This is a genomic window from Streptomyces sp. NPDC091287 (genome assembly GCF_044768525.1).
In the GTDB taxonomy this organism is placed as follows: domain Bacteria; phylum Actinomycetota; class Actinomycetes; order Streptomycetales; family Streptomycetaceae; genus Streptomyces.
On sequence record NZ_JBIVUV010000003.1, the window covers coordinates 171,718 to 287,060 of the forward strand.

The 115,343-nt window shown below is 72.1% G+C and carries 91 protein-coding genes (2 of these 91 only partly in view); 43 read left to right on the plus strand and 48 right to left on the minus strand.

The window, feature by feature from the left end; all coding sequences use genetic code 11:
* The 3 genes in view from ACIQRW_RS05535 to ACIQRW_RS05545 are tightly spaced (at most 43 nt apart) and all read left to right on the plus strand, a layout consistent with a single transcriptional unit that may run on beyond the window.
* Nucleotides 1-1,978: the 3' portion of an Eco57I restriction-modification methylase domain-containing protein gene (locus ACIQRW_RS05535; RefSeq protein WP_403754776.1), read on the plus strand. It extends 2,135 nt beyond the left edge of the window; 1,978 of the gene's 4,113 nt are visible here — the last part of the coding sequence; its start codon lies off the left edge, out of view; the stop codon is at nucleotides 1,976-1,978.
* 25 nt (nucleotides 1,979-2,003) lie between these two features.
* On the plus strand, nucleotides 2,004-2,501 hold the full coding sequence (locus ACIQRW_RS05540; protein ID WP_403754779.1) for a hypothetical protein: 498 nt from the start codon (nucleotides 2,004-2,006) through the stop codon (nucleotides 2,499-2,501).
* A 43-nt stretch (nucleotides 2,502-2,544) separates the two neighbouring features.
* Nucleotides 2,545-4,191, plus strand: coding sequence for a hypothetical protein (locus tag ACIQRW_RS05545; RefSeq protein ID WP_403754782.1), 1,647 nt, complete (start codon nucleotides 2,545-2,547; stop codon nucleotides 4,189-4,191).
* 54 nt (nucleotides 4,192-4,245) lie between these two features.
* Here ACIQRW_RS05545 and ACIQRW_RS05550 read toward each other — a convergent pair whose 3' ends face one another.
* Both ACIQRW_RS05550 and ACIQRW_RS05555 read right to left on the minus strand, forming a co-directional pair.
* Nucleotides 4,246-4,437: a DUF397 domain-containing protein gene (locus ACIQRW_RS05550; RefSeq protein ID WP_103531368.1), complete on the minus strand. Its 192-nt coding sequence runs from the start codon at nucleotides 4,435-4,437 to the stop codon at nucleotides 4,246-4,248.
* Nucleotides 4,434-5,318, minus strand: a complete 885-nt coding sequence (locus ACIQRW_RS05555) for a Scr1 family TA system antitoxin-like transcriptional regulator (RefSeq protein ID WP_403754785.1) — start codon at nucleotides 5,316-5,318, stop codon at nucleotides 4,434-4,436. The genes ACIQRW_RS05550 and ACIQRW_RS05555 overlap by 4 nt, the downstream gene beginning before the upstream one ends.
* Nucleotides 5,319-5,489: 171 nt before the next feature.
* On the opposite strand from ACIQRW_RS05555, the gene ACIQRW_RS05560 reads away from it, so the two are divergent.
* The 5 genes from ACIQRW_RS05560 to ACIQRW_RS05580 all read left to right on the plus strand — a co-directional run bounded on the left by ACIQRW_RS05560 (nucleotide 5,490) and on the right by ACIQRW_RS05580 (nucleotide 11,402).
* Nucleotides 5,490-6,032 carry an ATP-binding protein gene (locus ACIQRW_RS05560; protein WP_403754788.1) on the plus strand — a complete coding sequence of 181 codons (543 nt, stop codon included), beginning with the start codon at nucleotides 5,490-5,492 and terminating at the stop codon, nucleotides 6,030-6,032.
* Between the two features lie 63 nt (nucleotides 6,033-6,095).
* Complete coding sequence (locus tag ACIQRW_RS05565; RefSeq protein WP_403754790.1) at nucleotides 6,096-7,934, plus strand: hypothetical protein; 1,839 nt, start codon at nucleotides 6,096-6,098, stop codon at nucleotides 7,932-7,934.
* Entirely contained in the window at nucleotides 7,931-8,215 is a 285-nt protein-coding gene (locus ACIQRW_RS05570) for a hypothetical protein (protein WP_403754793.1), read from the plus strand. The genes ACIQRW_RS05565 and ACIQRW_RS05570 overlap by 4 nt, the downstream gene beginning before the upstream one ends.
* The gene (locus ACIQRW_RS05575; RefSeq protein WP_403754796.1) at nucleotides 8,212-8,829 is read left to right on the plus strand and encodes a nucleotide exchange factor GrpE; all 618 of its coding nucleotides are present in this window, start codon (nucleotides 8,212-8,214) and stop codon (nucleotides 8,827-8,829) included. The genes ACIQRW_RS05570 and ACIQRW_RS05575 overlap by 4 nt, the downstream gene beginning before the upstream one ends.
* 71 nt (nucleotides 8,830-8,900) lie before the next feature.
* Entirely contained in the window at nucleotides 8,901-11,402 is a 2,502-nt protein-coding gene (locus ACIQRW_RS05580; RefSeq protein ID WP_403754799.1) for an Hsp70 family protein, read from the plus strand.
* A 36-nt stretch (nucleotides 11,403-11,438) separates the two neighbouring features.
* Here ACIQRW_RS05580 and ACIQRW_RS05585 read toward each other — a convergent pair whose 3' ends face one another.
* From ACIQRW_RS05585 to ACIQRW_RS05600, 4 genes are read right to left on the minus strand one after another with little or no spacing between them, the layout of a single operon-like run.
* Nucleotides 11,439-12,578, minus strand: coding sequence for a hypothetical protein (locus tag ACIQRW_RS05585; protein ID WP_403754802.1), 1,140 nt, complete (start codon nucleotides 12,576-12,578; stop codon nucleotides 11,439-11,441).
* Between the two features lie 23 nt (nucleotides 12,579-12,601).
* The gene (drmB, locus tag ACIQRW_RS05590) at nucleotides 12,602-14,485 is read right to left on the minus strand and encodes a DrmB family protein (protein ID WP_403754805.1); all 1,884 of its coding nucleotides are present in this window, start codon (nucleotides 14,483-14,485) and stop codon (nucleotides 12,602-12,604) included.
* Nucleotides 14,482-17,631: a helicase-related protein gene (locus ACIQRW_RS05595; RefSeq protein ID WP_403754808.1), complete on the minus strand. Its 3,150-nt coding sequence runs from the start codon at nucleotides 17,629-17,631 to the stop codon at nucleotides 14,482-14,484. Before ACIQRW_RS05595 ends, drmB begins: the two co-directional genes overlap by 4 nt.
* 52 nt (nucleotides 17,632-17,683) lie before the next feature.
* On the minus strand, nucleotides 17,684-18,904 hold the full coding sequence (locus ACIQRW_RS05600; RefSeq protein WP_364870474.1) for a sigma-70 family RNA polymerase sigma factor: 1,221 nt from the start codon (nucleotides 18,902-18,904) through the stop codon (nucleotides 17,684-17,686).
* 445 nt (nucleotides 18,905-19,349) lie between these two features.
* Between ACIQRW_RS05600 and ACIQRW_RS05605 the strand changes: the two genes are divergently transcribed.
* Genes ACIQRW_RS05605 through ACIQRW_RS05615 form a run of 3 tightly spaced genes read left to right on the plus strand, consistent with a single transcriptional unit; the run spans nucleotide 19,350 to nucleotide 24,562 of the window.
* Entirely contained in the window at nucleotides 19,350-21,158 is a 1,809-nt protein-coding gene (locus ACIQRW_RS05605) for an AAA family ATPase (protein WP_403754811.1), read from the plus strand.
* Nucleotides 21,155-22,387: an McrC family protein gene (locus ACIQRW_RS05610; RefSeq protein WP_403754814.1), complete on the plus strand. Its 1,233-nt coding sequence runs from the start codon at nucleotides 21,155-21,157 to the stop codon at nucleotides 22,385-22,387. The genes ACIQRW_RS05605 and ACIQRW_RS05610 overlap by 4 nt, the downstream gene beginning before the upstream one ends.
* A 30-nt stretch (nucleotides 22,388-22,417) precedes the next feature.
* Nucleotides 22,418-24,562 carry a UvrD-helicase domain-containing protein gene (locus tag ACIQRW_RS05615; RefSeq protein ID WP_403754817.1) on the plus strand — a complete coding sequence of 715 codons (2,145 nt, stop codon included), beginning with the start codon at nucleotides 22,418-22,420 and terminating at the stop codon, nucleotides 24,560-24,562.
* 52 nt (nucleotides 24,563-24,614) lie between these two features.
* On the opposite strand, the gene ACIQRW_RS05620 is transcribed toward ACIQRW_RS05615, so the two are convergent.
* Nucleotides 24,615-26,270, minus strand: coding sequence for an N-6 DNA methylase (locus tag ACIQRW_RS05620; RefSeq protein ID WP_403754820.1), 1,656 nt, complete (start codon nucleotides 26,268-26,270; stop codon nucleotides 24,615-24,617).
* Nucleotides 26,271-26,675: 405 nt separating this feature from the next.
* On the opposite strand from ACIQRW_RS05620, the gene ACIQRW_RS05625 reads away from it, so the two are divergent.
* The 6 genes from ACIQRW_RS05625 (at nucleotide 26,676) to ACIQRW_RS05650 (ending at nucleotide 34,487) form a co-directional block, all read left to right on the plus strand.
* Nucleotides 26,676-29,108 (plus strand): nitrate- and nitrite sensing domain-containing protein, encoded by a 2,433-nt coding sequence (locus ACIQRW_RS05625; RefSeq protein ID WP_403754823.1) that lies wholly within the window; start codon nucleotides 26,676-26,678, stop codon nucleotides 29,106-29,108.
* Nucleotides 29,105-29,509, plus strand: coding sequence for a roadblock/LC7 domain-containing protein (locus tag ACIQRW_RS05630; RefSeq protein ID WP_215110695.1), 405 nt, complete (start codon nucleotides 29,105-29,107; stop codon nucleotides 29,507-29,509). Before ACIQRW_RS05625 ends, ACIQRW_RS05630 begins: the two co-directional genes overlap by 4 nt.
* A gap of 99 nt (nucleotides 29,510-29,608) precedes the next feature.
* On the plus strand, nucleotides 29,609-30,814 hold the full coding sequence (locus ACIQRW_RS05635) for an ABC transporter substrate-binding protein (RefSeq protein WP_403754826.1): 1,206 nt from the start codon (nucleotides 29,609-29,611) through the stop codon (nucleotides 30,812-30,814).
* Nucleotide 30,815: 1 nt separating this feature from the next.
* Complete coding sequence (locus ACIQRW_RS05640; RefSeq protein ID WP_403754829.1) at nucleotides 30,816-32,942, plus strand: branched-chain amino acid ABC transporter permease; 2,127 nt, start codon at nucleotides 30,816-30,818, stop codon at nucleotides 32,940-32,942.
* A complete protein-coding gene (locus ACIQRW_RS05645) occupies nucleotides 32,939-33,748 on the plus strand; it encodes an ABC transporter ATP-binding protein (protein WP_403754832.1) in 810 nt (269 codons plus the stop codon). The genes ACIQRW_RS05640 and ACIQRW_RS05645 overlap by 4 nt, the downstream gene beginning before the upstream one ends.
* 10 nt (nucleotides 33,749-33,758) lie before the next feature.
* Entirely contained in the window at nucleotides 33,759-34,487 is a 729-nt protein-coding gene (locus ACIQRW_RS05650; protein ID WP_403754835.1) for an ABC transporter ATP-binding protein, read from the plus strand.
* Between the two features lie 64 nt (nucleotides 34,488-34,551).
* Here the strand turns inward: ACIQRW_RS05650 and ACIQRW_RS05655 are convergent, their stop codons facing one another.
* Both ACIQRW_RS05655 and ACIQRW_RS05660 read right to left on the minus strand, forming a co-directional pair.
* Nucleotides 34,552-35,769 carry an FAD-dependent monooxygenase gene (locus ACIQRW_RS05655; RefSeq protein WP_403754838.1) on the minus strand — a complete coding sequence of 406 codons (1,218 nt, stop codon included), beginning with the start codon at nucleotides 35,767-35,769 and terminating at the stop codon, nucleotides 34,552-34,554.
* Nucleotides 35,770-35,842: 73 nt separating this feature from the next.
* Nucleotides 35,843-36,193, minus strand: a complete 351-nt coding sequence (locus ACIQRW_RS05660; RefSeq protein ID WP_403754841.1) for a 5-carboxymethyl-2-hydroxymuconate Delta-isomerase — start codon at nucleotides 36,191-36,193, stop codon at nucleotides 35,843-35,845.
* 322 nt (nucleotides 36,194-36,515) lie between these two features.
* On the opposite strand from ACIQRW_RS05660, the gene ACIQRW_RS05665 reads away from it, so the two are divergent.
* From ACIQRW_RS05665 to ACIQRW_RS05700, 8 genes are all read left to right on the plus strand, one after another.
* On the plus strand, nucleotides 36,516-37,985 hold the full coding sequence (locus ACIQRW_RS05665; RefSeq protein ID WP_403754844.1) for an aldehyde dehydrogenase family protein: 1,470 nt from the start codon (nucleotides 36,516-36,518) through the stop codon (nucleotides 37,983-37,985).
* Nucleotides 37,982-39,589: an APC family permease gene (locus ACIQRW_RS05670; protein ID WP_403754847.1), complete on the plus strand. Its 1,608-nt coding sequence runs from the start codon at nucleotides 37,982-37,984 to the stop codon at nucleotides 39,587-39,589. Before ACIQRW_RS05665 ends, ACIQRW_RS05670 begins: the two co-directional genes overlap by 4 nt.
* Nucleotides 39,590-39,603: 14 nt before the next feature.
* Nucleotides 39,604-41,163, plus strand: coding sequence for a GMC family oxidoreductase (locus tag ACIQRW_RS05675; protein WP_403754850.1), 1,560 nt, complete (start codon nucleotides 39,604-39,606; stop codon nucleotides 41,161-41,163).
* Nucleotides 41,164-41,223: 60 nt separating this feature from the next.
* Complete coding sequence (locus ACIQRW_RS05680; RefSeq protein ID WP_403754853.1) at nucleotides 41,224-41,853, plus strand: alpha-ketoglutarate-dependent dioxygenase AlkB; 630 nt, start codon at nucleotides 41,224-41,226, stop codon at nucleotides 41,851-41,853.
* Between the two features lie 96 nt (nucleotides 41,854-41,949).
* Nucleotides 41,950-44,562, plus strand: a complete 2,613-nt coding sequence (locus ACIQRW_RS05685) for a SpoIIE family protein phosphatase (RefSeq protein WP_403754856.1) — start codon at nucleotides 41,950-41,952, stop codon at nucleotides 44,560-44,562.
* Between the two features lie 162 nt (nucleotides 44,563-44,724).
* Nucleotides 44,725-45,261, plus strand: a complete 537-nt coding sequence (locus tag ACIQRW_RS05690) for a hypothetical protein (RefSeq protein ID WP_403754859.1) — start codon at nucleotides 44,725-44,727, stop codon at nucleotides 45,259-45,261.
* 84 nt (nucleotides 45,262-45,345) lie between these two features.
* Nucleotides 45,346-47,574, plus strand: coding sequence for a hypothetical protein (locus tag ACIQRW_RS05695; RefSeq protein WP_403754862.1), 2,229 nt, complete (start codon nucleotides 45,346-45,348; stop codon nucleotides 47,572-47,574).
* Nucleotides 47,575-47,991: 417 nt separating this feature from the next.
* Nucleotides 47,992-49,500 carry an exopolysaccharide biosynthesis polyprenyl glycosylphosphotransferase gene (locus ACIQRW_RS05700; RefSeq protein ID WP_403754865.1) on the plus strand — a complete coding sequence of 503 codons (1,509 nt, stop codon included), beginning with the start codon at nucleotides 47,992-47,994 and terminating at the stop codon, nucleotides 49,498-49,500.
* A gap of 74 nt (nucleotides 49,501-49,574) precedes the next feature.
* Here ACIQRW_RS05700 and ACIQRW_RS05705 read toward each other — a convergent pair whose 3' ends face one another.
* A complete protein-coding gene (locus ACIQRW_RS05705; protein WP_403754868.1) occupies nucleotides 49,575-50,558 on the minus strand; it encodes a GDP-L-fucose synthase family protein in 984 nt (327 codons plus the stop codon).
* Nucleotides 50,559-50,672: 114 nt separating this feature from the next.
* Between ACIQRW_RS05705 and gmd the strand changes: the two genes are divergently transcribed.
* The 4 genes from gmd to ACIQRW_RS05725 all read left to right on the plus strand — a co-directional run bounded on the left by gmd (nucleotide 50,673) and on the right by ACIQRW_RS05725 (nucleotide 55,869).
* Nucleotides 50,673-51,686: a GDP-mannose 4,6-dehydratase gene (gene gmd / locus ACIQRW_RS05710; protein ID WP_403755331.1), complete on the plus strand. Its 1,014-nt coding sequence runs from the start codon at nucleotides 50,673-50,675 to the stop codon at nucleotides 51,684-51,686.
* Between the two features lie 352 nt (nucleotides 51,687-52,038).
* Nucleotides 52,039-54,297, plus strand: a complete 2,259-nt coding sequence (locus tag ACIQRW_RS05715) for a LamG-like jellyroll fold domain-containing protein (RefSeq protein ID WP_403754870.1) — start codon at nucleotides 52,039-52,041, stop codon at nucleotides 54,295-54,297.
* Between the two features lie 4 nt (nucleotides 54,298-54,301).
* Nucleotides 54,302-55,033, plus strand: a complete 732-nt coding sequence (locus tag ACIQRW_RS05720) for a hypothetical protein (protein WP_403754873.1) — start codon at nucleotides 54,302-54,304, stop codon at nucleotides 55,031-55,033.
* Nucleotides 55,030-55,869, plus strand: a complete 840-nt coding sequence (locus tag ACIQRW_RS05725; protein WP_403754876.1) for a glycosyltransferase family 2 protein — start codon at nucleotides 55,030-55,032, stop codon at nucleotides 55,867-55,869. Before ACIQRW_RS05720 ends, ACIQRW_RS05725 begins: the two co-directional genes overlap by 4 nt.
* Before the next feature lie 12 nt (nucleotides 55,870-55,881).
* Here ACIQRW_RS05725 and ACIQRW_RS05730 read toward each other — a convergent pair whose 3' ends face one another.
* Nucleotides 55,882-57,048 (minus strand): glycosyltransferase, encoded by a 1,167-nt coding sequence (locus tag ACIQRW_RS05730; protein ID WP_403754879.1) that lies wholly within the window; start codon nucleotides 57,046-57,048, stop codon nucleotides 55,882-55,884.
* Between the two features lie 108 nt (nucleotides 57,049-57,156).
* Between ACIQRW_RS05730 and ACIQRW_RS05735 the strand changes: the two genes are divergently transcribed.
* Nucleotides 57,157-58,698, plus strand: a complete 1,542-nt coding sequence (locus tag ACIQRW_RS05735; protein WP_403754882.1) for a hypothetical protein — start codon at nucleotides 57,157-57,159, stop codon at nucleotides 58,696-58,698.
* On the opposite strand, the gene ACIQRW_RS05740 is transcribed toward ACIQRW_RS05735, so the two are convergent.
* Genes ACIQRW_RS05740 through ACIQRW_RS05750 form a run of 3 tightly spaced genes read right to left on the minus strand, consistent with a single transcriptional unit; the run spans nucleotide 58,667 to nucleotide 62,852 of the window.
* Nucleotides 58,667-59,911: a hypothetical protein gene (locus tag ACIQRW_RS05740; protein WP_403754885.1), complete on the minus strand. Its 1,245-nt coding sequence runs from the start codon at nucleotides 59,909-59,911 to the stop codon at nucleotides 58,667-58,669. The genes ACIQRW_RS05735 and ACIQRW_RS05740 overlap by 32 nt on opposite strands.
* Nucleotides 59,908-61,593 carry a lipopolysaccharide biosynthesis protein gene (locus ACIQRW_RS05745; protein WP_403754888.1) on the minus strand — a complete coding sequence of 562 codons (1,686 nt, stop codon included), beginning with the start codon at nucleotides 61,591-61,593 and terminating at the stop codon, nucleotides 59,908-59,910. The genes ACIQRW_RS05740 and ACIQRW_RS05745 overlap by 4 nt, the downstream gene beginning before the upstream one ends.
* Nucleotides 61,590-62,852 (minus strand): glycosyltransferase, encoded by a 1,263-nt coding sequence (locus tag ACIQRW_RS05750; protein WP_403754891.1) that lies wholly within the window; start codon nucleotides 62,850-62,852, stop codon nucleotides 61,590-61,592. The genes ACIQRW_RS05745 and ACIQRW_RS05750 overlap by 4 nt, the downstream gene beginning before the upstream one ends.
* Before the next feature lie 151 nt (nucleotides 62,853-63,003).
* On the opposite strand from ACIQRW_RS05750, the gene ACIQRW_RS05755 reads away from it, so the two are divergent.
* On the plus strand, nucleotides 63,004-63,453 hold the full coding sequence (locus tag ACIQRW_RS05755) for an adenylyltransferase/cytidyltransferase family protein (protein ID WP_003965602.1): 450 nt from the start codon (nucleotides 63,004-63,006) through the stop codon (nucleotides 63,451-63,453).
* Here the strand turns inward: ACIQRW_RS05755 and ACIQRW_RS05760 are convergent.
* From ACIQRW_RS05760 to ACIQRW_RS05800, 9 genes are all read right to left on the minus strand, one after another.
* Complete coding sequence (locus ACIQRW_RS05760) at nucleotides 63,422-64,162, minus strand: CDP-alcohol phosphatidyltransferase family protein (protein WP_403754894.1); 741 nt, start codon at nucleotides 64,160-64,162, stop codon at nucleotides 63,422-63,424. The genes ACIQRW_RS05755 and ACIQRW_RS05760 overlap by 32 nt on opposite strands.
* A 134-nt stretch (nucleotides 64,163-64,296) precedes the next feature.
* Nucleotides 64,297-64,650 (minus strand): monovalent cation/H(+) antiporter subunit G, encoded by a 354-nt coding sequence (mnhG, locus tag ACIQRW_RS05765; protein WP_403754897.1) that lies wholly within the window; start codon nucleotides 64,648-64,650, stop codon nucleotides 64,297-64,299.
* A complete protein-coding gene (locus ACIQRW_RS05770; RefSeq protein ID WP_403754900.1) occupies nucleotides 64,647-64,970 on the minus strand; it encodes a monovalent cation/H+ antiporter complex subunit F in 324 nt (107 codons plus the stop codon). Before ACIQRW_RS05770 ends, mnhG begins: the two co-directional genes overlap by 4 nt.
* The gene (locus ACIQRW_RS05775) at nucleotides 64,967-65,596 is read right to left on the minus strand and encodes a Na+/H+ antiporter subunit E (protein ID WP_403754903.1); all 630 of its coding nucleotides are present in this window, start codon (nucleotides 65,594-65,596) and stop codon (nucleotides 64,967-64,969) included. Before ACIQRW_RS05775 ends, ACIQRW_RS05770 begins: the two co-directional genes overlap by 4 nt.
* Nucleotides 65,593-67,245: a Na+/H+ antiporter subunit D gene (locus ACIQRW_RS05780; RefSeq protein WP_403754906.1), complete on the minus strand. Its 1,653-nt coding sequence runs from the start codon at nucleotides 67,243-67,245 to the stop codon at nucleotides 65,593-65,595. The genes ACIQRW_RS05775 and ACIQRW_RS05780 overlap by 4 nt, the downstream gene beginning before the upstream one ends.
* Nucleotides 67,242-67,859, minus strand: a complete 618-nt coding sequence (locus tag ACIQRW_RS05785) for a Na(+)/H(+) antiporter subunit C (RefSeq protein ID WP_050357049.1) — start codon at nucleotides 67,857-67,859, stop codon at nucleotides 67,242-67,244. Before ACIQRW_RS05785 ends, ACIQRW_RS05780 begins: the two co-directional genes overlap by 4 nt.
* Complete coding sequence (locus ACIQRW_RS05790; protein WP_403754909.1) at nucleotides 67,856-70,759, minus strand: Na+/H+ antiporter subunit A; 2,904 nt, start codon at nucleotides 70,757-70,759, stop codon at nucleotides 67,856-67,858. Before ACIQRW_RS05790 ends, ACIQRW_RS05785 begins: the two co-directional genes overlap by 4 nt.
* 255 nt (nucleotides 70,760-71,014) lie before the next feature.
* Entirely contained in the window at nucleotides 71,015-71,416 is a 402-nt protein-coding gene (locus ACIQRW_RS05795; protein ID WP_361871407.1) for a RidA family protein, read from the minus strand.
* Nucleotides 71,413-72,732 carry an acyl-CoA dehydrogenase family protein gene (locus ACIQRW_RS05800; protein WP_403754912.1) on the minus strand — a complete coding sequence of 440 codons (1,320 nt, stop codon included), beginning with the start codon at nucleotides 72,730-72,732 and terminating at the stop codon, nucleotides 71,413-71,415. Before ACIQRW_RS05800 ends, ACIQRW_RS05795 begins: the two co-directional genes overlap by 4 nt.
* Before the next feature lie 150 nt (nucleotides 72,733-72,882).
* On the opposite strand from ACIQRW_RS05800, the gene ACIQRW_RS05805 reads away from it, so the two are divergent.
* From ACIQRW_RS05805 to ACIQRW_RS05820, 4 genes are read left to right on the plus strand one after another with little or no spacing between them, the layout of a single operon-like run.
* Nucleotides 72,883-74,571: an AMP-binding protein gene (locus ACIQRW_RS05805; protein ID WP_403754915.1), complete on the plus strand. Its 1,689-nt coding sequence runs from the start codon at nucleotides 72,883-72,885 to the stop codon at nucleotides 74,569-74,571.
* A 9-nt stretch (nucleotides 74,572-74,580) separates the two neighbouring features.
* Nucleotides 74,581-75,402: a PaaX family transcriptional regulator C-terminal domain-containing protein gene (locus tag ACIQRW_RS05810; protein WP_403754918.1), complete on the plus strand. Its 822-nt coding sequence runs from the start codon at nucleotides 74,581-74,583 to the stop codon at nucleotides 75,400-75,402.
* A 56-nt stretch (nucleotides 75,403-75,458) separates the two neighbouring features.
* Nucleotides 75,459-76,289 carry a GNAT family N-acetyltransferase gene (locus tag ACIQRW_RS05815; RefSeq protein ID WP_403754920.1) on the plus strand — a complete coding sequence of 277 codons (831 nt, stop codon included), beginning with the start codon at nucleotides 75,459-75,461 and terminating at the stop codon, nucleotides 76,287-76,289.
* A gap of 53 nt (nucleotides 76,290-76,342) precedes the next feature.
* Nucleotides 76,343-76,807, plus strand: a complete 465-nt coding sequence (locus tag ACIQRW_RS05820; protein ID WP_403755334.1) for a hypothetical protein — start codon at nucleotides 76,343-76,345, stop codon at nucleotides 76,805-76,807.
* Here ACIQRW_RS05820 and ACIQRW_RS05825 read toward each other — a convergent pair.
* Nucleotides 76,794-79,115, minus strand: coding sequence for a bifunctional salicylyl-CoA 5-hydroxylase/oxidoreductase (locus tag ACIQRW_RS05825; RefSeq protein WP_403755337.1), 2,322 nt, complete (start codon nucleotides 79,113-79,115; stop codon nucleotides 76,794-76,796). The genes ACIQRW_RS05820 and ACIQRW_RS05825 overlap by 14 nt on opposite strands.
* Before the next feature lie 80 nt (nucleotides 79,116-79,195).
* A complete protein-coding gene (locus ACIQRW_RS05830) occupies nucleotides 79,196-80,023 on the minus strand; it encodes an enoyl-CoA hydratase family protein (protein ID WP_403754922.1) in 828 nt (275 codons plus the stop codon).
* 282 nt (nucleotides 80,024-80,305) lie between these two features.
* Between ACIQRW_RS05830 and ACIQRW_RS05835 the strand changes: the two genes are divergently transcribed.
* Complete coding sequence (locus tag ACIQRW_RS05835; protein ID WP_097867015.1) at nucleotides 80,306-80,755, plus strand: ATP-binding protein; 450 nt, start codon at nucleotides 80,306-80,308, stop codon at nucleotides 80,753-80,755.
* Here ACIQRW_RS05835 and ACIQRW_RS05840 read toward each other — a convergent pair.
* From ACIQRW_RS05840 to ACIQRW_RS05890, 11 genes are all read right to left on the minus strand, one after another.
* The gene (locus tag ACIQRW_RS05840; protein ID WP_403754925.1) at nucleotides 80,706-82,193 is read right to left on the minus strand and encodes an amino acid permease; all 1,488 of its coding nucleotides are present in this window, start codon (nucleotides 82,191-82,193) and stop codon (nucleotides 80,706-80,708) included. The two genes, ACIQRW_RS05835 and ACIQRW_RS05840, sit on opposite strands and share 50 nt — an antisense overlap.
* A 228-nt stretch (nucleotides 82,194-82,421) precedes the next feature.
* Nucleotides 82,422-83,426 (minus strand): ornithine carbamoyltransferase, encoded by a 1,005-nt coding sequence (argF, locus tag ACIQRW_RS05845; protein ID WP_403754928.1) that lies wholly within the window; start codon nucleotides 83,424-83,426, stop codon nucleotides 82,422-82,424.
* A gap of 113 nt (nucleotides 83,427-83,539) precedes the next feature.
* Nucleotides 83,540-84,775, minus strand: a complete 1,236-nt coding sequence (locus tag ACIQRW_RS05850; RefSeq protein WP_403754930.1) for an arginine deiminase — start codon at nucleotides 84,773-84,775, stop codon at nucleotides 83,540-83,542.
* A 63-nt stretch (nucleotides 84,776-84,838) separates the two neighbouring features.
* Nucleotides 84,839-87,436, minus strand: coding sequence for a polynucleotide kinase-phosphatase (locus tag ACIQRW_RS05855; RefSeq protein WP_403754932.1), 2,598 nt, complete (start codon nucleotides 87,434-87,436; stop codon nucleotides 84,839-84,841).
* Nucleotides 87,433-88,929, minus strand: a complete 1,497-nt coding sequence (locus tag ACIQRW_RS05860) for a 3' terminal RNA ribose 2'-O-methyltransferase Hen1 (RefSeq protein ID WP_403754934.1) — start codon at nucleotides 88,927-88,929, stop codon at nucleotides 87,433-87,435. The genes ACIQRW_RS05855 and ACIQRW_RS05860 overlap by 4 nt, the downstream gene beginning before the upstream one ends.
* 93 nt (nucleotides 88,930-89,022) lie before the next feature.
* Nucleotides 89,023-89,952: a homocysteine S-methyltransferase gene (gene mmuM / locus ACIQRW_RS05865; protein WP_403754937.1), complete on the minus strand. Its 930-nt coding sequence runs from the start codon at nucleotides 89,950-89,952 to the stop codon at nucleotides 89,023-89,025.
* Nucleotides 89,953-90,008: 56 nt separating this feature from the next.
* Entirely contained in the window at nucleotides 90,009-90,932 is a 924-nt protein-coding gene (locus ACIQRW_RS05870; RefSeq protein ID WP_403754940.1) for an LLM class F420-dependent oxidoreductase, read from the minus strand.
* A 156-nt stretch (nucleotides 90,933-91,088) separates the two neighbouring features.
* Nucleotides 91,089-91,589 (minus strand): DUF6099 family protein, encoded by a 501-nt coding sequence (locus tag ACIQRW_RS05875; protein WP_403754943.1) that lies wholly within the window; start codon nucleotides 91,587-91,589, stop codon nucleotides 91,089-91,091.
* A gap of 124 nt (nucleotides 91,590-91,713) precedes the next feature.
* Nucleotides 91,714-92,073 (minus strand): nucleotide pyrophosphohydrolase, encoded by a 360-nt coding sequence (locus ACIQRW_RS05880; RefSeq protein WP_403754946.1) that lies wholly within the window; start codon nucleotides 92,071-92,073, stop codon nucleotides 91,714-91,716.
* A gap of 218 nt (nucleotides 92,074-92,291) precedes the next feature.
* A complete protein-coding gene (locus ACIQRW_RS05885) occupies nucleotides 92,292-92,696 on the minus strand; it encodes a cell division protein SepF (RefSeq protein WP_403754949.1) in 405 nt (134 codons plus the stop codon).
* A gap of 209 nt (nucleotides 92,697-92,905) precedes the next feature.
* The gene (locus ACIQRW_RS05890) at nucleotides 92,906-93,703 is read right to left on the minus strand and encodes a DeoR/GlpR family DNA-binding transcription regulator (RefSeq protein ID WP_403754952.1); all 798 of its coding nucleotides are present in this window, start codon (nucleotides 93,701-93,703) and stop codon (nucleotides 92,906-92,908) included.
* A gap of 229 nt (nucleotides 93,704-93,932) precedes the next feature.
* Here ACIQRW_RS05890 and ACIQRW_RS05895 point away from each other — a divergent pair, with 229 nt between their 5' ends.
* Nucleotides 93,933-94,820, plus strand: a complete 888-nt coding sequence (locus ACIQRW_RS05895) for an SIS domain-containing protein (RefSeq protein WP_403754955.1) — start codon at nucleotides 93,933-93,935, stop codon at nucleotides 94,818-94,820.
* Between the two features lie 14 nt (nucleotides 94,821-94,834).
* Nucleotides 94,835-95,500 carry a DedA family protein gene (locus ACIQRW_RS05900; RefSeq protein WP_403754958.1) on the plus strand — a complete coding sequence of 222 codons (666 nt, stop codon included), beginning with the start codon at nucleotides 94,835-94,837 and terminating at the stop codon, nucleotides 95,498-95,500.
* A gap of 204 nt (nucleotides 95,501-95,704) precedes the next feature.
* On the opposite strand, the gene ACIQRW_RS05905 is transcribed toward ACIQRW_RS05900, so the two are convergent.
* The 6 genes from ACIQRW_RS05905 to ACIQRW_RS05930 all read right to left on the minus strand — a co-directional run bounded on the left by ACIQRW_RS05905 (nucleotide 95,705) and on the right by ACIQRW_RS05930 (nucleotide 101,881).
* A complete protein-coding gene (locus tag ACIQRW_RS05905) occupies nucleotides 95,705-96,283 on the minus strand; it encodes a hypothetical protein (protein ID WP_403754960.1) in 579 nt (192 codons plus the stop codon).
* 58 nt (nucleotides 96,284-96,341) lie between these two features.
* Nucleotides 96,342-97,418, minus strand: coding sequence for a FecCD family ABC transporter permease (locus ACIQRW_RS05910; protein WP_403754963.1), 1,077 nt, complete (start codon nucleotides 97,416-97,418; stop codon nucleotides 96,342-96,344).
* Nucleotides 97,415-98,452: a FecCD family ABC transporter permease gene (locus tag ACIQRW_RS05915; RefSeq protein WP_403754966.1), complete on the minus strand. Its 1,038-nt coding sequence runs from the start codon at nucleotides 98,450-98,452 to the stop codon at nucleotides 97,415-97,417. The genes ACIQRW_RS05910 and ACIQRW_RS05915 overlap by 4 nt, the downstream gene beginning before the upstream one ends.
* Before the next feature lie 83 nt (nucleotides 98,453-98,535).
* Nucleotides 98,536-99,585 carry an iron-siderophore ABC transporter substrate-binding protein gene (locus tag ACIQRW_RS05920; RefSeq protein WP_403754969.1) on the minus strand — a complete coding sequence of 350 codons (1,050 nt, stop codon included), beginning with the start codon at nucleotides 99,583-99,585 and terminating at the stop codon, nucleotides 98,536-98,538.
* A 292-nt stretch (nucleotides 99,586-99,877) separates the two neighbouring features.
* Nucleotides 99,878-100,843 (minus strand): hypothetical protein, encoded by a 966-nt coding sequence (locus ACIQRW_RS05925; protein WP_403754971.1) that lies wholly within the window; start codon nucleotides 100,841-100,843, stop codon nucleotides 99,878-99,880.
* A 222-nt stretch (nucleotides 100,844-101,065) separates the two neighbouring features.
* On the minus strand, nucleotides 101,066-101,881 hold the full coding sequence (locus ACIQRW_RS05930) for a helix-turn-helix domain-containing protein (RefSeq protein WP_403755340.1): 816 nt from the start codon (nucleotides 101,879-101,881) through the stop codon (nucleotides 101,066-101,068).
* Between the two features lie 116 nt (nucleotides 101,882-101,997).
* On the opposite strand from ACIQRW_RS05930, the gene ACIQRW_RS05935 reads away from it, so the two are divergent.
* Together ACIQRW_RS05935 and ACIQRW_RS05940 are read left to right on the plus strand one after the other, a co-directional pair.
* Nucleotides 101,998-102,441 (plus strand): hypothetical protein, encoded by a 444-nt coding sequence (locus tag ACIQRW_RS05935; RefSeq protein WP_403754973.1) that lies wholly within the window; start codon nucleotides 101,998-102,000, stop codon nucleotides 102,439-102,441.
* Between the two features lie 138 nt (nucleotides 102,442-102,579).
* A complete protein-coding gene (locus ACIQRW_RS05940; protein WP_403754975.1) occupies nucleotides 102,580-104,097 on the plus strand; it encodes a cryptochrome/photolyase family protein in 1,518 nt (505 codons plus the stop codon).
* Nucleotides 104,098-104,165: 68 nt separating this feature from the next.
* On the opposite strand, the gene ACIQRW_RS05945 is transcribed toward ACIQRW_RS05940, so the two are convergent.
* Complete coding sequence (locus ACIQRW_RS05945; protein ID WP_403755343.1) at nucleotides 104,166-105,509, minus strand: PLP-dependent aminotransferase family protein; 1,344 nt, start codon at nucleotides 105,507-105,509, stop codon at nucleotides 104,166-104,168.
* 216 nt (nucleotides 105,510-105,725) lie between these two features.
* On the opposite strand from ACIQRW_RS05945, the gene ACIQRW_RS05950 reads away from it, so the two are divergent.
* A complete protein-coding gene (locus ACIQRW_RS05950; protein ID WP_403754978.1) occupies nucleotides 105,726-106,370 on the plus strand; it encodes a LysE family translocator in 645 nt (214 codons plus the stop codon).
* Nucleotides 106,371-106,390: 20 nt separating this feature from the next.
* Here ACIQRW_RS05950 and ACIQRW_RS05955 read toward each other — a convergent pair whose 3' ends face one another.
* From ACIQRW_RS05955 to ACIQRW_RS05965, 3 genes are all read right to left on the minus strand, one after another.
* Nucleotides 106,391-107,449 (minus strand): VWA domain-containing protein, encoded by a 1,059-nt coding sequence (locus tag ACIQRW_RS05955; protein WP_403754981.1) that lies wholly within the window; start codon nucleotides 107,447-107,449, stop codon nucleotides 106,391-106,393.
* 165 nt (nucleotides 107,450-107,614) lie between these two features.
* Nucleotides 107,615-110,191, minus strand: a complete 2,577-nt coding sequence (locus ACIQRW_RS05960; protein WP_403754984.1) for a collagenase — start codon at nucleotides 110,189-110,191, stop codon at nucleotides 107,615-107,617.
* A gap of 295 nt (nucleotides 110,192-110,486) precedes the next feature.
* Nucleotides 110,487-111,518 carry an ABC transporter ATP-binding protein gene (locus ACIQRW_RS05965; RefSeq protein ID WP_403754987.1) on the minus strand — a complete coding sequence of 344 codons (1,032 nt, stop codon included), beginning with the start codon at nucleotides 111,516-111,518 and terminating at the stop codon, nucleotides 110,487-110,489.
* A gap of 162 nt (nucleotides 111,519-111,680) precedes the next feature.
* Here ACIQRW_RS05965 and ACIQRW_RS05970 point away from each other — a divergent pair, with 162 nt between their 5' ends.
* Both ACIQRW_RS05970 and ACIQRW_RS05975 read left to right on the plus strand, forming a co-directional pair.
* On the plus strand, nucleotides 111,681-112,898 hold the full coding sequence (locus tag ACIQRW_RS05970; protein WP_403754990.1) for a M24 family metallopeptidase: 1,218 nt from the start codon (nucleotides 111,681-111,683) through the stop codon (nucleotides 112,896-112,898).
* 94 nt (nucleotides 112,899-112,992) lie between these two features.
* Complete coding sequence (locus ACIQRW_RS05975; RefSeq protein ID WP_403754993.1) at nucleotides 112,993-113,703, plus strand: GntR family transcriptional regulator; 711 nt, start codon at nucleotides 112,993-112,995, stop codon at nucleotides 113,701-113,703.
* A 241-nt stretch (nucleotides 113,704-113,944) separates the two neighbouring features.
* Here the strand turns inward: ACIQRW_RS05975 and ACIQRW_RS05980 are convergent, their stop codons facing one another.
* Together ACIQRW_RS05980 and ACIQRW_RS05985 are read right to left on the minus strand one after the other, a co-directional pair.
* Nucleotides 113,945-114,913, minus strand: coding sequence for an ornithine cyclodeaminase family protein (locus tag ACIQRW_RS05980; protein WP_403754995.1), 969 nt, complete (start codon nucleotides 114,911-114,913; stop codon nucleotides 113,945-113,947).
* On the minus strand, nucleotides 114,910-115,343 hold the final stretch of the coding sequence (locus ACIQRW_RS05985) for a proline racemase family protein (RefSeq protein ID WP_403754998.1). 763 nt of this gene lie beyond the right edge of the window; 434 of the gene's 1,197 nt are visible here — the last part of the coding sequence; its start codon lies off the right edge, out of view — the gene reads right to left on this strand; the stop codon is at nucleotides 114,910-114,912. Before ACIQRW_RS05985 ends, ACIQRW_RS05980 begins: the two co-directional genes overlap by 4 nt.

Consider the following 115,343-nt stretch of genomic DNA (forward strand, 5'->3'; position numbering starts at 1 on the left):
CTGGCCGAAGTACGCGGGCGCGCCGGAGGCCCCGACGGACCAGGTGTTCCGGGCGCTGCGGAACCGGGACCAGTCGGCGGTGCCGGACGAGACCCACAAGGAGATCCTGGAGCTGCGGGACCGCTACCGCTTCTTCCACTGGCACCTGGAGTTCCCGGAGGTGTTCGCCGTCCCGGAGTCGGGGGCGGGCGTGCAGCCGGGGACGGGGTGGGCCGGGGGGTTCGACGCGGTGGTGGGGAACCCGCCGTGGGAGCGGGTGAAGCTGGAGGAGCAGGAGTTCTTCGCCCAGCGCTCGCCCGCGATCGCCGAGGCCAAGAACGCCGCTGCCCGGAAGCGTCTGATCTCTGATCTGCGCAAGGACCCGGACCGCGAACAGTTGTACGCCGAGTTCGAGGCCGCCAAACGCCGCGCAGAAGGCGAGAGCCACTTTCTTCGCGTAAGCGATCGTTTTCCGCTGACCGGCCGTGGCGACATCAATACTTACGCGGTCTTCGCGGAGTCGGACCGCATGCTGACGGGGCCACTCGGACGGACCGGCGTAATCGTTCCGACCGGAATCGCGACGGACGCGACGACGCAGTTCTTCTTCAAGGATCTCGTCGAAAACAAGTCGCTGGCAGCTCTTTTTGACTTCGAGAACGCAACGCCTCTCTTTCCGGGTGTCCATCGGTCATTCAAGTTCTGCATTCTCTCCTTGGCGGGTTCCGGCCTTCCTGAACACACCGCTCGCTTCGGTTTCTACCTTCACGACCCGGCCGAACTGGCCGACCCGATGAAGGCCTTCGCGCTCGCACCAGAAGAGATCACACTGCTCAACCCGAATACCGGCACATGCCCAGTGTTCCGCTCTCGTCGGGATGCGGAGATCACCCTCGGAATCTACCGTCGCGTACCCGTCCTGATCGAGGAGGCCAAGGGCCCCGCTGGAAACCCGTGGAACATCTCTTTCATGACGATGTTCCACATGTCCAACGACTCCTACCTCTTCCGCCCCGATGCCCAGAACGGCGAGACCTTTGAGGACCTGCTGAGTGATGGCTGGAAGCTGAACGGCAACGTCCTGGAGCGCGGCAACAAACGTCTACTTCCCCTCTCCGAAGCCAAGATGCTCCACCACTACGACCACCGGTGGGCCACCTACGCAGACGACAGCGACATCCACGACCTCACGCTTCCCGAGAAGCAGAATCAGAGTGCCATAGTCCTGCCCCGCTACTGGGTTCCGGAGCACGACGTTTCCAACGGAAGGACCGACAAGCAGGGCGTGGAAATAAGGGACCCAGGTGTCGCTTCCCGCCTCGCCGCCAAAGGGTGGACCCATGATTGGCTGCTCGGCTGGCGAGACATCTGCCGTGCCACTGACGAGCGGACTGCGATCGTCGGGATCTTGCCTCGCACTGGAGTCGGCAACAACCTTCCCGTGTCAACGTTTACCGGCGCCACGCCTGCCGCGATCGCCGCCCTGGCCTCATGTGCGTCGTCATTCGCCTTCGACTTCACCACGCGCTTCAAGGTCGGTGGCACTCATCTCAACTTCTTCATCACCCATCAGCTCCCCACACTCACACCGGAACAGCTCACCCCGCACATCCCCTTCGTCACCCCACGCATCACCGAACTCTCCTACACCGCAGTCGACATGACCTCTTTCGCTCGCGATCTCGGCGACACCGGCGCCCCCTTCCACTGGGAGCCAGACCGTCGCGCCGTCGTCCGTGCCGAGTTGGACGCCCTGTTCTTCCACCTCTACGGCATCTCCCGCGACGACGCGTCCTACATCCTTGACACCTTCCCCATCGTGAAACGCAAGGACGAGGCGGCCCACGGCGAGTACCGCACCAAGAACCTCATCCTCGCCGAGTACGACCGCATGGCCGCCGCCGGCCTGACGCTGGAGAACCCGCTCACCGAGGGCGAGTCCGGCAGCTACCGCTCCACCCTCACCCCGCCCCCCGGCCACGGCCCCCGCCACGCCTGATCCCGCACGAGGAGCTGAGCACTCCGTGGTACGCCTCAACCAGACCAGCAACCCGCGCACATCCGTCGTCCTGTCGGCCGGCGCGGACTGGCGTACGCGGGCCGCCGGGCAGCGTCGGGTCAGCGGGGCCGAGTTCCCGATGCCCCGGCGACCGGCGGCGAGGCTCAAGGCGTTGCAGCAGTGCCTCGGGGTGATTCGTACGGCGATCAACACCAAGCACTGGGCGCAGGCGCGCCACGGGCTCAGCCGGGCCCGGGCTCTCGTCAACGCCCTGCCCGCCGACCTGACCGCCAAGGAGCGCGAACAGCTGTCGGTGCTCCGGAAGAGGTTCGAGGCGCGGGGCACCACGGCCGCCAAGAACAGCGCGGCGATGAAGAAGGCCACACGCAAGCCCGCAGCCAAGAAGGCCACACCCAAAAAGAAGACCGCACCCAAGAAAGACGCGCCGCGACCCGCGCCCGACCTCGGTGACCGGCTCCTCAACCGTGCCTCACTCGGCTACGGTCCCGCCGGCGACGCCTGACGCGCGCCACCTCACGTCGCACATCTCTGAGAAAGGACCATCTATGGAGCCACGCGGATACCGCATGGTCGTGTCGACCGAATCGGACTACGTGGACACCTGCGCGATAGCCGAGCGGGAGTTAGTCGAATGGCTCAAGTCCAAGCGGTACGACCCGTCCGGGCTTGACGACGGACGGACCGAGCTCGCCGCCCACGCGACCCTCGACCGCGACTCCGAGTCCGGCAGGAACGGCGCCCACAGCCGGTGGCGCATGCGAGAGACGCGCGACGCCACTTCCGGCACCTGGCAGTCGACGCTCGTCGTGCGCTCCGGGCTCCCCGAGGACAAGGGCCGCACCTGGGTGCAGGTCGACATCGAGCACCAGCCCGCCCGGGCCGACGAGTTCCCCACCCGCGCCAACACCCCGGGCATCGCCCGGTCCCTCCTCGATGCGCTCGAAGCGCGTGACGGTCAGGCCGACGTCACCACCTCGCCGGCCTTCATCGAAGCCGACGAGGTCGATGACCTGGTCGAAGAACTCTGCGACGCCAACCGCCGCATGCCGGTCGTCATCGCCACCGTGCCGTACAACGAGAACCCGGACAACTGGTCGCGCTCGGTCGTGGAACCGCTGTTCCGCAATCTGCACGGGCTGGCGGTGCTGTACATCCTCACGCCGGCGGCGCAGACGGCCTTCAACGCCGCCCTGGAGTACCACCCCGTGTTCGGCGGGGGCGTCCGCACCTACCTGCCGAGCCTCGATCCGGCCTGGAAGCCGGACTCCCAGCGGCATCCCGTGATGTCCCGCCGGACGATCGACGCCGACGTCCGCCGGGCTGCCTCCATCCTCGCGGTCCTCCCGCAACGACTGTCCTCGCGCCACCTGCTGCCTCCCGCCCTGCTGAGCGTCTCGCTTCAGCGGATGCGCCTTCGACCGAGCCCGGCCGGCACAGACGTCGCCCAGCTCCGGAGCGAGAACACCGCGTTGGTCTCCCTCCTGGGCGAGGCGGAACAGGCGGAGGCGCTGCGCGCCAAGGAGATCAATGATCTCTTCGTGGAGCTCGGGAACGCCGAGCGGGGAAGCGACGAGCTGCGGGGTGAGAACGAGGAGCTGTACGACAAGTTCCAGGAGTCCCAGCGGCTCATCCGGTTCCTGCGCGAACGTCTGGAAGAGGCCGGACAGTTCGCGACGGCCTACGGCCCGGTCGACGCCCCGGCCATCACCTATCCGGAGACCTTCGCCGATCTGCTCGACCGGCTGAAGGAGCTTCCCTTCCTCACATTCACGGGCCACGCCAAGACCACCCGAGGGCTCGACAGCCAGTCGGTGGACAACTGGCTGTCCGTAGCCTGGGACGGCCTCCTGGCCCTCAACCGCTTCGCTCAGACCTCGGCCGACGGCAAAGCCGCCGGTGACTTCCTGAGCTGGTGCAAGTCCGAGGCGTCCGGCGACTACCCGTTCCCGGCGGCCAAGGTGGCCATGCGAGAGTCCGACCAGGTCGCCAACAACGGCAAACTGCGCAGCGAGCGCATGCTTCCCGTGCCCAAAACGGTCGACCCGAACGGCAAGGTCTTCATGCAGGCCCACCTGAAGATCGGCGGAGGCAACACCGTCGCCCCCCGCCTCCACTTCTACGAGGACGGGCCCCGGTCGGGGAAGGTCTACGTCGGCTACCTGGGACCGCACCTGCGCAACACGCTCACCTGAGGCACAGGCAGTGCGCCGCTGTAGGTGCAAGGCCCACAGCGGCACACCGGTCGGTCAGTCCCCCGCGACGAACCGCACGAAGGGTGCCCACTCCGCGCGCCCCACCTCGAAGGCCGGACGGGCCAGGTCCTTCGAGTCCCTTACGTGAACGGCCTGTTCGGCCATCGCGATCTCCACGCAGCTGTCGCCCTGGGTACCGCTGTAGCTGGACTTGAACCAGGCGAGTCCCGTCGTGCCGCTGCTCATAGCTCTCCTCGCAATCGCTTCAGCAGGCCCCGGGATTCCTTGGGGTTCAGAGCCTGCGAGCGCAGTGTTTCACAGCGCTGACAGAGCAGACGCACCTCTTTCAGGTCGGTGATGAGCCGACCGTTCTGCTGCCCTTCGGAGTAGCCGAGCCGCCGCCCCTCCGGAGTCTCCAAAAGCTGCACCGGCCCGTCCAGGCACGCATGGAACTCCAGCTCCATCGGCACCACTTGTAGCGTCACGTTGCGCGGCTCTGTCAGCTCAAGCACGTGGTCCAACATGCCCGCATGCACCTGCGCCCCACCTAGCCTGCGCCGGAACACCGACTCCTCCACGATGAAGCTGAACGGTACGGTCGGCCGCTCCCGCAGCATGCTCTGCCGCTCCATCCGTGCGACCAACTGCGTCTCGGTCTGCCCGTCCGTGAGCAGCGGGATACCGTTGTCGAAAACCGCCCGCGCGTACCCCTCCGACTGCAACAGCCCCGGCACCAGCCGACACTCGTACGTGGTCAGGCTCACCGCCTCCCGCTCCAGCCGGGCCCAGCGCCGGAACCAGGCAGCGAAGCCGACCTCGCCACGGCTGAGGTGAGGGGCGGCCCGCCGCAGCGCGCCGGTGTTGCCGAGGGCCGCCTCCGCACGTTCGACGAAGTCCTGGTCCGGCATGCGGCGGCCCAGCTCGACGGACTCCACCGTGTGCTTGGAGAACCGGACGAGGCCGGCCAGCTCCGCACGGCTGATCCCGGTGTGTTCGCGTAACCCCTGGACGACCGCGCCGAACGTCCGCAGACTGTCCGACGGGTGGGGTTCCCGCTCCCAATCCCCCGCCGGTGCCGTCCGGGCTTCGACGTCCCCGGCCGTCGCCTCCTCGTCGGAGATGCTCATCCGCCGCCCCTTTCCTCGTCCCGGGTCCGCGTCGGTCACCGCGTCGCCCGTTGCCACGACTCAGCGTGACGGATCAGCCCCCGTACCGTCCACTCCCCGTGCTCGTACGCTGACTCCGCGTACGGGGTTGAATGCTCGCCCCCGGTCGTGCACGGGCGTCACGCTGGCCGCATGAACCGACCCGTTCCCCAACTGGACCCGCCCGCGTGCGGCTTCACGCAGCTCCTGTCGTCCACGCGCCGCGGGGCCCGGCTCGCCCGGCTGCTCACCGTCTCGGCGCTGTACTCCTGGGACGCACCGCCGGATCTCACGGAGCGTGCCGGGCTGGTCGTGGCGGAGCTGGCCGCCAACGCCGTGGTCCACGGATACGTGCAGGGCCGCGACTTCCGGCTCACGCTCGCCTTCGACCCGGTGGCAGGCGTGCTCCGCACGGAGGTCACCGACGCCCGGGGGGACCGGTTTCCCTTCCTGCCCCTGCTCCCGGCCCCGGGCGAGGACGGGGCGCCGTCTGGTCTGCTCCCCACCTCCGGGTACGGGCTCGCTCTCGTCGCCGCGCTCGCCGAGAGCTGGGAGACGGTCCCGTATCCACCCAGCGGCAAGACCGTCCGAGCCCTGTTGACGTCTCCGGCCCGGAGACACCGCCCGGACCGGCCGAACACGTCACCTCAAGGCGACTTCACGCCAAGATCCATGACCTCGTATCAGTCGCGTTGACGCCGCCAACACGCCTCCATACGGTTGCCTTCGGTACATGGGGGATCAAGGGGGCGGCAGCGCGTGCTGATGGAGGAGACCGGTGGAACCAGCCGTGCCATCTCGGCGGACTCCTTGCTGGACGCCGCCGAGCAGGCGTTCCTGCGCGCCGAGTTCGACGTCGTACGACCGCTTCTGCAGCGGCTCCGCACCGAGTTCGGGGCACCTGACGCCTTCCCGGCCGCCGTGCGGTACGACGCTCTCCTCGGCGCACTGGCCGGACGGGCGGGCAACTGGCCCGAAGCGGTCCGGCGGTGTCCGGACGAACCTGCGAGGGCCAAGACCGGGGTCGTGCACTCGCTCGCCGTCAGCGCACTCCGTGAGCTGGCGCGCGAGGGGCGGCACACCGATACCGGTGTCGCGGCCATCGTGGTCGTGCTGTGGGCGTACCTCCTGCACGAGGAGGACCGGGGCGACTTCCGTGCGCTGCTCACCGAACGGCGGGGCGCAACCGTGCCCGACGCACTGTGGGAGCAGGGCCTCGGGCAGCTGCGCGGGCGCGTCGCTGACCTGTTGCACGCCTTGGACGTACGGGCCGGGCGGGACGTCCTCTCCGCCTGGAGCACGGCCTGGGAGGCCGAGTGCAAGGACGATACGGTCATCTTCGCCGACGTTCCCACGGACGCCGGACCGCATGCCCTGATCTCTCTCGAAGAAGCCGCCTGGTATCTCGTCGACTACCGCCGGGGCACGGACTTCCTCGCCGCCTATGGGGCCCGCCACCCGGAGGCCGACGGGTGGCCGGCCGCTGTGCCCGGCCATGACGCGCTCACCGCTCCGCTGGCCCGGGCGATCGCGAACCGCGGGAGGGAACTGGTGCTGGCCGGCGAGTGGAGCGAGGCGCTCGCCGAACTCGACGCGGCGGTATGGCTCGGGCACACGCTCGTGGCAGACGAGCGGGCTGCCGTCCGTGAGGCGGGGAAGAACATCGGCCGGAGCCGGACCGGGCACGGCGACTCCCCCGCCGTACGGATCGCCGGTCTCGAACAGGCCCACCGTCTGCTGCCCGGGGACGCCACGCTGGCCGCCGAACTCACCGCCGTACTCGTGGCTGAGGGCCAGAGGAGAGCCTTCTCCGACCCGGCCCGAAGCCGGAGCCGCTTCGTGCGTGCCCTGGAGGTGACAGCCGGGGACCCGGGCGCCCGCGCGGGCCTCGACCGCCACCTGAGGGCGGACCTGCTCAAGATCCTCGACGGTACGTACACGGGGGGCGAGCTGTCCGTCGATGAGGTCCTGGACCTGCTCGCGCGGCAACCGGACTGCTCGGAGGCGCAGTCGTGGCTGGGCGACCACTACCGGGACCAGGCGGTGGCCGCCGCCGCTCGCGGGTGCAGGGACGAGGCGCTGAGCGCCGTCCGCGAGAGCCTCCGGTACGGCGAGCCGCCCTGGTCGCACGGCGGGCCGGGGGTGGACGAGCTGCTCTCGGATCTTCTGGTCGTCGCGGCCCGGCGCTCCGACTCCGGCACCCGCGCCGACCTGGAACGCCGCGTCGAACTGCTGCACACGGCCTCGGCGGTCACACCCCAGCACCCGGACTTCTTCGGTGAGGACCTCGAAACGGCTCTCCTCGACCTCGCCGAGCACCTGGAGACCACCGGCACCCCGACCGACGTCATCGAACTGTTCCTGCGGGACCGGATGCCCATCGGAGTCAGCGCCCGCTTCGACCAGATCGTGGAAGCCGCCTATCGGGACCGTGCCCGCACCCGCGAGCGTGCGGGCGATCCCGGCGGGGCGCTGCGCGATCACGCCTGCGCGAAGCGGGTCGGCGCCGGGCTGCCTGCCCAGGGTTTCCTCTTCGGCCCCGGCCCCGCTCCCCGTAGGCCCCGGCGGGCCCCCGACGAACAGGACACCCTCTTTTGACCACCGGCAGACCCTCCCCGAAGGCCACGGACAGCAGCCCGCTCGCACTCCCCTGGTTCGGTCCCACACTCCATGAGCTGGTGCCCGGCACGCCGCCTGGAAGCACACCCCTGATCCTGCGCAGACAAGCCGGCCGCGCGGTGACCTCCGGCCGACAGGACCCGGACCGGCGCGAACTGGTCCGCCGGGCCGATCGGAACTCCCACACCCCCGTGGCCGCGCTCGTCGCCGAGATGCTCACCCCGCCCCTGCCCCGTCACCACACCGAGGAGCGCCCGTGACCGGCCCCGGTCCCACCGCCCCCGCCGACGGCCCGCCGTCCGAGCTCGACAAGCTGCGGCGCAGGGTCGCAGCCCTGTCCGCCAAGCGCGACGAGGCCGAGGCCCGGCTGCACACCCTGCTGGGCTCGCTGCTGCCGCTGGACGACCTGCTGGCCGACACCCGCCGGCGGGCCGACGCCCTGCACACGGCACGCACCGCCCGCGAGACGGCGTCGGCCGCCCTGGCGCTCGGGGAACAGATCGAGGCGGCCCATCTGATGCTGCGCGGCGAGTTCGCCCGCAACGACGTCAGCCCGATGGACGTCGTGGGCAGGCCGGCCGACCCAGCCGAGATGCGCGTCATCGGCACGGAACCGCATCCGACCCGGCCGGACGGGACCGTACTTCACGAGAAGGTCACCGGCTTCCGGCTCGGCTCCGCCACCCTGCGGCCCGCTCAGGTCGTCGTCTCGGTGCCGGGGCCCGCACCGGACCCCGCGCCCACGCCCGTACCGGAACCGGCTTCCGTATCCCCGGCCGGGGGCGGGCGGGCCCAGCCCCGGCGTACCACGCGGTCCCAGCGGCGCCTGCCCCGCAAGCCGTCGGCCCCACACCGCCGCTCCCGCCGCGGCTGACCCGTAAGCCGTCCGCCCTCCCGCCTCCGACCTCCGCCTTCGCCTCACACGACGATCAGGAAGCACCCAGCATGCACCGGACACTCGGCATCGACCTCGGCACCACCAACTCCGTCACGGCCTGGATGCGTGACGGTGTGCCGGTCGTCCTGCCCAACCGCGACGGAGGCCAGTCCACTCCGTCGGCCGTCGGCACCGACGCCACCGGCGCTCTGCTCGTCGGGCAGGAGGCGCTCTACTGGCGTTCGGGCGACCCCCGTGCCGTGATCACGGAGGTCAAGCGGCTGATCGGGCGGCGCTGGGACGACAAGCTCGTCAAGCAGGCGCTGGCGTCGCGGCCCCAGGACGCCCCGCCCGTCCGGGAGGGCTCCGACGGGTCGGTGGAGATCCGGCTCGGCGCGCACTACCTCTCCCCCGTCCAGGTCTCCGCGATTCTGCTCCGCCGGCTGAGGAAGGACGCCGAGGACGCGGCCGGAGTGGCGTTCCGGCGCGCGGTGATCACCGTGCCCGCGTACTTCGCCGAGCCGCAGTTCGACGCGGTGCGCGAAGCGGGGCGGCTCGCCGGATTCCACGTGTCGCGGATCGTGCAGGAACCGACCGCCGCCGCACACGCCTTCGGCGTCCGGCCGGGCGAGAACGGCCTCAAGGACTACGCCACCGTGCTCGTCTTCGACCTGGGCGGCGGAACCTTCGACGTGTCGCTCCTGATGCTCGCCCCCGGCTACTTCTCGGTGGCCAAGCTGAGCGGGGACAACCTCCTCGGGGGCGCCGACTTCGACGCGCTGCTCGACCGTCACCTGCGGGAACAGTTGGGTGCACGCGATCACGACGGCGAAGGCGACGCCTTCCGCATCCGGAACGCGGCCGAACGTGCGAAGGTCGAACTGTCCGCGCAGGACGTCTCCGACGCGGTCCTCTCCCCGCTCGGACGCCAGGGCGGCTCCTGGTCCGGAGCGGTGCGTCGCGCCGACTTCGAGGAGCTTCTCGCCGAACACCTGGCACGGATGCGGAAGACGGTCGAGACCATGCTGAAGGAGTACAGCGCGACTCCCGAGGACGTCCAACGCGTGCTCCTGGTCGGCGGTTCCACGTACATTCCCGCCGTCCGACGCGGCCTCCAGGAGCAGTTCGGCGAGGAGAAGGTGTCGGACGCGGTCGACCCCATGACGGCCGTCGCCCACGGCGCGGCGGTGGAGGCGGGACTCCTCGACACCCTCGACTGCCCGTCCCGGAGCTGTGGCGCCGAGCGCATCCCCGTGGGCTCCGACGCGTGCCCGGACTGTGCAACCACCCTGCTCGGCCCGGCCACGGTCGACTGCCCGGGCTGTCACGTACCCGCCGCCGAACTCACCTCCGCCTGCCCGGTGTGCGCCACCGACCTGTCCGGGCTGCGCGCGGCCGCCCCCGCCGCCGTCCTCAGCGAGTGCCGGGAGTGCGGCCGTGACGACAACCCGGCCACCGCCGCCGTCTGCCTCGACTGCGACGCCCAGCTCGACACGGGCGGGCTGAAGTGCCCCGGCTGCTCCATGGTCAACGCCCCCGGCCTCAGCGCCTGCTCGTTCTGCGACGGCGACTTCGGCACCGCCCTCCCCCAGCAGATCACGGCCCAGGACATCGGCATCCAACTGGCCGACCACACCATGGAGGTCCTCTTCCCCGGAGGCACCCCGTACCCGACCCCCTGGCAGCGGATCGACCACCTCATGGTCCGTGGCGCCCACGGCAGCTCGGTGTCGTTCACCCTCTGGGAAGGGCCTCATATGAGGTCCGCCGAGCGCAACGAGTTCTGCGGGAGCTACCTCGACGAGGACCCGGACGGTCTCCGCGGCGATGTGCCGCTCGCCCTGGAAGTGCGGATCGACGCCGACCGGACCATCGGCCTGCGGTACCGCATCGGCTCCGGAGACCTGCGCAGCGCCCGCCTCCAGCGCCGTACGGTCTCCGCCGTCGGCCGAAGGGCCGCCACGCTCCGGAACGAGTACGCCGAGTTCCTGAAGACCTGGGAGCATGCGCTCACCCACGCCGAACGCGACGCGCTCGGCGAGATCTCGGCCGACCTCGCGGCCCTCGGCCGAGGCGAGACCGTGGGCCGTTCCATCGACGGGCTGCTGGACTCCGCCCGCGAGACCCTGGAGCTGTGCCGGCAGGCCCGCAGCGCCGAAGTCGGCGCCGGGATCTTCTCCGAGGGCGGACGGGGACTGCTGCCGTCGCAGCTCCTGAAGGATCTGCGACGTGGGGCCGAGGCCGTCAGGGACGCACGTGAGGCGATGGACACCGACCTGATGCTGTCGAGCACGGAAGAGGTGGACGACCTCCTGACCGGGATCGACCCGGCGGTCCGTACCGCGCTCTACACCATCCGCCTCGCCGAACAGGGTGCCTACCCCGCCACCCTGCGCAAGGAGGTCATCGAGGCCCGGGACGGCCTGCGCGGTGCCGTGGGACGCGGCGACCAGGCCGCTCAGGACGCGCGGCTCGTGCTGCTCGGGCGGCTGGGCGCGCAGGGCCGGGGGCAGATGGTGGCAGGAGCCGGCCCCGGAGCCGAGGCGCTCGTTTTGCCGTCCCGGCGGTGAGGCAGCGGCGCCGGGACCTGCGCCGCTGGTCGGCCCTCAGGCCGTGGTGACGAGCCCGCCCAACTGCTCCAGGTGGCGGGGCGGCCGACCCCCCTGCCAGCCCAGGACGACCTCCTCGCGGGCGCGGGTGATCATGACGTAGTAGGTCATGCGGAGGGCGGCGGCCGTGGGGTCGCCCCCCGCGTCGGACTCGGCGTCGGGGATGAAGACGGCGTCGAAGTCCAGGCCCTTGGCGCTGGCCCGGTGGACCAGGACGACACCGGGGCGGGTGAGGTCGAGGTCCCGGTAGCGACCGGAGACAGCCTTCGAGCTGTACAACTGCGGCTCCTGGGCGAGCCCGGCGCGCTCCAGGCGTGCCATGAGGTCGGCCCCGGTGCGCGCGGAGGCGACGATCACGCCGATGCGGTGCCCGGGTCGCCGGGCGGCCAGGGTGACGATGTCGTCGACGACGGCCTGGGGGCCGGGGTACTGGCGGACGAGGGGGAGTTTTCCCCTGCGCCCGGGTGGCTCCGGGAGGGGGCCGCCGGTGCGGAAGTGTTCGGCCAGGGCGAAGATCTCACGGGTGTTGCGGTGGTTCCCGGCGACCTCGACGTGGCGTGTGGGACGGCCGAGGGCGGTGGTGATCTCGGCGAGCGTGGAGTGCGTCTCGGTGAGGCGCTGGCACTCGTCGGCGAAGACCGTGACCGTGGTGCCCAGGAGGCGGGCCAGTCGGTAGAAGTCGGGAGGCAGGTCCTGCCCCTCGTCGACGACGAGGTGTGGCGTGGCCGGATCGTCCTGCCCGAAGGTGTCGGCCGCCCGGTTGATGAGAGCCGGCCAGTCGAACCAGCCGTCGTCGGTGCTCCGGGCGTCCCGCCCGAAGTGACGCTGGACCCAGCTGTGGACGGTGGCCGCGACCGCGGGGGCGCCGGGGACGGTGAGGCCCTGAAGCGTGCCGTCCAGGAGCTGGCGGAGCAGGTTGGAACGCGACAGCAGGAGTGTCGGGCGGCCGGTGAGGGCCAGGTGGACCGTGCGGTGTGCGGCGAGCAGGCTCTTGCCGCTGCCGGGCGGCCCGCTCACCACGTGGTGGCCCGCCAGCGGCAGCGCGTCAAGGCAGTCGCGCTGGGCCTGGGTGAGGTCCGGATGGAGGACGGGGGCCGGGCCGGCGGCCATGGGCTTCGGCCCAGGGCCGTCGGTCACGGGCGTCGTCCCGCGGCCGGGGTTCACGGGCGTCCTCCCAGAGCCGTGGCGGCCGCGTACTCGCGGCTCGCGGTGAGGACGTCGGCGAAGTAGCCGGGTACGCGGGCCGAGCCGACGAGCAGGGCACGGTCCAGGAGGGTGTTCCCGGTCTGGCAGCTCGTCTCGGGCAGCAGGGTGCAGGCGTGGCAGGCGGCCCTGTTGAGGTTCCCGAATCCCTGGCCCGTGTGCTCCGCGCACAAGGGGTCGGCGGAGCACCAGGCCGCCGCTTCCAGCATCCGGATCAGCGTCTCCGAGAAGTGCGGCTTCTCGCCCTGCCGGACCAAGCCTCCCAGGGTGCCTTCGGCGTCGCCGGCGGCCGTGTAGACCAGCAGCCCCCGCTGGCCGTACTCGGGACGGCCGTAGACACGTTCGCGCAGGCTCGCGGTGGTGTATCCGGAGTCGAAGGAGAGCTGACGGATGAGCAGGTGGGCGAGCGTGTGCAGAAGAAGGAAGCGTGGGGAGAGCTCCTTCCCGACGGTCTCGGCGAGCTGTTCGTCGCGGAACGAGGCGTCGAGGTCCGCGCGGACCCCGTGCACATGGGCCCGGACACGGGGGTCGTTCTCCCAGTCGGTGAGGCGCTGCTCGCCGAGGGTGAGGACGATGCCCTCGCCGTACACCTCGGTCGCCGGCAGCCAGCGCAGCCGGGCGCCGGTGTCGGCGGGGACGAGCGTGCCGTTCACCGAGTGACGGCGGAATCCGGTGAGCGCGCGCACCTCGCGGAGGCGGTCGACGAGGACCACTCCGCCGATGTGGGCGTCGAGGGTGGACCAGGGCTCCTCGGTCTCGCCGTCGAGGCCGAGGCCACCGCGGCGTACGGCGAACTCCTCCGTGGCCTCGGGGAGCTGATCCGCGTCGAAGGCGTACCACTCGTCGCGGCTCAGGTCGAGCTTCGAGGGACCCGGTCGGGGGGCCGCCGACGCCGCCGGCGCGCCCGTCGCCTCGGCTGTCAGCTGGTCGATGAGGATGTCGGACGCCTCGGTGTCGCTCTTGATCATCGTGCGGAACACCTCTTCCCGGTCCGTGCCCAGCGCGCCGAGGAAGACGGTCCAGAGTCCGTGCCCGCGGACGGACTCCGCCGCGTCGCGTTCGGCGCGCGGGGGTTCGGCGGACCGCGGGATGTCGAGCGCCGAGTACACGACCGGGTAGTAGACGTTGCCGGCGGTGCGCTGGACGTTGTGGACCTGCTGGCCGCAGGTGGCCCGTTCGTCCCAGCGCTGCCAGGGGTTACGGCCGGAGCAACGGCCGGCCTGCGGCCCCAGGAGGTCGAGGAGGTCGCGCTCCGCGCCACAGGTGCGGCCGGTCGCTCCGATCGCTCCGCAGCTCACCGTGAGCGCTTCGAGGCCGGAGGCGCGGTCGGCGACGCGGAAGGCCAGCCGTCGGGCCTGCCACGCCCGTTGCCCCTCGGAGCACGCGGCCCGCTGTTCGGGGGTGAGGCCGGAGTGGGCCCAGTACCACCAGTCGATGTCGTCCAGGTGTCCGTCCGGGCAGATGCGGACGAAGCGCATCGGAGTGAGCCGGGGAGCGGCGGCGCACGACGCGCAGACGGGTGGCTCGCCGGGCTTCTCGTCCGCACGCAGGAAACGGACCATGGTCCGGCAGGCCCCGCAGAACAGCCAGCCGGGGAAGCGGACATAGGGGACGCCGGGGCGGTCGGCATCGTCGTACCGGTCGTTGAGGGTGTGGGGGGCCGCGAAGAAGCCGGTGACGCCGAGGCGGGTGGCGAGGCGCTCGGATGCCACGGCGGTCCTGGTCCCCGGCCAGCTTCCGATGCCGGCGGCCACGAAGGACTCGCCCTGGACGTCGAGTACGGCTCCGACGCCGAACGGCAGTACGGTCTGCGCCTGGCGGACCCGGAGTTTACGCTTCACTTTCCCGTTCCCGTCACGGTGATCTGGCACTCCCGGTCGACGCTGCGCATCGAGTTGAGGGTCTCCCACAGGCCGTAGCGCTGCTCGAACCCCTTGAGCAGGTTGTAGTGGCCCTTGCCCTGGCTTCGGTAGTAGAGGTCCTTGCCCTCCGCCCCGGCCAGCGCGGCCTGCCGGTACCAGTCGTCCAGCAGATAGCCGAGTTCGGTGCGGACGTCGGCACGCAGCGCGTCCGCGGCGCGTCCCGTGGCTCCGCTCCCGGCGATCGCCGCCCGTCCGGCGAGAGCGTCGGCGATGCTCTCGGCCTCCTTCCGGTGGCCGGTGATGTGTCCGGCCCGGTTCTCGGCGGCCAGACCCATCCGGTGGCGGACCAGGATGACGAGCGCGGCGTGCAGGGCCCGGCGGCGGGCCGGTACGGACCAGGGGGTGACGCTGGCGGGTTCGACGTACCGGTAGAGCGCCCGGTGGTAGTCGATGAAGGTCTCGTAGTGGGAACGGTCGCGCGGGCGGGTGGCGTTGAAGTAGGTGAGGACGAGTCCGGGCACGTGGTGGCGGCCCACGCGGCTGGTGGCCTGGATGTATTCGGCGGTGGTCTTGGGCTGGCCCTGCATGAGCATGTAGGCGAGCCGCTTCACGTCGACGCCCACGGAGAGCATGTTGGTGCACGGCAGGAAGGAGATGGCCTGGGGGTCCTTCCAGGGCTTCTCCAGCCGGTCGAGGAGGATCGGCTGATCGGCGCGGGCGACCGTGCTGTCCAGCTGCTGGACGTCACCGCTGCCGAGCGGGCGGACGCCCTCGCCCTCGTCGAGTGCGCGGAGCTGGGCGGGAATGTCGTCGCCCGCCGCGGTGACGGTCCTGCCGAGTTCCCTCAGGCTGTGGTGGTAGGCGACGAGCGTCCAGTAGTCGTCCCGGTGCTCTTCCGGCAGTTGGTGCACGCCTTGCAGCATGGCGGCCGTGGTGGCGACGGCCCCGCGGCCCGCGGTGTGGCCCTGCGCCATCACACCGAGGTAGAGGCGGCCCGGCCGGCCGGTGTCCGGAACGGCGAAGAAGCTGTCGTCGGCGTCGAGTCCGGGCGGTGGGAACAGCTGGACGTCCTGGTGGTGCAGCGCGCGGACCTGCTCTGCCGAGCGGCGGATGGTGGCCGTCGCGGCGACGATCTTCGGCGGGCGGCCGTCCGGCCCGGTGCACAGTTCGAGGATGGCCGCCTCGTACAGCCCCACGGTGGTGCCGAGCGGCCCGGTCAGCAGGTGCAGCTCGTCCTGGATGATCAGGGACGGGGGCGGATGGGGGGTGCCGGCGCCGAACAGCCGCCCGGAGAGGGGTTGCCAGGCGAGCTGGGCGAACTTGTCGACCGTTCCGAGGACGAAGGTGGGCGGCTGCTCGTACAGGTGCTGATCGACCACGGCGACGGGCAGGACGTCGTGGAACGCGCATGCGTCGCGGACGCAGTTGAAGGCGAAGGCGTCCGGGGCGGCCTTGATCCCGTAGTCGGAGCGGACGGTGGACCGGGTCGGCGGCAGAATGCGGGTGCCGCACCAGGGACAGCGATCGAGAATGAACACGTCCCCGGGGTGGCTGGCCTCACGCTGCTCGTCGAAGGCGGTCTCGGCCGTCTCGTAGCTGTTCGGCGTGGTGGTGTCGCCCACCCACAGGCCGACGGTGATCGGGTCGGCTCCGAGCCCCAGCTCCGGTTCGCGGCGGCGGAGGTACTCCAGCGCGCAGACCGTCGTCGCGGCCCGCTGGAACTGCTGGGTGGTCAGCAGGCTCAGGGTGTAGCGGCTGAGCACCGCGGTTCCGCTCCCCTCGCCCCTGATGCGTCGCAGTGCGACCGTGAAGGCGGCCAGCAGCAGGTACGCCTCCGTCTTGCCCCCGCCGGTCGGGAACCAGATCAGGTCCGTGGTCCCGCGGTCGCGGTGGGCGGGATCGGCGACACCGTCGAGCGAGAGGAGGAAGAACGCCAGCTGGAACGGTCGCCAGGTGGCCGTGGGGTCGACGGGCGGGTCGACCGCGACGGCTTCCGACCTGAGCCACCGGCGTCCTGCCTGGTCCGGGGCGGAGTGCCGCATCTGCAGCAGCATGGCGCGCTGGGCGATGCGGAAGGCGTCGAGAAGTTCGGGCCGGGCAGGGTCGCACAGGGTGCGCACCCCCGCCTCGATGCGGGTGACGGCCTGACGTACCCGGTCGAGAACCCGTTCCGCGGCCTCCTCGCCCCAGGGCGGGACGGTGACGGATCGCTGCCCCACGTACCAGGCGTGGTAGGTGGCTGCGAACTCGGCTAGTTCCTCGCGGAGTTGGTCCGTGTCCACAGCGGGATCGGCGAGGTGGCCGATCGTGAGGACCGGGGCGTCCAGAGGGCCCCCGGCGCGGACGGCCGGCACTTCGGCCAGGGGCAGGGCCTCGCAGGCCAGGAAGTCGATCCTGCCGTGTTCATCAGCCCGCTCGCGGACGGCGCAGCCATGTCCGACGGCATGGGTGACGACGTGCCGGTACTGAAGACGGAGCTCACGTTCCTCGGGATCACGGCTGGCCAGCCGGACACTGGGGTAGGGCAGCACGGACCTGCCGACCGTACGCACCGTGAGGCGGCACTGGAACAGCATGTCGTCCCAGCTCGGCGTCCTGCCGTCGGAGCCGTCGTGCCGCGCCCGGTTCACCAACGCCACGGTGATCAGTACCCCGTCGCCGTACGGGCGGTGGCGCAGGCGGAGCTCCGCGCGGCCGTCGAGAACAGCCACGGACTCCTGGTCCGGGCCGACGGTGTGCGTCTCCTCGGGGAGAGCCAGCCGACGCCAGCGGCGCCCGCGGCCAGGAGCGTTCCGCTGCGTCTCGTAGCGGGCGGCCGCACAGGTCACCTCGAGCTGTGCGGCGTCGGTGTAGAAGCTCAGCCCGAGGGACGCGGGCAGCCAGCTGTTGGTCTCGGGCACGGGATCACCGGCGGGGTTCGCGTCCGGTGAGTCCCGCTCGGTCCCCGGCGCCTCGGGATCGTCGGCCGCGTGGGCGAGCTGCCGCTGGAGGTCCGCCTGCTGCGGATAGAGCGTGCCCATGAGGTACTGCCGGTCGGGCGGCGCGTCGAGCACCTCGTCGGCCTCGCCGACGGGGCCGACGAGCTGGCGGGTGAGGTAGTCGACCAGCTCCTGGCGCGGGTCCATGTGCGGGCTCCTTCGGGTGCTTCGGGGGAAAGGACGCGGTGGCGGTCGCACGTCAGACGTGGGACGCGATCATTCCGTGGCGAACCAACTGGCCCCGGAAGATCGCTTTGGCCTTGGGCTCGACCTGGCGGATGCGCTCGCGGGTCACGCCGAAGACGACTCCGATCTCCTCCAACGTGCTGGGTTCGTCACCGTCAAGTCCGGTACGCCGGATGACGACATGCCGTTCACGCTCGGAGAGGTGCCCCAGAACGTGCCGCAGCCTCGCTTGAAACTCCTTGCGCAACACCACGACGGGGGGCCCGGGAAGCCGGCTCGGCCCGATGATCAGGTCGCCGAGAGCGGTGTCGTCACCGATGATCCGGTCCAGCGAGTCGGTGGGGCGGCTGATCCTGCGCACCCCCTCCACCTCCTCGAAGCTGAAGCCCGTCGCGAAGGCCACGTTCTCGACCGTCCTGGGGCGTCCCTCGCTCAGCAGCTTGCGTTCGGCGACGGCGACCTTGCTCACCTTCTCGTGCAGGTGCACGGGAATCCTGATCAGGGTGCCTTCGTCGGCGACGGCCCGGCCGATGGACTGTCTGATCCACTGCGACGCGTACGTCGACAGCTTGTAGCCCTGGCCGGCGTCGAACTTGCGGACCGCGCGCATCAGTCCGATGGTGCCGTGCTGGACGAGATCCTCGATGTCCAGACCGCGGCCCTGGTATGCCTGCGCGATCTTCCAGACGAGCCGCACGTTGTGCAGCACGAGGCACTCGTGAGCGCGCCGTGCGTCACTGCCGTACGGCAGGGCGGCGATCTCCTCCTTCGGGACGTCCCGGCCGAGATCCCCGACGCCGCCCCGGAGCAGCACGGACAGGCCGACCTCCTCCTGCGCGCCGAGCAGCTTCGCACCGCGGTCGCGTCGCCATCGGTCCGCCTCCAGGACCGCCCGGGCGGCAAGGACGGCTTCGCGCAGCGAACCGTCCCCGGCGGACATCGCCGGGCCGCCGCGCCCCTTCCCCGCTGCCTCCGACGGCTTCGCCCCGGATCCGGGGGCCCGGTCCTGCCACGCCGCCGCGTCGACCGGCCGGGGCCGGTTGACCGGGAAGTGGGCGCTCAGCTCCCGCGCTTCGGCGGGGCCGAGGCCGTGGAGGCGCACCACGCCGTCGTGGGCGAGCTTGCCGACGCGCCCGTCGGCGTCGGCGTAACGCGCCAGCATCTTGCGGGCCTGAGCCAAGCGCCGGGCCGCCTCGGAGGGAAGCATCTCGGAGGCCGTCGCAGCGGTCGACACGGCGGGAGGCCGCTCCCGCACGTCCATCGCTCGTGGACGGGTCTTCAAACGAAGGCCGACGCCCGCCAGTCCCGTACGCAGCCTGCGGCGCTGCTCCTCGGTACCGAGCCCGAGCCGCTCGGCCTCCCTCTCGAAAACCGTCCGACTGATGACGCCATCACTTGAGGCGCAGCTTCGCAGTCGCCGGATCACATCAGGCAACTCAGCTGCGATCAACCGTCGTTCGGCCTCGGACATGGCTGAATCCCCACTCATACCGCCCCCACCCCACGACCGCGCACCTCTTCCATCCGGAAGTGCCGTGGCCGTGCCCTCACCTTAGACCTAGTGCGTTTACACCGCCAACACATCGGTAGAATCTGTGTACTGGCCGGTACGAGTGACTTGACAGTGTCAACAGCTAGGCTGTGCGGTGTTCGCGCAGGCCCGCCCCGGAAGGTGATCCATGACGCAACCCCAACACCTCCCCGGTGCACCGGAGTTCCGCATCAGACTCCCCAAGGACGGCGGAGTGGCACTCGGCCGCCTCCTCGTCGAGTTCGGCGGCAACGGCACGCACAAGTTCCTGCTGCGCGAGGGCTCGTCGGTCGCCGCCGAAGCATGGCCCGGCCTGAGCCGCCACGCGCGCGAGTCGCGCGCGGAGCTCCGTGCGAGTGGCGCCCTCGCCGACGCCCCGGCGACACACGGCACAGCGGGCGCGCCACCGCGCTGGGTGACGACCCGGGACATCACGTGCAACTCCTCGTCCGCGGCGGCCGGGCTGGTCTACGGATACGACGCCTCCGGGCCCGAATCCTGGCGGACCGCCGAGGGCCACCCGCTCGCCGACTACCTCTCCACCGGGTGGCGGGCGCCGAGGAAGGCCTGGCTGGTGCGCGGTTCCAACGTGTCGGGACACAATCTGGTGCGGCAGCTGTGGCTGGAGCAGAGGTTCGTCTCCCTCTCCGGGGCCCATCTGCCGCCGTTGGACGAGAGCGAACCGACCAAGAGCGCGCTGCGCCGCTTCGTGGAGGACGGCTACGAGGGGGCCGCCTCGTACAACCAGAAGCGCGGCCTCGTCGACGAACTCCACGGCTTCCTCACCCAGATGCGGGAGGGCGACACCGTGGTCACCATAAGCGAAGGGCAGTTGTACCTCGGGCGGATCGATGGGCACGCCGTACAGACCGCGTCCCCGGGCGGGCTGTCGAATCTGCGGCGTGCCGCCTCCTGGAGGCCTGGCGGCCTGGCCTACGAGGAGCTTCCCGAAGCCGTGCAGCAGAAGCTGTCCGTGCAGCACGACATCGTCGACCTGACCGGCGTCCTGGACACGCTGGACGCACTGACCGGGCCCGTCGGGCCGGCCGAGGGCGGTGCCTTGGACCTGTCGGCCTCCGCCGAGATGAGGGAGCTGGTCCTGCCGGAGGTGACGGACGTCCTGGCGGACAAGCTGCTCGTGCACGAGCGCGCCTGGCTGGACGAGGTGCGTGAACTCCTCGCGGACGAACGGCAGATGGTGCTGTACGGTCCGCCGGGCACCGGCAAGACGTATCTGGCCATGAAGCTGGCGGAGCACTTCGGCGGCGGCCCCGAACAGGTCAAGATCGTCCAGTTCCACCCGTCCTACGCCTACGAGGACTTCTTCGAAGGGTTCCGGCCCGTGGAGGACCCGGAGACGCGCGAGGCCGCGTTCCGGCTGACGGCGGGACCGCTCCGGGAGCTGGCGGATCTCGCCTCCCGCGAGGGCAACGCCCACATCCCCCACTTCCTGATCATCGACGAGATGAACCGCGCCAACCTCGCGAAAGTCTTCGGTGAGCTGTACTTCCTGCTCGAATACCGCGAGCGGTCCGTCCGTCTCACCTACTCGGGGGACGACTTCGGGCTGCCACCCAATCTCTTCGTGATCGGCACCATGAACACCGCCGACCGCTCCATCGCCCTGATGGACGCGGCCATGCGGCGCCGGTTCGCCTTCGTGGAGCTGTCTCCCCGCACCGAGCCCACCGCCGGTCTTCTGGCGCGCTGGCTGGAGCGCGAGGGCAAGGGCGACGAACCCGCCCGCCTCCTGGACGCGCTCAACGCCCTCATCGACGACCCGGAATTCTCCATCGGCCCGTCGTATCTGATGAAGCCGGGCGTATACCGGGACGGGGGTCTCGGCCGGACCTGGCGTACGAAGATCCTCCCGCTCCTGGAAGAGCACCACTACGGCGAGGGACTCGATGTCGCCGCCCGTTACGGCCTCGACGCTCTGCGGACCAGGCTCCCGTGAGCCCGGCGGAGGTATCGCTGCGCGAGTACGGCCCCGCCGTCTCCGTACCGCTGCCCACCGAGGCCGGCCGGGCTCTCGCCGGTGCCGGCTTTCTGCGGAGTGCCACCCCCGATCCCGGCCGGGAGGGGCACTGGCTCCTGCGTGCGGGAAGCAGCGTCGGCGCGGTACGCGTCCCCGGCGGCCCCGTCGTGCGCATCATGCCCAAGACGCCCGTGGCCAGGCTCTTCTTCCTGCTCGGGTTCAGTCTCGACCCGGCCAGGGCCTGGCGGGACAGCCGGGAGGGGAGTATCGACACCGGGGGCCACGAGGATGTCGTCCCCGCGCTCGCGCACGCCGTGGAGCGACAGATCGACGTGGCTCTGCGGCAGGGCGTTCTCCAGGGGTACCGCACCGTGGAGGAGTCCGCGCTGTTCGTACGCGGACGCATACGGGAAGCCGACCAGGTCCGGCGGCGATTCGGCCGGACACCGCCCGTCGAGATCAGTTACGACGCGTACACCGCCGACACCGCCGAGAACCGCATCCTGCGTGCCGCCGTCGAACGGCTGCTCCGGCTGCCAGGGGTGACCCCACCCGTGCGGCGGCTCCTCGCCCGCCAACGTCTCCGCCTCGCCGACGCCCTGCCTCTGGTCCGGGGCCGGGAACTGCCCCGCTGGCAACCGTCGCGCCTCAACTCCCGCTACCGACCGGCCTTGCGCCTGGCCGAGGCCGTTCTGCGCGGCACGTCCCCGGAACACCGGCCGGCCGGAGCCGACCCGCTCTCCATCCATGGCTTCCTGCTCGACATGAACAAGCTGTTCGAGGACTTCGTCACCGTCGGACTGCGGGAGGCCTCGCAAAAACACGGGCTGACCGCCCGCTTGCAGGAAGCCCACCACCTCGACGCCGCCAAGCGTGTGCGCATACGCCCGGACCTCGTCGTGCGCGGCGGCGACGGCCGCGCCCCGGTCGCCGTCGTGGACGCCAAGTACAAGGTCGAGAAGGCCGATGGTCTCCTCAACGCCGACCTCTACCAGGCGCTCGCCTACGCGACCGTCCTCCAACTGCCCGAGGCACACCTGGTCTACGCGGCCGGCCGGGAACCGGTACGCGTCCATGAGGTGCACGGCGCCGGAATTCGGCTCTTCCAGCACAGCCTCGACCTCTCGCTCCCACCGGCGGCGCTCCTGGCAGCGCTGGAGCGCATCGCCGGGCAACTCGCCGGGGCGGCACCGCACACACGAACATGAACCATCGTCAGGCACACATGGGAGGACCTCATGCCCCGGCTCGCTTTCGCGCAGAGCTTCTGGGACGGCTACGAGACCCTGGAGAAGCCGGTTCGCGCCGGTGTACGCAAGGCCATGGCCAAGTTCCAGGCTCTGAGCCCGGCCGAGTTGAACGCGGACAAGGGACTGCATCTGGAGTCCGTGGAGAAGGCACGCGACGGACGGATGCGGACCATCCGCATCACCGACTTCTGGCGGGGCGTCGTCCTCGCACCCGACGACGGCAGCGACGTCTTCCTCCTGGTCAACGTGTTGCCGCACGACGACGCCTACACCTGGGCCGCGAAGCGCCTGTACAGCGCGAACTCCGCGACACGGGCGCTGGAGGTGCGCAACGCCGTCGCCCTGGACGAACTGACACCGGTGTACGAGACCGCCGCACGCCAGGCTCCTCGGCTGCTGTTCGCGAAGATCTCCGACGGCACCCTCCGCGAGCTGGGCATCGACGACCAGGTCCTGCGCGCCGCCCGCTCCATGGTCGACACGTCGCAGCTCGACGCCTTCGCCACGCTCCTGCCGGAGGACCAGCTGGAGGTTCTCCAGTACCTCGCCCTGAACTTCAGCCCCGACGAGGTGTACCGGGACGTCGTGGCGGTCCGGCGTCCCGCGGACGCGCCGGCCGAACCGGTCGAGGACCTGGCGACGGTGATCGCCAACACGACCGCCCGGATCCGCCTGGTCACCGGAGTGCGGGAACTGGAGGAGGCCCTGGAGAAGCCCTTCGAGGCCTGGCGGGTCTTCCTCCACCCCTCCCAGCGGCGCGTCGCCTACCGCACCTCGTACGGGGGGCCCGTCCAGGTCACCGGCGGACCCGGCACCGGAAAGACGGTGGCCGCCCTGCACCGGGTGCGGCATCTCCTCGCCCGGTCCGCGGACAGCCGCATCCTGCTGACCACGTACACGAACGCGCTCGCGGCCGGACTGCGCGACATGCTCGGCCTGCTCCTCGACCAGGACGAGAAGGCGCTCGCGCGCGTGGACGTGACGACGGTCGACGCCTTCGCGAACGGCATCCACCGGGCGGCATCGGCGACCGCGCCCACGCCGATCGGGGACCGGGATCAGCGACAGCTGTGGGAGAAGACGGTCAAGCAGCTCGGTCTGCCGTTCACCGCGCAGTTCCTCGCGCAGGAGTACCGGCACATCGTCCTCGGCCAGGACCTGCGCGGTCTCGACGCCTACCTCGGCGCGAGCCGTCGCGGCCGCGGCACCGGCCTCGGGCCCGCGCGCCGGCGCGACGTGTGGAGCGCGGTGGAACGTTTCGAACAGCTGCTGCGCGACCGGGGAGACACCACCCACCTGCGGATCTGCTCGCGTGCGGCCGAGCTGCTGAAGGGCGAACCGGCCCCGTACGCACACGTCGTGGTCGACGAGGCGCAGGACCTGCACCCCGCGCAGTGGCGGGTGCTGCGCGCCGCCGTCACCCCGGGCCCCGACGACCTGTTCATCACCGGCGACCCGCACCAGCGGATCTACGACTCCCGGGTGTCCCTCGGCTCCCTGGGAATCGCCACCTCGGGCCGCAGCTTCCGGTTGCGCGTCAACTACCGCTCCACCGAAGAGATCCTCACCTGGTCGGCCGGGCTGCTCTCCCCTGTCACCGTCGGCACGCTGGAAGGCGAGGGAACGGACTCCCTCAACGGATACCGCTCCCTCCTGCACGGGAACCGTCCGCTGCTGGCAGGGCACGCCACGCGGGCGGACGAGGTCGAAGCCCTGGTGGACCGGGTCCGGTCGTGGGTCGCCGAAGGGCTCCAGCCCCACGAGATCGGCGTCTGCGCGCGCTTCAACCTCTCCCTGGACACGGCGGAGGAGAAGCTGCGGGCCGCCGGCATACCGACCGTGCGGGTCAAGGGCCAGGTGCCGCACGGGGCCGGGGGCGTACGTCTCGCCACCATGCACGCGATGAAGGGGCTGGAGTTCCGCGCGGTCTCCGTCCTCGGCGTCAGCGACGGCACCGTACCGTTCGGCCGCGGGATCACCGCCCGGGAATCGGACCCGCTGCAGCACGAGGCCGATCTGCTCCGGGAACGCTGTCTGCTCTTCGTCGCCTGCACGCGCGCCCGTGAAGCCCTGTCCGTCACGTGGAGCTCGGAGCCGAGCCCCTTCCTGCCACCTGCCACTCGCTCCACCTGACCGGTCCCGGAACGGACCGGGGCCGGGCCCGGGTACGACCTCGCGCGACCACTCAGTCCTCGGGCACCAGTCCACCGTTCGCCAGACCGTCCCGTGCGAGATCGGCGAGCTGTCTGCTCAGCTCGCCGATCTCGCGCGCGTCCTGCTCGAACGCGGACAGGGAGCGGAAGGCGGAGCCGTAGCGGCGCTGCTCGTCGATGCCCATCCTGGGGAGACGAGCGCCCCGCGTGTCGAGGCGATGGGTCCCGCTGGCGCTCGTGGACCGACGGGTGTTGGCGGAGCTGCGCATAAACCCCTGCAAGTAGTCCGTGTCGAGCTGGTCACTCGCCGAGACCGGCTCCGAGTCCTCGTAGCCGACCAGCCCGGCCCGGGCGAGATCGGCGATGCTCGTGGTCGCGCCGTCCAGCGCCCCCGGCCCATCGCCCTCGGCCAACTCGGGCAGGAGGGCGACCAATCGGGCGATTCGTTTCTCCACCTCCTTGCGCAGGGCCGCGTACTCCTCGGGGAAGTCTCGGTGACGGGGGCGCAGATGCGTTCCGGGGGTGAGATCGACGGTGTCGTCGAGAAGTTCGATCAACGGCACCTCCGCGACCTGATCCGGGCCGGGGTCCAGGCCGCCGTCCGGGCTGTTGCCCGTCAGGTCGACCATGCGCACGGCCTGACGGGTGTCCACGTCTCCGGTGCCGTGGGGACGTCTGAGGCACCAGATGTGCACAGGCAGGGAGTGTGAGGTCGCCACTCCCGGTGGCAGGGCGACCACCTGACGCAGAATGCCGCGGCGTACGAGCTCCGCGCGGATGCGACGCCCCGCCTTGCGGTAGGCCACCGAGGCGGGCATGACCATCAGAACGTGGCCACCCGGCACGGTATGCGCGTAAGCGTGTTGCAGCCACGCCAGCTCGCCCTCGGCCTTGGACGGTGTGCCCAGCTCCCAGCGGGCGTCGAGCAGCAGCTCCTCCCGCCCCCACTCGGTGACCCCGGCCGGCGGATCGCAGACCACGAGATCGGCCCTGAGGTCGGGCCATGCGTCGGCGCGCAGGGAATCCCCTTCCACTACGGTGACCCGGCCGCACTCCAGAAGATCGGCACGGAGCTGTGCGAACCGAGCGCTGTCGGCGTCCGATTCCTGACCGCAGCAGCGCGCGTCCGTCCCCCAAGCGACCGCCAGGAACAGCAGTCCGATGCCGCAGGCGGGGTCGAAGACCGTCGCGTCCGCGGGGAGTTCGGGGGCGAAGTGGCTCACGGCCCGCACGATGCGTTCGGGGGTCACCTGGTCCGATCCCGCCCGCCGCGCCGAGTCCACGAACCGCTCGGTCAGGCCGTTGACCAGGTCGACGGGCGCTTCGCTCCTGGCCAGGCGCCGCACTCGGTCCATCACCTCGTCCGGCAGGCCGGGCGAGGGGTTCCCGGCCAGGGCGGCGGCCACCTCCGCCAGGCCCGCGACCAGCTGTTCTCCATAGACGGCCCGCAGCGCCTGCCACAGCTCGACCTCGGGCGAGATCTCCTGGCCCTTGCGCTGCTTGTCCAGCCAGGCCTGAACCTCGACGAGCGAGAAGAGCGGGCTATTGGCGGCGCCACCCCCCGGCGCGGGGAAGTCGTCATAGCGCCGTCGCCAATTGGAGACTGCCGCCCGGGTGACACCGGCCAACCGAGCGATCTCGGCTCCGGTGACCAGGGCGCCGACCGGTGCAGCGGCATTCTCTGTCATCTCCCCAGCGTACACGGGTGGCACAATCACGCCGAAGTGAATGTCGTTGACACTGCGCACAGGCATATGTCGGCATTCAGTGATGCACAGTCCGTCTTGGCTGCGTTCACGGCAGACGTGGCCAAGAACCTTTGTTTTGTGCTTACTTGTGAGCGAAGACTGAACACCTCTGTGCGCTCGGTGCGCAGATTTTTCGCTGATTCACCCATCCGGAGGCACGCACTACGGCATAGGATCATGCCGCGCGCCCCTGGGGCCTCAACTGCCCCACCGGCATCGCTCCCCCTACCGCCATCGTTCCCCCCATCAGCACGCCCTCACCGACACCCCCCACCATCCGTAAACAGGTACAGGTATCTGCGTGTCACCGATACTCGAGCCCGGTTCCGGCGACGGAGCCGCGCAGTGAAAATCAATCGTCGCCTCGTACTCCTCGTCACCGCACCGCTCACCGTGGCCGTCGCCTTCTCGGTCCTGGCACTCGCACCGGCGACCAACCAGGCGCTCCAGGCCGACCGGCTGGCCTCGATGGTCGAAGCCGCTGACGGGGCAAGCGAGTTGGCCAACCGGTTACAGCGTGAGCGGGCTGCGGCCACCGCCCTGATCTCCGAACAGGGAGACGCGGAAACATTCCGGTTACGTGCGAACGCGACCGACGAGAGCATCGCCGGATTCCGCGGCCGGACCAAGGGGCTCTCCGCGGTACCCGGCAGCGCGCAGGGCGCCCTGGACCGTATCGAGCGCTTCGTCGAGGAGATGCCCGGCCTCCGCGCCCAGGTGCGCTCGGGAAGCAGCACCGTCTCCGCCCTCGCCTTCGGCTATCGGATCGTGATCGCCGACCTCAACAGCTACCGCGACGGCATCGCGCAGGCGGACGGCGTGGACGCAGACATCGCGGACCGGATCCGCGCCGCCGCCGCCCTGTCCGAGGCCGCGGAGCACACGGCCCAGCAGCAGGTCACCGTCATGAGGGCGCAGGCCGCGGGCGGCTTCACCATCGCCTCGCAGCGGACCTTCGACGCCGGCCGGTTGGGCTACACCGAGTCGACCGGCGCCATGTTCGACCTCGGGCCGGGCGAATGGCGGACCTGGCTGGAGCGCACCCTCTCCGGGGCGAAGGCGCTGGAGGCCCGCCGCCTTGAGGACGAGATCGGGCGCACGGGCACCGGCAAGGACATCACGGTCACCCCGAAGGAATGGCAGAGGGCGGCCAACGACCGCCAGGAACTGCTGCGTTCGGTGGAGAGGCGGGTCGACGCGGCCGTCCTCGCCCAGGTCTCCGACGTACGCACCACCCTCATCTGGACGGCCGGCGCGGAGGTCGTACTGGTGGTGCTGACCCTGGTCGGCGTCGTCGTCGTCGCGATCCGGCTGGGCCGTGTCATGGTCCGGCGGCTGCGCGATCTGCGCAACGCCGCGCACGAGGTCGCCCACTCCGGGCTGCCCGCCGTGATGAGCGAGCTGTCCCAGCCCGGCGCACTGCGCGGCGCGACGCCCGAGGAGGTGGCCCGGCGGACCGGCAACCCGGTCGGGACCACGGGCGAGGACGAGATCGGCGAGGTCGGTGAGGCGTTCAACGCCGTCCACCACGAGGCCGTCCGCCTTGCCGCCCAACAGGCTTATGTTCATGACCAGTTGGCAGAGACGCTGGTCGGTGTCGCACGCCGGGGAGCACGGTTGACCGCTGTCATGGTGTCCGAGCTGGACACGGTGCAGCGCGACGAGGCCGACCCGGTGCGGATGAAGACCCTCTTCGCTCTCGACCACCTCGCCATCCGCATGGAGCGCAACACCAACAACCTGCTGGTGCTGGGCGGTTACGGGAACGCCCGGGTGCGCTCGGCCGATGTGGGCTGCTCCACCGTCATCGTGGCCGCCGCCCAGCAGATCGAGCGGTTCGACCGCGTCTCCCTCGGCGTGATCGAGTCGGGGATCGGGATCACCGCCCGCGCCGTGCACGACGTGGCGCACATCCTGGCGGAGCTGCTCGACAACGCGACCCGTTACTCGCCCCCGGACAAGCAGGTCGGGGTCGCCGTCTGGCGGCTGTGGGACCGGGCCGTCGTGCAGATCGTCGACGAGGGCGTGGGCATCACGGCGGAACGCCGCGCGGTCCACAACGCCGCGCTGCTCGAACCGCAGGCCGGCATCGGCGACGTACGGTCCATGGGGCTGCATGTGGTGGCACGGCTCGCCGCGCGCCACGGCATCGTCGTGGAACTGCGCGACTCCTCAGGACCCGGCACCATCGCCGAGGTCACGCTGCCCGCGAAGGTGCTGGCACTGGACCTGAAGGAGGACCAGCCCCCGACGCCGGGCACGCTCGGCAACGATGTCGGCTACGAGACACCCCGGCCGATCACACCGCCGGGGCCGGGGGGCCGCCGGCAGCCGGCCGCGGCGAACGCGCGACCCGGCCACGACAGCACCCCGGTCGGGGCGGGCGTCGGAGCCTCCGGAGCCGGCGCCCCGGGAGGCGGCGAGCGGGAGGCCCCGCCCGGCCACGACGGGCCCCGCGGCTCCACCCGCGAGCGGGACCACGGCACCACGCGCGCGCCGCACCCCGTGCACGACGAGCCGGTGTCGCGTGTCGCCGGCGTCAGCTCCTCGGGGCTGCCCCTGCGGCAGCGCAGGGCGCCCCAGCAGTGGCCCGCCGCGGGGAAGCGGGAGGGCGCCGAACAGCGCCCCGGGGCCGGCGCGCCGCGGCCGTCGCCCCGCCGCCGGGACTCCCGACAGGTCTCCGACGTGCTGGCGGCCTACGCCCAGGGCATCAACCGGAGCACGAACCACCGGGGGCGTTCCGCCCCGGACGACAACACCGAACGGACCGAGAAATGACCACCTCCTCCGACCTGAGCTGGATCCTGAGCGATTTCGCCGGGCGTCTCCCGGAAGTCACCCAGGCGATAGCCGTGTCCGTGGACGGACTCGCGCTGGCGTACACCGGCGTGGAACGCGACGATGCCGAGCGGCTGGCCGCCATCGCGTCCGGCGTCGTCAACCTGCTGTCCGCGGCGGCCCAGTTGACCAACACCGATCCCGTGGAGCACAGCCTCACCGCGATGGAGGGCGGCTACATGTTCTCGATGGCCGTCTCCAGCGGTGCCTCGCTCCTCGTCACCACGACCAGGGACGCGGACATCGGCGAGGTCAGCTACATGATGTCCGAACTGATCAACCAGGTCGGCGACTCGCTGTCTCCCCAGGTCCGCGATCCGAGCCTCCCGCCCCTCCGCTGACCGCCGGTCCGGACTCCCCACGGGTGGCGGCAACCCGCCGCACCCGTCCTGACCGGCACGCACGACACTCCTGCCCCCGAGACCGTGATGTGAGCCCCCATGTTCCCCTTCGCCCTTTCCCGCCCCCACCGCCGCAGATTCCGGCCGGCCGGCGCTGCCGCCCTCGCTCTCGGCCTGGCGGCCGTCACCGGTTGCAGCGGCGACAGCGGCGCCGACGACGACACCGTGAAGGTCGGCCTGGTGGCCTCCCTGTCGGGCACCTACGAGCCGGTCGGCACGGAGCTGCGGGACGGCTTCAAGCTGTATCTGGAGACCCATGGCAACAAGCTGGGCGGCCGAAAGGTCGAGCTGATCGTGGCGGACGAGGGCGACGGCCCGCCGACCGCCGTGCCGGCGGCCACCAAGCTCGTCAAGAAGGACAAGGTCGACGTGCTGACGGGCCTCGTCGGCGGCGGCTCGGTCAACGCGGTCCTGCCGCTGATCCAGCAGGCCAAGATCCCCTTCCTGGGGTCGAACGCCCGGCCTCCGGTCAAGGACATCGAGTACGTCTGGACGACCAGCTTCCTGTCCGACGAGCCGGGCCGGGCCATCGCCCCGTACATCAAGGACAAGGTCGACGGACCGGTCTACGCGATCGGCCCCGACTACCAGGGCGGTCACGACGAACTGCGCGGTTTCACCGATGAGTTCGAGCGGATCAAGGGGAAGCTCGCCAACCCGGACGGCAAGACCACCTGGACGCCGTTCCCGAAGACGACCAACTTCATGCCGTACTTCGCGGAGATCGCCAAGACGGACGCCAAGGCGGTGTACTGCTTCTACGCCGGCAAGGCCGCGATCGACTTCGCCAAGCAGTACGCCCAGTCGGACATCGCCGATCTGCCGCTGTACACGGCCTTCGTGACCGAGGGCAGCGTGCTCCAGGCGCAGGGCGCGGCGGCGAAGGACATCTACTCGGTCCTGAACTACGCGGCCGACCTCGACAACGAGGCCAACCGCACGTTCGCCGCCGACTGGACCGCGGAGCACGACACGCAGCCCACCACCTACGCGATGGCTTCGTACGACGCGGCCGCCGTACTGGACAAGGCGATCGCCGACGCGGCGAAGGACGGCGACGTCACGTCGCAGACCATCAACAAGGCCATCGCGGGGCTGGGCCAGATCGACAGCCCGCGCGGCGCCTGGGAGTTCGGCGACAAGGCCCACTCGCCGGTGCAGACGTGGTACCTGCGCCAGGTGCGGCCGGACGGGGCACAGTTGGCCAACGTCATGGTCCAGGACCTGGCGACGCTCGGCAGCTGACATGGATCTCCTCGATGCCCACCTCATACCGGCGGTGGACGGGGTGGCCTTCGGTCTGCTGCTGTTCGTGGTCGCCGCCGGCCTGAGTCTCGCCTTCGGCACGGCGGGTGTGCTGAATCTGTCGCACGGCACGCTGTACGCGATCGGCGCCTATACGGGGGCCGAGTTGAGCGACGGGACCTGGGGCGGTCTCGCCCTCGGTCTGGCCGCCGGAACCGCCGCGGCGTGCCTCGCCGGGGCGGGGCTGTCCGCCGCGACGGCTCCGCTCGCCCGGCGTGGGCATCTGGCGCAGGCACTGCTGACGTTCGGGCTCGCCCTGATCGGCGGTGATCTGCTCATCCAGCTCTTCGGGGCGGACGAACTCCCCGTGCGCGTTCCCGAGGCGCTCGACTCCTCGGTGATGCTGCTGGGGCACCGCTACCCCGCCTACCGGCTCTGCTTCATCGTGATGGCCGTGCTGCTCGCGGCGTTCGGGACCTGGGTGCTGACCCGGACCCGGATGGGCGCCGCGGTACGGGCCGCCGCCGACGATCCGCAGATGCTCGCGGCCACCGGTCGCGACCCCCGGGCGGTGCACACCGGCGTCCTCGCGGCGGCCGGCGCGCTGGCCGGGGCGGCGGGCGTGCTCGGGGCGCCGATCATCGGCCCCGGCCCCGGTACGTCCGAGAACGTGCTGATGCTCTCCCTCGTGGTGGTCGTGCTCGGCGGGCTGCGCTCGCTGTGGGCGACCTTCTTCGCGGCGATCGCGGTGGGCGAGGTGCAGACGCTGGGCGTCTCGCTGGCACCCGATCTGGCGCCGTATCTGCTCTTCGCCGCGATGGCGGGGGTGCTGGTGCTGCGCTCCCGTTTCGCGGAACCGACCGCGGGGCACGGCCCCGAGGGTCCCGGACCGGACCCGGTCGCCCGGCTCCGGAGTCACCTCGCCGGCCGTCTGCGACGACGGCCGCACGGGACGCCGGGGTCGGCCGGAGCCGCGGAGACGTCGGGGACAGCAGGGGCGTCGGGAGCCGGCCGGGCCGCGGGGGCGGCCGGGACGGGCCGGGCCGACGCAGCGCCGCGCGAGCACGCGAGGCGCCTGCCGGCCTGGATCGGCCGGCTGCCGGGCGGGGCCGCGTGGCGGCAGGCGGCTCCGCTGCTCGTCCTGCTCGTCGTGCTGATCTCCCTGCCGACCGTGCTCGACGCGTACAGCATCTCGCTGGCCGGTTCCGCCCTGGCCCTGGGGCTGCTCGCGGTCAGTGTCACCATCCTCACCGGCTACGCGGGACTGCCCACCCTCGGGCAGACCGCGCCGTTCGCCGTGGGCGCGTACGCCACCGCGAACCTCGCGGACGCGGGGTGGACCGTGGGCCCCGTGCAGCTCGTCCTCTCGGCGCTCGCCGCCGCCGTCTTCGCCGCGGTGGTGGGGCCGGCGGTGATCCGGGCCCGTGGCACCACCGTCCTGATGATCACGCTCGCCATCGGCGAGCTGACCGGCGCGGTCGTCAACCAGCTCAAGTCCGTCACCGGCGGCGCCGACGGCCTCGTCGGCTTCCCTGCCACCCGGGCGCTGTGGGGCGGGGAGGAGATGCTGGAGGAGAGCCAGCTGTACAACTACGCGCTCGTCGTCGCCGTCGTCGCCGTCTCCCTCACCCTGCTCGTCCTGCGCTCCCCGGCGGGGAAGCTGCTGACCGGCACCCGGGGCGCCGAGGCGCGGATGCGTGCCTCCGGGCACCCGGTCGGGCGCTACCTGCTGGTGGCCCACATCTGCGCGGGCGCGCTGGCCGGGGTGGGCGGTTCACTGATGGTGACCGTCCAGCAGTATCTCGCCCCCGCCGACGTCGGGTTCGAGATCGCCGCGTTCGCCCTGCTGGCGGTGGTCATCGGCGGTACGACGTCCGTGATCGGCGCCCTGCTGGGCGCCGGGCTCATCGTCGCCACCCGGGACTGGGTCGCCGGTTCCTGGCCCGGCCACGGGCCGCTGCTGCTCGGTGTGCTCTTCGTCGCCACCGTGTACCTGCTGCCGCGCGGCCTCGCGGGGCTGCGCGGTGGGTCCGGCGGCGGGAGCGGGCCGTCGTCCGGGGCTCCCGTGACCGGGGATCAGCCCCCGTCGGCGCCCGCCCCCAACCCCGCCGGGAAGGTCTCCTCATGACACCAGCACCGACCGCCGCGGCGCCGGAGCCTCCCGTACTGGACCTCACCCGGCTCACCCGCCGGTACGGCACCCTCACCGCCGTCGACGACGTCAGCCTGCGGCTCCCGGCGGGCGCCCGGCACGCCGTCATCGGTCCCAACGGCGCCGGCAAGACCACCCTGCTCAACCTCATCGCGGGCACGGACCGGCCCGACCACGGCACGATCGCCCTGGACGGCACCGACATCACCCGGACGCCGACCGCCAGGCGCAGCCGCCTCGGCGTCGCCCGCAGCTTCCAACAGCCCTCGGTGATCGGTGAGTTGTCGGTGCTGGACAACATCGTCCTGGCCGGCTGGCCGCACCACCCGAAGCGCCGTGGGGCCTGGCGCAGCCCGTCCCGCTACCGGCTGCACACCGAGTCCGCCGCCCGCCGTCTGGAGACCGTCGGTCTCGCGGACCTCGCCCACCGGCCGGCGTCCACGCTCTCGCACGGGCAGCGCCGCATGCTCGACCTCGCCGCCGCGCTGGCGGGCGACCCCCGGCTGCTGCTCCTGGACGAGCCGGCGGCCGGGCTGACCGACGACGACATCGGCCGGCTGCTCGCCATCCTCGGCGGTCTGCCTCCGACCGTCGCGGTCATCCTGGTCGAGCACCACGTCGAGGTGGTCGCCCAGGTCTCGTCCACCGTCACGGTGCTGGCCGCCGGGAAGCTGCTCGTCACCGGCCCGACCCAGGAGGTTCTGGCGCATCCCGAGGTCCGCGACGCGTACCACGGCACCGGTTCGACGGCGGGCCCGGCCGCCGCACCAGCGAGAGGATGACCGACGCCCGATGCTCGAACTCACCGGCCTGACCGCGGGCTACCACGGCGGCACCGTCCTGCACGGGCTCGACCTGTCGGTCCCCGCCGGCACGGTCCACGCCGTCGTCGGCCACAACGGCGCCGGCAAGACCACCCTCGTCCACACCGTCGCCGGACTGATGCGCCCGAGCGCCGGAACCGTACGCCTCGACGGCCGCGAGGTGACGAGGCAGCCCGCGCACCGGATCGCCCGTGCCGGGATCGGGCTCGTACCGCAGGGCCGCCGGGTGTTCGCCGGGCTCACCGTCGAGGAGCACCTGCGGCTGTCGTACCGTCCGCCGCGCCGGGGCGATGCGGAGCGACCCAGCGTGTGGACCCCCGCGCGCGTGCTGGAGCTGCTGCCCCGGCTGGGCGAGCGTCGGGGCAACCGGGGTGCGGAGCTGTCCGGCGGCGAGCAGCAGATGCTTGCGCTGGCCCGCGCCCTGCTCGGTTCGCCGCGGGTGCTGCTCCTCGACGAGCCGACGGAGGGCCTCGCCCCGGTGCTCGTCCGGCAGGTCCACGAGCTGGTGGCCACGCTGGCGGCCGAGGGCATCGCCGTACTGCTGGTCTCCCCCAGCCCCGCCCAGGCCGTCGAGTCCGCCGGGGCGCTCACGGTCCTCACCTCGGGGCGGACGACGCTGCGCATGGACGGTGCGGACGCCCGCGCCGACGGCACCGCGCTGCACGCGGCGCTGGAGCTGGCGCCGACGGCGGTCTGATACACGAGCGGTGGAGGCGGGCGGCGCGGTACCGGGCCGCCCCCCCCTTCCCGCCCCGGGAGGCCTACCCGGCCTTCAGGCTGTGGCCGCCGAAGCCGCTGCGGCGGTCGGAGCCCTTGTTCTGGTCCTGCCACCACGTGTCGAACTCGGTCCGGCCCATGGCGGACCAGTCGGGTGTGTGCTCGACCTGCGCGGCGCCCATCCGGCGGGCGAGCGCGACCATGGCCGACCCGATGGGCCCGCGCCCGGCGTCGTAACTCTCCAGGATCTCCTTCCAGCTGCCCCCGGCCGTCCAGGCGGCCTCCAGGGCGGTGGCGTCCTGGAGCGCCTTCACGCTGCCGCCGCCGATGTGCGGCCGGGCGACGCTGGCGGCGTCACCGACGAGCACCATCCGTCCCGAGGTGTAGTGCGGCACCTCCAGGTCGTAGATGGGCTGGATGAAGGTTGTCTCGGCGGGGGTGCGGAGCACCCTGGCCGCCCAGTACGGCGGGAAGTTGTCGGCGACCAGGGCCCTCAGGTGCGCGGTGAGCTCGGAGTTGAGCCGGCCCGGCGGGAGCGAGGTGGGGGCCCGCAGGTCGGGGTGGAGGCCGTCGGCCTCGGGGGGCGCGGTGTAGAGCACCCAGTTGAGCCGGTGTCCGCCGACGCCGTCCGGGATGCGGTAGATCATGCAGTGACCGCCGGGGAAGACGATGTTGTGCGCGTCGTGGCCGTCCGACGGGAGGTCAGCGACGTCCGGCGACGTGCCGCGCCATCCGATGTATCCGGCGTACGTGGCGTCCGCGCCGGGGAACATGGCCTCGCGGACGACGGAGCGGTATCCGTCCGCCCCGATCACCGCGTCGAAGTGCTCCCGGTGCCCGTCCCCGAGGCGCAGCGTCACCCCGTCGGCGTCCGGCTCCACCCCGGTGACCACCGCGCCGGACCGGTAGGAGACCTCCTCGGGCACCCGGCGGCGCAGTTCGCTCCAGAGCGAGCCCCAGCTGTAGGCACGGAAGGGGAACGGCTGCTCGCCGACGACCCGGCCGTGATCGGCCTCGCCGTCCCGCACGCTCCACACCCGCCGGGTCAGCGGCGCCCAGGGCATCTCCGGGGCGACGTACCCGGCCTCCCTCAACTCGTCGTAGCGGTCGCTGTGGAGGGCGATTCCCACCCCTCTGTCACGGAGCCGGGCATCGGCGCGTTCCAGGACGGTGATCCGTTCGGCTCCCCCGCGCGACGCGGCCAGGGCCGCGGCACACCCCGCTATGCTGCCGCCGACCACGGCGACGCTGCCTCCACGCATGTCTGGCACTCCACTCACTCGACGTTCCGGCCTTCCGGTCCTGCCCACCCGACCTACCCGACGCGGTGCCCGTTCAGCGCTTCCGGAAGGCCGCGTCCAGGTCGGGGACCTCGACGGAGGCATGCAGGGTCACGCCGTCGGCCGGCTCGACCCGGGCGGCGATCAGATCGAGTACGGCGTCGGCGAGGCGGGTCTTGGTCTCGTCGGTGCGGCCGTGGAGCAGGCGTATCTCGATGTGCAGGACGGCGTGGCCCTCTGACCGGTCGCCGATGACGAAGTCGTCGACGCGGCGGAAGCGGGTCTTGCAGGCCTCCGGGCGGGTGTCGACGGTGGCGACGACGATCGGGTGCAGGGCGAGCGCGAAGGCCTGACGGTCGAAGGCCGCAGCGAGCGTGCCGGAGTAGTCGACGGTGATCTGCGGCATGGGGGCAACTCCTCGGAGAACAGCGCGGGCTGGGGACGTCCGCCCGTACGGAGGGAACGGTAGCCGAACACGCGTGCAGGGTCGGGGCTCGCCCGCCGCCCAGGTCGGGGCTCGCCCGCGTCCAGGGTGGGGCTCGCCCGCCGTCCGTGCGGAGGGCTCGTCCGCCGTCCAGGTCGGCGGCTGCTCCGGTCGGCCCCGCCCGCGCTGCGCACCCGGGCGCACAGCCCTACCGTCTGTGCTGACGCCGTCACCCAGGGAGCCGGTCGTCGCGGAAGCCCGCACCCGGCGGGGCGCCCGTCCCACCCCCGTACAGGAGGAGCCCATGCCGGAGCTGTTCATCGATGGTCAGTGGACCGCCGCCGCCGAGGGGCGGACGCGGGAGATCCGCTGTCCCGCCGACGGCACGCTGGTGGCAGAAGTCGACGAGGGCGGGGCCGTGGACGCCGACGCGGCCGTCGCCGCGGCCCGGCGGGCCTTCGACCGGGGCACCTGGCCGGGGACGCCGGCCGCCGAGCGGGGGCGGCTGCTGCTGCGGGTGGCGGAGCTGCTGGAGCGGGACAAGGACGTCTTCGCGCGGGCCGAGTCGCTGGACACCGGCAAGCGGCTGGTCGAGAGCGCCTACGACATGGACGACATCGCGAACTGCTTCCGGTACTTCGGCAACCTCGCCGCCGCCGGGGGCACCGACCGGGTCGTCGACACCGGGAGCGCCGACACGGACAGCCGTATCGTCCACGAGCCCGTCGGGGTCTGCACGCTCATCACGCCGTGGAACTATCCGCTGCTCCAGACCGCCTGGAAGGTCGCTCCCGCGCTCGCGGCCGGCAACACGTTTGTCCTCAAGCCGAGCGAGCTGACCCCGCACACGGCCGTCCTGCTCATGCGGCTCCTGACCGAGGCCGGGCTGCCGGACGGGGTCGCCAATCTGGTGCTGGGGGCGGGAGCTGTCGTGGGCGCGCCGCTGACCGAGGATCCGCGCGTGGACATGGTGTCGTTCACCGGAGGGCTCGCCACCGGACGGCGCGTCATGGCCGCCGCCGCGCCCACCGTGAAGAAGGTCGCCCTGGAGCTGGGCGGCAAGAATCCCAACATCGTCTTCGCCGACGCCGACTTCGACACCGCCGTCGACTACGCGCTGATGGCGGTGTTCCTGCACGCGGGGCAGGTCTGCTCCGCCGGGGCGCGGCTCCTCGTGCAGGACGAGCTGCACGACCGGTTCACCGACGAGCTGGTGGCGCGGGCCCGCCGGATCAGGCTCGGCGGGCCGTTCGACGAGGACGCGCGCAGCGGTCCGCTGATCTCCGCCGCGCACCGCGACAAGGTCGAGGCGTACGTGGCCGCGGGCATCGCCGAGGGCGCGGTGCTGCGCTGCGGCGGGGCGCGGCCCGACGATCCGGCGCTGGCTGACGGCTTCTACTACCCGCCCACCGTGCTGGACGAGTGCGCGACCTCGATGTCCGTGGTGCGGGACGAGTCGTTCGGTCCGGTGCTCACCGTCGAGCGGTTCCGGGACGAGGACGACGCGGTCCGGCTGGCCAACGACACCGTGTACGGGCTGGCGGGTGCCGTGTGGACGCAGGACGGCGGGCGCGCCCACCGGGTGGCCTCACGGCTGCGGGCGGGCACCGTGTGGATCAACGACTTCCACCCCTACGTACCGCAGGCGGAGTGGGGCGGTATGAAGCAGTCCGGCTTCGGCCGCGAGCTGGGTCCCGCCGGGCTGGCGGAGTACCAGGAGGCCAAGCACATCTGGCGCAATGTCGCGGCGGTTCCCCAGCGGTGGTTCGAGTGAGTCCGGACAGCGGTCCGGGCCGGGACCGAGCGGCCGAGGCCCGCGGCAAGGCCGACGACGACGCGCTCGGCGAGCTGGGCTACCGGCCCGAACTCCGGCGTACACTCGGCAACTTCCACACCTTCGCCGCCGGGATCAGCTACATCTCGATCCTGACCGGCACCTTCCAGCTGTTCTACTTCGGCGTCAGTTTCGGCGGTCCCGCCTACTGGTGGTCGTGGCCGATGGTCTTCTGCGGGCAGCTGATGGTGGCCCTGTGCTTCTGCGAGCTGGCGGCCCGCTACCCGGTGGCCGGTTCGATCTACAACTGGGCCAAGAGCATGGGCGGTCCGCACGTCGGCTGGCTCGGCGGCTGGATGATGATGACGGCCACCATGGTCACCCTGTCGGCCGTGGCGCTGGCCTACCAGATCACGCTGCCGCAGATCGACGACTGGTTCCAGTTCGTGGGTGACGGGAGCGGCAGGAACGACCAGGCGGCCAACGCGGTGCTGCTGGGCAGCGTGCTGATCCTGTTCTCCACGCTGGTGAACGCGTTCGGGGTCAAGCTCATGGCCCGGATCAACTCCGCGGGCGTCTTCATCGAGCTGATCGCCGCCGTGGCCCTCATCGTCTTCCTGGCCGCCCACATCACCCGTGGCCCCAGCACCGCCCTGACGGAGACGTACGGACTCGGCAGCGGCCAGTCGCTGGGCTACTTCGGCGCGTTCCTCACCGCGTCGCTGGCCTCGGCCTATGTGATGTACGGCTTCGACACCGCGTCCTCGCTCGGCGAGGAGTCGCACGATCCGGGCCGCAACGCGCCCCGCGCCATTCTGCGGGCGCTCATCGCGTCGTTCCTGATCGGCGCGTTCATCCTGCTCTTCGCGCTGCTCGCGGTGCCGGACCTGCACGCCGAGGAGCTGTCGACGGGCGGGTTGCAGTACGTGGTGCTGGCGACGCTCGGCGACACCGTCGGGGAGGTCTTCCTCTGGGCGGTGGTCGTCGCGATCACCGTCTGCGTGCTGGCGGTGCAGGCCGCCGGGATCCGGCTGATGTTCGCCATGGCGCGGGACAACAACCTGCCCGCCGGATCGATGCTGGCCAGGGTCAGCCCCCGCTTCGGGACGCCCGTGGTGCCCGCCGTGCTGATCGGGGTGGTGGGCGTCGTCATCCTGGTGGTGAACATCAACCAGCCGCAGATCTTCTCGGTGATCACCAGCATCGCGATCATCATGATCTACGTGGCCTATCTGCTGGTCACCGTGCCCATGCTGCTGCGCCGGCTGCGCGGCGGCTGGGAGCCGCGCGAGGGCGCGTTCTCGCTGGGCCGCTGGGGGCTGCCGGTCAACGTCGCCGCCGTGCTCTGGGGCACGGCGATGTCGCTCAACCTGGCCTGGCCGCGCGCCGAGGTGTACAACGCGACCGGCCCGCAGCACTGGTATCTGCGCTGGGGCGCGTTCCTGTTCATCGGCGTCGTCGCGCTCGGTGGCTTCGCCTACTACTGGTTCGTCCAGCGGCACCGGACCGGCGTCCTCGCCGAGCACCGGTTCGAGACACCGGACCCCGCCGACCCCGCCGACCCCGGCGCCCCCACCGCTCCCCCGTCCCCACCGGCCGTCTGAACCCTGGAGTCGTGATGCCCGACGCAAGCCCAGCTTCCGTGTTCGACTACGTCGTGGTCGGCGGCGGTACGGCCGGAGCGGTCATCGCCGCCCGCCTCACCGAGGATCCCGCCGTCACCGTCTGCGTACTGGAGGCGGGCCCCTCGGACGTCGGGGACGAGAGCGTCCTGCGGCTGGAGCGGTGGATGGCCCTGCTGGAGTCCGGTTACGACTGGGACTATCCGGTGGAGCCGCAGGAGCGGGGCAACAGCTTCATGCGGCACGCCCGCGCCAAGGTGCTCGGCGGCTGCTCCTCGCACAACTCGTGCATCGCCTTCTGGGCCCCGGCCGAGGACCTCGACGAGTGGGGCGCGCTGGGCTGTACGGGGTGGAGCGCGGCGGACTGCTTCCCGCTGTACCGGCGGCTGGAGACCAACGACGCGCCCGGCGACCACCACGGGCGCTCGGGTCCGGTCACCATCCGGACCGTGCCGCCGCTCGACCCCTGCGGCGGCGCCCTGCTGTCGGCCTGCGCGGCGGCGGGCATCCCCACCGTCCCGTTCAACACGGGCTCCACGGTGATCCGGGGTGCGCACTGGTTCCAGATCAACGCCCGCGAGGACGGCACCCGCTCCTCGGCCTCGGTCTCGTACCTGCACCCCGTGCTGGGAAAGCGGCCCAACCTGGAGGTGCGGACGGGGCTCCAGGCGAAGCGGCTGCTGTTCGAGGGCGAGCGGTGCTCCGGGGTGGAGTACCTGGAGCCCGACACCGTCCACAGCGGGACGGTGGACGCCCGGCGGGAGGTGATCGTCTCCTGCGGGGCGATCGACTCCCCGAAGCTGCTGATGCTGTCCGGCATCGGCCCGGCCGGGCATCTGCGGGACACCGGGGTGGACGTGCGGGTGGACTCCCCCGGCGTCGGCTCGCACCTCCAGGACCACCCGGAGGGCGTGATCATGTGGGAGGCGAAGCGGCCCATGGTCACCGCCTCCACCCAGTGGTGGGAGATCGGGATCTTCGCGGACACCGAGCCGGGACTGGACCGGCCGGACCTGATGTTCCACTACGGCTCGGTGCCGTTCGACCTGAACACCTACCGGCGCGGATACCCGACCTCGGACAACGCGTTCTGCCTGACCCCGAACGTCACCCGCGCCCGGTCCCGGGGCACGGTGCGGCTGCGGACCCGGGACTTCCGGGACAAGCCCCGGGTCGATCCGCGCTACTTCACCGACGAGCACGACGTACGGGTCATGACGTACGGGCTGCGGCTGGCGCGGGAGATCGTGGCGCAGCCCCCGATGGCCGACTGGGCGGGCGCGGAGCTGGCTCCGGGGCCGGGCGCGACCACGGACGCGGAGCTGTTCGACTACATCCGCGAGACGCACAACACCGTGTACCACCCGGCCGGAACGGTCCGTATGGGCCCGGCGGCCGACCCGGACTCGCCGCTCGACCCTCGGCTGCGGGTCAAGGGGGTGACCGGGCTGCGGGTGGCCGACGCGTCCGTCATGCCGTTCCTGCCGACGGTCAACCCGTGCATCACCACGATGATGATCGGCGAGAAGTGCGCCGATCTGGTCAAGGAAGGCTGAGCCGGAGTTCGTCGCCGAACGCTATTCGCACACTTGCTCGAATAGCGTTACGCTCTCCTCATGGCCGTACACCTGCAAAGCTCGCTTTTCGACCAGGAGGCCGAGGTCGAAACCGGCCCCCTGAGCGGACTGCGGCGTACCGATCTGGGGCACGGGGCCTGGATCGACGTGCTGCCGCAGTGGCTGCGGGGCGCGGACACGCTGTTCGAGACGCTGGTCCGCGAGGTCGACTGGCGGGCCGAGCAGCGCGTCATGTACGAGCGCCTGGTGGCGGTCCCCCGGCTGCTGGCGTTCTTCGGCCGCCGTGATCCCCTTCCGCACCCGGCCCTGGAGGCCGCACGCACCCGGCTGGGCGAGCACTACGCGGCCGAGCTGGGCGAACCGTTCACCACGGCGGGGCTGTGCTTCTACCGGGACGGCCAGGACGGGGTGGCCTGGCACGGGGACACCATCGGCCGGGGAAGCAGCGAGGACACGATGGTCGCGATCCTCTCGCTGGGAGCCCCCCGGCACCTCGCGCTGCGGCCTCGCCGCCCGGGTCCCGCCCCCGTCCGCAGGCCGCTCGGGCACGGCGACCTGATCGTCATGGGCGGCAGTTGCCAGCGCACCTGGGAGCACGCGATCCCCAAGACCGCGCGGGCCGTCGGGCCGCGCATCAGCGTGCAGTTCCGGCCCGACGGGGTGCGCTGAGCCCGGCGTCCGGCGGGCGCGGCCCGGGTCACCGCGGTTGTGCCGACCTGGGGCAGGGCGGATTCTGAGGGTAATGAACCGGGCCGGTGTCGCGCCGTGAGCGCGGCGAGCACGGCGGAGAGCGCCGATTTCCGGGGCCCCCTGGACATCACCAGGGCGGCCACGATGGTCCTCGACGTCGAGAGCACCGTCATCGGCTGGAGCCCCGCCGCCGCCGAGCTGCTCGGCTACGGCCCCTCCGAGGCCCTGGGGCGGCCCGTGACCGCGTTCCTCACGGTGCGGCCGGCCGGGGGCGCCCTCCCGGTGGAAGCAGCCGGGACGACCGGTCCCTGCCCCGGCCCGCCGTCGCTCGTCGGCAACGAGATCCACGTGGCACACACCCGGGACGGCCGGGAGCTACTGGTGGCGACGGCGACGTGTCCGCTGCCGGCCGGGGCGGCGGGCCACGGCCCCGGCGAGCCGGACCGGATCCTCGTGGCGGCCGAGGTGGAGGCGCTGCTGTACTGGGAGTCGCGGATCGCCCTGCTCCAGGGGCTGGCCACCCAGTCCCCCGTCGGTCTGGCCATCTACGACACCGACCTGCGGCTGAGCTGGAGCAACACCGCCTACGAGCGGGAGATGGGGCAGCCGCTGGACGCGTTCCGGGGCAAGCACGCCGACGAGCTGTACGGGGCGGGCTCCTTCGTGACCTCCGGCTATCCGCGGACGCTCGACGGCGTCATGCGTCAGGTGCTCGACACCGGTGAGCCGGTCCTCGACCTGCACTTCCGGGGGCAGCCGCCCAGCGACCCGGGGAGGTTCCACCTCTGGTCCTGCGCCTACTACCGGCTGGAGGACGCCCACGGGCACGTGCTCGGCGTGTGCGAGGACGCGTTCGACATCACCGACCGCTACCGGGTCCAGGAGCGGCTGACCCTCCTCGTCGAGGCCGGCCGCCGCATCGGCACGGTCCTGGACGTGGCCACCACCGCCGAGGAGATCGCCGAGGTGGCCGTGAAGGACTTCGCCGCCACCGTACGGGTCGACGTCACCCGGGCGGCGGTGACCGGGGAGACGGCGGCGGTGGGCAGCCCGGCGGACATGACCCTGCTGCGGGTGGCGGAACGGTCGGCGCCGGGGTCCGGTACGCCGGATCCCGGCCTGCCGGGGGCCGGACAGGCGGAGGCCGGACAGGCGGAGGCCGGACAGCCGGAGGCGGGCCTCCCGGGGACGGGCCTCCCGGGGGAAGGCGACCTCCCGGAGACCGGCCCGCCCGGGGCGGGGCGGGCCCCCGGCGAGCCGCGGCAGCCGTATCCGCCGGTCGTCTATCCGCCCGGATCGCCGCAGAACCGCAGCCTGTCCTCGGGCGGGCTCGTGCTCGACGAGAGCACCCTGGTCGTTCCGCTGCGGGCCGGGGGCGGCATCCTGGGGCTCGTCACCTTCGACCGGGGCGCGGGCCCCGACGCCCCGGGCCGGACGCCCGCCCCCGACCGGGCGACCACGTTCGACAACGGCGAGGTCGCCCTGGCCGACGAGCTGGCGGCCCGGGCCGCCGTCAGCATCGACAACGCGCGCCGCTACACCCGCGAGCGCACCGCCTCCCTCGCCCTCCAGCGGCAGTTGCTGCCCCATCACCTGCCGCCGCGGTCCGCCGTCGAGACCGCCCACCGCTATCTGCCGGCCGACGACGTGACCGGCGTCGGCGGAGACTGGTTCGACGTGATCCCGCTGTCCGGGACGCGCGTCGGCCTGGTGGTGGGGGACGTGGTCGGACACGGGCTCCAGGCGGCCGCCACCATGGGCCGGCTCCGCACCTCCGTACGGGCCTTCGCACAGCTCGACATGGCCCCCGACGAGCTGCTGACCCGGCTGGACGATCTGGTGGGACAGCCGGCGGAGGAGGGGTCGGACGCGTACGGCGGGGCGGTCGAGACCTATGACGTGACCACCGGGGCGACCTGTCTGTACGCGGTCTACGACCCGGTCTCCCGGCGATGCGTCATGGCCCGTGCCGGGCATCTGCCGCCGGCGATCGTGGGCCCGGGGGGCCAGGTGTCGTTCCCGGACCTGCCTGCCGGGCCACCGCTCGGCCTCGGCGGTCTGCCGTTCGAGTCGATGGAGATCGACCTGCCCGTGGACAGTCTGCTGGCGCTCTTCACCGACGGCCTGGTCGAGGCCCGGGACCACGACATCGGACGCGGCCTCGACACCCTGGGCCGGGTGCTCGGCGACCGTTCGGCGTCGCTGGAGGAGCTGTGCGACCGGGCGGTCGCCGAGCTGGTGCCCGGCGGCACGAGCGCCGACGACACCGCCCTGCTCCTGGTCCGTACCCGCGAACTCGACGCGGGACGGGTCGCCGACTGGGAGCTGACCGCCGAAGCGGTGTCGGTGGGCCGCGCCCGCGAGCTGGCCACCGGACAGCTGGAGGCCTGGGGTCTGGAGGAGCTGGTGTTCGCGACCCAGCTGGTCGTCAGCGAACTGGTCACCAACGCGGTCCGGTACGCGGGCGGGCCGCTGGGGCTGCGCCTCATCCGCGACCGCACCCTGGTGTGCGAGGTCGCGGACACCGGCCACACCTCTCCGCACCTGCGGCACAGCGCGGCGGACGACGAGGGCGGGCGCGGACTCTTCATCGTGGCGCAGCTCGTCCAGCGGTGGGGCACGCGGTACACCCCGACCGGGAAGACCATCTGGACCGAGCAGGCCCTGCCGCCGGCCGGAACCGGCTGACCCGTACCGCCCGTTGGCACCGCGCGTCAGCACCGCCATGGACATCACCCGTGGGCAGCGCCTTTGTTGACAACCCAACAGGTATCGACTTAGGTATGCCTTACCTAAGTCGACTGGGTGTCCGTGGTTCTGGTTACCGATGCCGAGAAAGGTGCTCATCTCATGAGTGCTGTTCCCTCCACCCGTACCGTCGCCCGCGCGGGCCTCGCCGCGTTCGCCGCCGCCGCGCTGGCCCTGACACTCGCCTCCCCCGCCGCCGCCGCGACCGGTACCCGTACGGTCACCGACGGGGGCGCCACCTTCAACCTGTCGCTCTCCGGACCCGACACCGCGGCCGCCGCGGGCGCCAACATCACCGTCACCGGCAGCGGTTACAACACCGGCCAGGGCGTCTACGTGAGCCTGTGCGTGGTGAACGGGGCCCAGGGCGCCAACAAGCCCTCGCCGTGTCTCGGCGGCCAGGACCAGTCCGGCACCACCGGCGCCTCGCACTGGGTGTCCAGCCTGGGCGGCGGCCTCCCCAACACCTCGCCGTTCGGCGCGGGCGGCACCTTCAGCGTCCGGATACACGTCAAGGCCGACCTCGGCGGCGGCAACGTCTGCGGCGACACCGTCGAGTGCGCCATCGTGACCCGCGCCGACCACACCGACACCAACGACCGCAAGTACGACGTCCACGCCCCGATCAACTTCGTGTAGCACCACGAGAGTTCTCCAACCCTTCGCCCGGTCCCGGCCGTTCGTGCCGGGGCCGGGCTCCCCCGCGTCGTGACGAGGAATGACATGACATCCACTCCGGGCACCGCTCCCGGCACCCCGCCGAGCGGCCGCCGCAGACTCGGACGCCGGGCGGGTACGGCCGCCGTCGCCGCCCTGCTGCTCTCGGCGATCCCCACGGGCGCGGCGGTCAGCGCCGACGCCGGCACCCCGAAGACCGCCACCGGCCCCCAGGGGCAGACGCTGACCGTCTCGGCCACCACCGGACTCGACCCGGCCGGCGAGAAGGTCCGGGTCACCGGCGAGGGGTACGGTTCAAGATCCGGCATCTACGTCGCCCTGTGCAAGGACAACGGCGACAACCGGGTGCCCTCCCCCTGCCTCGGCGGCGCGGACATGAGCGGCGGCTCGAAGACCTCGCAGTGGATCGTGCCCCCGGGCGACCCGTACGAGGGCGACCTCGCCCGCGCCTTCGGGCCCGGCGGAACCTTCGACGTGGAGATCGAGATCTCGGCGAAGGGCGACGGCCTCGACTGCGCCGAGGTGGCCTGCTCCCTCGTCACCCGGGCCGATCACCGCGCCGCCGGCGACCGGTCGCAGGACGTCCGCATACCCGTCGCCTTCGCGGGCCAGGAGCCGGGCGAACCGGGCGGCGGGGGCGTCGACGCGCCCGCGGGGACCGTCTCCTACAAGGCCGCCGCCGACTTCACGTCGGCCGGGAAGCCGCTGGACCTGCTGCTGCACCCCGACTCGAAGAAGCTGTACGTCGGCGCGGACAACCTCCCCGACACCGCGGACGTCGACGAGCGCGGGCTGCATGTGCTGAACCCGCAGGACGGGAAGGCCGAGAGCTGGATCAGCCGGGCCCCCGGGCCCACCGGGGAGGTGCGCGCCTCGGCGGCCGCCCGCATCGCGGGACCGCTGCCGGGCGACGGCGTCGTCTACAACTACCCGCTGCGGGGCGTCGGGAGCGCCAAGGCCGGTGACGAGAAGGCCTCGGGCGTCTGGCTCACCGGGTCCACCATCACCGACATCGCCCCCGGTACGACCCCGGGCACGGTGCTGGTCGCCCAGGGCGCGAAGCTCTCCGAGATCGACCGGGCCACCGGCGCGGCGACCCGGAGCCTGACGCTCCCGGGCGGCGCGCGGTTCGCCGCCGATCCCGCCCGGGGCGCGCTCTGGTTCAGCGACTTCGCGGCCGGGCAGCTGCACCGGGTGGACCTCGCGTCGTTCACGGTCACCGCTTCCTTCGAGCTGCCCGGCGCCCAGGGCATGGCCGGATTCACCGAGACGGACCCGGCCACCGGCGCGGTGTGGATCGGGGTCAACCGGTCCGTGCTGGTCCTCGACGCCGCGGGCAAGCCGCTCAGGACGCTCGTCGGCAAGGACCTGGCCCGCGACGCCGCCTTCGACGAGGCGACGGGCCGGGCCTACGTCGTCTGGCAGGACGGCGGCGACCTCTCCGATCCGGCCGATGACAACAACGGCACGCTGACCGTCTACGACACCGAGGGCTTCGCCGTGGCCGCGAAGGACCTGTCGCTGCCCGGCAACCACTCCCAGTCCGGCGCGGCCTCGCTCGCCGTCGAGCCGGGCGGGGCCACGGTCTTCGTGACGAGCCCCGCCGAGGGAAGGATCACCAAGCTGGTCCGGCAGGTATCGCCGCTGGTGACCCGCGCGCCCGCCGACCTTTCGGCCGAGGACGGCGAGGAGGTCACCCTCACCGCGGCGGCGGAGGGTTCCCCGGAGCCCACGGTCCGCTGGCAGGTCAGCACCGATGGCTCGGGGACCTGGAAGGACGTCGAGGGCGCGACCGGGCCCGCCGTCACGTTCACCGCGAGGACCGCGCAGGACGGCTACCGCTACCGCGCCGAGTTCCGCAACGATGTCGGCACCACCCGCACCTCCGCCGCGACGCTCACCGTCACGGCGGCAGCCACCGGTGGCGGGGAGACCGGCGGCGACAGCGGCGGTGACGACTCGACCGGCGGCGGCAGCACGGAAGGTGACGGTACGACAGGGGGTGAGGGCGGTACACGGTCGGGCGGCGGCTCCACCACCGGGGGCTCCGGCTCCACCGGTACGGCCGACGGCTCCGGCGCGTCCGGTGGCACCGGCTCCACGGTCGGCGGTGGCGTCGGCGGCGGCACCGGGGCCGCCACCACGTCCGGCGGCGGCAGCCTGGCCGCCACCGGGGTCACTGTGATGTCCGCAACCCTCGTGGCAGCGGCACTCGTTGGCGCCGGGCTGCTGATCCACCGGCGCACCAGGAGGCGCACGGACGGCGCGTTCTGACGCCGTAGCGGCGCCCCATCCCCTCGGGGCGGGAGGGCGAATCCGAGAACCCCCTGGCCGGGCACAGCGCCGGCCAGGGGGTTCTCGCGTCTGCGCCGGAGCACACCGGAGCCGGGCCTCCGCGGGCCGCTCCCCGGCACCGGCCGGCACAAGCGCTTACCCGTCTGTCGCTCCCTCAACATCCGTACCCACAAGGCGACATCGACTGGTTCCGGCCGATCGGAGGCGTCTGAACCGGGCCGTCTGAACTTCACGAGAACTCCAGCGAAATGGCACGTGTGTGGATATCGTGCACCGAGCGAGGGCGCATCCGTCAGTCCATGGGATCGGCGGATGCGTCCCGTTTGTGGGGGTGCGACTGTGACTGGGGGGTTCATGGGGCATGTCGAAATACCTGATACCGACCTATCCGGACCGGTGGGGCTCCGGGGCGCGCCGCGCCCCCGCACCGCCGCGTCCCGGAACCGCACGGCGGCCCTGGAACAACTCTGGAGGGCCCCGACAGCACAGCGCGACCCGGCCGGCCGGCCGCCGGCCCGGCGGAAGCCGGCGCCCGGCCCGTCCCTCGCCGCTCTGACGGACCTGCTGGGCCTGGCCGGTCCGGCCTGGCTGCTGCTGCGCGTCGGCGACCAGCCGCGCCCGGTGGCGGCCGCCGCGGTGGCGGGGCTGCTCTGGGCCGGGCTGCGCGGTGTCCGGGGGCGGTACACGGACCGGTCGGGGACCGGGCCCGGCGGTGCGCTCGGCCCGGTCGGGGACTGGCTCGTGCTCATCGGCCTGCTGGCCGTCCTGCACACGGCGGCGGGAAGCCCGGTGGACCCGGCCACGGCCGTCGTGGCCGTGACACCGGGGTTGCTCATCGCCACGGCGGTGGCGGGGCTGCGCCGGTGGCGGCGCTCCGGGCGGCGGGGCCGCCGGGTCCGCCGGGTGCTGATGGTCGGTGAGGCCTTGGCCGTGGGCCGGGCGGCCGAGCTGCTCGACTCCGGTACGGACCACGACTATCGCCTGGTCGCCGCCATACCGGTGGGCACCGGCCGGCTGGAGCTGGACGGCGTGCAGGTGCCGGGGCGCCTCGCGTCCTGCCCGGCCGACGACGACGTGACGACGGTGCTCGGCGGGGTCTACGCCCACGCGGCGGACCTGGTACTGGTGGCTCCCGGCCCCCAGCTGACCGGGGACCGGCTGCGCCGGCTCGGCTGGGGGCTGCACGACGGGGGCGTCGCCCTGTCCGTGGCCTCGGAGCTGTCCGGGGTGGCGGCCGAGCGGGTGCGTCCCGCCACCGCGGCCGGGCTCACCCTGCTGCACATCGCGCCGCCGCTGCGCGGGGGGCCGCAGACGGTACTGAAGAACGTGCTGGACCGTACGGGGGCCCTGTTCGGGCTGCTGGCCCTGACACCCCTGCTCCTGGCGGTGGCGCTCAGCGTCCGGCTGTCCTCGCGGGGGCCCATCATCCATCGACAGGTCCGGCAGGGGCAGCACAACCGGCCGTTCACCATGTGGAAGTTCCGCACGATGGTGGCCGACGCGGAGAATCTCAAGGCGCGGCTGGCCGCGACCAACGAGGCGGACGGCCCGCTGTTCAAGATCCGCGGCGACCCTCGGGTGACGCCGGTCGGGCGGCTGCTGCGGCGGACGTCGATCGATGAACTCCCGCAGTTGGTCAACGTGTTGCTGGGCCAGATGTCGTTGGTGGGCCCGAGGCCGCCGCTGCCGGAGGAGGCCTCTCGGTACGACGAGCGGGAGCATCGCCGGCTCGCCGTGAAACCGGGTCTTACGGGGCTGTGGCAGGTGAGCGGCCGATCCGATCTGACCTGGCAGGAGACCGTCTCGCTCGATCTCTGGTACGTCGACAACTGGTCGGTCGCCGCCGACATGGGACTTCTCGCCCGCACCGTGCGCGCCGTCGCCGACGGCCGCGGGGCGTACTGAGGGCGGCGGGCGTGCGGATGCGAGGAACCCAGCCGGTTCGCCGCCGCGAGACACCTCTCGGCGGCGGCGAACGGTCACTGTGCGGGCTGGAGCCGGCCGAGCCACCAGGCGTAGGTGCGGGCGATCCCGTCGCGCAGCGGGATACGCGGCGTGAAGCCGAGGGAGGAGAGGCGGGTGACGTCGAGCAGCTTGCGGGGCGTCCCGTCGGGCTTCGACGTGTCCCAGCCGATGCTCCCCTGGTATCCCGTCACCTCCCGTACGGTCTCGGCGAGTTCGCGGATGGTGAGATCGTCGCCGCAGCCGATGTTGACCGGTTCGTCGCCGTCGTAGGCCTCCAGCAGGGTGACGCAGGCGGCGGCGAGGTCGTCGACATGGAGGAACTCACGGCGCGGGGAGCCGGATCCCCACAGGGTCACCTCGGGGGCCCCGTCCCGCCGCGCCTCGTGGAAGCGGCGGATCAGCGCGGGCAGCACGTGCGAGGTCTCCAGGTCGAAGTTGTCGCCGGGCCCGTAGAGATTGGTGGGCATGGCGCTGATGTAGGAGGCGCCGTACTGCCGGCGATACGACTGGATCTGGACGATTCCGGCGATCTTGGCGAGGGCGTAGGCCTCGTTGGTGGGCTCCAGCTCGCCGGTGAGCAGCGCGTCCTCACGGATCGGCTGGGGCGCGAGCCGGGGGTAGATGCACGACGAGCCGAGGAAGAGCAGCCGCTCGACCCCGGCCGCGTGCGCACCGGCGATCACGCTGAGCTGGATGCGCAGGTTGTCCTCCAGGAACTGCACGGGATACGTGCTGTTGGCCATGATCCCGCCGACCTTGGCGGCGGCCAGCACCACGGCGTCCGGCCGGACCTCCTTCAGATACGCACCGGTCCGCGCGGCGTCGCGCAGGTCGAGGAGGTCGCGGCCGCGGGTGAGTACCTCGTGGCCGTCGTCGGCGAGGCGGCGGGCCACCGCCGAGCCGACCAGGCCGCGGTGGCCCGCGACGAATATGCGGGAGCCGGGCCGCAGTAGGGAGCGGTCGGATTCCTCGGAAGGGACGGGGAGTTCGGTCGTCATGGCTCGGATTGTGCCAGCAGAAAGGGACTGCGGTGACACTTCGCCGCAGAACGCCCCAATTCAGATATGTCGGTGACCATCGCCGACGAGGCGATCAGCAGAGAAGGGGGAATCGTGGCGAAGACCGCGCTCATCACCGGAGTGACCGGCCAGGACGGTTCGTATCTGGCCGAGTTGTTGCTCGACAAGGGGTACACGGTGCACGGCCTCATACGCCGCTCCTCCAGCTTCAACACCGAGCGGATCGACCACATCTACCAGGGGCCCGAGGAGCCGGAGCGCTCCTTCGTCCTGCACCACGCGGACCTGTCCGACGGTGTGGCCCTGGTGAACCTGCTGCGCGACATCCAGCCCGACGAGGTCTACAACCTGGGTGCGCAGTCGCATGTGCGGGTGTCCTTCGACGCCCCGCTGTACACCGGTGACGTCACGGGGCTCGGCACCATCCGGCTTCTGGAGGCGGTCCGGGCCAGCGGCATCGAGACCCGGATCTACCAGGCCTCGTCCTCCGAGATGTTCGGCGCCAGCCCGCCCCCGCAGAACGAGAACACCTCGTTCCACCCGCGCAGCCCGTACAGCGTGGCGAAGGTCTACGCCTACTGGGCCACGGTCAACTACCGCGAGGCGTACGGCATGTTCGCGGTGAACGGGATCCTCTTCAACCATGAGTCGCCGCGCCGGGGGGAGACCTTCGTGACCCGGAAGATCACCCGGGGCGTCGCCCGGATCAAGGCCGGGCTCCAGGACCGTCTGCACCTGGGCAATCTGGACGCGGTCCGGGACTGGGGGTACGCGCCGGAGTACGTGGACGCCATGTGGCGGATGCTCCAGTGCGACACCCCCGACGACTATGTGGTCGCCACCGGTGAGGGCGTCAGCGTCCGGCAGTTCGTGGAGTTCGCCTTCGAGCACGCGGGGCTGGACTGGAGCGAGCACGTCCGTTACGACCCGAAGTACGAACGCCCCAGCGAGGTCGACGCGTTGATCGGGGACGCGTCCAAGGCCGAGGAACTGCTGGGCTGGAAGCCCGAGGTGAGGTCGCGCGAGCTGGCCCGCATCATGGTCGACGCCGACATCCGCCGGCTGGACGACCAGCTGAGCGGTGCCGCCGTCCGGGTGGACAGGTGAACGGGCCGGGCGGCACGTTCCCGCGCGTCCGCCCGGCGGACCCGTCCGGCGCGATGGCCGCCTTCACCGACGGCGGCCGCGTGGTGCCGTTCACCGGCGCCCGGGCCGCATCGTCGGTCACCCCCAACTCCCGGCCGGCGCCAGCCGCGCCCGTGCTCGGGAAGATCACCGGCGCGACCGCCGTCTCCACCGATCCCTCGGTGGAGCTCTCCGCGCCGGCACCGGGCGGAGCCCTCGGCTCCGTCTACTCACTCGCCCGACCAGCGGCGGGACGGCAAGTCGCCGCGTCCGGTCGGGCGAGGCAGGATCCGCGGCCTCCAGGCCGCAGCTCGAATCTCACCTTCGGAGCTGAATGATGAACGGAAGTACGGGGCAGAGAACCGGAGGACGCGGCCGTGTGCGGGCCGCTTCCGCCGCTCTCGGCCTGCTGGCCGGAGCCCTGACCGCGACCGCGGCCGGGACCTCTCCGGCGGCGGCGCTGACACCACCGGTCGCCATCACCGCGGACGACCTCACCACCTGGCAGACCAACGGCATCGTCTGGTCGATGGCCGCCGGCGAAGGCGTCGTCTACGCGGGCGGCACCTTCTCGACCCTGCGGCCCCCCACCGCCGCCCCCGGAACGGGCGAACAGCCCGCGGTGAACTTCGCCGCGTTCGACGCGGCGACCGGGGCGCCCACCGACTGCTCGCTGTCCTTCACCATCTCCTCGGGAACCGCGACCGTCCGGGCCCTGGCGCTGTCCCCGGACGGCGAAACCCTGTACGCGGGCGGCCAGTTCGGGGCGGTGAACGGCGTCGGGGTGAGCAACATCGCGGCGATCGACACCGAGAGCTGCACCGTCCGCAACACCTTCAAGATCGGGGTCTCGGCGACCGTGCGGGGACTCGCCGTCACCGACGACACGGTCTATCTGGCCGGCGACTTCACCACGGTCGGCGGGCAGACCAGGAACCACTTCGCCGCCGTCACGACCGGAGCCTCACTGCTGCCCTTCACGGCCGACGCCGACGAGGTCGCACGGGCGGTCGAGGTGACTCCGGACGGGCGCCACGTGCTGCTCGGCGGGGACTTCTTCCGGATCAACGGCACGAACACCCACGCCCTGGCCGTGGTCGACGCCACCACCGGACAACTCACCAAGTCCTACCCGGGGTTCATCCACAACAACTCCACCGTCCAGGACATCACCACCGACGCCACCGGCTTCTACACCGGCAACGAGGGCACCGGCGGCGGGGTGTTCGACGGGCGCATCGCGCTGGATCTCGACGACTTCGACCAGCGCTGGCGGGACACCTGCCTCGGCGCGACCCAGGCGGTGCTGGTGCACTCGGGCGTGCTGTACAGCGGCAGCCACGCCCACGACTGCTCCAGCATGGGGGCCTTCCCCGACCAGCCGCGCAAGCATCTGCTGGCCCAGTCGGTCGACGACCCCAAGCTGCTCCCGTGGTTCCCGGACACCAACGACGGCATCGGCGAGCCGGTCGGACCGCGGGTGATGAGCCAGACGAGCAGCGGAGGCCGTCACTACCTGTGGGTGGGCGGCGAGTTCACCACCGTCAACAGCAAGCCGCAGCAGGGTCTCACCCGGTTCGCGGACGGACCGGACACGGGCACGCCCTGGGTGCCCAACGTCAGCCTGTCCACGCTGACCCCGGGGCGGATCGACGTGAACTGGCAGACCAGCTTCGACACCGACGACGGTGAGCTGACCTACCGGATCTACAAGGACGGCTCGAACACCCCGGTCCACACGACGACCGGCTACTCGGTCTTCTGGGACCGGCCCCAGCTGACCTGGACGGACACCGACGTCGCGCCCGGCGAGGAGCACGCGTACCGGATCACCGCGAGCGACGGGACCAACACCAGCGCCAAGTCCCCCGCCCAGACGGCGACCGTGGCGAGCTCGACGGAGGCGTATCCGGCCCGGGTCAGGTCCGACGGGGCGGGCCTCTACTGGCGCTACGACGAGGGCACCTCCACGTTCGCCCACGACAGCAGCGGGAATCTGAACAACGGCTTCCTGCGCAACGGCCCCGCCTACCGGCAGACCCCGGCGGCGGTCGCCGGGCCATCGACGGCGATCGGCTTCAACGGCACCGACGACTACGCGTACAGCAACCGGCTGCACGCCGCGCCGGCCCGGTTCTCGGTGGAGACCTGGATCAGGACCACCACCACCCGGGGCGGGAAGATCATCGGCTTCGGGAACAGGACGCAGCAGAACAGCAGCCGTCACGACAAGCACGTCTACATGCGCGACGACGGGCGGCTCGTGTTCGGCGTCCAGAGCAGTGGGGCACGGACCGTCACCACCTCGGCCGCCTACAACGACGGCCAGTGGCACCATGTCGTCGCCACCCAGGGCCCCCTGGGGCAGGGCATGGCGCTGTACGTCGACGGGCAGCTGCGGGCGTCGAACATCCTGGTCTCCGGCAACGAGAACTACCCCGGCCACTGGCGGGTCGGCGGGGACAACCTGTCCGGCTGGCCGAACCGCCCGACGAGCAACTTCTTCGCCGGGCAGATCGACGAGACCGCCGTCTACCCGACCACGCTGACCTCTTCGCAGGTCGGCGCGCACTACGCCCTGAGGAATGGCTGATCCGATGAGGAACCCGTTCCTGGCCGGCGCCGTCGTCGTCATGACGACGGCGGCGTTGGCCGCCTGCGGTTCGTCCGCCGGCGGGAACGGTCCGGAGGCCGCGGGCGCCCAGCGCCCCGCGGCCTCCGGGCCCGCCGTCCCCGGCCCGTCCGCCGGCACGCCCGCCCCACCCGCCACGCCCTCCGCCGGGGAGCCCGAGGAGCCGGCCGCCGCCGGACCCTCGGCTCCCGGCGCGGGCCCGAAGACACCGTCCGACGAGATCACCCCGGCCACCGGGACGTTCACCAAGAAGCAGAAGGAGTATCTGGAGGACCGGGTGCCCAAGGGCATGGACCCGGCCGCCGTGCTCCAGACCGGCCAGGAGGCGTGCGACAGGCTCCGCTATCTGGTCAAGGCCGACCGGGACACCGCCGTCGGCGCCATCGCGACGGACGAGATCCCGGACGCGGCGGACGCGGTCGCCGGGCTCTGCCCCCAGCACCAGGACCTGGTGGACGAGGCGGCGTACGCCTATCCGGACGGCACGTACACCGGGAAGAAGCTCCGGCCGGGCGTCTACCGGTCCGCCTCCCCCACCACGGGCTGCTCCTGGCAGATCACCGGGGCCGGCGGCAAGGAGCTGTCCTCGGGCACGTCCGACACCGGCACGTCCCGCACGATCACGATCCCGAAGTCCGCCCGCACGTTCACCTCCACAGGCTGCTACGCCTGGCTGCCCGAAGGAGCCGAGGGATGACCGCAGGAATACCGAAGCTGCCGATAGCCGTGGCGATCCCCACGAAGAACGAGGGCCTGAACATCGCGGAGGCGGTGAAATCGGTGCTCGGCCACTTCGAGGCGGTCGTGGTGGTGGACTCCCACAGCACCGACGACACCGTCAAGATCGCCGAGGAGTGCGGGGCCGAGGTGATCACGTACACCTGGGACGGGGGCCACCCGCGGAAGAAGCAGTGGTGTCTGGAGAACGTCCGCACCGACCTGGACTGGATCCTGCTTCTGGACGGCGACGAGCGGCTGAGCCCCGGGCTGCTGGCCGAGCTGCGGGAGACCTTCCGGGAGCCGGCGGCCCCGAAGCCGGCGGCGTACGACATACCGCTCGGCTACTGGTTCTCGGGAAAGCGGCTGCGGCACGGATACACCATCCGCAAGCGGTCGTTGACCGACCGGACCCGCTCGCACTATCCGGAGGTCGGGGACCTCGACGCCCCCGGCATCGGTGAGGTGGAGGGTCACTACCAGCCGGTCGCGGCGACGGTGGGGACGCTCACCCACCCGATCGAGCACCAGGACCTCGATCCGGTGACCGCCTGGTTCGAGCGGCACAACCGCTACTCGGACTGGGAGGCATGGCTGGAGCAGCACCCGGAGGTGAAGGAACAGGTGCGCCAGGTCAAGTCGCGCCAGGGGCAGTTGTTCCACAAGGCGCCGTTCAAGCCGGTGGTGTCCTTCGCCTACATGTATCTCTACCGGCGGGGTTTCCTGGACGGCCGGGCGGGTTTCGACTTCGCGCTGGCGATGAGCTTCTACCGCTGGCAGATCGCCCTCAAGTCGAGGGAGAAGCCGTTGCGTTGACGAGCAGCCCGGTCACCACCCCCGCCTCCGGCGGACCACGTCCTCGTAGGTCCGCCGGAGGGTGGCGGTGACGGCCTCGATGGTGAACTGCTCGTTCACCAGCTCCCAGGCGGCCTTGCCCGCCTGCTCGGCGGCCTCCGGCTCCAGCAGCTCCAGGATCGCGTCGGCGACCTTGCGGGCGTTGGCCGCGTCCTCGCCGACCCGGCTGTCGATGACCCGGCCCGACCCCGCCCCGGCCACGTCGGGGGCCTGTCCGCAGGTGCGGGTGATGACGACCGGGGTGCCGACCGACATCGCCTCCAGCACCGAGACCGGGAACGGCTCCTCGATCGCCGGCAGCACATACACATCGGCCTCGCGGTCGGCGGCAAGGACCTGATCGTGCTCCAGCGGACCCACATGGTCGAGGGAGTCGGCCACACCCAGCTTCCGGGCGAGGGCGAGGGTGCCGGCCAGGGCGCCGGTGTCCGGCCCGGCCAGCACGAACCGGGCGTCCGGGTGGCGGGCGAGGACGTGCGGCATCGCGGCGACGAAGTCCTCGGGCCGCTTGCGCTCCTGGATCCGGGCGAGGAAGAGCACGGTGGGCGGACGGCCGGGGTCGCGGGCGGGCTTGCGCTCCTGCGGGCGCACCCCGTTGACCAGCCGTACGGTGCGGGTGAGCGGGACGGGGGCGGCGACGGCGTTCACGTCGACCCGCTCCATCTCGGTGAGGTGCAGGACGGCGTCGGCGTCGCGCAGTACCTTGCGGACCCCGAGGAGGTCGGTGAGCTGGGCGACCTTCTTCTCGGTGGGGTCGATCATGCCGTGGGTCTGGACGACCAGGGGCGTCCGGGTCGCGAGCGCGAGGAGCGCCGCGGGCAGGGTCACCAGGTCCCGCATCAGATGGACGTGTACGAGGTCGGCGCCGCGCATCATGCGGCGCGCGGTGTTCAGCAGCGCCGCGGAGGTGATGCCGCTGACCTCGAACATCGGGAGCAGGTGCCGCGCCTGGAAGAGGTGGACCGGAACTCCCTCCACCTGGCGGGGCAGTTCACCGTCGGGGAAGCCGTCGCCGAGGGCCATGACGCGGGCGTCGTCCCCGGCGGCACGCTGCACCCTGGACAGGTTGAACGCCACCCGGGTCGGCCCGCCGAAGGCGTGGTCCGGAGTGTGGAGCGTGACAACGTGCAGGATTTTCACCGGAGTTCCCCTCGACCATGGCCACTTGTTCACAGAGTAGCCATCGGTCTTCCCCACATGGGCGGATTCGTTAGAGTGTCCAGCGGTTCACTGATCCCGGGGGGGCGCATGACGTCGGTGCACACGTCGGCGCAGGGGGAGGCCGACCGCGTGCCCGCGCCTGGGGCGGGGCCGGGAGCTCCGGGCGGCCCCCCGGAACCGCCCGAGCGGCCGATCGCCTGGTCGATGCTGTCGCGGGCCCTGTCCGTGCCACTCATCCTGGGCCTGGTCTGCTTCCTGCCCGCGGTGATCGCCGCCCAGCCCGGCAGCGGGGTCCGGGACACGGCGTACTGGCTCCAGCTGGTGCTGACCTGCTATGCGGGGGCCCGGCTGGCGACGATGATCCTCTCGACCCGGCGGCGGCTGCTCCAGGGCGTCTTCTGGATGTTCGTGTACATCGCGATGGGCGTGGCGCCGTTCGCCCAGGTGGTGATCGGGCAGACGCCGACGCCGATGGTGGGGCCGCGCCAGGACCTGGTGACCGCGATCGCGATGATCCTGGTGGGGTGTGCGGCCTACGACCTGGGGGCGCTGCTGGCCTCGCGGCGCCCGTTGCGCCGCCGGGCACCCTCCGCGCGAAGCTCGGGCGGCGGGCCCGCCCGGGCGCATCCGGTGCGGCTGCGGCTCCTCGTGCTGCTGGCTTTCGCGGCGAGCGCGTTCTACGTGATGAAGCTCGGCGGGCCCGCGGTCTTCTTCTCCAGCCGGCAGGAGATCAACGAGACCGTCGCGGCGAGCGGGGTGGTGGCGGAGGGGTCCAATGTGGGCTCGGCGTTCATCAAGGGCTTCGGCCAGGTCCCGGCGCTGCTGGCGCTGCTGTTCTACACCCGCCGCCTGGCGACCTCCCACCGCGCCCGGCGCACCCCCTCGACGGTGCTGGTGTGGGTGGCGCTGGCGGCGTTGAACCTGGTGGTGAACAACCCGATCTCCAACGCCCGTTACTGGTTCCTGACGGTACTGATGGCGTTCGTGTTCACGGCGTTCCCGAGCAGTGCGGCGTTCTACCGCACGGTGCTGGCGACGGGGGTGATCGGGGCGCTGGTGGTGTTCCCGTACGCGGACAGGTTCCGGTACGAGGAGGGGGGACAGCGGCCCGTGCAGTCGGCGTCGGTCTTCGAGCCGCTGGTGACCAAGGACTACGACCAGATGGTGATGTTCGCCAACACCGTGTCGTGGGTCGATACCCGGGGGCACACCTACGGCCGCCAACTGACGGGCTCCGCGCTGTTCTTCGTGCCGCGCGCGGTGTGGAGCGGGAAGCCGGAGGACACCGGGGTCCGGGTCGGGCAGTGGATGGGGCTGCGGATGACCAACCTCTCGGCCCCGCTGTGGACCGAGTTCTGGGTCGATTTCGGCCCGGCGGGGCTGGTCGGCGGGTTGGCGCTGATCGGCTACGCGGCGGCCCGCACCGACCGCAGGTACGCCCTCGCGGTCACCCGGGCGGGGCCGGGGCCCGGCAGTGTGCTGGCGATCGCGGCCCCGCTGATCGCCGGATACACCTTCATCCTGCTGCGCGGGCCGCTGTTGCAGGCGGTGGGGAAGCTCGCCATCGCGGCGCTGTGCCTGGTGCTGATCACCACGTTCAGGGAGCAGCGGGCAGCGCGTCGGCGCTGACGGACTCCTGGGGCGCGGGCCTCCGGCGGCGCAGCCGGGCCACCCTGATCCAGGTCGCGACGGCCTTGCAGAGCGAGCCCAGGGCGAGCCCCCAGGCGGCGCCCGGGACGCCCCCGATGACGTAACCGCCCGCGAGGAACGCCACTGAGGTGAGCGAGAAGACGACCTGGATGCTGAGCGTGGTGCGCGGGTCGAGCATGCGCAGGGCGAGCAGCCCGCAGGTGCCGGCGGCCATCGCCGCGTACTGGCTGCCGGTCGCGGGGAGCAGGGCGGCGGCCGTGGGCCAGGTGTCGCCGAGCAGTTCGCGTCCGGCGCGCGCGGGCAGCAGGGCGAGCACGGTGGCCCAGAGGGCGGCGGTCACCGCGAGGACGGCGGCGAGGGCGGCGGTGGCCCGGACCCGGCGGCGCTCGTCGCCGATGCGGCGGAGCAGCGGGGGGCCGAAGGAGGTCGCCGAGGTGTAGAGCACGTTGAGCGGTCCGAACAGGGTGGTCGCCCCGCGCAGCGCGCCGACGAGGAGCGGGTTGCCGACCGCGCCGAGGCCGAGGACGGACAGCTGACCGGTCGCGTTGCCGACGCCGAACTCGACGGTGAAGCGCTGTCCGAGATGGCCGCGCCGCAGCATCGGGCGCAGTCGGACCGGGGTCCCCGCGGTGGCCCGGTGCAGGAGGGCGGCCGTCAGGAGCAGGGCGGGCAGGGCGGAGAGGCCCCAGACGGCGATCAGCCGTGCGGGGGATGCCCCGTAGTCCTGCACGGAGAGCGCCCCCAGCACGCAGCCGAGCCGCAACAGGTCGGCGGTCAGCGCCAGATGGGGGCGCTGGAGGGTGGAGAAGGCGTACCGCCCGGCGTCCTGTCCCAGCACCACGGGGAGCACCGGGCCGAGCATCATCAGCGCGCGGGCGGTGTCGCCGGGGACGAGGGCGCAGACCGCCGCGAGCAGCGCGCCCAGGACGGTCGAGGCGAGGACGGTGAAGGCGACCGCGGACCGGCAGGCGCCCCGGGTCTCCTCCCCCGCGCCGCGCTTGAGGACCAGCGGCTGCCCGGTGTACGCGCCCGAGACGCCGAGGAGCACCGTGAAGACCAGGTAGACCGCGGAGAAGCGGGCGAAGTCGGTGACGGTGGAGAGCCGGGCGGCGGCCACCAGTACCAGGATGTTGGTGAGGGCCGCCACACCTTGGTCCGCGACCGAGCAGAGGACGGCGGTGCGGGCTCTCACCCGCGCGCGGCCGGCTGGGTGAAGGCGCGCAGGCCGAGGGTCTCGGTGGGATCGCCGGTGGTCTCGGGAGCGTCCGGCTCGGCGGTGGGGGCGGGGCCGCCGCCACCGCCCCGGCGTCGGGTCGGCTTCCCCCGTCGCTCCGCGCGCCCCAGCCGCCGCCGGCCGGGGTGGAGCAGCGCGCCGAGAACGGAGCCTCCGGAGGCGCCGATGATCTCGCGGATGCGTTCCAGGTCGCTGCGGTGCACCTCGCGCGGATCGCAGACGATCATGACGCCGTCCACCCGGTCGACCAGGGCGACCGCGTCCGCGTAGGACAGGACGGGCGGGGCGAGGACGATGACGACGTTGCCGGTCCGGTCGGCCTCGGCGACGATGCGGCCGACGGACGGGGAGGTCAGGGCGCGCGGGACGTTGTCGACGGTGGTCCCGGGGATCAGGGCGAAGGCCCCGGACCCGGGCACGTCCACATTGGTGCGGCCGCCGGCGGGCCAGCCGCCGCCCTCCTCGGCGGCCCAGCGCGGCGGGCGCACCTCGTGGGAGCCGGAGCCGAGGTCGCGGGCGAGCGAGGGGGTGCGCAGGTCCGCCTCGACGAGCAGGACGTCGCGGCCCATCTCGGCGAAGGCGGCGGCCAGGTTGGCGGCTGCTGCGGCGGCCGCCTTGTTGTCGCCGCGCGGGGCGGTGACCAGCAGACGGCGGCTCTCGGCGAACGACGGGTCGTAGGCGAGGCGGAAGGCGACGGCGCGGTACTCCTCGGCCAACCGGGAGGTGCCGCGCCCGATGGCGAGCAGGCTGCCCGCGGCGGCGCGTTCCCGGGGCAGGGTGCCGAGCAGGGGTGCACCGAGCGAGCGGACCAGTTCGCGGGTGGAGCGTACGGCGGGGTCGAAGACGAGGCGCACCCAGGAGAGCAGCAGCCCCAGGGCGAGGCCGACGACGCCGCCGAGCCCGAGGAGCAGGGGCAGTCCCGGGCCGGTGGGCGACGTGGGGGCGACGGGCTTCTTGTTGAGGTAGCCGGGGGTGGTGTCCAGGGCCTTCAGCTCGGAGATCTTCCGGCTCAGCTCGGAGATGGAGACGATGATGTTGGCGCGGGCGCTGCTGACGTCGTCCTCCGCGCCCGCCCCGATCTGGTCCTCCAGCAGGTCGCGTTTCTCCTCCAGCGGGCGGAGCTGGGCCCGGTAGCCGTCGGACATGTTCCGGATGCTCTCCTCGGTGCGCGCCTTGCGGTGGGCCAGATAGGCCCCGGCGAGGGCTTCGGCGCGGGCGCGGGCCTGCTCGGGGCCGGCGGCCGTGTAGGAGAAGCGGAGGGTGAGGGTGTTGGGCGGGTTGGTGACCTGGAGCCCGGTGAGCAGTTTGCGGGCGGTGACGTCGTCGCCCGCCTTGAGCAGGGTCCCGGCGGCCAGGGTGCCCACCGTGTCGCTGACGGCGGTCTGGCGCTCGGAGCCGATGTTGATGCCCTTGTCCGCGGTGGATCCGGCGGCGAAGGGGTCGGAGATCGCGGAGCGGACGAGCACCTCGCCGGTGGCGGTGTAGGTGTCCTCGCCGCCGAGGGCGAGATAGCCGCCGCCGAGCAGGCCGACGACGACTCCGCAGGCCAGCAGGGAGCGGTAGCGCAGGAGTTGGCGGAACTGGTCGCGCAGGAGCGCCGGCTCGTCCTGGTCGTCCGGGGCGCGGTGGTGCGGTGTCATCGGCGGGGGCTCCCTTGTGCGTCCGGCAGGGCCTCGGCGAGCAGGTCGTCGAAGCGGGCGAGGCCCGCTTCCCGGCTCAGGTGGCGGGCGACGTAGCGCGGGCCCCCGGCCCCGAGGGCGTCGGCGGCGGCCGGGTCCGCGACCAGCTTCCGCAACGCTTCGAGCAGGGCGGCCGGGTCTTCGGGGGCGACGAGGACCCCGGCGCCCGAGCGGCGGACCTCGTCGGCGGTGCCGCCCTCGTCGGCGACGGAGGCGATCACGGGGCGTCCGGAGGTGAAGTAGGAGGTGAGCTTGGAGGGGACGCTCATATCGAGGACCGAGGCGCGCTGGGTGACCGCGAGGACGTCGGCGGCGGCGAGGACGTCGGTGAACTCCTCGGCCGCCGCGGGCTCCAGGAAATCCACGTTGGCCAGTCCCCCGGCGCGGGCGCGCAGGGCGTCGCGCTGGTTGCCGTCGCCCATCAGGACGACGCGGACGTCGGGGGCGAGGCGGGCGGTGTCCACCAGGACGTCCAGACCCTGCTTGAGCCCCATGTTGCCGGAGTGCAGGACGACCGGGGTGCCCTCGGGCCAGCCGAGCCGGGCGCGGGTCGCGGCCCGGTCGGCGGTGGGGCCCTGCACATGGGTCCAGTTGGGGACGAGGCGGATACGGCCGGGGTCGACGCCGAGAGCGGTGACGCCGGGGACGAAGCTCTCGTGGATGACGCCGACGAGGGCGGCCCCGCGCAGTGCGTACCGCTCGGCGGCCGCGGCGACGGTGGCGGCCCTGCCTCCGCCCCGGATGCCGCTCTGCGCGGCGGCGGCACCCATCAGGTCCTGGACGACGGGCAGATGGGGGACGCGGTGGCGACGGGCGAGGTGGGCTCCGATGACGCCGCCCGCGAGGCTGGGCATCTGGGAGATCACGGCGTCGGGGCGTCCGGGCGGTGGGGCGAACAGTCCGGTCGCGAGGACGCTCGCCTCGAACGCGGCACGTCGCAGAGCGGTCTGACGGGGCGGCACATAGTGCCGGCGCCGGTGCACGCCGACGCCGCCGCGTATCTCCACCGTCCTCCAGGCGCCCCGGTACGCCTCCTCCAGCCGCCAGGAGGGGTAGTGCGGCATGCCGGTGAGGGCCCGGACCCGGGCTCCGGACGCGGCCCAGTGCTCGGCCAGTTGGGTGGCGTACGGGCCTATTCCCGTGAGCTCCGGTGCGTAGTTGGTCGAAACCACCAGAAGTCGGCGGCCCCGGATCGGACCGGGCCTTGACGCTTCGGACATCGGACGATCGCCTTCCCCCCACGACAGCCGCTGTCCCCACCGGGGAACAGCCCCTGCCGAGCTTATCCGTTCACGGCTTGCACAAGTGTTCTTCACAGTAAGGTCGTTGGAACATCACCGGATCATGTTCACCGTGGGGGGAGAGATACGGATGGTGCAGCACAGGGTGGGTTACGCACCCGGGGTGTACGACCTGTTCCACGTCGGGCACCTCAACATCCTGCGGCACGCCCGCAGTCAGTGCGACTACCTGGTCGCGGGGGTCGTGTCGGACGAGATGGCCGCCCTCGCCAAGGGTCACACGCCGATGATCCCGCTCCGCGAACGACTGGAGATCGTCCGCAGCGTGCGCTTCGTGGACGCCGCGTTCGTGGAGACCGTGCCGGACAAGGTCGAGACCTGGCAGCAGGTCCGTTTCGACGTGATCTTCAAGGGAGACGACTGGCGGGGCACGGACAAGGGGGAGAAGCTGGAGCGCGACTTCGCCGAAGTGGGCGTGGAGGTCGTCTACTTCCCGTACACCGTGCACACGTCCAGCACCCAGCTGCGGCGGGCGCTGGACGTGCTCGTCAACCGGCCCGGAGCGCTTTCAGCTCCCTGAACCACTTGGCGAGGAAGGCCGCCAGGAACACCGCTTGCACCACCGCGAGCACGGCGTACCCGGCGCGGAAGGCCCCGGGTACGCCCAGCAGCAGGAACACCAGGCAGAACACCCCGTAGTCGGCGGGCAGCAGCGCCACGGCCCGCACCCGTGAGACGGGCGCCGTCGCGTCGGGTGCCGCCCAGGACGGGCCCCGGGCACTCACCGCCGCCTTGCCGAGCTGTTCGCGCAGCAGCCCAGCACAGAAGGTGACCACCGCCGCCAGCTGGAAGCCCAGCGGGAGCAACAGCCAGGCCTCAGAAGGCAGCTCGCCGAAGCGGTAGAAGGAGACCAGGACGGCGGCGTGGACGAGCAGCAGCTTCCCGCAGTCCACGACATGGTCCAGCCACTCCCCGTCGGGCCCTCCCCTGCCGGTGAGCCGGGCGAGCTGCCCGTCGGCGGAGTCGAAGGCGAAGCCGACCGCGAGGGCCGCCCAGACCAGGACGCCGAGCGTCCAGGACGGCTCGACGAGCGCGACCGACGCCAGCGCGCCATAGGTGAACAGCGCACTGGTGAGCGTGACTTGGTTGGGTGTCATGCCCATCCGGTACGCCCCGGCCGCGAGCACCCGGCCGGCGGGCCGGTTCACGTACCGCGAATAGAGCGAGACGCCCTTGGCGCTCTTCTGTGCGCCGCGCAATTCGCGCAGCACTGTGCCCGTGCTTCCCATACGCCCCCCAGCGTCCGGCATTGCCCGCATCATGGCATGCGGACACCGGCCCGTGGGCGCTTTGGCGGGGAAGGGGCGGTGCGGGGATCAGACACGTTCCGGCGGGCGGGGCGTGAACGCGGTCCGACGCGGGCTCACTTGCTGTCGGTGAGCTGCTCGTCGAGTTCGTCGAAGAGCAGCTCACCGTGATCGATCTGGCCGGTGCGGTACGCGGAACGGGCCACCAGGTGCGAGGCCACCGGGCCGGTGAGCATCTGGAAGAAGGCGATGAGGCCGAGGGTCGCGAGGTCCATGCCGCTGCGCAGCCGCAGCGCGACCCCGGCCAGCACCAGGATCATCCCCAGGGTCTGCGGCTTGGTCGCGGCGTGGCTGCGGGAGAGGACGTCGGGGAGCCGGATCATGCCGATCGCCCCGAGCAGACAGATCGCGGCGCCGATGAGGAGCAGTGCGGCGCCGGCCGTGTCGACGATCTGGAGCCAGAGACTCACCGCGGGTCCTCCTGGGCGTCGTCGGGGTGCGGGGGGCGGGGCCGGTCGCGTACGGCGATGAAGCGGGCGATGCCCACCGAACCGGTGAACCCGAGGAACGCCAGCACCAGCATGATCGGGAAGTAGAACGGGTCCCGGGCGAACGCCGACTTGGCGGCGAGGCCGGCGATGATCAGAGCGGCGCAGACGTCCAGCGAGATGGCCCGGTCGAGCATGGAGGGCCCCCGCCAGATCCGGGCCAGCAGCAGGGCCCCGGCGAGCAGGATCAGGACGACGGCGGCGGTCAGCAGGATGTGGTCGACCTGTTCGGGCGCGGTCATGATGCGGGCCTCCCTGCGGCGAGCTGGGGCGGTGGCGGGGGTTCGGCGACCCGGGCGATCTCGTCGGGGGTGCCGAAGGCCCGTACGGTCAGTTCCTCGATCCGCCACACCTGGCGCCGGGCGGCTTCGAGCTCCTCGGGCCGGTCGGCGTCCAGGACGTGCAGGAAGACCGTGGCGGTGGCCCGGCGCACCTCGATGATGGAGCCGCCGGGGACGTTGGAGACGGCGACGGCGGTGGCCGCGAGCATCAGGTCGCTGCGGCAGCGCAGGGGCACCCCGATCACGGCGGCCCGGTGCGGCAGGCCTAAGAAGATCTGCCGGGTGACCTTCACCCCGGAGGTGTACATGTCGTGGAGGAGATAGCCGACCAGGCGCAGGATGCCCCAGAGGTGGAGCCGTAGTCCGAGGTCGACCCGGGGCAGCGGGAAGGCGAGGCAGACGACGACCGAGACGACCAGGCCGGTGATGGCGTTGGCCCAGGTGAGGGTGGACCAGAGCAGCACCCAGATGACGGTGAGCCAGGCGATCAACGGCAGGTCCAGCACGCGTCGGCGGCGGGTGCCGAACTCGCAGCTCAGCGGCGGAAGATCGGCGTTGCGGAACGAGAGGCCAAGGGTGCGTTTCACCGGCCCAGCACCTCCTGGACGTAGGGGGTCCGCTGGAGGAGTTCGGCGGCCGTGCGGTCGGTGAAGGCGGTGAGCGGGTCGGCGAACACCGTGAAGGAGAGGCCGATAGCGATGGTCGCCGCGGTGGCCGCGACCATCGGGCGGGGCAGCCGGCTGGTGGTGATGACGGCCCGTCCGTGCAGGGTCGCGGCGACGGCCTGCCCCGCCGGGCGGTGGGCCGGGGCGATGCCCTCGTCACCGGTGCCGCGGATCCGGTCGGGGCCCGCGTCCGCGTCGTCGTCGCTGTCGTCGCCGGACTCCAGGACCGTTCCGGCGGCGGCCTGGCCGGGCGGGGCGGCGCGCCAGAAGGCCAGGTTCCAGACCTTGGCGACCACGTACAGCGTCAGCAGGCTGGTGGCCGCCGAGCCCGCGACCAGCAGCCAGGCCCAGCCGCCGCCGTCGGCGACGCCGGCGCGCATCAGCCCGAGCTTGCCGATGAAGCCGGACAGCGGGGGGATCCCGGCGAGGTTCATCGCGGGGACGAAGAACAGCACGGCGAGTGTCGGCGCGGCCCTGGCCAGACCGCCGAGGCGGGTCAGTTCCGTGGTGCCGCCCCGGCGTTCGATGAGCCCGGCGACGAGGAACAGGGTCGTCTGGACGGTGATGTGGTGGGCGACGTACACGATGGCCCCGCCGTACGCCTCGCGGGTGGCGAGGCCGATCCCGAAGACCATGTAGCCGATGTGGCTGATCAGGGTGAAGGAGAGCAGCCGCTTCAGGTCGGTCTGGGCGACCGCGCCGAGGATGCCGATGACCATCGAGGCCAGCGCGATGGCCATCAGGAGGTCGCCGATGCGGTTGCCGGGGAAGAGCAGGGTCTCGGTGCGGAGCATGCAGTAGACGCCGACCTTGGTGAGCAGTCCGGCGAAGACGGCGGTCACGGGGGCCGGGGCGGTCGGGTAGGAGTCGGGAAGCCAGGCGGCGAGCGGGAAGACGGCTGCCTTGATCGCGAAGACGGTCAGCAGCAGCGCCTGGATCAGCGTCTGTACGCCGATGGGGAGGTCGGCCAGCCGTCCCGCGAGCTGGGCGAAGTTGGCGGTGCCGGTGGCCGCGTACGTCATGGCGATGGCGGTGAGGAAGAGCATCGAGGAGAACAGCGAGATGATCACGTAGGTGGAGCCGGCCCGCATCCGGGGTCCGGTGCCGCCGAGGGTGAGCAGGACGAAGCTGGCGACCAGCATGATCTCGAAGCCGACGTAGAGGTTGACGAGGTCGCCGGCGAGGAAGGTGCAGGAGACCCCGGCGACGAGGATCAGATAGGCGGGGTGGAAGACGGCGAGCGGGGTCTCCTTGTCCCGGTCGGTCATGCCCTGGCCGAGGGAGTAGACGAGCACGCAGAGCGTGATGGCCGAGGAGACCGTGAGCATCAGCCCGGACAGCCGGTCGGCGACCAGGGTGATGCCGAGCGGCGGGGCGAAGTCGCCGAGGTGGACGGAGAGCGGGCCCTGCCGGTCGGCGGCGATCATGAGGATCACCGAGAGTGCGAGTACGGCGGACAGCACGGCGACGCTGATGAAGCGCTGGAAGCGCCCCAGGCGGGTGCCGAAGGCGAGGCTGAGGCCGGTGGCGCACAGGGGCAGCAGCACGGGCAGGGGGACGAGCGCGTTCATCCGTCGGCTCCTCGGTCGCGGGGGTAGCGGTCGTCCGCCTTGGCGTCGCCGTCGCGTGCGTAGTCCTCCGGGTCCGCGCCCAGCACGTCGTTCCAGAGGTTGCCGGAGGCGTCGCGGCCCCGGGCCTGGCGGGCGCGGTCGGCGCGGAGCCGGTCGCGGAGCCGGCGGCGCTCCTCCCGGTAGCGTTCGCGCTCCTCGGCGGTGGGTTCGGCCCCCGACCGGAACTGCTCGCGCAACTGGGCTCGTTCGCCGAGCACTTCGGCGCGCAGCACGATGCGGCGGTCCTCCAGGTCGTCGTGGACCTCGTCAGTGCCGGTGATCTGGTGGCTGCGGTAGGCCATGGCCAGCAGGAAGGCGGTGGTGGCCAGGGTGATGACGATGGCGGTCAGCGCGATGGCCTGGGGCAGCGGGTCGGTGACCCGGCTCAGGGACACCCCGTAGAGCAGGGGCGCCGCGCCGGCCCGGCCGGTGGAGGAGAGGACCAGCAGGTTGATGCCGTTGCCGAGGATGACGGCGCCGAGCAGGATGCGGGTCAGCGGGCGGGTGAGCATGAGGATGCCGCCGACGGCGCAGAGCACGACGGCGGTGGCGAGGAGCGAGGCGCTGACGATCATCGGAGGGCCCCTCCCGCCTCGGGGCCGCCTTCGGGGGCGAGGACGCCCGCCGCCCGTTCGATCTGCCGGTCGATCTTGGCGCCGAGGGCCCGCACGATGTCCAGGACGACGCCGAGGACCAGCAGGTAGACGCCGAAGTCGAAGAGGACCGAGGTGCTCAGGTGGTACTTGCCGAAGACCGGCAGGTGTCCGTAGTACGTGAAGGCGTGCAGGACGGTGCCGTCGGCGAGTCCGAGGAGGCCCACGCCGGTGGAGATGAAGAGGCCGAGGCCGGTGAAGAGTCCTGGTTGCAGGGGGGCGGCCTCGGCGAGTTCGAAGCGGCCGCCCGCCAGGTAGCGGGTGATCAGGGCGAGTCCGGCGACGAGTCCCGCGACGAACCCGCCGCCGGGCAGGCTCTCGGCGCAGAACAGCAGATAGACCGAGAGCACGAGGATCGGGTGGAACAGCAGCCGGGCCACCACTTCGAAGACGATCGAGCGGTGCTCGGGGGCGAGGGTGGCTCCGGCGGCCAGCCAGCCGCGTTCGGGGGCCGCGTCGTCGCCCTGCGGCAGTCGGGAGGAGTGGTGAGCGGACAGGGACCAGGCGGTGCGCCCCCGCAACTCCTCCTGGACCATGGTGCCCTCGCTGCGGCGGTGCAGGTAGATGAGGCTGGTGACGCCGATCGCGGCGGCGGCGAGCACGGCGGACTCCCCCATCGTGTCCCAGGCACGCAGGTCGACGAGGATGGTGGCCACGACGTCCTTGAGCCCGTGGTCGGCGACCTCCTGGACCATGGCGGCGCCGGCCGGTTCGGCGGTGCGCGCGGCGGCGGCGACCCACATGCCGACGCCGACGGTGGCGGCCGCGGCGAGGGCCGTCGGGATGCGGGCGGCCCGCCGCCAGGTGCTGACGGTCTCCTGGAAGTGGACGGGCATCCGGCGCAGCACCAGCACGAAGACGATCATCGAGACGGTCTCGACGCAGAACTGGGTGAGCGCCAGGTCGGGCGCTCCCTGGACGACGAAGAGCAGGGCGGTGCCGTATCCGGTGAGGCCGGCCAGGACCACGGCTTTCATGCGCCGTCGCACCGTCAGACAGAGCAGGGCGGCGGCGCAGGTCAGGGCGGCGACCGCGCCCTGGAGCGGGTTGTCCCAGAGCCGGGGGCGCACGGCCCCGTTCCAGGGGGTGTCGACCACGAGGACGGTGAGCTGCCCGGCGAGCATGACGAGGAGGGTGGTGGCGAGGTACACGGAGAGGGAGCCGCGCTGGATGAAGCCGGTGACCTGGAGGGCGAGACGTTCCTGCCCGAGCAGCAGATGGCCGAAGACGCTGTCGGCGGTGGGCCAGGCGATCCGGCGGGAGAGCCGGGTGACGGGTGCGCGGCCGAGGAAGAGCACGGTGCCCGCGGCCCAGGCGAGGGCCGACAGGAGCAGCGCGATGCCGAATCCGTGCCAGAGGGCCAGGTGGTACGGCTTCCCCTCGGCCGGGAACGTGTCGGCGTACGCGCCCAGCAGCCGGTCGGTCCAGCCGACGCCGGGGCCGAGGACCAGGCCGAGGGCGGCGAGCAGGGCGGGCGGGGCGAGGAAGGCCCACCCGACGCGGTGGACGGGGGTGTCGGGGACGCAGGGCTTGCGGGCGAAGGCGCCCCAGACGAACCGCAGGCTGTACGCGGTGGTCAGCGCGGAGCCCGCGACGACGACGGCCAGCGCCCACCGGTCGGCGGCGGAGCCGTGCAGCAGCGCCTCGAACGCGGCCTCCTTCGCTGCGAAGCCGAGCAGCGGCGGGAGGGCGGCCATGGAGGCGGCGGCGAGGGCGGCGACACCGGCGACGTACGGCAGGGAGCGGCCGACGCCGGACAGTTCGCGCAGGTCGCGGGTGCCGGCCGCGTGGTCGACGATGCCGGTGACGAGGAACAGCGGGGCCTTGAAGAGGGCGTGCCCGAGGATCATCGCGACGGCGGCGAGCGCGGCGTCGCGGTTGCCGGTGCCGGCGAGCAGGATGAGGAAGCCGAGCTGGCTGACGGTCCCGTAGGCGAGGACGAGCTTGAGGTCGTTCAGACGTAGCGCCCGCCAGCCGCCGAGCAGCATGGTCGCGCCGCCGAGGACGAGCACGACGGGTTTCCAGACGGGGACGTCGGCGAAGGCGGGGGCGAGCCGGGCGACCAGGTAGACACCGGCCTTGACCATCGCGGCGGCGTGCAGATAGGCGCTGACAGGCGTCGGCGCGGCCATGGCGTTCGGCAGCCACATGGAGAACGGCCAGATCGCGGACTTCGACAGGGCCCCGCACAGCACGAGGACGACGGCGACGGACACGGCGAGGGTCGTCTCGGGCGGATCGGCGACGATCGCGGAGATCCGGTAGGTGCCGGCGGCCTGACCGAGGATCAGGAAACCGACGAGCATGGCGAGGCCGCCGAAGGTCGTGACGACGAGGGCCTGGAGGGCGGAGCGGCGGCTGTGCCGGTGTTCGCTGCCGTGGCCGATCAGCAGGTAGGAGAAGACCGTGGTCAGTTCCCAGAACACATAGAGCGTGATCAGGTCGTCGGCGAGGACGAGGGCGAGCATCGCGCCCGCGAAGGCGAGCAGGTTCCCGGCGAAGCGGCCCAGTTGCGGGGTGTCGTCGGTGAAGTAGGAGGCGCAGTAGAGCAGGACGAGCGCGCCGACCCCGGCGGCGAGCAGCACCATCAGTTCGGCCAGCGCGTCCAGGCGCAGGTCGAGGGCGACGCCGTAGTCCGGGATCCACTGCCAGGACCAGGTGTCCGCGCCTGAGGACGCGGCGGTGCTCCAGCGGGTGAGGGCCCAGACGGTGGCCGCCGCCGGGGGCAGGGCCAGCACGACGAAGGCCCGTCGGCCGAGCCGGTGCACCAGCGGGCCCGCGCAGGCCGCGAGCGCGAAGTGGGCGACGATGAGCGCGATCACCGAGGGGTGTCCGGTTCGGGCGGCGGCGGGGCATCCGGAATAAAAGGCACTAAATACAGATATATCCCTCAGGCCGATTCACCCGACCGGCGCGCCGCGCGCCTCCCGGCCGCTGTCTCCGGGAGGGGCGCCTCAACCGTGTCCGGCGCAGGGTCCGCTGTGGTCGCGGTACGGCGTGTTGCCCGTGGTGCCGCGACCGCGGAGCATCACCCGGGTCTCGTGGCGCGGTGCCGCGCCGCTACTCGTGCGCCGGCCTCACGGCAGGACCGCCACCCCGTCGATCTCGACCATCGCCTGCTCGTCCCAGAGCCGGGCCACCCCGATGACGGCCATCGCCGGGTAGTCGCGCCCCGCCAGCCTGCGCCAGATCCGGCCCAGCTCGGGGGCGTGGGAACGGTAGTCGGCGATGTCCGTGGCGTAGACCGTGACCCGGGCGAGGTCCGCCGGGGCTCCGCCGGCCGCGTGGAGAGCGGTGAGCAGATTGCCCAGGGCGACGGCGAACTGGTCGGGCAGGGTGGCCCCGACGACCTTTCCGTCCGGGTCGAGTGCGGTCTGCCCGGCGAGGAAGACCAGGTGCCCGCCGGTGGCGACGACCGCGTGGCTGAAGCCGGTGGGCGGGGAGAGTTCGGCCGGGTTGATCCGGTGGGACGGACTCATGCGGGCGGCTCCTGGGTGAGGCCCATGGGCTCCACGGGCTCCGGGGCGGCGGACTGCCGGGCGGCGGACTGTTGGACGAGGGACTGCTGGTCAAGGGACTGCTGGTCAAGGGACTGCTCGTCACGGGGCTGCTGAGCAAGGGACTGCTCGTCACGGGGCTGCTGAGCAAGGGACTGCTGGGCGAGGGGCTCGGACCGCTGGGCGCCGTTCGCGTACAGCTCCTTGGCGATGATGGTGCGCTGCACCTCGCTCGCGCCCTCGTAGATCCGCGGCGCGCGGACCTCGCGGTAGAGATGTTCGAGCAGATGGCCCCGGCGCAGGGCGCGGGCGCCGTGCAGCTGGACGGCGGCGTCGACGACGTACTGCGCGGTCTCGGTGGCGTACAGCTTGGCCATCGCCGCCCGGCGCGGCACGCCGCTCTCCCCCGCGTCGTACACCGCGGCCGCCGCGTACACCAGGAGGCGGGCGGCCTCGGTGCGGGTGGCCATCTCCGCGACCTGGTGCGAGACGGCCTGGAGGTCGCTCAGCGGACCGCCGAACGCGGTGCGGTGGGCGGTGTGGTCCAAGGTCGCGTCGAGGGCGGCGCGGGCCATCCCCACGGCGAACGCCCCGACGCTGGGCCGGAAGAGGTTGAGGGTGTTCATCGCGACGCGGAAGCCCCGGTCGGGCTCGCCGAGAACGTCGTCGGCGGTGACCGGTACGCCGTCGAACTCCAGGGTGCCGATGGGGTGCGGGGAGAGCATGTCGAGGGCGGAGCCGGTGAGTCCGGGGCGGTCGGACGGGACCAGGAACGCGGTGATGCCGCGGGATCCCGCCCCGGGGGTCGTCCGGGCGTAGACCACGGCGAAGTCGGCCTCGGGGGCGTTGGAGATCCAGCACTTCTCGCCGGTGAGCGCCCAGCCGGCTGGGGTGTGTTCGGCGGCCAGGCTCAGGGCCGCCGCGTCGGAACCCGCACCCGGCTCGCTCAGCGCGAAGGCGGCGACGGCCCGCCCGGCCCGCACCTCGGGGAGCCAGCGCTCGCGGTGGGCGGCGGTGCCGGCCTGGACGATCGGGGTGGTGCCGAGACCCTGGAGGGCGAGGGCGGTCTCGGCCTCGGTGCAGCCCCGGGCCAGGGACTCGCGCAGCAGGCACAGGTCCAGTGCCCCGGAGCCCAGCATCCGGCCGAGGAGACCCAGCTCGCCGAGAGCGGCCAGCAGCGGGCGGTTGACCCGCCCGGGCTCCCCCTTCTCCGCCAGCGGGCGCAGCTCCTGTGCGGCGAGGGTGCGGAGCTCCTCGCACCAGGCGATTTGTTCCGGTTCGAGGGAGAATGCCGTCATGGCGGCGCCTCTCTTGTCGCGTCGTGTCGCGTGCCCTGTCGCGTCGCGTGGCATCTCGTCGCATCGCATCGCACGTCATGTCTTATCGCGGACCGTTGACTACCGTCACTCAAACGATACGCTCCGGAGGCGACAAGGGGGCGATCCTTCATGGAGCCGAATTCCTCGCCGAACACGCCCACAGCCGCCGCCGACGCGTCCGTACGCGTCCCCGGCGCGCATCCCGAGCCGTCCGGGCACGCCGCGGGCGCCCACGCGGACACCTTCACGCGCGACCATCTCCCGCCGCCGGAGCAGTGGCCGGAGCTCCTCCTGGACGATCCCGCGCCGCGCTACCCCGACCGGCTGAACTGCGGGCACGAACTGCTGGACCGGACCGTCGAGGAACGGGGCGCGGACCGCCCCGCGCTGCTCTCCGGCGACGGGAGTGTCTGGAGCTACGGAGAGCTGCGGGAGACGGTGGACCGCATCGCCCATGTGCTGACGGACGACCTGGGCGTCGTGCCGGGCAACCGGGTACTGCTGCGCGGGCCGACGACGCCCTGGCTGGCCGCCTGCTGGCTCGCCGTCATGAAGGCGGGCGCGGTCGCCGTCACCGTACTGGCCCAGGCGCGCGCGGCGGAGCTGGCCACCATCTGCTCGCTGGCGCGGATCGGCCACGCCCTGTGCGACGCCCGGTCGGCGCGGGACCTGGCGGAGGCGGACGTGGAGGGCCTGCGGGTCACCCTGTTCGGCGGGGACGCGGCCGGGGACCTGACCCGGCTGGCCGAGGCCAGGACCGGGCCGTACCGGGCGGTGGACACGGCCGCCGACGAGGTCGCGCTCATCGCGTTCACCTCGGGGACCACCGGACGCCCCAAGGGCTGCATGCACCTGCACCGGGATCTCCTCGCCATCGCCGACACCTTCTCCCGGCACGTGCTGCGCCCCTGCGCCGACGACGTGTTCGCGGGCAGCCCGCCGCTGGGCTTCACGTTCGGCCTGGGCGGGCTGCTGGTCTTCCCACTGCGGGCCGGGGCCTCGACACTGCTGCTGGAGCAGGCGGGCCCGCGGCAGCTGCTGCCCGCCCTGGTCAGGCACCGGGTCTCGGTGCTGTTCACCGCGCCGACGGCCTACCGCACGATGCTCGGGCAGTTGGACGGCCACGACCTGTCGGCGCTGCGGCGCTGCGTGTCGGCCGGGGAGAACCTCCCCGAGGCGACCTGGCGGGCCTGGTACGAGGCGACGGGGCTGCGCATCATCAACGGCATCGGGGCCACCGAACTGCTGCACATCTTCATCTCCGCCGCCGACGACGCGATCCGGCCGGGCACGACGGGGGTGCCCGTGCCGGGGTGGGAGGCCCGGGTGGTGGACGAGCGCGGGGACGAACTGCCCGACGGCGAGGCGGGACTGCTGGCCGTACGCGGACCGGTCGGCTGCCGCTATCTCTCCGACCCCCGGCAGACGGAGTACGTCCGGCACGGCTGGAACATGACCGGCGACACCTTCGTCCGCGAACCGGACGGCTACTTCCGCTACGTGGCCCGCGCCGACGACATGATCATCTCCTCCGGCTACAACATCGCGGGCCCCGAGGTCGAGGACGCCCTGCTGCGCCATCCGGAGGTCGCGGAGGCCGCCGTGGTGGGCCGGGCGGACGAACTGCGCGGCGAGATCGTGGTGGCGCACGTGGTGCTGACGGAGGGCTCGGAACAGACCGCGGACTCGCTGCGCGCCCATATGAAGGCCAACCTGGCCCCGCACAAGTGCCCGCGGGTCTTCGTCTTCCAGGCGTCCCTGCCCCGTACGGCCACCGGAAAACTCCAGCGGTTCCTGCTGCGGGACCAGCACCTCTAAAGTGATCACGTGGCCGAGTTGCGCACCCCCCGTTCCCTGATCGTCACGCTCTACGGCGCCTACGGCCGCCCGCCGGACGGCGCACCGTTCGCGGTGTCGGAGCTGATCCGTCTGCTGCACGCCGTCGGCGTCGACGCCCCTTCCGTACGTTCGTGCGTCTCGCGGCTGAAGCGGCGCGGGCTGCTGGTGGCCGCCCGTGCGGCGGACGGTTCGGCGGGGTACGCGCTGTCGCCGGACGCCCGGCAACTGCTGGACGACGGGGACCGGAGGATCTACGGGCGGCCCGGGCCGCGGCTCTCCGACGGCTGGGTGCTCGCGGTGTTCTCCGTGCCCGAGGCGGAGCGCAACAAGCGCCATCTGCTGCGCTCCCGGCTGGCCCGGCTCGGCTTCGGCACGGCCGCGCCCGGGGTGTGGATCGCGCCGGCCGGGCTCTACGAGGAGACCCGGCACACCCTGGAGCGGCTCGGACTCGCCCCGTACGTGGACCTGTTCCGCGGCGAGCACCTCGGTTTCGCCGCCACCCGCGAGGCGGTGGCCCGCTGGTGGGACCTGGCGGCGGTGGCGCGGCTGCACCACGAGTTCCTGGAGCTGCACGAGCCGGTGCTGCGGGACTGGGAGGCGTCCGGGGAGACCGACGACGCACCCCGCCCGCAGACCGCCTACCGGGACTATCTGCTGGCCCTTGACTCGTGGCGGCAACTCCCTTACGCGGACCCGGGTCTGCCGTCGGAGCTGCTGCCCGGGGACTGGCCGGGCGGGCGATCGGCGGAGGTGTTCGGCCGGCTGCACGAGCGGCTGCGGGACGCCGGGGAGCGCTACGTGCGGCCGTGACCCCGCCGGGGTGAAATCCAGGTGCCCCGGGCCCCGGGCCACGGGCAGGATGAGGCATGACCTGGACCTTCACGAACGACGTCGCCACGTTCCTCGCCGCGGCCGGCGCGTCGCTCGCCGCTCGGCCCGTCGAGCACACGGTGGCGCTGACCGTCACCGAGCGGCTGAGGCGTGCGGGCCCGCACCACTACGGCGGGGGCGATCCGGTGCTCGGCTGGTGGCGCGGGGCGGGCGGGGCGGTGGCGGGGACCCTGCTGCGCACTCCGCCGCATCCCGCGCTGCTGAACGCCGTGCCGGCGGAGGCGGTGGGTCCGCTGGCCGAAGCCCTGGGAGCGGGGCCGGATCTGGACGCCGTCAACGCGGACCGGGACACCGCGGCGCTGCTGGCCGCCCGGCTCCCCGGCTACCGGACCGAGCAGGAGCAGCGGCTGTACCGGCTGGGCCCGTCGCGACCGCCCTCCCCCGCGCCGGAGGGCCGGGCCAGGGCGGCGACGCCGGCGGACCGGGCGCTGCTCGTGGAGTGGGTGCGCGGATTCGCCGACGCGACCGGGCAGTCGAAGTCCTCGGCCGAGTGGCTGGTGGACGAGGGCACGGAACGCGGGGCGCTCACCCTCTGGGAGAGCGGCGGGGCTCCGGTGGCTCTCGCGGGACGGTCCCGGATGCTGGCGGGCACCGTGCGGGTGACCTTGGTGTACACCCCGCCCGAGCTTCGCGGCCGGGGGTACGCGGCAGCCGTGACGGACGAGGCCGGCCGGGCGGCCCGCGAGGCGAGGGCCGCGGAGGTCGTGCTGTTCACCGACCTCGCCAACCCGACGAGCAACGGCGTGTATCTGCGCATCGGCTACGAACCGGTGGCGGACCGGCTGCTGTTGAGGAAGAACCGGTGAGCGCGGAGTCCGTGTCGGCGGAGTCCGTGTCGGGCGAGCCCGTGGCCGGCCCCATGGCTGAGGAGCTCGTGACGGCGGAGCTCGTGGCGGCGGAGCCGCTGTGGCTCGTCGCAGCGAACGTGGTGCGGTGGCGGCGGTACGGGGACGGCGGGCAGGAACTGCGGCCCGGGACCAAGTCGTACCGGGGCGGGTCGAAGGTGCACGTCGTCGGCACCTATGGGGGCATGGGGCACGAGCAGTTGACCACCATCGGGCGCGGCCGGCACACCGGGGCGTACATCACCATCGACATGGCGACCCGCAATCTCCACACGTTCCGGCCCGTCGCGGTGTACAGCCCGGCGGTGCTGCGCCGCGCGGCGGCGGTGGGCGTCGACGGGTCATGGGCCACCCGGGAGGACGCCGAGGAGCTGGCCGCCCTGCTGGCCCGCCTGGCCCCGCGCTACCGCGAGGAGCACTGGCGCGGAGCACCGCACCCCGTCCCGTGCCGCTGCCACGACTGCCTCAGCCCAGCGTGAGCCGGGGCTTCGGTCCGTCGGTGCGGCCGGTGGGCGGGGGGCGGCTGCCCGCGCCGTACGGAAGGGGCCAGGGAGCACCGGGGCCGCTGTAGCCCTGTTCGGCCGCCGCGTGCAGGGTCCAGTGCGGGTCGTACAGATGGGGGCGTGCCAGGGCGCAGAGGTCGGCGCGGCCCGCCAGGAGCAGGGAGTTGACGTCGTCCCAGGAGGAGATCGCGCCGACCGCGATGACGGGGACGTCGACGGTGTTGCGGATCCGGTCGGCGTACGGGGTCTGGTAGGAGCGGCCGTACTCGGGGCGCTCCTCGGCCACGACCTGGCCGGTGGAGACGTCGATCGCGTCGGCCCCGTGGTCGGCGAAGGCGCGGGCGATCGTGACGGCGTCCTCGGCGTCGGTGCCGCCCTCGGCCCAGTCGGTGGCCGAGATCCGCACGGTCATCGGCCTCTCCCGCGGCCAGACTTCACGGACGGCGTCGAAGACCTCCAGGGGGAAACGGAGCCGCCCGGCCAGTGCCCCGCCGTGGGCGTCGGTGCGGCGGTTGGTGAGCGGGGAGAGGAAGCCGGAGAGCAAGTAGCCGTGGGCGCAGTGGAGTTCGAGGAGGTCGAAGCCGGAGTCGGCGGCGCGGCGGGCGGCCGCCACGAACTGCTCACGCACGGCGTCCAGTCCGGCCCGGTCCAGCTCCGTGGGGACCTGGCTGACGCCCGGCTCGTACGGGAGCGGGGAGGCGGCCGTCAGCGGCCAGTTGCCGCTCTCCAGGGGCTGGTCGATGCCTTCCCACATCAGCTTCGTGGAGCCCTTGCGGCCGGAGTGGCCGAGCTGCACGCCGATGGCGGCGCCGGGCGCGGAGGCGTGGACGAAGTCGGTGATCCGCCGCCAGGCGGCGGCCTGTTCGTCGTTCCACAGACCGGTGCAGCCGGGGGTGATGCGGCCCTCGGGGCTGACGCAGACCATCTCGGTCATGGTGAGTCCCGCGCCGCCGAGCGCCCGGGCCCCGAGGTGGACGAGGTGGAAGTCGGCGGGCAGCCCGTCGGTGGCGGAGTACATGTCCATGGGCGAGACGACGACGCGGTTGCGCAGTTCGAGGCCGCGCAGGCGCAGCGGGGTGAACATCGGCGGGGTGCCCGGCGGGCAGCCGAACTCCTCCTCGACGGCGGCGGTGAACGAGGCGTCGCGCAGCCGGAGGTTGTCGTGGGTGACCCGGCGGCTGCGGGTGAGCAGATTGAACGCGAAGCGGCGGGGCGGCTGGTCCACGTAGGTGGCCAGCTCCTCGAACCAGCGCAGACTGGCGGCTGCGGCGCGCTGGGTGGAGGCGACGACCGGGCGGCGCTCGGCCTCGTACGCGGCGAGGGCCGTCGGCAGGTCCGGCTGTTCCTCGACGCAGGCGACCAGCGCCAGGGCGTCCTCGACGGCGAGCTTGGTGCCGGAGCCGATGGAGAAGTGGGCGGTGTGGGCCGCGTCGCCGAGGAGCACGGTGTTCCCGTGGGACCAGCGGGAGTTGGTGACCGTGCGGAAGGCGAGCCAGGAGGACCTGTTGCCGCGCAGCGGGCGGCCGTCGAGGGCTTCGGTGAAGAACTTGGCACAGCGGGCGGTGGATTCGGCCGCGTCACAGGTGTCGAGCCCGGCGGCGCGCCAGACCTCCTCGCGCATCTCGACGATGACGGTGGAGGCGTCCGCCGCGTACGGATAGCCGTGCAACTGCATGACGCCGTACGGGGTTTCGGCGATCTCGAAGCGGAAGGCGTCGAGCGCGAAGTCGGCGGCGAGCCAGATGTAGCGATTGCGGTGTTCGGTGAGGGAGGGGCCGAAGGCTTCCGGATGCGCCTGGCGGGTGGCGCTGTGCACCCCGTCGGCGGCGATGACCAGGTCGTACCGGGCGGCGAGCTCGGCGGCGGGCGGGGCCGCGGCGCGGAAGCGGAGGTCGACGCCGAGGCCGGCGCAGCGCTCGTGCAGGATCTCCAGGAGCCGGCGGCGGCCCAGGGCGGCGAAGCCGTGGCCGCCGGAGGTGTGGGTCCGGCCCCGGTGGACGATGTCGATGGTGTCCCAGCGGACGAATTCGCGGCTGAGCGCCCGGTACACCTCAGGGTCGGCGTGTTCGATGCCACCGAGGGTCTCGTCGGACAGGACGACGCCGAAGCCGAAGGTGTCGTCGGGGGCGTTGCGCTCGAAGACGGAGACGGCGCGGTCCGGGTCGAGCCGCTTGAGGAGGGCAGCGGCGTAGAGTCCGCCGGGGCCGCCGCCGACGACCGCGATCCGCCGCACGCGGTCCGGCACAGCGGCGTCGGGGCGCCGGGTCGCCTCAGGGGCCGGCACGGCGGCGTCAGGGCGCTGGGGCGCCTCGGGGGCCGGCACGGCAGCGTCAGGGCGCTGGGGCGCCTCGGGGGCCGGCACGGCTACCTCCCCTGCCACTTCGGCGGCCTCTTCTCGGTGAAGGCGGCGTGGAACTCGGCGTAGTCCTCGCCGTGCATCAGGAGGGCCTGGGTGTTGGCGTCCAGCTCGACGGAGGCGGCGAGCGGCATGTCCAGCTCGGCGGTGAGCAGGGCCTTGGTCTGGGCGAGCGCGAGGGCCGGGCCGTCGGCGAGGCGGCGGGCCAGCTCGGCGGCGCGCTCGTCGGCCTTCCCCTCCTCGGCCAGCTCGCTGATCAGCCCGATGCGCTCCGCCTCCGGGGCGCGGACGGCGTCCCCGAGCATCAGGAGCCGGGTGGCGTGGCCGAGGCCGACGACCCGGGGCAGCAGATAGGCCGCGCCCATGTCGCCGCCGGAGAGGCCGACCCGCGTGAAGAGGAAGGAGAAGCGGGCCGACGGGTCGGCGATCCGGAAGTCCGCCGCCAGGGCCAGCACGGCTCCGGCCCCGGCGGCGACGCCGTGGACGGCGGCGACGACGGGGAAGGGGCACTCCCGCAGGGCCCGGACGACCTGGCCGGTCATCCGGTTGAAGTCGAGGAGCTGCGCGGTGTCCATGGCCAGGGTGGCGCCGATGATCTCGTCGACGTCTCCGCCGGAGCAGAAGCCGCGCCCCTCACCGGCGAGGACGAGGGCGCGGACGGAACGTTCCCGGGAGAGCTCGGCGAGGAGGTCACGCAGATCCGCGTAGGCGCCGAAGGTGAGCGCGTTGAGTTTCTCGGGGCGGGCGAGTGTGACGGTGGCCACACCGTCGTCCCGGGTCAGCCGCAGATGACGCCATTCCTCGGTGCTCGGGGCCGAGCTGGGAAACGGGCTCATGGAGGGGTCCCCTTCAGCGATCGGGCTGGTGCCGGCCGTGCGCGGGTCGCGTTCCGCCTCCGAAGTTATCACCCTTACGTGACTGCCGTCACGAGGTCGCAATACAGCATCCATGAGACCGTTGTGCCGAAAGTCCCCTTTGCTCCGGCCGACCGCCTCTATGGCCGGCCCGGAGCGGTTCGTAAGGTTGAAACCAGGAAGTCCCGACACGAGTACCGCGTGAACCCCAGAAGTCGAGACCTCCCGCTTCGAGGAAGACCCGCTCCCGAACGGAAACCCGCCGTGCCGCCCGATGTCCCCGTCCCCGCCTCCTGGCGCATCGCCCTGCCGCACTCCACCGCGGCCGTGCCGATCGCCCGCGCTCTCATCCGTACGGCGCTGTCGGACATCGACGCCCCGGCCGACAGCGACACCGCCGAGCTGCTGACCGCCGAGCTGGTGGCCAACGCGGTCGAGCACACCCTGGGCGGTGAGCCCATCGAGCTGGTCGTGGAGCTGCTGCCCACCGGCTGCCAGGTCGAGGTGCACGACCGCGACCCCGCCCCGCCGGGCGACCTCTCCCGGCCGCAGCCGGGCTGTGAGGTCGATCCCTGGCAGGAGCACGGCCGCGGCCTGCTGCTGATCCGGACCCTCAGCTCCGCGTGCGGTCACCGCACCACGGAGCACGGCAAGGCCGTGTGGTTCACGCTTCCGGCGATACCGGCGCAGCCGGGTCCGTCCCCGGGGAGCTGACCAGCCGGGAGCGCCCCCGCCCGTAGCCGGCGTACAGCAGCGAACCGACGGCGAGGAAGACCGCGAACTGGACCCAGGTCGTCCAGCCGGTCCCGTACATCAGATACAGACAGAACAGGACGCCCAGCAGCGGGCTCACCGGGTAGAGCGGCACCCGGAAGGTCCGCTTCAGCTCGGGGGCGCTCCGCCGCAGCACCACCACCGCGACGTTGACGGCGACCATCGTGGCGAGCGTGCCGATGGTCGTCAGGTTCACGACGACGTCGAGCGGGACGAACGCGGCCGGGACCGCGAAGACGCAGGCCACGATCCAGGTGTTGGCGACCGGGGTGTGGGTCTTGGGCGAGACCCGCTCGAAGACGCGCGGGATGAGCCCGTCGCGGGACATCGACATGAGGATGCGGGTCTGCCCGTACATCACGGCGAGCACCACCGAGGCGATGGCGACGACCGCGCCGAAGGCGATGATCCCGCCGCCGACCGTGGAGTCGGTGACCTGGTTGACGGCGATCGAGAGGGCCGCGCTCTTGTTGGCGACGGCGTCCGAGCCGATCGCGCCGATGGCCGAGAGCGCCACCGCGCAGTAGAGCAAAGTGACGACGCCGATGCAGATCAGGATGGCGATGGGGATGTTCCGCCGGGGGTTCTTGACCTCTTCGCCGGCGGTGGTGATGGCGTCGAAGCCGATGTAGGAGAAGAACGCCAGCGAGGCGCCCGCGGTGATGCCACCGAGCCCGTGGGTCGCGAACGGCATGAGGTTGTCGTCCTCGAACGCGCTGAACGCCACGGCGCAGAACGCGACCAGGATACCGATCTTGAGGATCGCCATGGCGGCGGTCGCGGTGGCACTCTCCCGGACACCGCGCACCAGCAGCGCGGCGGCCATGGCGATCACGACGATCGCGGGCAGATTGACCACACCACCGTCGGCGGGACCCGCGGACAGGGCCTCGGGGAGTTGCAGGCCGATCACGCTGTTCAGCAGCTCGTTGACGTACTGGCTCCAGCCCACCGCGACGGCCGAGACCGACACGCCGTACTCCAGCAGCAGGCACCAGCCGACGAGGAAGGCGGTGCGCTCGCCGAGCGCCGCGTACGCGAAGGAGTACGAACTTCCGGATACCGGGATGGCGCTGCCCAGCTCCGCGAAGGAGAGGGCGGTGAAGATGCAGGTGATCGCCGCGAGGACGAACGAGATCACGACGGCGGGGCCGGCCTCGGCGACGCTGTCGGACAGCCCGACGAAGATGCCGGTGCCGACGATCGCGCCGACCCCGAAGCAGACGAGCTGGAAGAGGCCCATCGTGCGCTTGAGGCCGTGACCCTCCAGGTCGCCGCCGGACTCGGCGATGAGCTGATCGGGGCTCTTGCGGCGCAGGCCGGGCTTCGAGGGGCCGGGGCGCTGCGGGGTGCCGGAATCCGGCAGACCGGTGCTCATGCGGGACGTTCTCATCTCTGGTGGTGCAGTGGGGGGACGTTTCCCGGTGCGCACGGCGCCCGTGGGGACCGCGGGCGGCACATGGGAAGGGGTCCGGGCATCGCGAGCCCGAACCCCACCAAGAGGCGACATCGTAGCCACCACCGCGCATGTTCACCCAATCGGGTGTATGAGCATGCGAACCCCTGCTCCGTATCCGTATCCGTATCCGTACCCGTACCGGCGGGGCTACTTCCCTGCGAGCGTCGCCACCAGCACGGCCTTGATCGTGTGCATCCGGTTCTCCGCCTGGTCGAAGACGACCGAGTGCGCGGACTCGAAGACCTCGTCGCTGACCTCCAGCTCGGTCAGCCCGTACCGGGCGTGGATGTCCCGGCCGACCTGGGTGCCGAGGTCGTGGAAGGCGGGCAGGCAGTGCAGGAACTTCACGTCCGGGTTGCCGGTGGCCCGCAGGACGTCCATCGTCACGGCGTAGGGGCCGAGGGCGGCGATGCGCTCGGCCCACACCTCCTTGGGCTCCCCCATGGAGACCCAGACGTCGGTGGCGACGAAGTCGGCGCCCCGGACGCCCTCGGCGACATCGCCGGTGAGGGTGATCGTCGCACCGCTGACCTCGGCGAGCTCCCGGCCCCGCGCCACGACGGCCTCGTCCGGCCAGTACGCCTCGGGGGCGACGATCCTGACGTCCAGGCCCAGCAGGGCGCCGGTGATCAGGTAGGAGTTGCCCATGTTGAAGCGGGCGTCGCCGAGGTAGGCGAAGGCCGTCTCCGCGACGGGCCCCTCGCGGCACTCGATCATGGTGAGCACGTCGGCGAGCATCTGGGTGGGGTGCCAGTCGTCCGTGAGCCCGTTGAAGACCGGCACCCCGCCGTAGGCGGCCAGCTCCTCGACGGCCTGCTGGCTGTCGCCCCGGTACTCGATCCCGTCGAACATCCGGCCGAGCACCCGGGCGGTGTCCCTGACGGACTCCTTGTGGCCCATCTGGGAGCCCGACGGGTCGAGGTAGGTGGTGAAGGCGCCCTGGTCGGCCGCGGCGACCTCGAACGCACAGCGCGTACGGGTCGAGGTCTTCTCGAAGATCAGCGCGATGTTCTTCCCGCGCAGCCGCTGAACCTCGACTCCGGCCTTCTTGGCCGCCTTGAGCTCGGCGGCCAGGGAGACCAGGCCGAGAAACTCCTCGGAGGTGAAGTCCAGCTCCTTGAGGAAGTGGCGGCCGGTGAGGTCTATGGCCATGATGACTGCTCCTGGGTCGGACGGGGATCGCGCACTGCACGCGGGCAGAACTGGAAGTCTATACGATTACCCGCATCTCTATACAGGGCCCCGGCTCGCGGTCCGCACGCTTCTCAGGACACGGGGTCCCGCTCCACCGGACAGCTCATACAGCGCGGCCCGCCACGCCCCCGGCCCAGCTCGCTGCCCCGGATCTCGATCACCTCGATGCCCTGCTTGCGCAGATGGGTGTTGGTCGTGGCGTTGCGCTCGTACGCGACGACGACCCCGGGCTCGACCGCGAGGACGTTGCAGCCGTCGTCCCACTGCTCGCGCTCGGCCGCGTGCACATCCTGGGTGGCGGTGAGCACCCGGATGGAGTCGAGGCCGAGGGCGGCGGCGATGGCGCGGTGCATGTGCTCGGGCGGATGGTCGGTGACCTTCAGCTCGCGGGGGCCGCGGCCGGGCTCGATGGTGTACGAGCGGAGCATGCCGAGACCGGCGTACTGGGTGAACGTGTCGCCGTCGATCATCGTCATCACCGTGTCCAGGTGCATGAACGCCCGGGCCTTGGGCATGTCGAGCGCCACGATCGTGCGCGCCGAGCCGGCGTCGAAGAGGCCCCGGGCCAGCATCTCCACGGCCTGCGGCGTGGTGCGCTCGCTCATCCCGATGAGGACGGCGCCCTGCCCGATGACCAGGACGTCACCGCCCTCAATGGTGGAGGGGTAGTCGTCCTGACCCTCCGACCAGTGGTGGAAGGCGCCCGCCTCCGGGCCGGTGAAGAGGGGATGGTGCCGGTAGATCGCCTCGAAGTGGACGGTCTCGCGCTGCCTGGCGGGCCAGCGCATCGCGTTGATGGAGACCCCGTCGTAGATCCAGGCCGAGGTGTCCCGGGTGAAGAGGTGGTTGGGCAGCGGGCCGAGCAGGAAGTCGTCCAGGTCCATCACGTGGAAGCGGACGGAGGTCGGCTCGCTGTGCCGCTCCAGGAACTCCCGCTTGGTCATGCCGCCGACCAGCGCCTCCGCCAGCTCCTCCGAGGACAGCTCCTCGAAGGCGGCCCGCAGATGCTCGGTGGCGAGCGGACCGTACTCCTTCTCGTCGAAGACCCGGTCGAGCACGAGCCGCCGGGCGACCGGGATGTCGAGGGACTCCCGCAGGAGATCGCCGAAGAGATGCACGGCGACCCCCCGGTCGCGCAGCACGTCGGCGAACCCGTCGTGCTCCTCCCGGGCGCGGCGCACCCACAGGACGTCGTCGAACAGGAGCGCGTCCTTGTTCCTGGGGGTGAGCCGCTTCAGCTCCAGATCGGGGCGGTGCAGTATGACGCGGCGCAGGCGCCCGGCTTCGGAGTCGACGTGGAATCCCATGCCTTCATCCTCACCGCGCGGAGCGCCGTTCACCCCGCGAATCGCCTACGGGTTGGACGGCTCTCAAAGGCGGGGGTCCACCGGCTCCGACTCCAGAGCCAGGACGGCGAACACCGCCTCGTGGACCCGCCACAGCGGCTCCCCCTCCGCCAGCCGGTCCAGGGCCTCCAGACCGAGGGCGTACTCCCGCAGCGCCAACGAGCGCTTGTGGCCGAGGAACCGGGAGCGCAGGCGCTCCAGATTCTCCGGGCGGGTGTACTCGGGGCCGTAGATGATGCGGAGATACTCCCGGCCGCGCACCTTGATGCCGGGCTGGACGAGCCTGCCCTTGGCGTCCCGGACGAGGGCGCCGAGCGGCTTGACGACCATGCCTTCGCCGCCCCGCCCGGTCATCTCCAGCCACCAGTCCACGCCCGCGCGCACGGAGGCCTCGTCCCCGGTGTCGACGACGAGCCGGCGGGTGACCTGGAGCAGCCCGGTCGGGTCGTGCTCCACGAGCCGGTCCAGCCAGGCGAGCTGCTCGTCGTGCGGCACGGAGGCCAGGGAGCGGCCCTGGACGGCGAGGATCTGGAACGGCGCGAGCCGCACCCCGTCCAACCCCTCGGTGGGCCAGCAGTAGCGCCGGTACGCCTCGGTGAACGCGGCCGCGTCCCTGGCACGGGCCCGCTGGAGTCCGGCGAGGCCCGCCACCTCGACGCCCCGGGCGACCGCCTGCTCCAGGGCGGCGACGGCCGGCGGGAAGACCGCGCCGGACGCGGCGCCGACAGCGGCGTACTGCGAGCGCAGCAGCCCGCCGGCCTTGAGCGACCACGGCATCAGCTCGGCGTCCAGGAGCACCCAGTCGGTGTCCCACTCCTCCCAGAGCCCGGCGGCGGTGACGGCGGTGCGGAGCCGGTCCAGGACCGCCTCGGTCATCGCCGTGTCGTCCAGGAACGGGCGTCCGGTGCGGGTGTACAGCGCGCCGGCCGGGCCCGCCGTGCCGAAGCGCGCGGTCGCGGCACCGGCGTCCTTGCAGACCAGGGCGACGGCCCGGGAGCCCATGTGCTTCTCCTCGCACACGACCCGCTCGACGCCGTCGCCGGCGTACTGCGCGAAGGCCTCGGCCGGGTGCTCGAGGAAGCCGTCCTCGCGGGAGGTGGCGGTGGGCGCCATGGTGGGCGGGAGGTAGGCGAGGAGCTGCGGGTCGACGGCGAACCGGCTCATGACCTCGAGCGCGGCGGCGGCGTTCTCCTCACGCACGGCGACGCGGCCCAGGTGCCGGGTCTCCACGACCCTGCGGCCCTGGACGTCGGCGATGTCCAGCGGGCGGCCCTCCCGGCCCCCGGGCGCCTCGGTGGTCAGCGGCTTGACGGGCTCGTACCAGACCTTCTCGGCGGGTACGTCGACCAGTTCGCGCTCCGGCCAGCGCAACGCGGTCATCCTCCCGCCGAAGACGGCCCCGGTGTCCAGGCAGATGGTGTTGTTGATCCAGGAGGTGGTGGGCACCGGGGTGTGGCCGTAGACCACGGTGGCGCGGCCCCGGTACTCCTCGGCCCACGGGTAGCGCACGGGCAGGCCGAACTCGTCGGTCTCCCCCGTCGTGTCCCCGTACAGCGCGTGCGAGCGGACCCGGCCGGAGGTGCGGCCGTGGTACTTCTCGGGCAGCCCGGCGTGACAGACCACCAGCTTGCCGTCGTCCAGGACGTAGTGGCTGACCAGCCCGTCGATGAACTTCCGCACCTGCCCCCGGAACTCGGGGTGTTCGGCGTCCTCGCGCTCCAGCTGCTCGACGGTCTCGGCGAGCCCGTGGGTGAGCTGGACCTTGCGGCCCGCGAGGTAGCGGCCGAGCTTGTTCTCGTGGTTGCCGGGGACGCACAGGGCGGTGCCCGCCGACACCATGGACATGACGCGGCGCAGCACGCCGGGGCTGTCGGGGCCCCGGTCGACCAGGTCGCCGACGAACACGGCCGTACGTCCCTCGGGGTGGGCGCCGTCCACGTAACCGAGCTTGCCGAGCAGGGTGTCCAGCTCGGAGCGGCAGCCGTGGATGTCCCCGATGATGTCGAACGGGCCGGTGAGGTGGCGCAGGTCGTTGTAGCGGCGCTCCAGGACCACACGCGCGCTCTCGACCTCCTCCTCGGTGCGCAGGACGTGCACCTTGCGGAAGCCCTCGCGCTCCAGGCCGCGCAGGGAACGCCGCAGCTCGCGGCGGTGCCGCTGGATGACATGGCGCGGCATGGAGGCGCGGTCCGGGCGGGCCGCGTTGCGGGCGGCGCAGACCTCTTCGGGGAGGTCGAGGACGATGGCGATGGGCAGGACGTCGTACTTCCGGGCCAGCTGGACGAGCTGCTTGCGGCTCTCGGACTGGACGCTGGTGGCGTCGATCACGGTGAGCCGCCCGGCCTCCAGGCGCTTGCCGGCGATGTAGTGCAGCACGTCGAAGGCGTCGCGGCTGGCGCTCTGGTCGTTCTCGTCGTCGGCGACCAGCCCCCGGCAGAAGTCCGAGGAGACGATCTCGGTCGGCTTGAAGTGCTGGTGGGCGAAGGTGGACTTGCCCGATCCGCTGGCGCCGATGAGGACGACGAGGGAGAGGTCGGTCACCGGCAGCCTGCGCGCGGCCGTTGCGGCGGTGGCGGCGGTGGTGGCGAATTCCGTGCCGGCGTCGCTGTGGTCGTTGTTCACGCGGCTTTCGCCTCCTTCGTCTTCTTCTCGGTCGTTCCGGTGGTCGTGGTGGCGTCGGTCCGGGTGAACACGGCCAGCTGGGTCGGCGGCCCCACCTCGGGGTCGTCCGGCCCGACCGGCGCGTACCGCACGGTGTATCCGTGCCGTTCGGCGACCTGCCCCGCCCAGTCCCGGAATTCGGCCCGGGTCCACTCGAAACGGTGGTCCCCGTGCCGGACGTGCCCGGCCGGGAGGGTCTCCCAGCGGACGTTGTACTCGACGTTCGGCGTGGTCACGAGCACCGTCCCCGGTCGCGCCGCGCCGAACACCGCGTACTCCAGGGCGGGCAGCCGGTCCAGGTCCAGGTGCTCGATCACCTCACTGAGCACGGCGGCGTCGTATCCCATGAGCCGCTTGTCGGTGTAGGTGAGCGAACCCTGTCGCAGGGTGACCCGGTCCGCCCGGCGCTCTCCCATCCGGTCCAGCTTCAGCCGCCGCGAGGCGATGGTGAGGGCGCGCATCGAGACGTCGACGCCCACGATCTCGGTGAAGCGCACGTCCTTGAGGAGCGCCTGCACCAACTGGCCCTGGCCACAGCCGAGGTCGAGCACCCTGCTCGCCCCGGCGGCGCGCAGCGCGTCGAGGATCGCGGTGCGCCGCTGTTCGGCGAGCGGGACCGGCTTCTCCTCGGTGTCGGTGCTCTCGTCCACCGCGTTGTCGACGCTGTCGACGTCGAGGTCGTCCGACTCGGCGAGCCGGACCAGCTCCAGGGCCTGGTCGGCCTGGCGCGTGAGCCCCCAGCGGTGGGAGAGGTAGCGCCGGGTGATCAGCGGCCGCTCGGGGTGGTCGGCCAGCCACCCCTCCCCCGCGCGCAGCAGCTTGTCCACCTCGTCGGGCGCGACCCAGTAGTGCTTGGCGTCGTCGAGCACCGGGAGCAGGACATAGAGCTGGCGCAGCGCGTCCGCGAGCCGCAACTCGCCCTCCAGCACCAGGCGTACGTAGCGGGAGTCGCCCCACGCGGGGAACTCCCCGTCCAGCGGTACGGCCGTGACGTCGACCCGCGACCAGCCGAGCGGCGCGAACAGCCTCTGCACCAGCTCGGCGCCGCCCCTGGCGGGCAGGGCGGGCACCTCGATCCGCAGCGGCAACGGGCTCCCGGCCCGCTCGGGCATGGCCCGGCAGACACCACCGAGCGCGGACTTGAACACGGCGGCGAGGGCGACCGACAACAGCGAGGACGCCGCGTAGGGGCGGTCGTTGACGTACTGCGCGAGCGCCGCGTCGGGCGCGCCGCCCCGGCCCTTGCCCTTGCCGCGCCGCACCAGCGCCACCGGATCCACCTCCAGCAGGAGCGCGGCCGTGCAGCGCTCGGCGGACGCCTCGGGGTAGAAGACGTGCGCGGAGCCGTGCGAGGTGGAGAACGCCTGCGCCTTGTCGGGATGCTTGTGCAGCAGGAAGCCCAGGTCCGTGGCGGGACGCTCTTGGGTGCCGGTCGTACCGATTGTCAGGAACACCTGTCCGAGTATGGTCGTCGCCCCCTGCCCCCACCAGGCATTTTCGCTCCTCCCGAAACACAGCGATCTCCGGGACGGTCCCGGGGACACCCGCTACGGCGGGCCCTGACTCTCCAGCCGCCCGTCCAGCTCCGTGATGAGGTCCGGCCCCACCCGGCAGCAGCCTCCGACGAGCCTGGCCCCGGCCCGCGTCCAGGCCCGCACCCGCTCCGGATCGAAGGTGCCGCGCCCGGTCCACCCCCGCGCTCCGGCGTCCCAGCCCTCCCCGCTGTTCGGGTACACCACGGCGGGCCTGCCCGTGACCGCCACCGCCTGCTCCACCGCCTCCTGTGCCTCCTCCGGATCGCAGCAGTTGACCCCGACCGCGAGGACGGAGTCCCGCCCCGCCGCCACCGCGAACGCCTCCTCCAGCGGCTGGCCGGCCCTGGTCCGGCCGCCCGCCACGCTGTACGAGAGCCAGTACGGCAGTCCGGTCTCCTCGGCCACCCGGACCAGGGCCTCGGCCTCGTCCAGGTCCGGCACCGTCTCCAGCGCCAGGGCGTCGGGCCCGGCAGCGGCCAGCGCCGCCACCCTGGGGCGGTGGAAGCGCTCCAGCTCCCGGACGCTCAGCCCGTAGCGGCCCCGGTACTCGCTGCCGTCCGCGAGCATCGCCCCGTACGGTCCGACCGATGCGGCGACCCAGGTCTCCCGCCCGGGGTCGGCCCGGCGCGCCGCGTCGGCGGCACGCCGGGCCAGCTCCACGCTGCGGGCGAGCAGGGCCCCGGTCCCGGCCCGGTCGATCCCGTACCGCCCGAACCCTTCGAAGGTGGCCTGATAGCTGGCCGTGATGAGCACGCGCGCGCCCGCCCGGAGATAGGCGAGGTGAGCGGCCTCGATCTGTTCCGGCGCGTCGGCCAGCAACCAGGCCGACCACAGCGCGTCGGACAGATCGCAGCCCTGCGCCTCCAGTTGGTTGGAGAGCCCGCCGTCCAGCAGGACGGGTCCGGCGTCCAGCGCGTCGGCGAGCGTGCGCACGGTACGCACAGCCACCTCCTCCTCGTCAGGTCAGGTCAGGTCAGGTCAGGTCAGGTCAGGTCAGGTCAGGTCAGCTGGGACTGGATCTGCGAGGAGATCAGTTCCAGATGGTCCAGGTCCTCCAGATCGAGGACCTGGAGGTAGATCCTCGACGAGCCGATCGCCTCGAAGCTGCCGATCTTGTCGACCACCTCGGCGGGCGATCCCGCCAGCCCGTTCGCCTTGAGCTCCTCCACGTCCCGGCCGATGGCCGCCGCGCGACGGGCCACCTCGGCGTCGTCCTTGCCCGTGCAGACGATCAGCGCGTTGGAGTACACGAGCTCGTCCGGAGAGCGCCCGTGCGCCTGCGCGGCGGCCCGGACCCGGCCGAACTGCTTCTCGCTGTCCTCCAGCGAGGCGAACGGGATGTTGAACTCGTCCGCGTACTGCGCGGCGAGCCGCGGGGTGCGCGTCGCGCCGTGGCCACCGATCAGGACGGGCACCTTGGTCTGGGTCGGCTTGGGCAGCGCGGGCGAATCAGTGAGTTGGTAGTAGGTGCCGTCGTAGTTGAAGGTCTCGCCGACCTCCGTCGCCCACAGGCCCGTGATGATCGCGAGCTGCTCCTCCAGGCGGCCGAACTTCTCCTTCGGGAACGGAATGCCGTAGGCCTTGTGCTCCTCCTCGAACCAACCTGCGCCCAGACCGAGTTCGACCCGGCCGCCGGACATCTGGTCGACCTGGGCCACCTGGATGGCCAGCACTCCCGGCAGCCGGAACGTGCCGGCGGTCATCAGCGTGCCGAGCCGGATCCGCCGGGTCTCGCGCGCCAGTCCGGCCAGGGTGATCCAGGCGTCCGTAGGTCCGGGCAGACCGTCGCCGGAGCCCATGCGGAGATAGTGGTCGGAGCGGTAGAAGGCGTCGAAGCCCAGGTCCTCGGCGGCCTTGGCGACGGTGAGCAAGGTGTCGTAGTCGGCCCCTTGCTGGGGCTCGGTGAAGATGCGAAGATCCATGCCCTCCATCCTGCCTCTCCGGCACCCGGTCCCGCCCGCCGGCCAGGCCGGACCTCCCCCGCATCTCCCCCTTCCTCCCCTGCCCCCTGCACCCCCTCGGGCCGTCGTCCCGCCTCAGGCCCCGGAGTCCCCTCCCGGCGCTCCGCCGCCTCCCCCTCAGGGACCTGCCGCCGACGCCGCAGGGCCGCGTATACCGCCGTAGGGGCCGTCGCGCTCCCTCTCCCGCTCCGCCAGCCGCCTCAGCATCCCGTGCACGCGTTCCAATGATTCGTCCGCCGCGTCCATGGCCTCGATGCACTGCCAGTACAGACCGTCCTCCCCCGTATCGCAGGCCACCCCGACCAGGGCGATCCCGGCCTCACTGAGCAACAGCGCGAGCCCGGCCAGGGACCGCCGCACATCGGCGATCCCGGACAACTGGGCCGCCCTGGCACCGCCGGAGAGCACCGTCGGGTGATCCAGCGCCGAGCATCCGGCACCGATCTCCCCCAGCGCCCGCGCCTCACTCCGTAACTCCACCGGGCCGTACAGCGCCAGCCGACTGCCGACCGCCCGGGCGAGAGCCTGCGCCTGCCAGGCCTCCGCCATGACATCCAGCGCGCCCCGGCTGCCCGCCAGAGCCCGCCGCCCCGCCTCGATGACTCGCTCCGCTTCCATGTCTCTCCCCCGTCCGTACGAAAACCCGCTCACCTCATTCATTACCCACAGTGAGGTAGACAGCACCGTAAGGCCAGAGGAAATCGGAAATCTGTGGACAGGAAGTCGACTGTGGATATCTCGCTCACTCCGAAGAGTGACGATCGAGGGGTTCCGGAGCGCTCGGCAAGGGGAAGCGCTTCTCGTTCCGCTCCAACTTGGCGGCCAGCGCCACCGTCGGATCGATGCCCAACACCGCGCAGAACTGCAGGAGATAGGCGAGCACGTCCGCCACCTCGTCGGCGACCCGGTGGGCCGATTCGGGGTTCTCCATGATCCCCGCCGACTGTTCGGGCGTCAGCCACTGGAAGATCTCCAGCAGTTCGGAGGCCTCGACGCTGAGCGCGGCCGCCAGGTTCTTCGGGGTGTGGTACTGCTCCCAGTCGCGCGCCGCAGCGAACGCGGCCAGCCGCCGCTGGAGTTCTGCCACATCGATGTCTGTCACGGTCCCAGGTCTATCACCGCCCACCGACAGTGCCTCCCCACGCGGAACCCGGCACGGAGGGACGAGCCTGCGCGGAGTCGGGGCCGACGCGAAGACGAGGCCGGAGCGGTGGGGCGGGCCGACGCGGAGACGGGGACGGAGACGAGGCCGACGCGTAATCGGGGCCGGCGCGGCCGGGGGCGGCGGTCCGGTCCGGCTGCCGCCCCGACTGCCGCTTCCTACGACTGGGAGAGACCCGCGGGCGTGACCCCCTCGACCTCCATGCCGACCGGCGCGAGCAGGAAGACATTGCGGTCGACGCGGTGCATGCCGCTGCCGAGCCCGAAGACCACACCACTGCTGAAGTCGAGAATCCGCTTCGCCACGTCCGTTTCCGCCGCCGTCAGGTCGAGCAGCACCGGGACCTGGGCGACCAGGTATTCGGCGACCTCGCGAGCGTCCGCGAAGACCTGTACCCGCAGCACCACGAGGCGCCGCTGTTCGGCCGCCCGCTCGTCCGGGACGGTGCGGTGGTCGATGCGGGACGGCCACTCGTCGCGGCCGCGCAGCGGTACGACCTGCGCGAGCCCTTCCCACTGCTCGTCGGTGGCGTCATATCTGTCATACCTGTCGTACCTGCTCACAGGGCCACCCCGTCGTCGAGCCGGTCGGGTTCCCGCCGGCTGCACTCACTGTTCATCGGGCAATCCTCTCGCCCCTCACCCGTTCGGCGTACCAGCGACACGGCGAAGTCTCCGTCCGTGTCGCTTCCGGTACCCGACGGGCACCGGTTCATGACGCCCCGCGCCCCCGGGCACGATGAGGCGCACCGTATCGAGACGCACGGCGCCGATCAGACCGTGACGACCTGGACCCCCGCCTCGCCGAACCGGTCCTTCGCCTCCGCGCCGATACGGGAGTCGGTGACCAGGACGTCGACCATTCCGAGGTCGCAGACCCGGGCGAACGCCCGCTTGCCGATCTTCGACGAGTCGGCCGCCACCACCACCCGCTGGGCCCGCTCCGCGAGCAGCCGGTTGACGCTGGCCTCGCCCTCGTGGTGGACGTACGCACCGCGTTCGATGTCGATGGCGTTGACCCCGAGAACGGCGACGTCCAGGGTGATCTCGTTCATCACGCCGACGGCGAGCGGGCCCGTCAGCTCGTAGGACTGGGGCCTCGCGACCCCGCCCGTCACGACCATCTTGATCTGGGGCCGGATCGCCAGCTCGCTCGCGATGTTGAGGGCGTTGGTCACCACGGTCAGCGTCGGCTGCCCGCCCGCCACCGCCGTCTCGCCCACGATGTCCGGACGCACCGCCAGCGCCCTGGCCACTTCGGTCACGGTCGTTCCACCGGTCAGGCCGACGACCTCGCCGACGGCGACCAGGCCGGACACGGCGCGGCCGATGGCCTGCTTCTCCGGTGCGTGACGGCCCGTCTTGTAGCGGAGCGCCAGTTCGTAGGAGACCCCGTGCGCGACCGCGCCGCCCCTGGTGCGGGTGAGAAGGTGCTGTTCGGCCAGCTGGTCCAGGTCGCGGCGGATGGTGGCGGCCGAGACGTCGAGCGTCGCCGCCGCCTCCTCGACGTCCACCCTGCCGTGCTTGCCGACCAGTTCCAGCAGCGCGTCCCACCGGGCGTCCCTGGACAAGAGCGTCTCCTCACCGTCCGGCGCGGGCACCGCGTTTCGCGGGAACGCGGTCGCCGGGGGCCGGACCGCCGCAAGCGTCGCACAGGGCCTTCCGGGAGCCCTTCACCCACCTGCGACTTGCTTGTTTTTGCTCGATAACTGCATGTAACGTGCAGAATTCTACATCCGGGCTGGCCGGCCTCGCTCAGCCCCGTTCCCGTGGTCCACCTCGTTCCCGTGGAGTGCAGACGTGTCGTATGCCGAGACCGAGACAGCCAGTCAGCCCGCCTGCTGGCGGCGCGCCGCCGCCTTGGCGGGCGGCCCCGAGACCGCCGCCCTGCCCGTCGCCGGCGAACGGATCGCGGTCGTCGGCTGCGGTACCTCCTTCTACATGGCGCAGGCCTACGCCGGGCTCCGCGAGGGCTCCGGCCAGGGCGAGTCGGACGCCTTCGCCGCCTCCGAGTTCCCCTTCGGCCGCGGCTACGACCGCGTCGTCGCGCTGACCCGCTCGGGGACCACGACCGAGGTGCTGGAACTGCTGAACCGGCTGCGCGGGACCACCCGCACGGTGGCCGTCACGGCGGACCCGGGGACCCCGGTCAGGGCGGCGGCCGACGATCTCGTCGTCCTGGACTTCGCCGACGAGCGGTCCGTCGTCCAGACGCGCTTCGCCACGACCGCCCTCACCCTGCTGCGGGCCCACCTCGGCCTGCACTCCGAGGCCGTGGTCGCGGACGCGGAGACCGCGCTCGCCGAGCCGCTGCCCGACGGGCTGCTGCAGAGCACCCAGTTCTCCTTCCTCGGCCGGGGATGGACGGTCGGGCTGGCCCACGAGGCGGCGCTGAAGATGAAGGAGGCCTCGCTGTCCTGGACGGAGTCGTATCCCGCGATGGAGTACCGCCACGGCCCCATCAGCATCTCCACCGCGTCCACCGCGACCTGGATGTTCGGCGAGGCCCCCGAGGGCCTGCCCGAGCAGGTGCGCGCGACGGGCGCCCAGTGGGTGGACGGCGCCCTCGACCCGCTGGCCGATCTCGTACGCGTACAGCGCCTCGCCCTCGCCCGTGCGGCCGCGCGGGGGCTCGACCCGGACCTGCCGCGGCATCTGAGCCGTTCCGTGGTGCTCGACGGAGCCTGAGGGACCATGGACCCATGCATCTGACCCTGGCAGCCGCGCCGGAACCGCTCGCCGCCCCGGATCCGCAGGGGGGCATCGTCGGCTGGGCCACCGGGCTGGTCGAGACGTTCGGCGGTCCCGGCGCGGGTGCGGCCATCGCGCTGGAGAACCTGTTCCCGCCGCTGCCCAGCGAGGTGATCCTGCCGCTGACCGGGTTCGCCGCCTCGCAGGGGGTGCTCAGCATCGCCTCGGCCCTGTTCTGGACGACGCTCGGCTCGGTCGTCGGCGCGGTGGTGCTGTACGGGATCGGAGCCGTGTTCGGCCGGGAGCGGATGCACGCCTGGTGGGCGAAGCTCCCCCTGGTCAAGGCCTCCGACCTGGTGCGGACGGAGGAGTGGTTCGCCCGGCACGGCACCAAGGCGGTGCTGCTGGGCCGCATGGTGCCGGTCTTCCGGAGTCTGATCTCGGTGCCCGCGGGCGTGGAGCGCATGCCGCTGCCGGTGTTCGTCGGGCTGACGACAGCGGGCAGCCTGGTGTGGAACACCGTGCTCGTGATGGCCGGATACTGGCTCGGCGACCAGTGGGACGTGGTCGGGGCGTACGTCGCCGTCGTGACCAAGATCGTGCTGGCGCTGGCCGCAGTCGCCCTGGTCGGTTACGTCGCGATGCGCGTCAGGGGCCGCAACCGCGAGCGGCCTTGAAAACGCTGACGGCGCTCACGGGCACGGCACTGCATGACGCGTCACGGCACGACGCTCCACGAAGCGACTCGGCGCGCGGTGGAGCAGCACTCGGCGCCGCGCGACCCGGCGCCGCGCGGCGCGGCCGGAACCGCCGTCCGGGCCCCCGCCTCATCGGCGGGACGCGCGTGAGACACCCCGGCGGGGTGTCTCACGGCAGACGGCTCAGGACTCCTCGAAGTAGGCGTCCAGGACGGTGTCCAGCTCGGCCGGCCAGCTCTTGAGCTCGGCGCGGGTCGCCGCCTCGACCTCGGCGTTGAACCAGCGGCGGCTCGACAGATGGACGGTCACCGTGAACCGGCGGCCGAAGCGCGCCGGGGTGGTCTCCACCGCGCCGATCTCCCCCCAGTGGAACTCGGCCTCCTGGTCGTCCAGCGTGAAACGGACGCCTTCCCTGGCCACCCGGATCGAACCGCGCCGGTCGCTGACCTCGAAGACGGGGCCCTCCTCGACGGCGTCGCCCTCGGCCTCGTTCTTGGCCTCACTCCCCGGGCCGGCGTCGCCCGCCGCCGATTCCGGTTCCTGGTCGGTGTCGGCGTCCGCGGCGTCCACCACGGCCTCGTCGTCGCGTTCCGTATCCTTCTCCGTTTCCGACTCCGGAGCAACGCCCTCCGGACCGGCCTCCGATTCCGGTTCGGGCTTGCGGGTCGCGACGGGCGCCGCCAGTCCGGGCAGGGGGATGAACGCCGGGTCGGTGCCTGCGGCGAACTCGGGCTTCTTGTTCGAATCTATGCTCTGCTCCACGGCGGGCAGTATGGTCGACGAACCTGTACGTGACCAGTCGTCACCGCCCCGACGCCGCTCACAGCACACCCTTGCGCCATTCCCGTACCAGCAGATAGCCGAGGTACGCGCCGCCGATCGCCATCGTGTAGATCCCGACCGGCAGGTCGTCGAAGAGCGCCAGCTGCTGGGAACAGAGGTCCGCGAGCACCAGCAGCAGACCGCCGGTGAGGGCGGAGAGCAGCAGGTGCGGGCCGGAGCCGCGGGTGAGGCGTTTGGCGATCTGGGGCGCGGTCAGGGCGATAAAGGCGATGGGGCCCGAGACGCTGACCGCGGCGGCCGAGAGGGCGATGGCCAGGACCACGGCGAGGGTCTTGGCCTTCTTCGGCTCGGATCCGAGTCCCTCGGCGATGTCGTCGCCCATCTCACCGATGTCGAGCCGCCGGGAGATCAGCGCGGTCAGTGGGGCGGTGGCGAGCAGGACCAGCCAGATGGTGGTGGCGTCGGTCCAGGAGCGGGCCGTCAGGCTGCCGTTGACGTAGGCGGTGAGGACGGAGGCCTTGTCGCGTTCCAGGGCGTAGACGACGTACTGGGTGACGGCCGCGCCCATCGCGGCGACGCCGATCCCGGCGATGACGAGCCGGGCGGGGTTACGGAAGCCGGTGCCGGTGGAGACGTACACGAGGCCCATCGCGAGGACCGCGCCGAGGAGCGCCCCGATGGCGACCGGGACCGTGTCGGGGAACATCAGGGCGCAGATCGCGGCGCCCGCGCCGGCCCCGGCGGAGAGGCCGATGACGTCCGGGCTGCCGAGCGGGTTGCGGGTGACGGACTGGAACAGGGCGCCGGAGAGGCCGAGCGCCGCGCCGACCCCGATGGCGACGGTGAGCCGGGGGCCGCGCAGCCGGTTGAAGACGAACCGGTCCTTGCCTTCGGCGTCGCCGATGAGCGCGGCGGGCAGGTCGGCGAGGTCGATGCCGAGGCGCCCCCAGGCCAGCGTCGTGACGGCGGCCGCGAGGAGGAGGACGAAGAGCCCGGCGCTCGCGAACACGGAGGCCCGGCGCATGGGTATCGCCACGGTGCGGCCGACGACCAGATAGCCGCGGGGGGCCTGGGGAGCCTTGCGTGCGGGGGCGGTCTGTTCGGTGACGGTCATGAGGTGCCCCGCATCCTGCGTACGGCGATGAGCAGCGCGGGTGCGCCGATGAAGGCGGTGACGACGCCGACCATGAGTTCGGTGGGGCGCATGACGACCCGGCCCACCACGTCCGCGAGGAGCAGGAGCGTGGGGCCGAGCAGGGCGGAGAAGAGGATCTGGGCGCGGAAGTCGACGCCGACCAGGGCTCGTACGACGTGCGGGACAGCGAGGCCGACGAAGGCGATCGGGCCGACGGCGGCGGTCGCGGCGGCGCTGAGCAGCGTGGCGGCGAGCAGTCCGCCGCCCCGGGTGCGCCCGGGGTGCGAGCCGAGGGCGATGGCGGTGGCGTCGCCCAGGGCCAGGGCGTTGAGGCCGGGGCCGAGAGCGAGGGCGAGCAGGAAACCGACGGCGGCGAAGGGCAGGACGGACCAGAAGACGTCGAAGTCCCGGCCGCCGAGCGCTCCCACGACCCAGTAGCGGTAGCTGTCGAAGACCTGCGGCTTGCTGAGGGTCACCGCCTGGATGAACGCCATGAGCACGGCGGTGAGCACGGCTCCGGCGAGCACCAGGCGCACCACGCTCGTCCCCGTGCCGGCGGAGCCGATGACATGGACGAGGACGCCGGCGACCAGCGCTCCGGGCAGCGCCCACCACATGGTGTCGGTGGCGCCGGAGGCCCCGAGCCAGGCGGTTGCGGCGACGATGCTCGCGGAGGCGCCGGCGTTGATGCCGAGGAGGCCCGGTTCGGCCAGCGGGTTGCGCGAGACGCCCTGCATGAGGGTCCCCGCGACCGCGAGGCAGAGTCCGGCGAGGACACCGAGGACGGTGCGCGGGTAGCGGCTCTCGATGATGACGGTGATGTTGGGGTCGGCGGTGCCTCCGAGGACGTCGACGACATCACCGAGCGAGGTGCCGCGACTGCCGAACATGACGCTCGCGCAGAGCGCGAGCGCCAGCGCGGCCAGGCCGAGGAGCAGGAGGAACGCCAGCCGAGCGGCGCCGGTACGGGAGGTACTGGCGCCGCTCGGCGGTGCGACCGTGGTGGTTGCCATGGGAGTGGAGTGTGCCTTGTGGGCTCGGCGGTTCGGCTACCGGTCCGCCTTGTGGGCTCGGCGGTTCGGCTACCGGTCCGGAATTACTTGCCGGCGGTCTTGACGGCCTTGTCGATGATCGGCAGGTAGCGCTCGATCGTCCAGGGCACGGTCAGCGGGTTGATGATCGAGGAGGCGGTAACGAAGGAGTTGTCGTTGCTCGCGACGACGGCGCCCTTCTTGATCGCGGGGATCGCGCCGTACAGCTTCTGGCCCTCGATCTCCTTGCGGTTCTTCTCGTCCGTGTAGAACGTGAAGACGAGGTCGCTGTCCTTGAGCTTCTCGGCGTTCTCCAGGCCGATGAGGGCCGAGTCGGTGCCGGGGGTCTCCTTGAAGCCGTTGACGACCGGGTCGACCTTCAGGCCGAGCGAGGAGACCATCTTGACGCGCTGCTCCTCGGGCTTGAAGACGCCGAGGGTGCCGGGGCCGGAGTTGTAGATGTAGGAGAAGGTGACGTCCTTGTAGTTCGGCCGGGTGGCCGCGGCGTCGGCGAGCTGCTTCTCGATCTTCGTCTTGAGAGCGTTCGTGTCCTCGGTCCGGCCGAGCGCCTTGCCGATGATGTCGATCTGCTGGTCCCAGTCGGTGCTCCACGCCTGGTCGGGGTAGGCGACCGTGGGGGCGATGTCCTTGAGGACGTCGTACTGCTTCTGCGTGATACCCGACCAGGGGGCGAGGATGACGTCCGGCTCCAGCTCGGTGATCGCCTCAAAGTCGATCTCCTCACCGCCCGTGAACTGCTTGGGCAGCTTGTCGCCGGACTTCTTGACGGCCTCGTTGATCCACGGGAGGTAGCCGGACTTGTCGCTGCCCCACGGGTAGCTCTCGATGCCGACCGGGGTCTGGCCGAGGGCTATCGCGGTCTCGGCGGAGCCCTGGCCGAGGGTGACGATGCGCTCGGGCTTCTCCTCGATCTTCGCGGTGCCGAGCGAGCTCTTGATCGAGACGGGGAAGGCGCCACCGCTCTTCGCCGAGTCCTTCGCCCCGTCCTTGTCGCCGTCACCGTCCGAGGAACAGCCGACCAGGGCGACGGCGAGAGCGACGGTGGTGGCCGTCGCGGCGAGGGTGTGGCGGCGCACGCGGGTGAAGCCGAGCATGGAGGGTCCTCAGGTTGGCCGAGCAAGGTTAGGCAAGCCTAAGCCAGAGAGGTCGACGCCTCAACAAGCCCCCCTTCCGCACCGCCGGGCACAAGGGCCCCGCAGGGGGCTGTCGGCCTTCACGCCCCTTCTCCGCGCGTTGCCCCGAGGTAGAGCGGATCCGTGGACTAGCCCCGGGGGCAGGGCTGTTGATCCCCGGGACCGTCGGCGGGCCCCCTCCGCCCGCACGGCGGGACGCGCTCCGCCCGTGTGCTGATCGTTATGGAGCCCGCCCGGGACGGACAGGCCGCGCTCAGTGTCCGTGCTCGGCTGATTCCTCGTTCTCGGGCACGGGCTTCCCCACCGCGGCATCCCCGGCGTGCACGGTGAAGGCGGCCGTACGGACCTTCCCCTCGTGCCGGAAGTCGAGGAAGAGGCGGTAGGCCCCGTTGCTCGGGGCGGTCGCGGTGAAGGAGACCTCCGGCCCCGGCTTCGTCCGCCCGTCGCCCGGTTCGCCGTTCGGGTGCACGTGGAGGTAGGCCAGGTCTCCGGCGCGCAGCGCGACGAGGTGGCCGTACGCGCCGAGGTAGGGCTGGAGGTCGGTGACCGGCTTGCCGTCCTTCTCGACCTCCAGCTTCAACTCGCTGCCCGCACCGGGGCGCAGTGCCCCGTCGAGCGTCACCTCGTACCCGTCGACGGCCACCGTCCGTTCGGCCTCCGGCAACGCCTCCGGGCGCGCGTCGCCCGATACGGCGAGGTCCGCGCCCAGGGTGATGCCCTCGGCGTTCTTGACGTCCGGGGTGAAGTCGGCGAAGACCCGGTAGCCGCCGGCCTCGGGGAGTTCGAGGGGGGTGGACCAGGTGCCGTCGGCGGCCCGCTCGGGGTGCAGGTGCCGGTAGGTGGTGAGGTCGCTCGACGCCACGATCAGGTGCAGTTCCTTGTCGTGCTCGCGGCGGAACGCCGTCACCTTGCGGGAGGTGCCCTCGTCCACGACGGCGAACCGCAGCTCGGCGGGCTCGCCCGCCTCCACGCGCGGGGTGCTGAGGTCGAGGGCGTAGCCCCCCTGGGAGATCTGCAGGCCGCCGGGAAGCTCCGGGGCCTCCCCCGCGCCCTTCTCCCCTGCCCCCTTCTCCGCCGCCTCCTTCGCTCCGTGGCCGTCCTGATGGGACGGCTCCTTCTCGGCGACGGCGGGATCCATGACCCCGCCCACCGCGTACGCCGACCCGAAGGTCGCCGCGAGCGCTGCGGCGAAGGCCGTGATCTTGAGACCGGTATGCATGGCCCACTCCCTCGTCAAGGTCGCCGGGTAGCGACCACTCACCACTCAAGATACCCCCCAGGGGTATGAAGTCAACTGGAGAGTGCCCTTGTGGAGGGGTACGGGGAACGCGGAGGGATTGCTGATCGAGCAGGCGGCCCGGCCGTGGGGGCAGCAGATGGAGACCGACGGGCGCGCCTTCCGGGCCCACCCCCACGGGGAGCGCGGCTCAGGACAGCGGCGTCACTGACCCTCGGGGCCCATCGCCGCCAGGGCGCGCAACAAGGTGTCCGTCTGCTCGTCCATCGGGAAGAACGACTCCACCGCGAGTTCCGAGAGGGTCACGTCGGCGGGGGCGCCGAAGGTGGCGATCGTGCTGAAGAACGCCATGTCGCCGAGCGGCGTGCGGATGCGCAACGGGACCACGATGCCCGTCGGGTCCACCGGCCCGGGGTCGGCGTCGAGGTCCGGCGGGGCCGGGTAGGCGGACACCTCCTCGTACAGCTCCCGCAGATCGCGGTGGCCGGTGCTGTCGGCCTGGTGCCGCAGCCGGCCGAGGGCATGGGCGCGGACCTGGGCGAAGTTCAGGCACTGGGAGGCGAGGCCCTCCGGGTGGAGGATCAGCCGCATCACATTGCCGCCCGACTCCGTCAGGTGCGGCGGCACGGTGCCGAGCAGGAGGGACATCGCGTCGTTGCGGTCGACGATGTTCCAGATCCGGTCGATCGCCGCGGCCGGGTACGGCTCGTGGCCGGCCAGCATCGCCCTGACCGCTGAACGGACCATGGCCATCCGCTCGCTGTCGAGCGGCGACTCCCGGTACGCGGGGGCGTAACCGGCCGCCAGCAGCAGGCCGTTGCGGTCCCGCAGCGGGACGTCGAGGTGCTCGGCGAGCCGGAGGACCATCTCCCTGCTCGGCCGGGCACGGCCGGTCTCCACGCAGGAGAGGTGCCGGGTCGAGGAGTCCGCCCGCAGCGCCAGGTCGAGCTGGCTGAGCTTGCGTCGGCGGCGCCACTCCCGGATCAACAGGCCTACCCGGGGCGGCTCTTCGGTCTCCATGACCTCACCGTATCCGTGGTCCGCCGTCCACGCCTCCATGACCTGGGAGGTCATGGAGTGCGGGCCCCTGCGCGTGGCACGGTGTCACCGACCCCACCGGCCGAAGGAGATCCGAGATGACGTACGCCCTCACCCCGTCCGCGGCGACGGTGGCTCCCGCACGGGACGCCGCCCGGTTCCTCCGTCTGGTGCTGCGCGTCGACAGTGTGAGCACCGCCGTGATGGGCGTCGTGCTGGTCGCGGCCGCCGTGCCGCTCGGCTCCGCGACCGGGATGCCGGTGGCCTTCGCCGTGGCGTTCGGGATCTTCCAGATCGGCGGGGCGGCCTCCCTCGCGCTGATCGCCGGCTATCCGGTGATCCCGCCCGCCCTGGCCAGGACCGTCGTCGCCGTGAACGCCCTGTGCGCGGTCGGGTGCGTGGTGACGGCCTTCGCCGACTTCGTGCCGCTCAACGGGTTCGGGGTGGTGTTCCTGCTGATCGGAGCCGTGATCGTGGCGGTCTACTCCGCGCTCCAGTACACAGGGCTGCGGCGGATGACCGCGGCGCCCTCGTCGCGGTAGGGCCTGCCGGCGAACTGCCGCCGTCGTCCGCCCGACAGACGGCAGGCAGTTCCCAGGGCCCGGCGTGGCGTCGCCGGGGCCGCCCCGGCCGTCCCTAGCCTGGCGGAGGGGAACCCGACGGCAGGACAGGCGCACCTCATGGCACCACGCACCCACTGGCTCTTCGGGGACCAGCTCGGCCCCCACTTCCTGGACCCCCGCCGCGGCGGACCGGACGCACACGCCCCCGTCCTGATGATCGAAGCCCGGTCCGTGCTCCGCAGACGTCGCTTCCACCGGTCCAAGGCCCACCTCGTCCTCTCCGCGATGCGGCACCGGGCGGCCGAACTGGGCGACCGCGTCCACTACGTACAGGCCGAGACCTACGCGGACGGGCTGGCGGAGGCGGGGTTCGGTGGACGCGGGCACCGTCTGACGGTCTGCCACCCGACCTCGCGCGCCGCGCTGGACCTCGTGACCTCGCGGGACGAGGTCGACGTCCTCCCGGCCCGCGGCTTCCTGCTGCCGCAGGCGGAGTTCGAGGCGTGGGCGAAGGAGCACACGGGCGGCCGTCTGCGGATGGAGGGCTTCTACCGGTGGGTCCGCCGGCGCCACGAACTGCTCATGGAGGGCGACGAGCCCGCCGGGGGGACGTGGAACCTCGACCACGACAACCGCGAGCCGCCGCCCCGGGGGTGTTCGACCCTGGAGGTGCCCGCACCGTACAGCCCGGCCGAGGACGAGATCGACGACGAGGTGCGCCACGACCTCGACCGCTGGGAGCGGGACGGGGAGGTCTCGTTCGTCGGCCGCGACGGCCCCCGCCGCTTCCCCGTCACCCGGCGGGAGGCGCTGGCCGCGCTCCGGCGCTTCGTCTCGCACCGCCTCGGCGACTTCGGCCGCTACGAGGACGCGATGCTCGCGGACGACCCCGTGATGAGCCACAGCCTGTTGTCGGCCCCCCTCAACCTGGGGCTTCTGGACCCTGCCGAATGCGTCGAGCGTGCCGAGAAGGCCTGGCGCGCGGGCGAGGCCCCGCTCAACAGCGTCGAGGGCTTCGTGCGCCAGATCGCCGGCTGGCGGGAGTACGTGTGGCAGCTCTACTGGCACTTCGGCGAGGACTACCGGGGCCGCAACGCGCTGCGCCACACCGCGCCGCTGCCCGACTGGTTCCTCGACCTGGACGCGGAGGCGGTCACCGCGAACTGCCTGTCCACCGCTCTGGCCCAGGTCCGTGACACCGGCTGGACCCATCACATCCCGCGCCTGATGGTGCTGGGCAGCCGTGCCCTGCAGGACGGCTGGGACCCGGCCGCCGTGACCGACTGGTTCCACCGCTGCTTCGTGGACGGCTACGACTGGGTGATGCTCCCCAACGTCGTCGGCATGTCGCAGTACGCGGACGGCGGCCGGATGACGACCAAGCCGTACACCTCCGGCGGCGCCTACATCAACAGGATGAGCGACCTGTGCGCCCCCTGCGCCTACCGCCCCACCGACCGGACCGGCGAACACGCCTGCCCGTACACGGCGGGCTACTGGGCCTTCCTGCATCGCCACCGGACCGCCCTGAGCGCCAACCACCGCATGGCGAGGGCGGTCAAGGGCCTGGACCGGCTCAAAGACCTCGACGAGCTCCTGGAGGAGACCTCGCGGCGCGGGGACCGGGCGCCGTGAGGGCGGCCACGACCGCGGCGTCCGGCTTCCACCGTGAGAATCGTGTCCGCCCGCCTGGAAGCACGGTCTCACTCCCCCGCGAAGTCGTCCGGAGCGGACCGGGCGAGGTCGGCGAGGGTCGCGAGGGCCCGGGAGAGGGTTTCCCGGGTGGGTGACGCCAGGCCCAGGCGGACCGCCTGCGGGCCCCGGGGGCGGCCCGCGGCGAACGCCGCGGCCGGGGTCACCGCGATGCCGTGCCGCGCGGCGGCGGCGACGAAGGTGTCGGCGCGCCAGGGACTGGGCAGCTCCCACCAGCGGTAGTACGAGAAGGGGTCGCCGCGCGTGTCGAAGTCCCCGAGGTGCCGGTGGGCGATCCCCTGCCTCGCCCCGGCCTCCCGCTGTTTCGCCCGTACGAGGACGTCGACGGCGCCGTCCGCCTGCCACTGCGCCATCGCTTCCAGGGGGAAGCGCATGGGCGTCCACCCTCCGGAGCGCAGGGCCCCCGCGACCCGGCCCGCCGTCGCGGCGGGGGCCACGGCGAATCCGAGGGACAGCCCCGGGGACAGGCGTTTGGAGAGGCTGTCGACGAGGACGGTCCGCTCGGCGGCCCGCGAGGCGAGGGGCGCCACGTCGTCCCGGAGGAAGGCCCAGACAGCGTCCTCGATCGCGTGGATCCCCGATGTCAGCAGCACGTCCGCCAGGTGGTCGAGCCGCCGCGCGGGCATGGTGAGGGACAGCGGGTTGTGGAGGACCGGCTGCACGTAGACAGCGTGCAGCGGAGCCGCGCGGTGCGCCTCCTCCACCGCCTCCGGGATCAGCCCGTCCCCGTCCATGGCCAAGGGCACGAGGGTGACACCGAGCCGGGCGGCGATGGCCTTCAGCACCGGATAGGTGAACTCCTCGACGCCCAGCCGGGCGCCCGGCCGGGTCAGCGCGGCGACAGCGGCGGAGATGGCCTGCCGGCCGTTCCCCGCGAACAGGATCCGTTCCGGGTCGGGCCGCCACCGCCCGCGCGCGAGGAGATCGGCGGCGGCCTCGCGGGCGGCGGGGGTACCGGCGGGCCCGACCGGGCGGAGCACCGACTCCAGGCGGTCGGAGCGCACCAGCTTCTCCAGGCCGGCGGCGAGCAGCCCGGCCTGTTCGGGGACGACGGGGTGGTTGAGCTCCAGGTCGACCCTGCTGTCGGCGGGCTCGGAGAGGGCAGGGGCGGGAGCGGGAGCGCCGGGCGCCTCCGTGACGAACGTGCCGCGTCCGACCTGGCCGACGGTGAGGCCCCGGCGGGCCAGCTCCTGGTAGACGCGGGCGGCGGTGGAGTCGGCGATGGCGTGGAGCCGGGCGAACTCCCGCTGCGGAGGCAGCCGTTCCCCGCCCTTGAGCCGCCCCGCCGCGATCTCCTCCGCCACCGCGTCGGCGACGGACCGGAAGTCCTTCACGGGTTTCGTCTCCCTGGTAATCGGCTCCACCTCCCTGGTGAACAGCGTCGAATCCCTGGTGAGCGGCATCCAAGCACGGCATTGCACCGAGTGCAATGCCCCCTATTGAACCGAGAAGGACGGCGAACCTAGACTCCGATTGCACCGGTCGCGGGGGGCCGGTGCACTGGGGTGCCGGGCCCGACCGGCACCCCATGAACAGAGCGGCGGGCGAGCATGGTCGAGCTGAGCGGGGTGCTGGGGGTGGCGATGGTCGCCCTGGGTATGGTGCTCACGCCGGGCCCCAACATGATCTATCTCGTCTCCCGGAGCATCACCCAGGGGCGACGCGCGGGAGTGGTCTCCCTGGGCGGTGTGGCCGTGGGCTTCCTGGTCTATCTGCTGGCCACGAATCTCGGCCTGTCGGTGGTCTTCCTCGCGGTGCCCGAGCTGTACGTGGCCGTGAAGCTGGCCGGCGCCGCCTACCTCGCCTATCTGGCCTGGAACGCCCTGAGGCCCGGGGGCGTGTCCGTCTTCGCCCCCGAGGAGCTGCCGCACGACTCCCCGCGCAAGCTGTTCACCATGGGCCTGATGACGAATCTGCTCAATCCGAAGATCGCCATCATGTACCTCTCCCTCATCCCGCAGTTCATCAGCCTGGAGGCGGGAAACGTCCTGCTCCAGGGCTTTCTGCTGGGCTCCGTCCAGATCGCGGTGGCCCTCACCGTCAATCTGGGCATCGTCCTGGCGGCGGGAGCCATCGCCGTCTTCCTCGCCCGGCGTCCCTCCTGGCTCCGCGCCCAGCGCTACCTGATGGGCACGGCGTTGGGCCTGCTCGCCGTGTCGGTGGCGACGGACACCTCGGCGCCGGCCAGAGCATGATCAGAGCTACCAGAGCGTGATCAGAGCATGATGAGCAGGCGCGTATCGGCCTTGAGCTTCCTGTTCACCGAACGGCTCTGCACATAGACCTCCAACTTGGGGTTGTTGCCGGCCTTCACCGAGACGGTCCCCCGGACTCCGGCACCGAACAGGAGGTTGCGCGCCGCCTCACCCGTGTAGGCGCGGTCGGTGTCCTTCTCGACCACGATGACCTCCTTGTCGGGCTGCACCTGCACCCGGGTGCCCAACTGGTAGTAGCAGGAGCCGCGTTCGTAGGTGACGCCCGGATGCGAGTCGACGAAGGCGCGGATCTCCATCTCCTTGTCGACCTTCAGCAGCCGGTACTTGTCGGCCGCGACCGGTTCGAGGTTGGCCCGCACGTCGTCGACCGATATGTCCTGGCCCACGGCGAACAGGTTCTTCGTGCCGCGCACGCCCTGCTCGCGACCGCGCAGGAAGCTGGTGGCGGCGGCCCGCACGGTGCCGATCGCGTCCTCGACGCCCTTCTGGGAGTCCGCGTCCCAGATGGCGATGTTGCCGGCCGGGAAGCCGTAGTTCTGGGCGGTGCGCTTCGCCAGGGAGTTCGGAACGAGGATCGCGGAAGTCCAGTGCCCCGGCAGGCCGTTCATCTTCGCGGTGATCCGGTCGAGCCAGGGGCCGAGGATGGTCATGTCGCCGTCGTGCCGACGGTCGCCGCCGGAGGCGTTCTCCTCGCCGTCCGTCACCACGATCTGGAGGAAGCTGTGCTCGCCGTACTCCTCCCAGATGTGCCCCAGGTCGTCCAGGGACTTCAGCGAGGCCTCGATGAGGGCGGTGGCGCCGTTGTTGACCTGGTACAGCCCCCGCATGGACGGAAGATGCTTCACGTCCATGTCCCAGACCAGGTTCTCCACCCGGTGGTCGAAGGAGTAGAGACTGATCCGCGTCTCATGGCCGAGGCTGTCCGACTCGGCCTTCAGCCCCGCCACGAACTCGTCCACGACGCGGATGAGCTGACTCTGGTGCTGGTACATGGAGCCCGAGGCGTCCACGACCAGAGCGACGTGATTCACCTTGTGCTGGATCCTGTTGGCGGACATGGTTCTACTCCTTCGTCCGGTGCTCCCCGGTGCTCCCCCGAGTGATGCTTCGACTCTATGGGGAGGCACTGACAGTGGAGCCCGGCCGCCGCCACCGCCCCGGCGCACGGCCGAGCCGGGGCCGGCGCCGATGGCGCTGACCCCGGCCGGGGGGGAAGCAGTGGGTCAGTACTCGGTGGTGACGGTGGCGCCGCTGAAGGCTGCCGCCGCGTGGAGGCTGATGTAGTTGGTGCCGGACGGCGGGTTGCTGATGGTCAGGGTGTGGGAGTTGCCGGGCCCGGTGGCGCGGTTGGTGTGAGAGCCGGTGGTGGCCCAGCCGAAGTTGCTGTAGTAGAGGTCGGCGTTGCCGGTGCCGCCGCTGACCGTGATCTTCAGCGTCTTGGTGCCGGCCGGGATGTTCAGGTAGTGGTAGGCGTAGTTGCCGGTGGTGGCGGAGAGGTTGCCACGACGGCAGTTCTTGCCCAGCACGCGGGTGTCGGAGGCGGTGCACTCGCCGACGGTGGAGCCGCCGGTCACGGTGACCGTCCGGGTGGTGGTGGCCGTGGTGCCCTGGTCGTCGGTCACGGTCAGCCGGACGGTGTAGCTGCCCGCGGCGCTGTAGGTCTTGGCGGGGTTGGTCCGGGTGGAGGTGGTGCCGTCGCCGAAGTCCCAGGCGCGGGAGGCGATGGTGCCGTCCGCGTCGGTGGAGCGGTCGGTGAGGGTGACCGTCAGATCCTTGACCGCGGCGGTGAACTCGGCGGTGGGGGCCTGGTTGCCCGGCTGGCCGCCGCCGCAGTCACCGGCGGCGCACGCCGCCAGCCAGGTCTTCCAGTCGCTGTCGTAGCGGGTGCCGACAGTGCTGGTGAGGTAGGTGCGGGCGGCGCTCCACTCACCGGCGCGGTAGTGGGCAAGCACCTTGTCCAGGTCGGCGGGGTGCTTCTCCAGCATGTACCGCACGGCGAGGTAGCCCCAGCGGTACACCCGGGTGGTGTCGTGGCTGTAGTCGGTGCTGAACAGGGTGGACAGGGCGTAGGTGCCCTTGCCCGCCTCGGTCATCGCCGCGGTGTAGGGCTCCTGGCGGTAGTGGTAGGAGATGTACTCCGCGAAGCCCTCGACCCACCAGATGGTGGGGGTGGTCATATTGGCGGCGAAGTCGCCGTACATGGTGAAGCGGCCGTCGAGGTAGTGGGTGTACTCGTGGTTGAGGTTCCAGATGTGGAAGTCCGGTCGCAGCCATTCGGCCTCGTAGGCGATGAAGCGGGGCTGGTTGCCCACGACGGAGGGGTCGCCCTCCAGGTACATGCCGCCGTTGTTGGTGTCGATCCCGTACATCGCGCCGGCGTAGGTCTGGTAGTCGGCGCTGGAGTCGTAGGCGATCACCTCGATGGCGGTGTTGTCGTCGTCGGCGACCGGGCCGTCGTCCTTGGCGATCCGGTGGAAGTAGGCGTCCTGCTCGATGAGGCTGGTACAGCTGGCGCTCAGCTCGGCGGTCGTCATCTGCTGGGCCAGGATGCGGATGCTGGGGCTACAGGTGTGGCGGACCGGCAGGACCTCGCGCTTGAGGCGCTCCTGGAGGTCGCAGACGCCGTACGTGGCGCAGTTCGCCTTGTCGTAGTAGTCGGCCATCTCCGCTATGCCCACCCAGAGCGGGGCGGTGGGGCCGGTGATGGAGGTGTCCCGGAGCAGGGCGGTGGCCAGCGGGCGGACCTTGCTCCGCAGGCTCGTGTGCTGGAGGAAGCGGCCCAGCTCACGTCCGGCGTTGGAGGTCAGGTACGCCTGGTCGCCCTCCAGCAGGGAGAGGTGGTCGGCGGCGAAGCGGTGCAGCGAGTCGATGAGGCTCGGGTCCGACTCGACGGCGCTGACGAACTCGGGCACCTGGTGGCCCCGGAAGGTCACCGTGTACACGTTGTTGACGGCGTTGAGCATCCGTGAGGACGCGTTCCAGGTGGAGTCGTAGTCCGCCAGCATCCGCTTGACGACGGAGATGTACCGGGCGTTCTCCGCGGCGCTGTCGATCAGGATGACCGCCTCGGAGAGCGTCTCGCCGTTGGCGTCGGTGACGTCGCGCGACCGGGGGCTGGCGAAGAACGCGTCGAGGCCCGAGCGGATGGCGGTCCGCAGGGCGGGGCCGTACGGTCCGACCACGTCGGGGTTGTACCACTGTACGTAGTACCCGGCACGGAGGTACAGCACGAGCTGCGGGGTGCCGGTACTCGCGTCCCCGGGGTAGTAGGCGGCGTTGTCGCGCAGCGCGTAGGCCACCGAGGTCATCTGCGCCTCACGGAAAGCCAGTTGGGCGCTGCTGCCGGTGAGGCTGAACAGGGTGTTCACGCAGTCCGTGGTGGACGCCTTGATGAATCGCACCAGTTCGCTTCCGGTGCGGCCGGTGAAGTCGGCCGGGTCGCACGCGGCGGCCGCCTTCGCCGAGGAATTCTTGCCCGCGCCCTGCTTCGGCGGGGCGTCGTGCTCGCCGTAGGCCTCCTTGAGCGGGGACTTGTCGGCGCTCAGCGGGGGGAGCTGGGACGCCTCTCGTCGGTCCTTGGCCTGGTGGCCGGTGTCCGAGGTGGGGGACTGCTGCGCCTGCGGCGCGGGGTCGGCCGCCCCGGCGGGGCGGGACGGCTGGGACGCGTTCGATGCCGTGGCGGCCGAAGGGGAGTTCGGCTGCGCCTGGGCCGGCTGCCCGAGCAGCGCGACGCTCATCGCCCCGGCCAGAGCCAGGGGCAGAACGGCACCCACACCTCGGCGGACGAGTGTGGTTCTCACGTTTTTCCTCCCATGAGGGATCGGAGGCACGCGCATGCGTGACCGATGGGATGTACAGGGCGCGGGACAGGGGGTGTTGTCGTGCCGTGCTGTCGGCCGGACGGAAGGGGGCCCATGTCCAGAGTTGACATGCCCACGCCCTGTGACATGTACAATGGCACAGGTCACACATCACAGGGAAGCCCCTGGCCGAATCCGCTACGACTTTCCGGTGAACGGCGCCCGGCTTGGGGGCGGCCCGGCTGGGTAGAGGCGGTCCGGGCGTGTTCCGGGCCGCCGCGAGCCTCCGGGCCTCTCAGCCCGTTTCGGGGAAGTGGCAGGCCGCCGTACGCGCGCCGGAGCCCACGACCTGGAGCAGCGGCCGCTCGGTACGGCACACGGCCTGCGCCTTGGGGCAGCGCGGGTGGAAGCCGCAGCCGCTGGGCGGCGAGGCCGGGCTCGGCGGGTCGCCGAGCAGGAGAATCCGCTCCCGGCGGCGCTCCGCAGCCGGGTCGGGCAGCGGGACCGCCGAGAGCAGCGCCCGGGTATAGGGGTGCGCCGGCCTGTCGTACAGCTCGCGCTTGTCGCCGATCTCGACAATGCGGCCCAGGTACATCACCGCCACCCGGTCGCACACCCGCTTCACGACGGACAGGTCGTGGGCGATGAAGAGGAACGACAGTCCCAGTTCCCCGCCCAGACGCTCCATCAGGTTGACGACCTGGGCCTGTACGGACACGTCGAGCGCGGAGACCGGCTCGTCGGCGACGATCAGGCGGGGGCCGGTAGCCAGGGCGCGCGCGATGCCGATGCGCTGGGCCTGGCCTCCGGAGAACTGGTACGGGTGCCGGTCCAGGTGTTCGGAGCCCAGGCCCACCAGGTCGAGCAGTTCGGCGGCCCGGTCCCGGGCCGCCCGGACCGTGGCCCCCTGCACGAGCAGGGGTTCGGAGATGATCCGGGCGACGGTCTGCCGGGGGTTCAGGGAGGCGTGGGGGTCCTGGAAGATGATCTGGAGGTGCTGCCGGACCGGCCGTAGCTCGCACTGTGACAGATGTGTGATGTCACGGCCCTCGAACTCGACGGTCCCCGCGGTGGTTTCCAGCAGCCGGACCAGCATCCGGCCCGTGGTCGACTTGCCGCAGCCGGACTCTCCGACCAGCCCCAGGGTCTCCCCCGCGGCGAGCTCCAGATCGACGCCGTCCACCGCGCGGACCGGAGCGGCGGCGCGGCCCAGGACGCGGCGGCCGGGGAACGTCTTGACCAGACCGCGTACGGACAGCAGGGGCGCGGCGCCACCCTCCGTAGAACTCGCTGTTGGGAGAGGGGACTTGGAGAGTGCGAGTTTCATCGGGCCTCCTCGGCCGGTACGGGGGCCCCGCCGGGCGGACCGGGGTGCGGGGCGGTCGGGACGGCCGGCAGGGGCAGGTGGCAGGCGACCAGCCGGCCGCCGCCGGGCACGACCCCGGGGCGGGGGCTCTCCCCGGCGCAGCGGGCCCGCTCCGGGGCGGTGGTGGCGGCGGCCCGGGGGCAGCGCGGTTCGAAGCGGCAGCCGGGTCTCGGCTCGGCCGGTGTCCTGGTCCTCGAACCCTCCGGACCCGAGGGGCACGAGGCGGTGCTCCACATCCGCCCCCGCTCCTCCCGGAACACCAGCGACTTCTACCGCGACCGCCGCTACGGCGAGTTCTGGGTCGGCCGCCGGCCCGACCTGGACGAGACGGCGGCGCTGACCGGGCTGCGCTGCGCCCACCTCGACGACCTGGCCAAGCTCCCCACCGGCCCGCAGCCGCCGACCCGGCTGCTCGCCGGCGTCGACGCCCGGGTGGACGGCCTGCCGGCCCCCCGGTCCCACACCCCGGCAGGGGACGCCGAGTTGGACGCCGCGCTCGCCGAACTCCGGCTGCGGAAGGACGCCTGGGAGGTCGGCCAGCTCCAACTGGCCGTCGACCACACCAGGGCGGGCTTCGAGGACGTCGCGCGCGCCCTGCCCGACGCCCTGCGCCACCCCCGGGGCGAGCGCTGGATCGAGGGCGTGTTCCAGCTGCGCGCCCGGAGCGAGGGCAATGGCACGGGGTACGAGACCATCGCGGCGGCGGGCGCGCACGCCTGCGTCCTGCACTGGATCCGCAACGACGGACCGCTCGACCCGTCCCACCTGCTCCTGCTCGACGCGGGGGTGGAGACCGACACCCTCTACACCGCCGACATCACCCGCACCCTCCCGCTGTCGGGCCGTTTCTCGCCGGCCCAACGCGACGTCTACGAACTGGTGCTGGCCGCGCAGGAGGCCGCCATCGGTGTCCTGCGTCCCGGGGCCCGGTTCCGGGACTTCCACCGCGAGGCCATGCGGGTCATCGCCGAGGGACTGCACGCGTGGGGCATCCTGCCGGTTTCGCCCGAGGAGGCGCTCGCCGACGACAGCGGTCTGTACCGCCGCTACACCCTGTGCAGCAGCGGGCACATGCTCGGCATCGACGTGCACGACTGCGCGCGGGCCCGCGCGGAGACCTATCTCGACGGCGTACTGGAGGAGGGCCACGTCCTCACCGTCGAGCCCGGACTCTACCTCCAGCCGGACGACGAGACGCTGCCGCCCGAGCTGCGCGGCATGGGCGTGCGGATCGAGGACGACCTGGTGATCACCGCGGACGGGGCGAAGCTGCTCTCCGGCGCGCTGCCGCGTACGGTCGACGGCGTCGAGGAGTGGATGGCCCGCCTCCTGGACAGCTGACAGCGCTGACCTCGACAGCACTGACCCTCGACCGATGAGGCACCGCGCAACGTGACATTGTATAGTGCGGTGCCACATCATTGAAGGGGAACGCATGAGTGAGCTGAAGTCCCGCAAACTCATCTCGGTGCAGGAGCATCTGCGCGACCAGGTGGCCAACGCTCTGCGTGCCGCGCTGATCGCGGGGGAACTCCAGCCGGGCGTGATCTACTCGGCGCCCACGCTCGCCGCCGAGTACGGCGTCTCCGCCACGCCCGTGCGCGAGGCCATGCTGGATCTGGCCCGCGAGGGCCTGGTCGAGGCGGTGCGCAACAAGGGGTTCCGCGTCACCGAACTCTCCGAGCGCGACCTGGACGAGTACACCGAGATCCGCGCCCTCATCGAGATCCCCACCATCGGCCGCGTCACCCGCACCGCCTCCCGCGAGCAGTTGGAGGCGGTGCGTCCGGTGGCCGAGGAGATCGTGACCGCCGCGCAGGGCGGCGACCTGATCGCCTACCTGGAGTCGGACCGCCGCTTCCATCTCGACCTGCTCGCCCTGGCCGGGAACGCCCGCCTCGTGGAGACCGTGGCCGACCTGCGCAAGCGCTCCCGGCTCTACGGGCTCACCGACCTGTCCCAGGAGGGGTCGCTGGTGGGTTCGGCGCGGGAGCACACCGCGCTCCTGGACATCATGATCGCCGGGGACGCGGAGGGGGCCGAGGAGCATATGCGCCGCCATCTCGCGCATGTGCGGACCCTGTGGGCGGACCGGAAGCGGGAAGCCGAACGCGCCGCCCCGTCCCGCAAGCTCGGCGCACGCTGACGCGAAGTGCGGTTGGGGCGAGCCATGTTGACGCCGAAGTCGGCGCGGAGCGGCGTACGTTGCGGCCGACGCCCGCGCGGGGCGGTATGTCTTGACGCCGCAGTCCGCGCGGGGCGGCGTGCGTTGGGCCCCGAAGGCCGCGCGGAACGCGGTGTGTCCTGACATCGAAGTCCGCGCTGGGCGGCGTGCGTTGACGTAACGGCCCGCCAGGGGTACGGATTCGGGCGGCGTCGGCGGGCGCTCAGCTCCGCTCCCCCGGCGTCCCCGCCTTTCCCGCCTTTCCCTCCTCCCCCTCCTTCCGCCGGTGGGCCGCGACGGCGACCACCAGGTCCTGCCAGCCCATCCCGCACGTCTTCACGACCAGCGGGCGGTCGGCCGGGACGTCCCCCCATGAGCCGTTCAGGTCCGCCAGGGTGACGAGGTCGTCCGGGGCGAGCGCGCCCTCGTGGATCGCCATGACGACGTCGCCCGCCTCGCGGAGGGCGGTCGCGCGGCTCTCCACCAGGACGGTGGCACGCCCCATCAGCACGCTGTCGAGCTCTCGCACGTCCGGTTCGTGCGAGCCGACCGCCAGTACCACCGCGCCGTCGCGCACCAGCCGCCCGTCGACCACCGGTTCGCGCGCGGACGTCGCGGTGACGACGACGTCCGCGCGCCGCACCGCGGCCGCCGCTCCCCCGCCGCCCGCCGCCGGACTCCGGTCCGCCCAGCCGGGCACGGGCCCCCCGCGCCGGGTGACGACCGTGACGTCGGCCACCGGAACATGGGCGCGTACGGCGGCGACGTGGCCCTCCCCCTGAGGACCCGCGCCGAAGACCACCAGGCGCAGCCCCCCGCCCCCGTCGGCGAGCGCGCGCAGCCGGTCCAGACCGGCCGCGACCGAGACGGCCGGGGTGCGCAGGGTCGTCAGCGCCACCCCGTCCAGCAGGGCCACCGGGGTCAGGGTCGCGCTGTCGTGCAGCAGATACGTGGCGTTGATCCTCCGCAGCCCGCGCGCGGCGTTGCCGGGCGCGACGGTGGCGATCTTCACCCCGAACCAGCCGCCGGACTCCGAGGGCATGAGCAGCCCCTGCCCGTGGGCCAGCGGCACGACCGCCCTCGGTACGTCGCCGTCCGGATCGAGCCCCCCGGCCAGCGCCTCCCGGACCGCGGCGACGGCCCCGGCCGGACCGAGCGCGAACACGTCCGCGGCGTCGAGCGTCACCGTCATCGCAGCACGAACCCGGGTACGAGGGTGTCGTCGGGATCGACGGTGAAGCGGCTCGTTCCGGTGGCGTACGCGGTGCCCGTCACGGCCGGGACGACCGCTGGGCGGCCGTGGACCGTGGTGGTCCGCTCGATCCGGGCGCGGAAGACGGAGCCCACCACCGACTCGTGCCTCAACTCGTCGCCGAGGCGCAGTTCCCCGGCGTCGGCGAGGAGCGCCACCCGGGCCGCGGTGCCCGAGCCGCACGGGGAGCGGTCGACCTGGCCGTCCGCGAACACCGTGACGTTGCGGTGGCGCAGCAGCCAGGTGCCGTCGGGCCGTTCGACGGGGTCGCCGGCCTCCTCGGTGAACACCGTCCCGTAGACGCCGGACAGCCGGGCGTCCTCGGGGTGTTCGGCGGCGTGGGCGGCGTTCAGCGCGTCGCGGATCTCGC

Coding starts and splice junctions, on each gene's coding strand:
- ACIQRW_RS05745 (WP_403754888.1), bottom strand. CDS start 61,593: ATGACACCGCACCACCGCGCCCCGGACGACCAGGACGAGCCGGCGCTC.
- ACIQRW_RS05760 (WP_403754894.1), bottom strand. CDS start 64,162: ATGGGAAGCACGGGCACAGTGCTGCGCGAATTGCGCGGCGCACAGAAG.
- ACIQRW_RS05975 (WP_403754993.1), top strand. CDS start 112,993: ATGAGTGAGCTGAAGTCCCGCAAACTCATCTCGGTGCAGGAGCATCTG.
- ACIQRW_RS05910 (WP_403754963.1), bottom strand. CDS start 97,418: ATGACCGTCACCGAACAGACCGCCCCCGCACGCAAGGCTCCCCAGGCC.
- ACIQRW_RS05770 (WP_403754900.1), bottom strand. CDS start 64,970: ATGACCGCGCCCGAACAGGTCGACCACATCCTGCTGACCGCCGCCGTC.
- ACIQRW_RS05830 (WP_403754922.1), bottom strand. CDS start 80,023: ATGAGCCCGTTTCCCAGCTCGGCCCCGAGCACCGAGGAATGGCGTCAT.
- ACIQRW_RS05965 (WP_403754987.1), bottom strand. CDS start 111,518: ATGAAACTCGCACTCTCCAAGTCCCCTCTCCCAACAGCGAGTTCTACG.
- ACIQRW_RS05955 (WP_403754981.1), bottom strand. CDS start 107,449: ATGTCCGCCAACAGGATCCAGCACAAGGTGAATCACGTCGCTCTGGTC.
- ACIQRW_RS05560 (WP_403754788.1), top strand. CDS start 5,490: ATGAACCGACCCGTTCCCCAACTGGACCCGCCCGCGTGCGGCTTCACG.
- ACIQRW_RS05650 (WP_403754835.1), top strand. CDS start 33,759: ATGCTCGAACTCACCGGCCTGACCGCGGGCTACCACGGCGGCACCGTC.
- ACIQRW_RS05820 (WP_403755334.1), top strand. CDS start 76,343: ATGGCTGAGGAGCTCGTGACGGCGGAGCTCGTGGCGGCGGAGCCGCTG.
- ACIQRW_RS05690 (WP_403754859.1), top strand. CDS start 44,725: ATGAGTGCTGTTCCCTCCACCCGTACCGTCGCCCGCGCGGGCCTCGCC.
- ACIQRW_RS05815 (WP_403754920.1), top strand. CDS start 75,459: ATGACCTGGACCTTCACGAACGACGTCGCCACGTTCCTCGCCGCGGCC.
- ACIQRW_RS05620 (WP_403754820.1), bottom strand. CDS start 26,270: ATGACAGAGAATGCCGCTGCACCGGTCGGCGCCCTGGTCACCGGAGCC.
- ACIQRW_RS05925 (WP_403754971.1), bottom strand. CDS start 100,843: ATGCATACCGGTCTCAAGATCACGGCCTTCGCCGCAGCGCTCGCGGCG.
- ACIQRW_RS05780 (WP_403754906.1), bottom strand. CDS start 67,245: ATGAACGCGCTCGTCCCCCTGCCCGTGCTGCTGCCCCTGTGCGCCACC.
- ACIQRW_RS05940 (WP_403754975.1), top strand. CDS start 102,580: ATGGCACCACGCACCCACTGGCTCTTCGGGGACCAGCTCGGCCCCCAC.
- ACIQRW_RS05850 (WP_403754930.1), bottom strand. CDS start 84,775: ATGGGATTCCACGTCGACTCCGAAGCCGGGCGCCTGCGCCGCGTCATA.
- ACIQRW_RS05870 (WP_403754940.1), bottom strand. CDS start 90,932: ATGGATCTTCGCATCTTCACCGAGCCCCAGCAAGGGGCCGACTACGAC.
- ACIQRW_RS05660 (WP_403754841.1), bottom strand. CDS start 36,193: ATGCCGCAGATCACCGTCGACTACTCCGGCACGCTCGCTGCGGCCTTC.
- ACIQRW_RS05715 (WP_403754870.1), top strand. CDS start 52,039: ATGATGAACGGAAGTACGGGGCAGAGAACCGGAGGACGCGGCCGTGTG.
- ACIQRW_RS05920 (WP_403754969.1), bottom strand. CDS start 99,585: ATGCTCGGCTTCACCCGCGTGCGCCGCCACACCCTCGCCGCGACGGCC.
- ACIQRW_RS05930 (WP_403755340.1), bottom strand. CDS start 101,881: ATGGAGACCGAAGAGCCGCCCCGGGTAGGCCTGTTGATCCGGGAGTGG.
- ACIQRW_RS05720 (WP_403754873.1), top strand. CDS start 54,302: ATGAGGAACCCGTTCCTGGCCGGCGCCGTCGTCGTCATGACGACGGCG.
- ACIQRW_RS05915 (WP_403754966.1), bottom strand. CDS start 98,452: ATGGCAACCACCACGGTCGCACCGCCGAGCGGCGCCAGTACCTCCCGT.
- ACIQRW_RS05785 (WP_050357049.1), bottom strand. CDS start 67,859: ATGATCGTCAGCGCCTCGCTCCTCGCCACCGCCGTCGTGCTCTGCGCC.
- ACIQRW_RS05550 (WP_103531368.1), bottom strand. CDS start 4,437: ATGAGCAGCGGCACGACGGGACTCGCCTGGTTCAAGTCCAGCTACAGC.
- ACIQRW_RS05675 (WP_403754850.1), top strand. CDS start 39,604: ATGCCCGACGCAAGCCCAGCTTCCGTGTTCGACTACGTCGTGGTCGGC.
- ACIQRW_RS05555 (WP_403754785.1), bottom strand. CDS start 5,318: ATGAGCATCTCCGACGAGGAGGCGACGGCCGGGGACGTCGAAGCCCGG.
- ACIQRW_RS05735 (WP_403754882.1), top strand. CDS start 57,157: ATGACGTCGGTGCACACGTCGGCGCAGGGGGAGGCCGACCGCGTGCCC.
- ACIQRW_RS05665 (WP_403754844.1), top strand. CDS start 36,516: ATGCCGGAGCTGTTCATCGATGGTCAGTGGACCGCCGCCGCCGAGGGG.
- ACIQRW_RS05800 (WP_403754912.1), bottom strand. CDS start 72,732: ATGACGGCATTCTCCCTCGAACCGGAACAAATCGCCTGGTGCGAGGAG.
- ACIQRW_RS05750 (WP_403754891.1), bottom strand. CDS start 62,852: ATGTCCGAAGCGTCAAGGCCCGGTCCGATCCGGGGCCGCCGACTTCTG.
- ACIQRW_RS05595 (WP_403754808.1), bottom strand. CDS start 17,631: ATGGACCCGCGCCAGGAGCTGGTCGACTACCTCACCCGCCAGCTCGTC.
- ACIQRW_RS05695 (WP_403754862.1), top strand. CDS start 45,346: ATGACATCCACTCCGGGCACCGCTCCCGGCACCCCGCCGAGCGGCCGC.
- ACIQRW_RS05640 (WP_403754829.1), top strand. CDS start 30,816: ATGGATCTCCTCGATGCCCACCTCATACCGGCGGTGGACGGGGTGGCC.
- ACIQRW_RS05725 (WP_403754876.1), top strand. CDS start 55,030: ATGACCGCAGGAATACCGAAGCTGCCGATAGCCGTGGCGATCCCCACG.
- ACIQRW_RS05645 (WP_403754832.1), top strand. CDS start 32,939: ATGACACCAGCACCGACCGCCGCGGCGCCGGAGCCTCCCGTACTGGAC.
- ACIQRW_RS05935 (WP_403754973.1), top strand. CDS start 101,998: ATGACGTACGCCCTCACCCCGTCCGCGGCGACGGTGGCTCCCGCACGG.
- ACIQRW_RS05615 (WP_403754817.1), top strand. CDS start 22,418: ATGCCCCGGCTCGCTTTCGCGCAGAGCTTCTGGGACGGCTACGAGACC.
- ACIQRW_RS05635 (WP_403754826.1), top strand. CDS start 29,609: ATGTTCCCCTTCGCCCTTTCCCGCCCCCACCGCCGCAGATTCCGGCCG.
- ACIQRW_RS05580 (WP_403754799.1), top strand. CDS start 8,901: ATGCACCGGACACTCGGCATCGACCTCGGCACCACCAACTCCGTCACG.
- ACIQRW_RS05630 (WP_215110695.1), top strand. CDS start 29,105: ATGACCACCTCCTCCGACCTGAGCTGGATCCTGAGCGATTTCGCCGGG.
- ACIQRW_RS05980 (WP_403754995.1), bottom strand. CDS start 114,913: ATGACGGTGACGCTCGACGCCGCGGACGTGTTCGCGCTCGGTCCGGCC.
- ACIQRW_RS05655 (WP_403754838.1), bottom strand. CDS start 35,769: ATGCGTGGAGGCAGCGTCGCCGTGGTCGGCGGCAGCATAGCGGGGTGT.
- ACIQRW_RS05900 (WP_403754958.1), top strand. CDS start 94,835: ATGCATCTGACCCTGGCAGCCGCGCCGGAACCGCTCGCCGCCCCGGAT.
- ACIQRW_RS05805 (WP_403754915.1), top strand. CDS start 72,883: ATGGAGCCGAATTCCTCGCCGAACACGCCCACAGCCGCCGCCGACGCG.
- ACIQRW_RS05875 (WP_403754943.1), bottom strand. CDS start 91,589: ATGGAAGCGGAGCGAGTCATCGAGGCGGGGCGGCGGGCTCTGGCGGGC.
- argF (WP_403754928.1), bottom strand. CDS start 83,426: ATGGCCATAGACCTCACCGGCCGCCACTTCCTCAAGGAGCTGGACTTC.
- ACIQRW_RS05840 (WP_403754925.1), bottom strand. CDS start 82,193: ATGAGCACCGGTCTGCCGGATTCCGGCACCCCGCAGCGCCCCGGCCCC.
- ACIQRW_RS05680 (WP_403754853.1), top strand. CDS start 41,224: ATGGCCGTACACCTGCAAAGCTCGCTTTTCGACCAGGAGGCCGAGGTC.
- ACIQRW_RS05705 (WP_403754868.1), bottom strand. CDS start 50,558: ATGACGACCGAACTCCCCGTCCCTTCCGAGGAATCCGACCGCTCCCTA.
- ACIQRW_RS05795 (WP_361871407.1), bottom strand. CDS start 71,416: ATGAGTCCGTCCCACCGGATCAACCCGGCCGAACTCTCCCCGCCCACC.
- ACIQRW_RS05605 (WP_403754811.1), top strand. CDS start 19,350: ATGACGCAACCCCAACACCTCCCCGGTGCACCGGAGTTCCGCATCAGA.
- ACIQRW_RS05950 (WP_403754978.1), top strand. CDS start 105,726: ATGGTCGAGCTGAGCGGGGTGCTGGGGGTGGCGATGGTCGCCCTGGGT.
- ACIQRW_RS05755 (WP_003965602.1), top strand. CDS start 63,004: ATGGTGCAGCACAGGGTGGGTTACGCACCCGGGGTGTACGACCTGTTC.
- ACIQRW_RS05545 (WP_403754782.1), top strand. CDS start 2,545: ATGGAGCCACGCGGATACCGCATGGTCGTGTCGACCGAATCGGACTAC.